107 protein-coding genes (1 of these 107 cut by a window edge) are annotated in these 115343 nt (G+C 48.0%); 50 read left to right on the top strand and 57 right to left on the bottom strand.

Features of this window, described 5'->3' with window-relative positions; all coding sequences use genetic code 11:
• The 3 genes from A5320_RS13080 to A5320_RS13070 all read left to right on the top strand — a co-directional run.
• A protein-coding gene (locus tag A5320_RS13080; RefSeq protein WP_068065500.1) for an Mpo1 family 2-hydroxy fatty acid dioxygenase crosses the window boundary here: on the top strand, positions 1–337 show its 3' portion. 131 nt of this gene lie to the left of the window's left edge; only the last 337 of its 468 coding nucleotides appear in the window; its start codon lies beyond the left edge, outside the window; it ends in the stop codon at positions 335–337.
• A 173-nt stretch (positions 338–510) separates the two neighbouring features.
• Positions 511–1590: a sensor histidine kinase gene (locus tag A5320_RS13075; protein ID WP_068066725.1), complete on the top strand. Its 1080-nt coding sequence runs from the start codon at positions 511–513 to the stop codon at positions 1588–1590.
• A complete protein-coding gene (locus tag A5320_RS13070; protein WP_068065498.1) occupies positions 1574–2401 on the top strand; it encodes a LytR/AlgR family response regulator transcription factor in 828 nt (275 codons plus the stop codon). The genes A5320_RS13075 and A5320_RS13070 overlap by 17 nt, the downstream gene beginning before the upstream one ends.
• A gap of 97 nt (positions 2402–2498) precedes the next feature.
• Here A5320_RS13070 and A5320_RS13065 read toward each other — a convergent pair whose 3' ends face one another.
• The gene (locus tag A5320_RS13065) at positions 2499–3509 is read right to left on the bottom strand and encodes an ATP-dependent 6-phosphofructokinase (protein WP_068065495.1); all 1011 of its coding nucleotides are present in this window, start codon (positions 3507–3509) and stop codon (positions 2499–2501) included.
• Positions 3510–3802: 293 nt separating this feature from the next.
• Here A5320_RS13065 and A5320_RS13060 point away from each other — a divergent pair, with 293 nt between their 5' ends.
• The gene (locus A5320_RS13060; RefSeq protein ID WP_068065492.1) at positions 3803–4753 is read left to right on the top strand and encodes a DMT family transporter; all 951 of its coding nucleotides are present in this window, start codon (positions 3803–3805) and stop codon (positions 4751–4753) included.
• Between the two features lie 95 nt (positions 4754–4848).
• Here the strand turns inward: A5320_RS13060 and pyk are convergent, their stop codons facing one another.
• Together pyk and A5320_RS13050 are read right to left on the bottom strand one after the other, a co-directional pair.
• Positions 4849–6285 (bottom strand): pyruvate kinase, encoded by a 1437-nt coding sequence (gene pyk / locus A5320_RS13055; protein WP_068065489.1) that lies wholly within the window; start codon positions 6283–6285, stop codon positions 4849–4851.
• A gap of 158 nt (positions 6286–6443) precedes the next feature.
• Entirely contained in the window at positions 6444–7295 is an 852-nt protein-coding gene (locus A5320_RS13050) for a MurR/RpiR family transcriptional regulator (RefSeq protein ID WP_068065486.1), read from the bottom strand.
• A 348-nt stretch (positions 7296–7643) separates the two neighbouring features.
• Here A5320_RS13050 and zwf point away from each other — a divergent pair, with 348 nt between their 5' ends.
• Genes zwf through A5320_RS13025 form a run of 5 tightly spaced genes read left to right on the top strand, consistent with a single transcriptional unit; the run spans position 7644 to position 13262 of the window.
• Positions 7644–9116, top strand: coding sequence for a glucose-6-phosphate dehydrogenase (zwf, locus tag A5320_RS13045; protein ID WP_068065483.1), 1473 nt, complete (start codon positions 7644–7646; stop codon positions 9114–9116).
• Positions 9117–9118: 2 nt separating this feature from the next.
• Entirely contained in the window at positions 9119–9808 is a 690-nt protein-coding gene (gene pgl, locus A5320_RS13040) for a 6-phosphogluconolactonase (RefSeq protein ID WP_068065480.1), read from the top strand.
• A gap of 8 nt (positions 9809–9816) precedes the next feature.
• On the top strand, positions 9817–11649 hold the full coding sequence (gene edd / locus A5320_RS13035) for a phosphogluconate dehydratase (protein ID WP_068065477.1): 1833 nt from the start codon (positions 9817–9819) through the stop codon (positions 11647–11649).
• On the top strand, positions 11642–12604 hold the full coding sequence (glk, locus tag A5320_RS13030; protein ID WP_068065474.1) for a glucokinase: 963 nt from the start codon (positions 11642–11644) through the stop codon (positions 12602–12604). The genes edd and glk overlap by 8 nt, the downstream gene beginning before the upstream one ends.
• 4 nt (positions 12605–12608) lie before the next feature.
• Complete coding sequence (locus tag A5320_RS13025; protein WP_068065471.1) at positions 12609–13262, top strand: bifunctional 4-hydroxy-2-oxoglutarate aldolase/2-dehydro-3-deoxy-phosphogluconate aldolase; 654 nt, start codon at positions 12609–12611, stop codon at positions 13260–13262.
• A 109-nt stretch (positions 13263–13371) separates the two neighbouring features.
• Here the strand turns inward: A5320_RS13025 and A5320_RS13020 are convergent, their stop codons facing one another.
• The gene (locus A5320_RS13020; protein WP_068065467.1) at positions 13372–14169 is read right to left on the bottom strand and encodes a substrate-binding periplasmic protein; all 798 of its coding nucleotides are present in this window, start codon (positions 14167–14169) and stop codon (positions 13372–13374) included.
• 412 nt (positions 14170–14581) lie between these two features.
• On the bottom strand, positions 14582–16057 hold the full coding sequence (locus A5320_RS13015; RefSeq protein ID WP_082971756.1) for an aminotransferase-like domain-containing protein: 1476 nt from the start codon (positions 16055–16057) through the stop codon (positions 14582–14584).
• Between the two features lie 108 nt (positions 16058–16165).
• Here A5320_RS13015 and A5320_RS13010 point away from each other — a divergent pair, with 108 nt between their 5' ends.
• Entirely contained in the window at positions 16166–17161 is a 996-nt protein-coding gene (locus A5320_RS13010) for a DMT family transporter (protein WP_082971755.1), read from the top strand.
• A 194-nt stretch (positions 17162–17355) separates the two neighbouring features.
• Positions 17356–18951 carry an ABC-F family ATPase gene (locus A5320_RS13005; RefSeq protein ID WP_068065464.1) on the top strand — a complete coding sequence of 532 codons (1596 nt, stop codon included), beginning with the start codon at positions 17356–17358 and terminating at the stop codon, positions 18949–18951.
• Positions 18952–19062: 111 nt separating this feature from the next.
• Here A5320_RS13005 and A5320_RS13000 read toward each other — a convergent pair whose 3' ends face one another.
• The 3 genes from A5320_RS13000 to A5320_RS12990 form a co-directional block, all read right to left on the bottom strand.
• Positions 19063–19407: a flagellar biosynthesis regulator FlaF gene (locus A5320_RS13000; RefSeq protein ID WP_068065461.1), complete on the bottom strand. Its 345-nt coding sequence runs from the start codon at positions 19405–19407 to the stop codon at positions 19063–19065.
• A gap of 22 nt (positions 19408–19429) precedes the next feature.
• Positions 19430–20332, bottom strand: a complete 903-nt coding sequence (locus tag A5320_RS12995; RefSeq protein ID WP_068065458.1) for a hypothetical protein — start codon at positions 20330–20332, stop codon at positions 19430–19432.
• Between the two features lie 92 nt (positions 20333–20424).
• Positions 20425–20922 (bottom strand): LURP-one-related/scramblase family protein, encoded by a 498-nt coding sequence (locus A5320_RS12990; RefSeq protein WP_068065455.1) that lies wholly within the window; start codon positions 20920–20922, stop codon positions 20425–20427.
• A 190-nt stretch (positions 20923–21112) separates the two neighbouring features.
• On the opposite strand from A5320_RS12990, the gene A5320_RS12985 reads away from it, so the two are divergent.
• Together A5320_RS12985 and A5320_RS12980 are read left to right on the top strand one after the other, a co-directional pair.
• Complete coding sequence (locus A5320_RS12985) at positions 21113–21580, top strand: Dps family protein (RefSeq protein ID WP_068065452.1); 468 nt, start codon at positions 21113–21115, stop codon at positions 21578–21580.
• 192 nt (positions 21581–21772) lie between these two features.
• Positions 21773–22858 (top strand): methyl-accepting chemotaxis protein, encoded by a 1086-nt coding sequence (locus A5320_RS12980; RefSeq protein ID WP_068065449.1) that lies wholly within the window; start codon positions 21773–21775, stop codon positions 22856–22858.
• Between the two features lie 118 nt (positions 22859–22976).
• Here A5320_RS12980 and A5320_RS12975 read toward each other — a convergent pair whose 3' ends face one another.
• Entirely contained in the window at positions 22977–25304 is a 2328-nt protein-coding gene (locus A5320_RS12975) for a methyl-accepting chemotaxis protein (RefSeq protein ID WP_068065446.1), read from the bottom strand.
• A gap of 304 nt (positions 25305–25608) precedes the next feature.
• On the opposite strand from A5320_RS12975, the gene A5320_RS12970 reads away from it, so the two are divergent.
• Complete coding sequence (locus A5320_RS12970; RefSeq protein WP_068065443.1) at positions 25609–26472, top strand: MBL fold metallo-hydrolase; 864 nt, start codon at positions 25609–25611, stop codon at positions 26470–26472.
• Between the two features lie 35 nt (positions 26473–26507).
• The gene (locus A5320_RS12965; protein ID WP_068065440.1) at positions 26508–27137 is read left to right on the top strand and encodes a dienelactone hydrolase family protein; all 630 of its coding nucleotides are present in this window, start codon (positions 26508–26510) and stop codon (positions 27135–27137) included.
• 64 nt (positions 27138–27201) lie between these two features.
• Here A5320_RS12965 and A5320_RS12960 read toward each other — a convergent pair whose 3' ends face one another.
• The 4 genes from A5320_RS12960 to A5320_RS12945 form a co-directional block, all read right to left on the bottom strand.
• On the bottom strand, positions 27202–28005 hold the full coding sequence (locus A5320_RS12960) for a DUF1338 domain-containing protein (RefSeq protein ID WP_068065438.1): 804 nt from the start codon (positions 28003–28005) through the stop codon (positions 27202–27204).
• Positions 28006–28078: 73 nt separating this feature from the next.
• Complete coding sequence (gene astD / locus A5320_RS12955) at positions 28079–29548, bottom strand: succinylglutamate-semialdehyde dehydrogenase (protein ID WP_068065435.1); 1470 nt, start codon at positions 29546–29548, stop codon at positions 28079–28081.
• Positions 29545–30591 (bottom strand): arginine N-succinyltransferase, encoded by a 1047-nt coding sequence (astA, locus tag A5320_RS12950; protein WP_068065430.1) that lies wholly within the window; start codon positions 30589–30591, stop codon positions 29545–29547. Before astA ends, astD begins: the two co-directional genes overlap by 4 nt.
• A 101-nt stretch (positions 30592–30692) precedes the next feature.
• Positions 30693–31922 (bottom strand): aspartate aminotransferase family protein, encoded by a 1230-nt coding sequence (locus A5320_RS12945; RefSeq protein ID WP_068065427.1) that lies wholly within the window; start codon positions 31920–31922, stop codon positions 30693–30695.
• Positions 31923–32067: 145 nt separating this feature from the next.
• Between A5320_RS12945 and A5320_RS12940 the strand changes: the two genes are divergently transcribed.
• Complete coding sequence (locus tag A5320_RS12940) at positions 32068–32496, top strand: Lrp/AsnC family transcriptional regulator (RefSeq protein ID WP_068065424.1); 429 nt, start codon at positions 32068–32070, stop codon at positions 32494–32496.
• A 271-nt stretch (positions 32497–32767) separates the two neighbouring features.
• Complete coding sequence (locus A5320_RS12935; protein ID WP_068065421.1) at positions 32768–34462, top strand: NAD-dependent malic enzyme; 1695 nt, start codon at positions 32768–32770, stop codon at positions 34460–34462.
• A 91-nt stretch (positions 34463–34553) separates the two neighbouring features.
• Here A5320_RS12935 and A5320_RS12930 read toward each other — a convergent pair whose 3' ends face one another.
• Genes A5320_RS12930 through A5320_RS12920 form a run of 3 tightly spaced genes read right to left on the bottom strand, consistent with a single transcriptional unit; the run spans position 34554 to position 36335 of the window.
• The gene (locus A5320_RS12930) at positions 34554–35363 is read right to left on the bottom strand and encodes a helix-turn-helix domain-containing protein (protein WP_197490110.1); all 810 of its coding nucleotides are present in this window, start codon (positions 35361–35363) and stop codon (positions 34554–34556) included.
• On the bottom strand, positions 35321–35551 hold the full coding sequence (locus A5320_RS12925) for a DUF2000 family protein (protein WP_068065416.1): 231 nt from the start codon (positions 35549–35551) through the stop codon (positions 35321–35323). The genes A5320_RS12930 and A5320_RS12925 overlap by 43 nt, the downstream gene beginning before the upstream one ends.
• Positions 35538–36335, bottom strand: coding sequence for an acetoacetate decarboxylase family protein (locus tag A5320_RS12920; RefSeq protein ID WP_068065413.1), 798 nt, complete (start codon positions 36333–36335; stop codon positions 35538–35540). Before A5320_RS12920 ends, A5320_RS12925 begins: the two co-directional genes overlap by 14 nt.
• Before the next feature lie 260 nt (positions 36336–36595).
• Between A5320_RS12920 and A5320_RS12915 the strand changes: the two genes are divergently transcribed.
• On the top strand, positions 36596–37258 hold the full coding sequence (locus A5320_RS12915; protein WP_068065410.1) for a hypothetical protein: 663 nt from the start codon (positions 36596–36598) through the stop codon (positions 37256–37258).
• 151 nt (positions 37259–37409) lie between these two features.
• Here A5320_RS12915 and A5320_RS12910 read toward each other — a convergent pair whose 3' ends face one another.
• Positions 37410–38039: a hypothetical protein gene (locus A5320_RS12910; protein WP_068065407.1), complete on the bottom strand. Its 630-nt coding sequence runs from the start codon at positions 38037–38039 to the stop codon at positions 37410–37412.
• A 97-nt stretch (positions 38040–38136) separates the two neighbouring features.
• Entirely contained in the window at positions 38137–40518 is a 2382-nt protein-coding gene (locus tag A5320_RS12905; protein ID WP_068065403.1) for a collagenase, read from the bottom strand.
• Positions 40519–40765: 247 nt separating this feature from the next.
• Between A5320_RS12905 and A5320_RS12900 the strand changes: the two genes are divergently transcribed.
• The 5 genes from A5320_RS12900 to A5320_RS12880 all read left to right on the top strand — a co-directional run bounded on the left by A5320_RS12900 (position 40766) and on the right by A5320_RS12880 (position 44379).
• Positions 40766–41290 (top strand): DUF1543 domain-containing protein, encoded by a 525-nt coding sequence (locus tag A5320_RS12900; RefSeq protein ID WP_231916726.1) that lies wholly within the window; start codon positions 40766–40768, stop codon positions 41288–41290.
• 284 nt (positions 41291–41574) lie between these two features.
• On the top strand, positions 41575–41931 hold the full coding sequence (locus A5320_RS12895; RefSeq protein WP_068065397.1) for a hypothetical protein: 357 nt from the start codon (positions 41575–41577) through the stop codon (positions 41929–41931).
• Positions 41932–42037: 106 nt separating this feature from the next.
• Positions 42038–42481, top strand: coding sequence for a hypothetical protein (locus tag A5320_RS12890; protein ID WP_068065394.1), 444 nt, complete (start codon positions 42038–42040; stop codon positions 42479–42481).
• Between the two features lie 428 nt (positions 42482–42909).
• Positions 42910–43404: a hypothetical protein gene (locus tag A5320_RS12885; protein ID WP_068065391.1), complete on the top strand. Its 495-nt coding sequence runs from the start codon at positions 42910–42912 to the stop codon at positions 43402–43404.
• 255 nt (positions 43405–43659) lie between these two features.
• Positions 43660–44379: a hypothetical protein gene (locus tag A5320_RS12880; RefSeq protein WP_068065388.1), complete on the top strand. Its 720-nt coding sequence runs from the start codon at positions 43660–43662 to the stop codon at positions 44377–44379.
• 297 nt (positions 44380–44676) lie between these two features.
• On the opposite strand, the gene A5320_RS12875 is transcribed toward A5320_RS12880, so the two are convergent.
• From A5320_RS12875 to A5320_RS12850, 6 genes are all read right to left on the bottom strand, one after another.
• Entirely contained in the window at positions 44677–44862 is a 186-nt protein-coding gene (locus tag A5320_RS12875; RefSeq protein WP_068065386.1) for a hypothetical protein, read from the bottom strand.
• A gap of 128 nt (positions 44863–44990) precedes the next feature.
• Positions 44991–45386: a copper-binding protein gene (locus tag A5320_RS12870; RefSeq protein WP_197490109.1), complete on the bottom strand. Its 396-nt coding sequence runs from the start codon at positions 45384–45386 to the stop codon at positions 44991–44993.
• 68 nt (positions 45387–45454) lie between these two features.
• Complete coding sequence (locus A5320_RS12865) at positions 45455–46870, bottom strand: multicopper oxidase family protein (RefSeq protein ID WP_068065384.1); 1416 nt, start codon at positions 46868–46870, stop codon at positions 45455–45457.
• Positions 46871–46929: 59 nt separating this feature from the next.
• Positions 46930–48333, bottom strand: coding sequence for a TolC family protein (locus A5320_RS12860; protein WP_068065381.1), 1404 nt, complete (start codon positions 48331–48333; stop codon positions 46930–46932).
• Positions 48330–48740, bottom strand: a complete 411-nt coding sequence (locus tag A5320_RS12855; protein WP_068065378.1) for a hypothetical protein — start codon at positions 48738–48740, stop codon at positions 48330–48332. The genes A5320_RS12860 and A5320_RS12855 overlap by 4 nt, the downstream gene beginning before the upstream one ends.
• Positions 48741–48905: 165 nt before the next feature.
• Positions 48906–49322, bottom strand: a complete 417-nt coding sequence (locus A5320_RS12850) for a hypothetical protein (RefSeq protein ID WP_068065375.1) — start codon at positions 49320–49322, stop codon at positions 48906–48908.
• Positions 49323–49486: 164 nt separating this feature from the next.
• Between A5320_RS12850 and A5320_RS12845 the strand changes: the two genes are divergently transcribed.
• Together A5320_RS12845 and feoB are read left to right on the top strand one after the other, a co-directional pair.
• Positions 49487–49723 carry a FeoA family protein gene (locus tag A5320_RS12845; protein ID WP_157605833.1) on the top strand — a complete coding sequence of 79 codons (237 nt, stop codon included), beginning with the start codon at positions 49487–49489 and terminating at the stop codon, positions 49721–49723.
• A 117-nt stretch (positions 49724–49840) separates the two neighbouring features.
• Positions 49841–51682: a ferrous iron transporter B gene (feoB, locus tag A5320_RS12840; RefSeq protein ID WP_068065372.1), complete on the top strand. Its 1842-nt coding sequence runs from the start codon at positions 49841–49843 to the stop codon at positions 51680–51682.
• A gap of 79 nt (positions 51683–51761) precedes the next feature.
• Here the strand turns inward: feoB and A5320_RS12835 are convergent, their stop codons facing one another.
• The 3 genes from A5320_RS12835 to A5320_RS12825 all read right to left on the bottom strand — a co-directional run bounded on the left by A5320_RS12835 (position 51762) and on the right by A5320_RS12825 (position 55491).
• A complete protein-coding gene (locus A5320_RS12835; RefSeq protein WP_197490108.1) occupies positions 51762–52706 on the bottom strand; it encodes a trypsin-like serine protease in 945 nt (314 codons plus the stop codon).
• 264 nt (positions 52707–52970) lie between these two features.
• Positions 52971–54071 (bottom strand): dipeptide epimerase, encoded by a 1101-nt coding sequence (locus tag A5320_RS12830; RefSeq protein ID WP_068065366.1) that lies wholly within the window; start codon positions 54069–54071, stop codon positions 52971–52973.
• Entirely contained in the window at positions 54061–55491 is a 1431-nt protein-coding gene (locus tag A5320_RS12825; protein ID WP_068065363.1) for an SH3 domain-containing protein, read from the bottom strand. Before A5320_RS12825 ends, A5320_RS12830 begins: the two co-directional genes overlap by 11 nt.
• 100 nt (positions 55492–55591) lie before the next feature.
• Here A5320_RS12825 and A5320_RS12820 point away from each other — a divergent pair, with 100 nt between their 5' ends.
• Together A5320_RS12820 and dacB are read left to right on the top strand one after the other, a co-directional pair.
• Entirely contained in the window at positions 55592–56368 is a 777-nt protein-coding gene (locus tag A5320_RS12820; protein ID WP_068065361.1) for a L,D-transpeptidase family protein, read from the top strand.
• Positions 56365–57882, top strand: a complete 1518-nt coding sequence (dacB, locus tag A5320_RS12815) for a D-alanyl-D-alanine carboxypeptidase/D-alanyl-D-alanine endopeptidase (RefSeq protein WP_068065358.1) — start codon at positions 56365–56367, stop codon at positions 57880–57882. Before A5320_RS12820 ends, dacB begins: the two co-directional genes overlap by 4 nt.
• Positions 57883–57919: 37 nt before the next feature.
• On the opposite strand, the gene A5320_RS12810 is transcribed toward dacB, so the two are convergent.
• Positions 57920–58882, bottom strand: a complete 963-nt coding sequence (locus A5320_RS12810; protein WP_068065355.1) for a biotin-dependent carboxyltransferase family protein — start codon at positions 58880–58882, stop codon at positions 57920–57922.
• On the bottom strand, positions 58879–59598 hold the full coding sequence (pxpB, locus tag A5320_RS12805) for a 5-oxoprolinase subunit PxpB (RefSeq protein WP_231916725.1): 720 nt from the start codon (positions 59596–59598) through the stop codon (positions 58879–58881). The genes A5320_RS12810 and pxpB overlap by 4 nt, the downstream gene beginning before the upstream one ends.
• 193 nt (positions 59599–59791) lie before the next feature.
• Here pxpB and A5320_RS12800 point away from each other — a divergent pair, with 193 nt between their 5' ends.
• A complete protein-coding gene (locus tag A5320_RS12800; protein WP_082971809.1) occupies positions 59792–60787 on the top strand; it encodes an N-acetylmuramoyl-L-alanine amidase in 996 nt (331 codons plus the stop codon).
• A gap of 1 nt (position 60788) precedes the next feature.
• On the opposite strand, the gene A5320_RS12795 is transcribed toward A5320_RS12800, so the two are convergent.
• The 10 genes from A5320_RS12795 to gyrA all read right to left on the bottom strand — a co-directional run bounded on the left by A5320_RS12795 (position 60789) and on the right by gyrA (position 73156).
• Complete coding sequence (locus A5320_RS12795; protein WP_068065346.1) at positions 60789–62507, bottom strand: potassium/proton antiporter; 1719 nt, start codon at positions 62505–62507, stop codon at positions 60789–60791.
• A 170-nt stretch (positions 62508–62677) separates the two neighbouring features.
• Positions 62678–63379, bottom strand: a complete 702-nt coding sequence (gene pyrF, locus A5320_RS12790) for an orotidine-5'-phosphate decarboxylase (protein ID WP_068065343.1) — start codon at positions 63377–63379, stop codon at positions 62678–62680.
• A gap of 17 nt (positions 63380–63396) precedes the next feature.
• Positions 63397–64527 (bottom strand): tetratricopeptide repeat protein, encoded by a 1131-nt coding sequence (locus A5320_RS12785; RefSeq protein ID WP_068065340.1) that lies wholly within the window; start codon positions 64525–64527, stop codon positions 63397–63399.
• A 5-nt stretch (positions 64528–64532) separates the two neighbouring features.
• On the bottom strand, positions 64533–64775 hold the full coding sequence (locus A5320_RS12780) for a lipopolysaccharide assembly protein LapA domain-containing protein (RefSeq protein ID WP_068066712.1): 243 nt from the start codon (positions 64773–64775) through the stop codon (positions 64533–64535).
• Positions 64776–64824: 49 nt separating this feature from the next.
• The gene (ihfB, locus tag A5320_RS12775; protein WP_068065338.1) at positions 64825–65109 is read right to left on the bottom strand and encodes an integration host factor subunit beta; all 285 of its coding nucleotides are present in this window, start codon (positions 65107–65109) and stop codon (positions 64825–64827) included.
• Positions 65110–65309: 200 nt separating this feature from the next.
• The gene (gene rpsA / locus A5320_RS12770) at positions 65310–66986 is read right to left on the bottom strand and encodes a 30S ribosomal protein S1 (RefSeq protein WP_068065336.1); all 1677 of its coding nucleotides are present in this window, start codon (positions 66984–66986) and stop codon (positions 65310–65312) included.
• 101 nt (positions 66987–67087) lie between these two features.
• Positions 67088–67771, bottom strand: coding sequence for a (d)CMP kinase (gene cmk / locus A5320_RS12765; protein WP_082971748.1), 684 nt, complete (start codon positions 67769–67771; stop codon positions 67088–67090).
• 111 nt (positions 67772–67882) lie between these two features.
• Complete coding sequence (gene aroA / locus A5320_RS12760) at positions 67883–69172, bottom strand: 3-phosphoshikimate 1-carboxyvinyltransferase (protein WP_068065330.1); 1290 nt, start codon at positions 69170–69172, stop codon at positions 67883–67885.
• Complete coding sequence (serC, locus tag A5320_RS12755; protein WP_197490145.1) at positions 69172–70254, bottom strand: 3-phosphoserine/phosphohydroxythreonine transaminase; 1083 nt, start codon at positions 70252–70254, stop codon at positions 69172–69174. The genes aroA and serC overlap by 1 nt, the downstream gene beginning before the upstream one ends.
• A gap of 274 nt (positions 70255–70528) precedes the next feature.
• The gene (gene gyrA, locus A5320_RS12750; RefSeq protein WP_068065324.1) at positions 70529–73156 is read right to left on the bottom strand and encodes a DNA topoisomerase (ATP-hydrolyzing) subunit A; all 2628 of its coding nucleotides are present in this window, start codon (positions 73154–73156) and stop codon (positions 70529–70531) included.
• 233 nt (positions 73157–73389) lie between these two features.
• On the opposite strand from gyrA, the gene ubiG reads away from it, so the two are divergent.
• The 5 genes from ubiG (at position 73390) to yfaE (ending at position 79161) form a co-directional block, all read left to right on the top strand.
• Positions 73390–74115, top strand: coding sequence for a bifunctional 2-polyprenyl-6-hydroxyphenol methylase/3-demethylubiquinol 3-O-methyltransferase UbiG (gene ubiG / locus A5320_RS12745; RefSeq protein WP_157605931.1), 726 nt, complete (start codon positions 73390–73392; stop codon positions 74113–74115).
• Positions 74116–74165: 50 nt separating this feature from the next.
• Positions 74166–74828: an HAD family hydrolase gene (locus A5320_RS12740; protein ID WP_068066708.1), complete on the top strand. Its 663-nt coding sequence runs from the start codon at positions 74166–74168 to the stop codon at positions 74826–74828.
• 575 nt (positions 74829–75403) lie between these two features.
• Positions 75404–77689: a class 1a ribonucleoside-diphosphate reductase subunit alpha gene (gene nrdA / locus A5320_RS12735; RefSeq protein WP_068065319.1), complete on the top strand. Its 2286-nt coding sequence runs from the start codon at positions 75404–75406 to the stop codon at positions 77687–77689.
• 83 nt (positions 77690–77772) lie between these two features.
• Positions 77773–78903, top strand: a complete 1131-nt coding sequence (gene nrdB, locus A5320_RS12730) for a class Ia ribonucleoside-diphosphate reductase subunit beta (RefSeq protein WP_068065316.1) — start codon at positions 77773–77775, stop codon at positions 78901–78903.
• A gap of 3 nt (positions 78904–78906) precedes the next feature.
• Positions 78907–79161 (top strand): class I ribonucleotide reductase maintenance protein YfaE, encoded by a 255-nt coding sequence (yfaE, locus tag A5320_RS12725; protein WP_068065313.1) that lies wholly within the window; start codon positions 78907–78909, stop codon positions 79159–79161.
• Between the two features lie 124 nt (positions 79162–79285).
• On the opposite strand, the gene A5320_RS12720 is transcribed toward yfaE, so the two are convergent.
• Both A5320_RS12720 and A5320_RS12715 read right to left on the bottom strand, forming a co-directional pair.
• Complete coding sequence (locus tag A5320_RS12720) at positions 79286–79858, bottom strand: YceI family protein (protein WP_068065310.1); 573 nt, start codon at positions 79856–79858, stop codon at positions 79286–79288.
• Entirely contained in the window at positions 79855–80469 is a 615-nt protein-coding gene (locus A5320_RS12715) for a cytochrome b (protein ID WP_068065307.1), read from the bottom strand. Before A5320_RS12715 ends, A5320_RS12720 begins: the two co-directional genes overlap by 4 nt.
• A gap of 333 nt (positions 80470–80802) precedes the next feature.
• Between A5320_RS12715 and A5320_RS12710 the strand changes: the two genes are divergently transcribed.
• The 9 genes from A5320_RS12710 to A5320_RS12670 are packed head-to-tail and all read left to right on the top strand — an operon-like array spanning position 80803 to position 90260.
• Positions 80803–81930, top strand: coding sequence for a methyl-accepting chemotaxis protein (locus A5320_RS12710; RefSeq protein WP_068065304.1), 1128 nt, complete (start codon positions 80803–80805; stop codon positions 81928–81930).
• A 12-nt stretch (positions 81931–81942) separates the two neighbouring features.
• On the top strand, positions 81943–82308 hold the full coding sequence (locus A5320_RS12705) for a response regulator (RefSeq protein ID WP_068065301.1): 366 nt from the start codon (positions 81943–81945) through the stop codon (positions 82306–82308).
• A gap of 10 nt (positions 82309–82318) precedes the next feature.
• On the top strand, positions 82319–82633 hold the full coding sequence (locus tag A5320_RS12700) for an STAS domain-containing protein (RefSeq protein ID WP_068065297.1): 315 nt from the start codon (positions 82319–82321) through the stop codon (positions 82631–82633).
• Between the two features lies 1 nt (position 82634).
• The gene (locus A5320_RS12695; protein ID WP_068065294.1) at positions 82635–84734 is read left to right on the top strand and encodes a chemotaxis protein CheA; all 2100 of its coding nucleotides are present in this window, start codon (positions 82635–82637) and stop codon (positions 84732–84734) included.
• Positions 84735–84773: 39 nt separating this feature from the next.
• The gene (locus A5320_RS12690; protein WP_231916724.1) at positions 84774–85271 is read left to right on the top strand and encodes a chemotaxis protein CheW; all 498 of its coding nucleotides are present in this window, start codon (positions 84774–84776) and stop codon (positions 85269–85271) included.
• A 29-nt stretch (positions 85272–85300) separates the two neighbouring features.
• Entirely contained in the window at positions 85301–87112 is a 1812-nt protein-coding gene (locus tag A5320_RS12685) for a methyl-accepting chemotaxis protein (RefSeq protein ID WP_068065288.1), read from the top strand.
• 1 nt (position 87113) lies between these two features.
• The gene (locus tag A5320_RS12680) at positions 87114–87959 is read left to right on the top strand and encodes a CheR family methyltransferase (RefSeq protein ID WP_068065285.1); all 846 of its coding nucleotides are present in this window, start codon (positions 87114–87116) and stop codon (positions 87957–87959) included.
• Between the two features lie 10 nt (positions 87960–87969).
• The gene (locus A5320_RS12675) at positions 87970–89034 is read left to right on the top strand and encodes a protein-glutamate methylesterase/protein-glutamine glutaminase (RefSeq protein WP_068065282.1); all 1065 of its coding nucleotides are present in this window, start codon (positions 87970–87972) and stop codon (positions 89032–89034) included.
• A gap of 11 nt (positions 89035–89045) precedes the next feature.
• Positions 89046–90260: an EAL domain-containing response regulator gene (locus A5320_RS12670; protein WP_068065279.1), complete on the top strand. Its 1215-nt coding sequence runs from the start codon at positions 89046–89048 to the stop codon at positions 90258–90260.
• Here A5320_RS12670 and A5320_RS22155 read toward each other — a convergent pair.
• From A5320_RS22155 to A5320_RS12640, 6 genes are all read right to left on the bottom strand, one after another.
• Complete coding sequence (locus A5320_RS22155) at positions 90257–90598, bottom strand: chemotaxis protein CheD (RefSeq protein ID WP_197490107.1); 342 nt, start codon at positions 90596–90598, stop codon at positions 90257–90259. The genes A5320_RS12670 and A5320_RS22155 overlap by 4 nt on opposite strands.
• A 250-nt stretch (positions 90599–90848) precedes the next feature.
• Positions 90849–92399: a methyl-accepting chemotaxis protein gene (locus A5320_RS12660; RefSeq protein ID WP_068065273.1), complete on the bottom strand. Its 1551-nt coding sequence runs from the start codon at positions 92397–92399 to the stop codon at positions 90849–90851.
• Between the two features lie 45 nt (positions 92400–92444).
• Positions 92445–92813 (bottom strand): response regulator, encoded by a 369-nt coding sequence (locus tag A5320_RS12655; RefSeq protein WP_068065271.1) that lies wholly within the window; start codon positions 92811–92813, stop codon positions 92445–92447.
• Between the two features lie 255 nt (positions 92814–93068).
• Positions 93069–93986, bottom strand: coding sequence for an oxygen-dependent tRNA uridine(34) hydroxylase TrhO (trhO, locus tag A5320_RS12650; RefSeq protein ID WP_068065268.1), 918 nt, complete (start codon positions 93984–93986; stop codon positions 93069–93071).
• Between the two features lie 69 nt (positions 93987–94055).
• Positions 94056–94631, bottom strand: a complete 576-nt coding sequence (locus tag A5320_RS12645; protein ID WP_068065265.1) for a YaeQ family protein — start codon at positions 94629–94631, stop codon at positions 94056–94058.
• A gap of 42 nt (positions 94632–94673) precedes the next feature.
• Positions 94674–95312, bottom strand: coding sequence for a LysE family translocator (locus tag A5320_RS12640; RefSeq protein WP_068065262.1), 639 nt, complete (start codon positions 95310–95312; stop codon positions 94674–94676).
• 232 nt (positions 95313–95544) lie between these two features.
• Here A5320_RS12640 and A5320_RS12635 point away from each other — a divergent pair, with 232 nt between their 5' ends.
• On the top strand, positions 95545–97923 hold the full coding sequence (locus A5320_RS12635) for a TonB-dependent receptor (protein WP_068065259.1): 2379 nt from the start codon (positions 95545–95547) through the stop codon (positions 97921–97923).
• A 119-nt stretch (positions 97924–98042) separates the two neighbouring features.
• Here A5320_RS12635 and A5320_RS12630 read toward each other — a convergent pair whose 3' ends face one another.
• From A5320_RS12630 to A5320_RS12620, 3 genes are all read right to left on the bottom strand, one after another.
• Positions 98043–98423 carry a VOC family protein gene (locus A5320_RS12630; protein WP_068065256.1) on the bottom strand — a complete coding sequence of 127 codons (381 nt, stop codon included), beginning with the start codon at positions 98421–98423 and terminating at the stop codon, positions 98043–98045.
• A 112-nt stretch (positions 98424–98535) separates the two neighbouring features.
• Positions 98536–101589, bottom strand: coding sequence for a D-2-hydroxyglutarate dehydrogenase YdiJ (ydiJ, locus tag A5320_RS12625; protein ID WP_068065253.1), 3054 nt, complete (start codon positions 101587–101589; stop codon positions 98536–98538).
• A gap of 167 nt (positions 101590–101756) precedes the next feature.
• A complete protein-coding gene (locus A5320_RS12620) occupies positions 101757–102152 on the bottom strand; it encodes a hypothetical protein (RefSeq protein WP_068065250.1) in 396 nt (131 codons plus the stop codon).
• Positions 102153–102362: 210 nt separating this feature from the next.
• On the opposite strand from A5320_RS12620, the gene A5320_RS12615 reads away from it, so the two are divergent.
• A complete protein-coding gene (locus tag A5320_RS12615) occupies positions 102363–103097 on the top strand; it encodes a substrate-binding periplasmic protein (RefSeq protein WP_197490106.1) in 735 nt (244 codons plus the stop codon).
• A 160-nt stretch (positions 103098–103257) separates the two neighbouring features.
• Positions 103258–104514 (top strand): multidrug effflux MFS transporter, encoded by a 1257-nt coding sequence (locus tag A5320_RS12610; protein WP_068065244.1) that lies wholly within the window; start codon positions 103258–103260, stop codon positions 104512–104514.
• 81 nt (positions 104515–104595) lie between these two features.
• Here A5320_RS12610 and A5320_RS12605 read toward each other — a convergent pair whose 3' ends face one another.
• From A5320_RS12605 to seqA, 3 genes are all read right to left on the bottom strand, one after another.
• Positions 104596–107085, bottom strand: coding sequence for a glycogen/starch/alpha-glucan phosphorylase (locus tag A5320_RS12605; protein ID WP_068065243.1), 2490 nt, complete (start codon positions 107083–107085; stop codon positions 104596–104598).
• 193 nt (positions 107086–107278) lie between these two features.
• Positions 107279–108925 (bottom strand): phosphoglucomutase (alpha-D-glucose-1,6-bisphosphate-dependent), encoded by a 1647-nt coding sequence (gene pgm / locus A5320_RS12600; RefSeq protein WP_068065240.1) that lies wholly within the window; start codon positions 108923–108925, stop codon positions 107279–107281.
• A gap of 31 nt (positions 108926–108956) precedes the next feature.
• Positions 108957–109505 carry a replication initiation negative regulator SeqA gene (seqA, locus tag A5320_RS12595; RefSeq protein ID WP_068065237.1) on the bottom strand — a complete coding sequence of 183 codons (549 nt, stop codon included), beginning with the start codon at positions 109503–109505 and terminating at the stop codon, positions 108957–108959.
• 154 nt (positions 109506–109659) lie between these two features.
• Here seqA and A5320_RS12590 point away from each other — a divergent pair, with 154 nt between their 5' ends.
• From A5320_RS12590 to fldA, 4 genes are read left to right on the top strand one after another with little or no spacing between them, the layout of a single operon-like run.
• The gene (locus A5320_RS12590) at positions 109660–110424 is read left to right on the top strand and encodes an alpha/beta fold hydrolase (protein WP_068065234.1); all 765 of its coding nucleotides are present in this window, start codon (positions 109660–109662) and stop codon (positions 110422–110424) included.
• 59 nt (positions 110425–110483) lie between these two features.
• Positions 110484–110705, top strand: a complete 222-nt coding sequence (locus tag A5320_RS12585; protein WP_068065231.1) for a DUF2788 domain-containing protein — start codon at positions 110484–110486, stop codon at positions 110703–110705.
• Complete coding sequence (gene ybfE, locus A5320_RS12580; protein ID WP_068065230.1) at positions 110705–110977, top strand: LexA regulated protein; 273 nt, start codon at positions 110705–110707, stop codon at positions 110975–110977. The genes A5320_RS12585 and ybfE overlap by 1 nt, the downstream gene beginning before the upstream one ends.
• Before the next feature lie 13 nt (positions 110978–110990).
• Positions 110991–111521: a flavodoxin FldA gene (gene fldA / locus A5320_RS12575; protein ID WP_068065229.1), complete on the top strand. Its 531-nt coding sequence runs from the start codon at positions 110991–110993 to the stop codon at positions 111519–111521.
• A gap of 111 nt (positions 111522–111632) precedes the next feature.
• On the opposite strand, the gene A5320_RS12570 is transcribed toward fldA, so the two are convergent.
• Positions 111633–112142, bottom strand: coding sequence for a DUF4442 domain-containing protein (locus tag A5320_RS12570; RefSeq protein WP_068065228.1), 510 nt, complete (start codon positions 112140–112142; stop codon positions 111633–111635).
• Positions 112143–112295: 153 nt separating this feature from the next.
• Here A5320_RS12570 and fur point away from each other — a divergent pair, with 153 nt between their 5' ends.
• Positions 112296–112736 (top strand): ferric iron uptake transcriptional regulator, encoded by a 441-nt coding sequence (gene fur / locus A5320_RS12565; RefSeq protein ID WP_068065227.1) that lies wholly within the window; start codon positions 112296–112298, stop codon positions 112734–112736.
• Between the two features lie 139 nt (positions 112737–112875).
• Here the strand turns inward: fur and A5320_RS12560 are convergent, their stop codons facing one another.
• From A5320_RS12560 to A5320_RS12545, 3 genes are all read right to left on the bottom strand, one after another.
• Entirely contained in the window at positions 112876–113295 is a 420-nt protein-coding gene (locus A5320_RS12560) for a hypothetical protein (RefSeq protein ID WP_068065222.1), read from the bottom strand.
• 256 nt (positions 113296–113551) lie between these two features.
• Positions 113552–114478 carry an FAD-binding protein gene (locus tag A5320_RS12550; protein WP_068065218.1) on the bottom strand — a complete coding sequence of 309 codons (927 nt, stop codon included), beginning with the start codon at positions 114476–114478 and terminating at the stop codon, positions 113552–113554.
• Entirely contained in the window at positions 114478–115227 is a 750-nt protein-coding gene (locus A5320_RS12545) for an electron transfer flavoprotein subunit beta/FixA family protein (protein ID WP_068065214.1), read from the bottom strand. Before A5320_RS12545 ends, A5320_RS12550 begins: the two co-directional genes overlap by 1 nt.
• Positions 115228–115343: the final 116 nt, after the last annotated feature.

Genomic DNA, 115343 nt, shown 5'->3' with positions numbered 1-115343 from the left:
GCCATTCAGCGGTTTTGCCACCCAGCAAATTAACTGGCCGCTGATATTGTGCTTGCCGGTGTTAGGTTTTTATTTCAGTTTATCGTTTGCCATTGGTATCGGTATGACTATCTACAGCGCTTTTGTGGTGTTGTTTTTACGCTGGTTTGAATCGGCGGTCAGTGTTGATGTGTGGCTGGCGTCATTGTTGCTGTTTATTCTGATGTGGGTGTTACAGTTTGTTGGTCATCATATTGAAGGAAAAAAACCGTCATTTTTTAAAGATTTACAGTTCCTGCTGATTGGCCCGGCCTGGATTTTAGGTTTTATTCTGCGTCGATTTGGAATCCGGTACTAATAAACCTGGAAAGCAGGGTAGTCGCAGCAACATTGCCGACTACGGCTATGGACTGAATTGACAACAAAAGTTGCGACTAACGGTGAGGCCACTGAGTTTAACGCTGCAGGGGGAAAGCGGTTCTTTGGTATAATCGCTGCGTCTTTAGTCGCAGTTTTTAACGAGAAGTGTCCTTGCAAAGAATTTTCGAAGATCGCAACCGCCAATTCTGGATCCTGCATACCTTAGGTTGGATGGGTTTTGCCGTCGTTGGATACCTGGGATCGTTGTTCCAGGAAATGCGTGAAGCCTACTTGTTTGTGGTGCTGCTTGATGCATACGCCGGCTGGTTGCTGTCCATTCCACTGCGCTATTTGTATCAGCGCATTTGGAGCTGGAGCCCTTGGCAGATGATTCTGTCAATCATGGTTGTCGCCTTTGTCGCGGCCTGCGTCTGGACCGTGATCAAAAATTTCAACTACTGGGAAATTTACCGTCACGGCTATCGGCCAGATGAATGGATCCAGTATTTCCGCCAAACTTCGGTTGGTTTTTACGTGATGCTCAGCTGGAGTGGCTTGTATTTTGGCATTCGCTATTATCAGACCTTACAGCAGGAAAAACAAAAATCATTGACAGCTTCGAACAAAGCCCATGAAGCCCAACTGAAAATGTTGCGTTATCAGTTAAATCCGCATTTTTTATTCAATACACTCAACGCCATATCGACCCTGGTGTTGATTAACGAAGCCGATACCGCCAACAAGATGCTAAGCCGGCTCAGTGATTTCCTGCGGTATTCGCTGTATAAAGACCCGATTAAAAAAGTACCGTTGCAGCAGGAAATTTATGCGGCGAATTTGTATCTGGAAATTGAAAAAGTCCGGTTTACTGAGCGATTAACCATTGAACTTGATATTGCTGGTAATACCGAGCAGGCATTAGTGCCAAGCCTGATTTTGCAACCTTTAGTTGAAAATGCCATAAAATACGCGGTTGCCACGCAAACCGCCGGCGGCTCCATCAGCATCAAGGCACGAAAATTTGGCCATGATTTGTTGATTGAAGTAGCGGACAATGGCCCTGGCATGCCAATCGATGATGGTTTACCCAAAGACAGCGGTGGTGTTGGCCTGGTCAATACGCGCGAGCGCTTAGCAGCACTTTATGACAAAGACTTTTCGTTGGTGCTGACGCATAATCAGCCACAAGGCGTAAAAGTGAATATCCGGATCCCGTTTGAGGTGGAACTGAACGATGAAGAACTTGCTTAAAGTTGTAGTAGTGGATGACGAACCATTAGCGCGCAAGGGTATGCTGATGAGACTAGCAGCTTTTCCGGAGTTACAGGTGGTCAGCGAATGCAGCAATGGTGCAGAAGCGATTCATGCGATCCAGGAGCTGTCACCTGATGTGGTGTTCCTTGATGTTGAAATGCCGGTGCTGGATGGCTTTGCCGTGCTGAAAACACTGCAGCAGCAACAGGTAAAATTGCCTTACATCATTTTTGTCACGGCATTTGATCAGTACGCATTAAACGCATTTGACGTTAACGCCGTCGATTATGTACTAAAGCCTGTTGAAACTGAACGTTTGCGTGCAGCTGTGTTTAAATTATTAAAAGCTTTTGAAGCCGAAGACGACCATCGTCACAAAGGCCAATTAGCGGAAGCCGTGGCGAAACTGACCGGCGAAGCTGCGGGCAATATTCTGCAACGTCTGGATCAGGAAGAACCGGTGATGAACGACCGTTTTCCGGACGCCATTAGTATTAAAGACAGTGGTGAAATTACCCGGGTACCGGTTGGTAGCATCGATTGGGTCGACGCAGCCGGCGATTACATGTGCATTCATACCAATGACGGTCAGACCCATATTTTGCGTCGCACCATGAAAGAGCTCGAGCAGGAATTGGACCCAAGATTGTTTGTACGGGTGCATCGTTCGGCTATCGTTAACGTCAATACCATTGCCAAGCTGCAAATGTTGCCAAACGGCGAGCATCAACTGATGTTAACCAATGGCCAGGCCGTGAAGGTCAGCCGTAGTTACAAAGATCGGGTCAAAACGGTATTTAGTTCTTAAGATTGTTGCGTTAACATCAGAACTCAGAATTTTTCTGAGTTCTGAGTTCTGAGTTTTTGACATTGGCGTATTTGATTCAGCGTGTTGCTTGTGTGCCTCACTCTTTCGCCGGGCTGCTGTCCTGTAGCATGCGCTGCTGCCAGTCGAGTAAATAAGGGTCCGCCTGTTTTTTCTTATCTCCGGTTAAACTCAGTGGAAACAACACCGCCAGACCTGCTTGTTCGCCTGCCATCATCAGATGGGCGTTGCCGAGTAACAATTGTTCCACAGCATAAGCTCCAAGTTTAGTCGCGAGAATTCTATCTGAGCCCACCGGGCTGCCACCCCGTTGTAAATGCCCTAATACACAAGCGCGACATTCAATTCCGGACGCTCGGGTCAGCTCGGCTGCTAATGTGGTGGCACCGGCCGGATACATAGTTTCAGCAATGACAATAATATAGCTGCTACGACCATACTGCTGCTGTATTTGTTGGATATCCTGTAGTAAATCATTGATATCGACCTCGCCATATTCCGGGCAAATAATTTGCTCTGCGCCACTGGCAATGCCGGCCGCTAACGCCAGATATCCGGTATGACGACCCATTACTTCAATCAGAAAAATCCGTTCAAAGGCATCAGCGGTATCCCGAATTTTATCGATAGCATCCAATGCAGTATTAAGGGCGGTGCTAAAGCCAATGGTAAAATCAGTGCCATCGACATCATTGTCAATAGTACCCGGAATACCAACAATCTGGCCCTGATAAAATGGGGCTATGGCCTGGCAGCCACGAAAACTGCCGTCGCCGCCGATCACGATCAAAGCGTCGATGCCATTTTTATCCAGTAACTCTGCGGCTTGTTCCGGCCCTCCAGCTTGCTCTAACTGTTTACAGCGCGCACTTTTAAGAATGGTGCCGCCTTGTTGGATAATATGCAGTACTTCTGCACGATGAATTTGTTGGTATTCATTGCTGAAAATACCGTTAAAACCATGCTTATAGCCAATAACGTCAATACCTTGGGCCGCGGCGGTTAATACCACAGCCCGGATGGCGGCGTTCATCCCTGGTGCGTCACCGCCAGAAGTTAACAGGCCAATTTTTCGGATAGGCTGACTCATAAGTTGATCCTTCGTTGGAAATGGACAGTATGTATAAAGCGATGTTCTGACTTCTATGCTATATCGCACTGAGGGCGGAAGTTTCTCAGTTGAAGCCAGGTTCGAGTATCCGTATTTGTCAGTTATATGTTATTGATGCAACGCAAAGAATATAAAAAAGTAAGGCAAAAAAACTGATATATCCGGATACGACCAATAGCCATCAAAATCATTCGAAATCCGGCGACAGCAGGGGGAAAAACAGCGAAAATAGCGCGCCTTCAAAGTCCCTCCTTTTACAACGGAAATTCATTATGCACCAAGCGTCCGGCAAAAGTCTGACTGGTTTTATTCTGGCCTTAACAACCGCCGTATTATGGGGCATGTTACCCATTGCTTTAAAAGTACTGCTGACCGAATTGTCCGCGAACACTATTACCTGGGTCCGCTTTCTGGCAGCAGCATTATTTGTCACTGCGGTATTGATCCATCATCAGGCATTACCGACACTGCGCAGTATCAAAGGTAAAGCACGCTGGTTACTACTGATTGCGGTGGTCGGTTTGTTGTCCAATTACATTCTTTATCTGCTGGGCTTAGACTTGCTGAGTGCCGAAACTGCGCAGGTGGTGATCCAGCTGGCACCGTTTTTAATGATGTTGGGCGGCATTTTTATCTTCCGGGAACGACTGCTGTTGTGGCAAAAAATTGGTGCAGCCACTTTAGTACTGGGTTTACTGTTATTTTTCAACGACCGGTTGTTTCTGTTGCTGACTCAAATGGGGCACGACAGTATCGGCGTGTTGCTCGTTATTATCGCGGCTGTGACTTGGGCCGCTTATGCTTTGGCACAAAAGCAGCTGCTGATGCATTTTAACTCACAACAAATTATGTGGTTTATTTACGTCGCTGGCGCTTTGTGTTTTATGCCGTTTATTGAGCTGGCGCCGATGGCACAATTGTCGATGTTGCAATGGGGTTTATTGCTGTTTTGTTGCCTGAACACCATCGTCGCGTATGGCGCTTTTGCTGAAGCATTGGAACATTGGGAGGCGTCAAAAGTCAGCGCAGTACTTGCGATCACGCCACTTTTAACCATTTTGTTTGCCAATTTGGCGTCCTGGATGTGGCCAGATGCACCGGCCGCGCAAAGCTTAAATGGCTGGTCAATATTTGGTGCTGTGTTGGTGGTGATTGGATCTGCAGTTACCGCATTGGCACCGGTGTTAAAGCAATGGCGGTTAGACAATCGTACTGTTTTCTGACATAAAGCCGTATGACAGACAGCACAAAAAAATGCCATCAATTGATGGCATTTTTTATGACCTAAAACTTATTCAGCTTCAGTTAGAAACTGTATTTATTTGACGGTAACGATTTTGCAAGTATTTGAAGCACCGATAGTTTCCATCACATCGCCATGTGTCAGAATCACCAAATCACCGGTATGTAAACCAGCTGCTTTTTTCACTGCAGCAACAGCTTCATCTGCAAGATGATCATTGCTGATACCGTGGCTGTCAAAAAACACCGGGTACACACCACGATATAACGCCATTTTATTCAGCGTTTTTACATGACGCGACAAGGCATAAATGGCGTGTGACGAAGTGATCCGCGACATCAGCTTGGCGGTGTAACCAGATTCTGTCAGGGCAATAATTGCTTTAATGCCATCTAAATGATTCGCTGCGTACATCGCTGATAAGGCGATAGTTTCACTGATTTCAGTAAAAGTCACATCCATCCGGTGTTTAGATGACATCACTTTTGGATGTTTTTCGGCACCATCACAAACCCGAACCATGGCTTTAACGGTTTCGGTTGGATATTTACCAGCAGCAGTTTCTGCAGAGAGCATCACCGCGTCAGTGCCATCCAGCACGGCATTGGCAACGTCCATTACTTCTGCGCGGGTTGGCATCGGGCTTTCAATCATCGATTCCATCATCTGCGTGGCGGTAATCACCACACGGTTCAGTTGTCGGGAGCGGGCGATAATACGTTTTTGCTGGCCTACAAGTTCTGCATCGCCAATCTCAACGCCTAAATCACCACGGGCGACCATTACAGCGTCTGATGCCCGGATGATGTCATCTAAAGTGGCATCATCAGCAACAGCTTCGGCGCGTTCTACTTTAGATACAATCAGGGCTTCAGAACCAGCTTCACGCGCCAGATTACGCGCTAAACGTAAATCGTCACCAGTGCGTGGGAAAGATACAGCCAGATAATCCACATCAATTTTGGCGGCAAGAGCGATATCTGCACGGTCTTTGTCGGTTAAAGCCGGCGCTGACAAACCACCACCTAACCGGTTAATGCCTTTGTTATTTGATAACTTACCAGCAACCGATACCTTGGTCAGAATGCGTGCGCCTTCAACTTTTTCCACAATCAGTTGAATACGGCCATCATCTAATAACAACACGTCTGCTGGTTTTACATCACCTGGCAGTTCTTTGTAATCGATACCGACTTGAGTTTCATCGCCTAAACCTTTGGCGAGCTCAGCGTCCAGCACAAAGTCCTGGCCTTCAATCAGCTCAACACTGTTATTTACAAAGGTCGACACGCGGATTTTTGGCCCTTGTAAGTCACCTAAGATGGCGACATGGGCATTGGTCGCTGCAGCAGCGGCGCGAACCATGGTTGCGCGCTCGATGTGATCCTGAGCACTGCCGTGAGAGAAGTTAAAGCGAAAGACGGTGGCACCAGCCAGGATCAATTTTTCAATCGCGGCCTGGGTATTGGTTGCCGGGCCTAGGGTGGCAACTATTTTCGTTCTTCTTGGCATGTGCTGCTCCTGCCTATTGATTTAAAAGTAGACCGCCAGGGTAGTTCTGGCGGTGATGGCACGCAGTGTAATGTAATTTAATTACAGAATATAGCGACTAATTGGAGAAAAATTACAGCTTTGAGCAGCTCTGACCAGTCTGAGCTGGTAAAAAGTGCTTAAAAATCTTTTTTCTCGAATCTTGAACCCCGTAAACTGTCTTTTACTTTCTTCAGGTTTTCACGGAATTTGGTGCCACGGCGTAAGGTAAAACCAGTCGCCAGAATATCGATCAGGACCAGCTGTGCCACGCGCGAAGCCATTGGCATATACATATCGGTATCTTCCGGTACATCCAGCGACAATACTAAAGTACATTCTTTAGCCAGCGGGCTGTCATATGCGGTGACACCAATGACGGTAGCGTCGTTTTCGCGGGCAATAGCGGCGATATCACAAAGATTTTTGGTGCGTCCGGTATGGCTGATACAAACCACCACATCACCTTCGCTACTATTAATAGCACTCATCCGTTGCATCACGATATCGTCGAAACACACCACGGGCACGTTAAAGCGGAAAAACTTGTTTTGGGCGTCATGGGCGACAGATGCTGAAGCGCCCAGGCCAAAAAATGATATTTTCTTCGCCTGGGTCAGTACATCCACAGCGCGATTAATGGTATTAATATCAACGTTTTGGCGTGCAGCATCCAAAGCTGCCATGGTCGATTCGAAAATTTTTGCAGTATAGGCTTCCGGGCCATCATCTTCTTCAACGTGCCGGTTTACATAAGGCGTACCATTGGCCAGGCTTTGCGCCAGGTGCAGTTTGAAGTCAGGGAAACCTTTGGTATCCAAACGACGACAAAACCGATTCACGGTTGGCTCAGACACATCCGCCATTTTCGCCAGTGCCGCAATACTGCTATGAATTGTGGTTTGTGGATTGGCCAGAATGACATCAGCAACTTTACGCTCTGATTTACTGAAACTATTGACACTATTAACTATTTTTTCCAGCACATTCATCCGATGGTTCCTGCTTAGTCTGGCTCGTACGCTGTGGCAGCGCCGGGCACTTCATTAATCTTATAAAGAATGATCTTAAAGAGTGATCTGCTGCTGTGGAAACTTTAGCTGTAGCCGGTGATTCATTTGGTAATTTATTTTGTTACCCGACCAGTGTAGCAACAACAAAAGTGATAAAGTTACGACGAAAATCATGATACATGGTTAAGACTGCCTTAAGATATAGGCAACGTCAAAACTTTAAGTAAGTTGTAATTTAATTACAACTTATCCGGTTTACAACCGCCAAACACTCGGCTAGTATGCGGCTAAGTGTTGTAAAATTACATCTAATCAAGGGTCAGCTTCATGACAGCAACAGCACATTCTAACAAAGCCTGTGATCTCATTTTGTTCGGCACCAAAGGCGATTTAGCGCGCCGCAAACTTCTACCAGCCTTATATCAGCTGGAAATGGCTGGTTTACTGCATGCTGACAGCCGCATTACCGGCGTCGCCCGCGATGATCTGACACAGGAAGGTTACCTCGAAGTTGTTGAAACTAACTTACAGAAATTCGTCAAACAGCCGCTGGACGCCGATGTGCTGGCCCGGCTTAAAACCAAATTGCAATATGTGCAAATCGATTTAACCAAAGAGCAGGATTATCTGAAACTGGCTGATGTTACTGACATCAAAAACCGCATTCCGGTCAGCTATTTCGCTACTGCACCGTCGTTATTTGGCAATATCTGTAAAGGTCTGGATGCCGCTGGTTTATCGGTGCTACCTTCACGCGTCGTATTAGAAAAGCCAATTGGCCATTGTCTGGAGTCGTCAAAAGTCATTAACGACGAAGTCGCCAAATATTTTAAAGAATCGCAAATCTACCGCATTGACCATTATTTAGGTAAAGAGACAGTGCTGAACCTATTAGCGCTGCGTTTTGCCAATGCCATTTTTGCTTCGAACTGGGATCATAATGCTATTGACCATGTGCAGATTTCAGTGGCAGAAGAAGTCGGCGTAGAAGGGCGTTGGGGTTATTACGATGACGCCGGTCAAATGCGCGATATGGTGCAAAACCACTTATTACAAGTGCTATCGCTGATTGCGATGGAACCACCAGCCAGCCTTGATGCCGATAGTATCCGTGATGAGAAATTAAAAGTTCTGAAAGCGTTGCGGCCAATCAACCTGCAAAACGTGCAGGAAAAAACCGTGCGTGGCCAATATGGCGCCGGTTTTGTCGGTGGTAAATCAGTCCCGGGCTATCTGGAAGAAGAAGATGCCCGCCCAAACAGCAAAACTGAGACATTTGTCGCGATTAAAGTTGATATCGACAACTGGCGCTGGGCTGGCGTGCCGTTTTATCTGCGCACCGGTAAGCGCATGCCAAACAAAGTGTCCGAAGTAGTCATTTGCTTTAAGCCACAACCACACAATATTTTCCATGAAACTTATAAACAGTTACCAGCCAACAAACTGATCATCCGGTTACAGCCAGATGAAGGTGTGGAAATTCAGATCATGAATAAAATTCCTGGTCTGGGTGAAAATATGCAGTTGCAACAGAGCAAACTCGATTTAAGTTTTGATGAAACCTTTAAATCACAGCGGATCGCTGATGCTTATGAGCGGTTGTTGTTAGAAGCGATGTTGGGTAACCAATATCTGTTCGTCCGTCGGGATGAAGTTGAACAAGCCTGGAAATGGATCGACGGTATTCTTGGCGCCTGGAAAGCCAACAACGAACCGCCTAAATCATATCAGGCGGGCACCTGGGGTCCGGTTGCTGCCATTTCATTATTGGCGCGTGACGATCGGAACTGGGACGAATAACCATGCAACTTCATCAATTTACTGACAGCAACGAACTCAATCAGGATTTTGCCAATCGACTGATTGCTATTTTAAGTGACGCTATCGCCAAACGTGGTGCCGCTTATTTAGTCGTATCAGGCGGCCGTACGCCGCAGGGCTTGTTTTTAAAGTTAAACCAAGCTGATTTAGATTGGTCTAAAGTTACCATCACGCTGGCTGATGACAGGTTTTTGCCAGATAGCGAAGCTGATAGTAACGAGCGCCTAGTGAAGGCAAGTTTGTTACAGCACCAGGCCGCAGCAGCGACTTTTATTAGTTTGTACGCGCCAACAGCGACCGCAGAATTAGCAGTGCCGGAGTTGTTGCAACGGGTAAAAAACCTGCCGACTTTTGATGCTGTTATTTTAGGCATGGGTGAAGATGGTCACACCGCTTCGTTATTTCCATGCAGTAAGGAAATTCAGCAAGGACTTGCGTCTGACGCGCCGGATGTTCTGGCGGTCAATCCAACGACAGCGCCTTATCAGCGAATTTCCTTTAGCAAACAACGATTACTTAATAGCCGTGCACTGTTTTTACATCTGGTTGGCGCTTCCAAGCTAACCGTATTAGAACAGGCGAAGGCCAGTCAGGACGAATTGGCGATGCCGATCCGTGCATTTATACACCACACCGCTCCAGAATTGGCGGTGATGTTCGCAGCCAAATAGAGGTCATCATGCATCCGGTTATCCAGCAAGTCACAGACAGGATCATGGCGCGCAGTGTTAAAAGTCGCGCTATTTATCTTCAGAGAATTGAACAAGCCCGTATTCGCGGTCCACATCGTGGCGCTTTAGCCTGCGGTAACCTTGCCCACGGCTTTGCTGCCTGTAATGCTCAGGAAAAATCGGACTTACGCAGTCTGACCAAGGCCAACATCGGTATTATTTCCAGCTACAACGATATGTTGTCCGCGCATCAGCCTTATGAAACTTATCCGGCCATTATCAAACAAGCTATTGCGGAAATTGGCAGTGTGGCGCAGTTTGCCGGTGGCGTGCCAGCGATGTGTGACGGTGTGACTCAAGGTCAGCCGGGCATGGAACTGAGTTTATTAAGCCGCGATATTATTGCGATGTCGGCAGCAGTTGGCCTGTCGCACAATATGTTTGATGGCGGCTTGATGCTCGGCATTTGCGACAAGATTGTGCCGGGTTTATTAATGGCTTCGCTCAGTTTTGGTCACCTGCCATTTGTATTTATTCCGGCCGGTCCAATGCCGTCTGGTATTCCGAACAAAGAAAAAGCCCGGGTCCGTCAGCTGTATGCTGAAGGCAAAGTGGGTAAAGAGGAGTTACTGGATTCAGAATCCGCTTCTTACCACAGTGCCGGCACCTGTACTTTCTACGGTACCGCCAACTCGAATCAATTAGTGGTTGAAATGATGGGCCTGCATTTGCCTGGTTCGTCTTTTGTCAATCCAGGCACAGAACTGCGCGATGAATTGACCAAAGCGGCTGCCCGTCAGGTGACGCGGTTAACCGATTTAGGCACCGACTATATGCCGGTTGGCCATATTGTTGATGTCAAAGCCGTAGTCAACGGTATCGTTGGTTTATTAGCCACTGGCGGTTCTACCAACCACACCATGCACTTGGTGGCGGTAGCTCGTTCTGCTGGTTTTATCGTGAACTGGGACGATTTTGCTGATTTATCCAATGCCACGCCGTTATTAACGCGTATTTATCCAAACGGTCAGGCTGACATTAACCACTTCCAGCAAGCTGGTGGTATGGCGTTATTGATCAAAGAGTTACTGGACGCTGGTTTATTGCATGAAGATGTCAATACCGTGGCTGGTTTTGGTCTGCGTCGTTATACCCAGGTACCAGTGATGCAAGATGGCAAACTGGTGTGGATTGATGGCCCAACCACTTCATTAGATGATTCTGTGCTGTCGACTGTGGCCAAACCATTTAAAGATCACGGTGGTTTGCAGGTGTTATCCGGCAACGTTGGTCGTGGCGTGATTAAAACTTCGGCGCTGCGCCCAGGCACTGAAATTGTCCGGGGCCCAGCGGTGGTGTTCTCCAGCCAACATGAACTGGATGCCGCGTTTAAAGCCGGTGATTTGGACAAAGATTGTATTGTGGTGGTGCGTTTCCAGGGGCCAAAAGCCTGTGGTATGCCAGAGCTGCATAAATTAACGCCGCCACTTGGCGTATTGCAAGACCGTGGTTTCCATGTGGCGCTAGTCACTGACGGCCGGATGTCAGGTGCTTCAGGTAAGGTACCTGCAGCTATCCATGTCACCCCGGAAGCGGTTGATGGCGGCGTGATTGCCAAAATCCAGACTGGCGATTTAATGCTGGTGGATGGCGAAACCGGTTTACTGCAAGTGTTTGTTTCTGATGAAGAACTTGCACAACGTACCGCTGCGACCCGTGATATGTCAGAAAGTTATTATGGTATGGGCCGGGAGATTTTCGGCGGTCTGCGTACCGTATTAACCGGTGCCGAGCAGGGCGCTTGTAGCCTGTTTACCACAGAGGAACATCTGAATGGTTAAGCATGCCATTGTCGCTGACATTGGCGGCACCAACGCCCGTTTTAGTCGGGTGGATCTGGAGACCTTAGCGCTTGATCATGTGGTGGTTTATCCATGTGCTGATTTTGCAACTTTGGCGCTAGCACTGAATTATTACCGCACCGAACAGCAACTAACCGATATCGCCCATGTTGCGGTGGCCATTGCCTGTCCGGTGAATGGCGACCTGGTGAAAATGACCAACTTTTTCTGGCAGTTTTCAATCAGTGAAACCAAAGCTGAACTGGGTCTGGCCGAATTCATTGTGCTGAATGACTTTACTGCAGTCGCGATGTGTTTACCGGCTTTAACCGCTTCGGAAAAAGTGAAGTTTGGCGCTGGTACAGCAGACACATCCAAGCCGATGGCAGTACTTGGTGCTGGCACCGGTTTAGGTGTTGGTCATTTGATCCCAACAGCGCATGGTTATATTCCATTGCCGGGTGAAGGCGGTCATGTCGACTGGACAGCCCAAAACGAACAAGAATGGTTTATTCAGCGTTACTTGGCCGCGCACTTTGGTCATGTGTCGCCGGAGCGGTTGTTGTCTGGTCCTGGTATTGAAAGTTTGTATCTGGCGCTGGCTGCTTATCGCGGCATCAACACCGAGCCAAAAACTGCTGCTGAAATCAGCCAACATGCTTTGGCCAAAACCGACGAGCTATGTAGTGCGGTGATCGCGCAGTTTTTTGCAAGTCTCGGCGGTTTAGCCGGTGATTTAGCCCTGACCTTAAGCACCTTTGGTGGGGTTTATGTCGGCGGTGGCATTGTTCCTAAATTATTACCTTTGCTCGAAGACAGTGAGTTTCGCAGCCGTTTTGAAGCAAAAGGCCGTTTTACCGACTTTAACCGGCAAATTGCCACTTATGTCGTGACTGCAGAGCAACCTGGTTTATTAGGCTGCGCTGTCTACTTAAAACAAATTCTGGCGAGTTAAACTTATGTCTTTTCAAAATTGGCAATTACAACCTGACATCCTGTTTGCACAAGGCCCGGTCGTCCCGGTGATTGTGATTAAAGATCTCGCCACGGCCGTGCCGCTGGCAAAAGCCTTATTAGCTGGTGGAATTAAAGTTCTGGAAGTGACTTTGCGCACGCCAGTCGCACTGGACGCAATTAAATTGCTGTCGACTGAAGTGCCGGACGCTATTGTTGGTGCAGGTACTGTAACGACTGCCGAGCAACTGCAAAAAGTCATTGATGCTGGCGCAAAATTTGCCATCAGCCCGGGGTTAACTCGCGAGTTATTAGCCGCAGGTAAAGAAGCGCCAATTCCGCTGATCCCAGGTATTGCATCAATTTCTGAATTGATGGAAGGTACGGGCATGGGTTACACCCACTTTAAGTTTTTCCCAGCCGAAGCTGCGGGCGGTGTGAAGACGTTAAAGTCCATCCATGGCCCGTTTTCGGACATCCGTTTCTGCCCAACCGGCGGTATCAACGAGAAAAACTTCCTCGAATATTTAGCACTGCCGAACGTGCGTTGTGTTGGTGGCTCCTGGATAGTACCGGATGATGCCATTGCCAATGGTGAATGGGACCGGATCACTCAGCTTTGTATTGAAGCGGTGGCGAAAGCCAAAACGGTTAACTAACTGATTCATTTATTAGAAATCCACTACGTAGGGGCGAAAAGCGCAGCGCCTTCGCCTATACGTAATCAATAAAATTGGGTTTAGTTGGCAATAAAGAGTCGGCAAATCCTTACCGCATATTATATTTCTTCAAAATTTTATAATATTCGCCGTTGGATTTTATTGCCCTTAAACCTTCGTCCAACTTTTTGCTGATCTTTTGGGATCTCGCAAGGTTTACTTTTGAAAACCCAATCGCCAGAGTTTCTTTTCCCAAACAACCGGCTGAGCGAAATTGATCGGGAATGGTCTTTCTGCCAATCGCGTATTGCACAGCATCAGAGGTCAGGATGACCGCATCACACCGGTTCTTTGCCAAAAATTGAAATTCAATTGTGATGATGTCATTACCCTGAATAAACTCATGGGTATTAATTTTCGATTTGTTTTTAGTAAAAAAGTCTTCGAGTGAGCCCAAACCTGACTCTTTTAGATAAGCGATGTTCTGACCAAACAGATCTTCGGGTTTTTTGTAAGTCCAGGTGGAATCTCGGTTGGTATAAAAACAATACTCTTGATGGCCGATGCTCTCTTTGCCGAAATGATACTCAGGAAAGCCCTCTACTGTAGGCCCAATCAGGCCATCTATCTTTCCTCTGCGAACCATGTCCAGTCCGCGAGACCAAGGCACCCATTCAATTGTATATGACGCTTTAACTTCATTCAGGGCTGCTTCTAAAACCTCGATAACATATCCCTTGTAGTTGAGCTCATGCTCGCATTGCTGCGGGCACCACTCGTTCGCGACAAAGGTGAAAACGTCTGCTGAATGTTTCGATGTTTCAGCTTTAGACGGGAGCAGCCAACTGGACATCACACAAATTGCTATGGCAAAAATAGAAAACTTGTATTTGTAGCCGCGAGCCATTGTGTTTTTCCTTATGTTATCAACGACAAATTGTCAGCAACGCCTGCAACAAAAGCAAATATTTAAAAGACATTTATCGCGTTGAAGGTGCCAGTCCTAAAGGATCCCTACGAATTTAGCACTGTAAATCATCGTCGTCGGAAGTGCTGATTTTCCGGAAAATTGGGGGTCAAGAAATAGCATAGAACTGACCGCAGCGAACCGTTCATTCCTCATCCCATAGAAGCTGCTTCCGGGGTATTCAACATGAAAAGGCTGTGTCAACGCACCGTGCATACCATCAGCGACTTGATTAACGAACTTCAGTCAGGCCGGAAACCAATCAACAACATCTGCTGATCAAAGACGTGAATCTTTACCAGATTAGCCATTAAACACCGGGAGGTGCTCGCAGCAGACCATTATTTTTCGGTTATCGGTCACCTACCTGTGAACGCGGCAACTGGAGTTTTTGTTTCGGTTGCTGCGTCACCGCAATCATCGATAGAGCGGTATCGAGCGCCGCCCATAGTTTTGGGTTCAAACATTGCGTGACATTCACCCGCATAAAACTATCAGCATCTGGCTGCAAACTAAAATGGCCACCAGGCGCCAGAATAATGTGTTGCCGTTCCAGCATTGCAGTTAAGGCATTAGCGCTGACACCAGATGGCAGCTTTAACCACAATAGATAACCGGCATCCGGTTGATGCCACAACATGATGCCGCGTTTTCTCAATTGCGGGATCACTTGCTGCATTGCTTCCTGCAGCCGTTTACGCAATTGCTCCAGATGACGACGATAAGCGCCTCCGGTCAGCACCTGATAGACCACCCGTTCCACCGACTGTGAAGTCGAGGAGCCGGTGATCAGTTTTAAATCAGTCAGACTGGCAATTTGCGTCGGACTGGCAGCGATATAACCCACCCGTAAATCAGCGGAAATGGTTTTCGATAAACTCCCCAGATAAATGCCACGCGCCAGACCGGTCAGGCTGGCGTAGCGGATGGCTGGTTGTTGTTCAAAGTCAGCATAGATATCATCTTCCAACAATAAACACTGGTGTTGATGCAGCAGTTCCAGCACCGCAAAGGCTTTTTGTGGGCTAACGCAAGTGCCCACCGGGTTCGACAACACTGAATTGGTCAGATAAGCCTTTGGCTGGTGCTCGGTCAATAAGGCGGCTAAAGCGGTTAGATCCGGGCCGTCTTGCTGGCGTGGCAGCGGTAAAATAGTCAGATGATGCAGCCGAAGCACTGCAAAAAAATTGTAAAAACCGGGGTCGTCGACCAGCACAGCATCACCGGGTTTTAAGTACAGTCGCAAACATAAATCCAGCGCATGGGTGGCGCTGGAGGTCAGCAGTAACTGCTGCGGTTCGGCTTGAATATTCAGTTGCGCCAGACGTTCGGATAAATAACGGCGCAGCAATACATTCCCTTGCGCCGGGCCATAATCGGACAATGACTGCGGTTGACGCGCCACTTCGCGCATTGCTTGTTTAATTGCATTACCAGGCAGCCATTCCGGCGTTAGCCAACCGGCTCCTGGTTTCATCACCGCGTTGTCGCGTTGTAAGGTCTGCCGCATCAATGCCACGTCGCCCGACAACGCACTTTGTCCGGCATTGGCTTCGGATAACATCGCCACCGGTTGTACTTTTGCCACATAAACTCCGCTACCAGGGCGACTGACCACCAGCGATTCAGCCGCTAACTTTTCATAAAGCTCAGCCACGGTGAATTTGCTGACTTGCAGTTGCAGTGCTAAGCCTCTGATCGAAGGTAATTTTGTTCCGGCAGGCCAACTGCCATGCGCAATAGCGGCGCGGGCATAACTCAACAATTGTTTTGACCAGGCTTCATTGCTGCTTTTATCTAGCAACCAGTTTTGAAAGGCGATTGTCATGGCATTTTTACCTGTACAGTCTGGGCGAATTGCACTCAACTGTCCTGATTGTCTGGAGTGATTGTCCTTTATAGTACTTGCTCCAGAGAATGTCCAGCAGGAGCAGCTATGCAATCGGTCAACACGCAAGGGGAGTCAGCTTCCATCTTAATTCCAGGCACTGTGGTCATACCGCAACCTGCGGCGACGCCTGTAGCGCCGGTAGCCGCAACAACCAACGCAGCGCCGATCCCAGCAAAGCAACTGGCGCAAGGCATGTTTTGGGGCGCGCTTGGGGTGTTGATGTTTTCTGGCGGTATTCCCGCCACAAGACTCGCCGTTGCCGAATTGCCAGTGATGTTTGTTGGGGCAGGCCGGGCTTTGGTGGCTGCGCTGTTGAGCGTGTTGTTGTTAGTTGCATTACGGCAAAAGATTCCGGCCAGACAACATTGGCCAGCACTGGCGGTGGTCGCTTTTGGCGCTGTGTTTGCTTATCCGATATTTTCGGCCATTGCGATGCAAACCATTGATGCCAGCCACGGTACGCTGATCAGCAGCATTATGCCGCTGTTTACCGCAATATTTGGAGCCTGGCTCAGCCGGCAATGGCCGCGGGTCGGCTTCTGGCTTTGCGCGCTGATCGGCACAGCCGCCGTGATGTTGTATGCGGCAAGCTCGGCCGCCGGCGAGCTAAGCTGGGCCCTCAGTACCGGCGACTTGTGGTTAGTGTTGGCTTGTTTTTGTTGTGGTTTAAGTTACGCCCAGGGCGGTTTGTTGGCGCGGCATATTGGCAGCTGGCAGGTGATTTGTTGGGCTTTGGTGTTGTCGTTGCCGCTGTTGTTACCGCTATGTTGGTACTTTCGGCCGGTCAATTATGATATCAGCCTCAATAGCTGGCTTGGTTTTGGTTATCTGGCGATTTTTAGCATGTTCTTAGGTTTTTTCGCCTGGTACAAAGGCCTGGCGCTCGGTGGCGTGGCCCAGGTCAGTCAATTACAACTGCTGACGACCTTTCTGGCATTTTGCTGGGCCGCTCTATGGCTGGGTGAAAGTATCAGTCTGAGCCAATGGTTGATGGCAGGCGTCGTTGTACTGTCGATTGCGATTGGCCGAAAGCTGGCATGACAATTTGATGAATTTTGCCACAACAAAGCTGCGAAAACGCGGTATTACTTTGTAATCTGGCGCTAAAAAGCGTATAGTGGCGCGCCTTTTTAAGGGCGTATCCCGGATTGGTGCTGCATAGGCAGTGACGCAATCCGGGCCATTATTTTCTGTCGCAGCTTGATGCTGCGACAACTCAGCCAGGCGATGAACACGTGATAGCAACCGCAAATATTACTATGCAATTTGGCGCTAAGCCGCTGTTTGAAAACATCTCGATTAAATTTGGTTCTGGCAATCGTTATGGCCTGATCGGTGCCAACGGTTGTGGTAAATCCACTTTTATGAAGATTTTAAGCCGCGAACTGGACCCAAGTGCCGGTATTGTGATGGTTGAGCCAAATATGCGCGTGGCGAAACTCCATCAGGATCAGTTTGCTTTTGAACAGTTCAGCGTTATTGATACCGTCATTATGGGTCATGCTGAGTTATGGCGGGTGAAAGCCGAACGGGATCGGATTTACTCCAGTGCCGAAATGAGCGAAGAAGACGGCATGCTGGTCGCGGATTTAGAAGTCGCTTTTGGTGAAATGGACGGTTACACCGCTGAATCCCGTGCTGGCGAATTACTCATCGGTGTTGGTATTCCGGTAGAACAACATTTTGGCCTGATGTCATCGGTTGCGCCGGGTTGGAAACTGCGGGTGTTACTGGCGCAGGTACTGTTCGCCAATCCTGAAATTATGTTACTCGACGAACCAACCAACAACTTGGACATTCACACCATTCACTGGTTAGAAGATGTGTTGTCTGAGCGCAATTGCACCATGATAATCATTTCGCACGACCGTCACTTCTTAAACTCTGTTTGTACCCACATGGCTGACTTAGATTACGGCGAATTACGTGTGTATCCAGGCACTTACGATGATTACATGTTCGCCGCCACTCAGGCGCGTGAACGTCTGTTATCAGATAACGCCAAGAAAAAAGCCCAGATTGCTGAACTGCAAACCTTCGTCAGTCGTTTCTCTGCTAACGCGTCTAAAGCGCGTCAGGCGACTTCTCGTGCCAAACAAATTGATAAAATTCAATTGGATGAAGTGAAAGCGTCCAGCCGGGTCAACCCATTTATTCGTTTTGAACAGCAAAAGCAGCTGTACCGGATGGCGTTAGAAGTTGAAGGTCTGAATAAGAGTTTCGGTGCATTGCACTTGCTAAAAGACTTAAGCCTGAATATCGAAGTTGGCGAAAAAGTGGCGATCCTCGGTACCAACGGTATCGGTAAATCAACTTTATTAAAGTGTCTGGTTGGCGAATTAAAAGCTGAATCTGGCATGGTGAAATGGTCGGAAAACTGCAATATCGGTTATTACGCACAGGATCACGAATACGAATTCGCAGAAGAGATGACGGTATTCGACTGGATGGCGCAGCATAAGCAGCCTTCTGATGACGAGCAGGCAGTTCGTGGCATTTTAGGCCGCTTGTTGTTCTCACAAGATGACATCAAGAAAAAAGTCAAAGTGTTGTCAGGTGGTGAAAAAGGCCGCATGTTATTTGGTAAGCTGATGTTACAACGGCCAAATATTCTGGTGATGGATGAACCAACCAACCACTTGGATATGGAATCAATTGAATCGTTAAACATGGCGCTGGAAATGTACAAAGGCACCTTGTTATTCGTCAGCCATGACCGCGAGTTCGTGTCATCACTGGCCACCCGGATCATTGAAATTACTGACAAAGACACCCGTAACTTCGTCGGTACTTATGACGATTACCTGGCGCAGACTTTAGCGCAGGGTTAATAGTTGCGGCATGTTGCCGAGTGCTGAATACCAAAAAACCAGTCCCTAAGGGTGACTGGTTTTTTTTCGCCTGAAATTTAAGTGGTTAATTAAAGTAGTGAGTTAAAGTAGCTAATCGGCGAGCCCTTCCGCCAGCTGATAACTAATCGCCAAGACTAAATTAAAATCGCAATCATTCGGCGGTAACAGCAGCTGCTCCAGCACTATTTCGGCAAGTTCCAGAACTTGCTGGCGTAAGTCAGGCGGGTAAGGGTGTTGTTCGTCTAGCAATAGCGCACGGATGGTTACCCAGAGTTCACGTTGATCGGCGACGGCCTGTAACATTACAAACACATCGTCTTGCGCCAACGCTTGTTCCAGCTGATAACAACGCTGCAGCAACAACTGCCGCTCTAGCGCTTTGGTGCTGCTGACCATCAAACGGGTTTGTTGATAAGCAGCAATGGCGCTTTTCATTGGGATTTATTTAATGCTGCTGCTAACGCAACAACGCCAGCAACGGATTTGACGCGCTGCTGTTACTACTGTTATTCGGCGACAAACCACCCAGCTGTGATTTTAATAACTGCGAAGTTTCCCGGGCTTTTTCCAGTGCCTGACTGCGCTGCTGTTCGCGCTCTGCTGAGACTTCAACACCGCCATTTTTCGCCGCATCCAGCCGTTTAACGGCTTTGGCGACAGCGGTACTGGTTTCCAGTTTTTGATCAACATTGGCTTCGACTTTTTTCAGCCGTGCCGCCGTATCGCGAGTGCTTTTCTCAGCGTTGGCCAGACTGCCAGCCTGACTTTCATTGCCCTGCAGCAGCGCTTTGGCATCAGCTGCTGAACCCAGTTTTTCCGGCAGTCCAAGCGCTTTCGCTGACTTGCTGCTTTGAATGTCCAGTTGGCCACCGCGGGTATTGGTGGCGGTGGTTAAGGCTTTGTCATCGGTGAGTAAGTTGGTTTTTTGGACGCTGGACTTTGGATCACCAGGCTTTTGATCACCAGTTTTAACGGAGGCTTGTTCCTGGCTTTTGACGATGCCTTCACGCAGTTTTTGATAGTCAGCCTGCAATTTTTCGCGGTCTTTGCTGGCTAAGTTGTCATTGGATAATTTAGTAGCGATATCGCGCACTTGTTTTAGCGAATCATCAATTTGTTTGTTAGCAGTATCCGCGGAGCTGATCGCAGATTTGGCATTGGATAAACTTTGTTGCACGGCGGTGTAACGTTGGGTTTCGGCACTGACCGCGGGTTTGGGTTGGGCTGGCCCGGTAGGAATGGCCGTGGTGGAACTTAATGTGGCGGTATTGGTTGGCACCACCGGCGCTTGATATGACAACGGCGAAATCGGGTTGTTTGATACAGAATTGGCTGAATTAGTAGTAACTGGCGCAACCATGGTAGCAGTCCAAGGCATACATTAGATAAAGCTAAGTGTACGCATAAACGAACGGCTATGCACTGAAAAGCGGCAAAAAATTGCCGCTGGGTTTAATCATCTAAATTCGAATTTCGGCCAGAATGCTGGATGCGATCAATCACGATCACAGCCGCTAGTAACTGGGCGGTTAACGAAGGCTCAAAAATTTCAACGCCGTAGGTATCTGACCAGCTGAACCAAGTCTTTGATATCGCAGCCAGTGGTGCGCCATTTTTACTAATTTTATATTCGTGTTGCCAGAGATTGCCGTTGATTTCGAGTTCACCGGCCGGGCCAGTGATGGTAAAACGGCTGGTCCAGAACGGCCAAAAACATTTACGGATCAACCACTCGCTGCCATCGGCACACAACAGTTTGCAGGCCGGCAACAGCGTCAGATATTTACGTTTAATCTTCAGAAGCTCATTACCACGTTGGTCGTATAAAGTCTGGCTGCTGGAAATGCTGAAGAATTTGCCTTTGGCGGTGATCACCACCTGACCGGTTTCATCTTCAATTTCGAAACTGTCGGTCAAACTAAATATTTTTTGTTTAATCAGGTATTTCATCCTTGCTCCTTTTAACCGACAAATGAGGTGTATGGTACTTTTGATACCCACTGCATTGAATTTATAGCAAAAAGAAAGCTGATGCCAGTGGTTGATTTGTTCCTTTTGCGCCACCACAACTTGTGATAACTGATATTTATTCGCTATGTTTCTTGTAGCTTTGACCACTCTCAACCTGACAGGTGATTTGATGAAAATTAATATTGGTATTGAAGAAAGCGACCGTAAAGACATCACAGCCGGATTGTCTGCGCTATTGGCCGACACCTACACTTTGTATCTGAAAACTCATAATTATCATTGGAATGTCACAGGCCCGATGTTTCAGGGCTTACATACCTTATTTGAAACTCAGTATACCGAGCTGGCGCTCGCGGTTGATCTTATCGCCGAACGGATCCGCGCTTTAGGCGAATTCGCCCCCGGGTCTTACAAAGAATTTGCCAAACTGACCAGTATTAAAGAAGCCGAAGGCCATCCGTCTGCCGATGAAATGATTAAGGATTTAGTGAAAGGCCAGGAAGCTATCGCTAAAACTGCGCGGTCGATAGTGCCGGTGGCCGATAAAGCTTCGGATGAACCTACCTTAGATTTGTTGACCCAACGGATGCAAATTCATGAAAAAAATGCCTGGATGTTGCGTAGTCTGATTAGTTAAGCCGCTGGCTTAAAATCGCAGCCTAAGTCACGGTGCTTTCAGCGCACCGTGACTTTTTTGTTTAAAAAACTGAAAAGTTCAAAAAAGAAAAATTAATTTCAGCAATTTTGACTTTAAACAGCAGTAACCCCTTTCATTCAGTATTCGGCATCGCTTAGGATGGACGAATAATTGAATTCTCCAGGGGGAGTTATGTTTTTTAATAGTGCGCTAAAAAAAGAAAATGAAGAACTAAGACAACAACTTAAAGACTCACAACAACAGCTCCAGGCCAATAAACAGCAACATCAGTATGAAGTTGCCGAAATGCACCAGCAACAGCAATTATTGTCACTGCAATTGCAAACTGCGCAACAGCTCAATACCGTGCAACAGCAAGGTACTGAAATGCTGGTGATGATCCAGGACACGGTGAACGAACTCGCCGGAAACCTGATTGATGAGCGCACGGCACTGGCAAAACTGGAAGATATTTTCGGCCAAACCCAAACAGCCATTCGCACGCTGGAAACCCGGGCGGTGCATATTACTGAACACGCCAATCAAAGCGCTGATACTGCGAACGTCCTGGATGGCACAGCCAGTTCTATTACGCAGTTAATTTCCAGTATTCAGGAAATTTCTGATCAAACGAACTTACTGGCGCTGAATGCCGCGATTGAAGCGGCGCGGGCTGGTGAAGCAGGGCGTGGTTTTGCCGTGGTTGCTGACGAAGTACGACAATTAGCCAAAAAAGCTAACGAAGCCAGTAAGCAAATTGAAAGTTTGATCCGTAAAGTTATCGAACAAACCAACAATATCAAAGCCATGGTGTCGCAAAGCCAACAAAGTGCGGCAGATGTAGCGTTATCATCAAAACAGATTGATACCGTGGTAACTCAGGTGATTGACCGCTCAGAAGCGATGAAAAAATTGATCCGTAGTACAACTACACTGACTTACTTAAATGGTTTAAAGCTGGACTACGCCAGTTTCAAAGCCCATGTCTATCAGGCGTTATCTGCAGAGCAGCCACTTCCGGCGTCGCATGCGGAGAAAAAATATAACAACTGGTGCACCAGCAGTGGTTATGGCTACAAACATTATGGCCAGCTGCAAAGTTTCAGAAGCATTGAACAACCGCATCGTGGTGTGCATGAAGCGGCTAAAGCGGCTTTCGCTGCACAGCAGAATAAAGACAGTTCCGCCTTTAACCGGGCGCTTAACCAGCTGGAACAAAGCAGTCAACAAGTTGTGCAGGCTATCACCAGGTTGCAGCAAGACGTCTTAAGCGTCTGAAGTTTATACTTAAAACGTAAAAAAAGCCTGAGTCATGAAACTCAGGCTTTTTTGTTTCTGACGAGCGTTAGCTGTTTATTCCAATTTCAAAATACCTTGTACAGTGAAATGGTATCCGTTACAACGCGTCACTTAGTTTGAGTAATTTAGCACTTTGCTGCAGTTGACTGCTGAGTTGTTGCTGTTGATAAGCCTGCGTAGCAAGTTCGGTCATTGCTAAATCAGTAGCGCTGGCGCTGTGGTTAATATCATCAAGGGCAGCGCTGATTTCGCTACTGCGTAGTACTTCGGCATCACTTAACCTGGCAATCATCGAACTGGCGTCAACAATCAGCGCAATGGCATCGCGGGTTTGGGCCAGCGCTTGTTCGGTATGCAGCGCTTTGTCCAGACAGTTGCGAGCAGTCTGTTGCTCCTGCTCCAGCCCGGCGGTGGTGTCTTTGACCGAGACACTCAGCCGGTCCAGCATCAACTGGATTTCCTTGGTTGCCAGTTCGGTACCGGCCGAAAGGCGACGCACTTCATCGGCGACCACGGCAAAACCACGTCCATGCTCACCGGCGCGGGCGGCTTCAATGGCGGCATTAAGTGCCAGCAAATTGGTTTGTTCTGCTACACCACGGATGGTATCCAGCACCTGGACGATGTCTTTGGCGGCCAGCTGCAACGATTCCATACTTTGGGTGGAATGCTCAACCTGAGTTGTCAAATGGCGAATAAAATCGGTCAGTTGCAGTACTTGCTGTTGACCGGCGGCAGATTCGGTATTGGCAGCGGTGGCAGCGCTGGCTGCTTGTTGTAATTGCAGCTGCATTTGTTGTTGTGCTTGTTGGCTTTGCAATGCGACCTGTTGTAGTTGTAACAAGGCACTTTTTTGTTGATGGACATCGTCTTTACATTGCTGACTGATCAGTAACTGTGCGCCGGACTGTTGATGATTACTGGCACTGGCTGCCAACATTTGTTGCAGCAATGCGGACAACTTACCAAACAGCTGATTTAAGCCGCTGGCCATGGCTTTGATTTCAAATTCACCTTGTTCGGCAAAATGTAACGATAGGTCGTGGTTGTTGGCAGCATTGGCCAGTTGGCCGGACAAATTGGCCATCGGTGCGGCGATAGTGCGGCCAAACCGATAAGCAAAGCCTAAAGCACACAGACTGAGCAACAGCACCGTGAACAAACTAACCCAGCGGATATTGCTGCCAAGTTCAGCCAAAGCTGCATAAGCTTCACTTTTATCTTGCTGGGTAATGAGGGCATACGTATCGCCGCCAATCTGCACCGGTTGATAATTAACCAGTACCGGAATGTTCCTATAATCAACGGTTTCGGTATGACCCGACTTACCTTGTAAGGCTGCATCCACTTCAGCGCTTTGCAGTTTTAGTTTACCCGACAAGCCATAGTGATCAGCTACCGCGCCCATTGCCGGGTATTGTGCATAAAACTCGCGGCTATTGCTCAGTTGCGGCCGCAATGCACTGACCAGCAGATGATTACTACCAACCAGGTAACTTTCACCACTGTTGCCAAGCCCGATATCAGCCCAGTGTTGTTGATTGGTTGTTAAATCAGTTAGCGCCTGTACTGGTAGCTGCAGTACCAAAGCGCCAATCGGCTGATCTGATCCCGATAATGAATTAAATACCGGTGCTACCATAAACAGCACTTGTTGCTCAAAAAAACCGGAGAACGCCGTTGGTGCTGATACCAGCCATTGCAGTTGCGGTTTCGCCAGCACCTGTTTCACCGTAGCTGCCAGTGCAGTACTGGCAAATGCACCGTCTTTTAACGATGTGGCAAACACCGGGCTTTTCGCTACCGAATACACCACATTTAATCCTTTAGCCTCCACCAGATACAGTTCTTGTAACTGGTACCTCTGGGTGACTTCTAAAAAACTCTGATGATATTTTTTATGCTGCTGGCCATACACCGAGCCATCAGCGCGATCGGTCAGGCTACTTAGCTTGTCCGGCGCTTGCTCGTTGGTTTGCAAATAATAATGCTGCAATAACAAGGTTTCCTGACTGGCACTGTTCAGCCATTTGTCAAACGGCAACTGCAGAGTAGGATTGATGCTGTTGGCATAAGATTGATATTTTTGTTGATACCATTGCAACATGCCAGCTTTCAGCGCTTGTTCGCCCGGATTTGCAACTTCATACCGATAAGAAGAAAAAGGGCGCTCCATCGCATAGAGCGCATCCTGAGTGGTGCGGTTTTTAGCAAGACTCAGTAATAAATCACGTTGGCTGTTGATAAATAAGGTTAAAGCTTGTTCGCGGCCTTTGGCCACTGCGGTAAATTGGTGCTCGACTGCGGTTAACAAAGCTTGTTGTGCTTTGTCTTGTGCCAGATAGGCCGTGACGCTTACGGCGCTGACAACACCTAACAACATTGCAGCGGCCATGGTCAACATTAACTTTTGTGCAATCTTCATACAACCTCAATGGACAACAGTTTAAAGACCGGCGCAGCATATTTTGTTGTTGTGACAGATTTATTACAATTAGCGGTATGGATGGCTAAATCAGGAAGTGCTGAATTACGTTTGGCCGAGAAAACCGACGACCAATCTGGGCTGCAGCCAGAGAAATGTTGAAGAGACGTTATTAATAACAAAACTGAATAAGCTTAGCTCTTTTGGTTCTTTATGGCCTTTGCTATAGTTTTTCAAAGTGTCGGATTTTTTGATTCGGCTGATTTAAAAGCTTTAATGTAGATGTGAAAGGGCCAAAGCGAAGATGAAACCAGGTATTCAGGAGTTTTTCGATCCAGATTCAAACACCTATAGCTATGTGGTGTTCTGTCAACAAACTAATAATGCGGCGGTGATTGATCCGGTGCTGAATTTTGACGCTGCCGCCTGTCGTACTGCAACGCACGGCGTTACGCAAATTACTGATTACCTGCAGCAGCATCAACTGACATTACAATGGATTTTGGAAACCCATGTCCACGCTGACCATTTATCCGCAGCGCCTTATTTAAAACAGCAGTTGGGGGGCAGTACGGCGATTGGTCGTCACATTACTGAAGTGCAGCAGGTGTTTGCCGGCGTTTTTCACACGGAGCCAGAATTTTGCTGCAACGGCAGTCAGTTTGACCATTTGCTTGATGATAACGAACAATTGCCGCTCGGGGAATTATCGATCCAGGTGCTGCATACGCCAGGTCATACACCAGCTTGTGTGTCTTATCTGATAGGTGATGCCGTTTTTGTCGGCGACACTTTGTTTATGCCGGATTATGGTAGTGCGCGTTGTGATTTCCCCGGCGGCAGCGCCGAAATTTTGTATCAGTCGGCACAGCGGTTATTTGCGCTACCTAAAGAAACCCGGATGTTCCTTTGTCACGATTACAAAGCCGCGGGACGCAACGAATTCTGTTTTCAAACCACCATTGGTGAACAGATCAATGCCAATATCCATTTGCATCAAGGGGTCAGTCAGGCTGAATTTGTGCAGATGCGCGAGCAACGTGATGCAACGTTATCGATGCCAAAGTTGATGTTGCCAGCGGTGCAGGTGAATATGCGGGCCGGGCAATTTCCAAAAGCCGAAGAAAATGGCGTGCAGTATCTGAAGTTGCCGATAAACCGGTTTTAATACCAGCTTTCATGACAAACGGCTGTGGAGAGTAAATGAAGTTAATAGTCGCTACCGATATTTTTGGGGAAACGCCGGAATTAGTGGCCTGGTTAACGCCGCTAGTACAAGCAGCAGACCTTACTCTGGAACTGGTGTCGCCATATAAAGCGCAGTTTACCGATATCGCTGTAGCAACTGCTAGGTTGACTGCATTGCCGCCGGCACGAGCGGCAGATGAACTGGCCTATCAACGTTTTTTGCAACAGGGTGGCATGGACGCCTATGTCAAAAAGCTGCAGCACAGCTTGCAAACCCAGCAAGAGCCGTTTATTGCCATCGGTTTTAGCGCCGGGGCTGCAGCTTTGTGGCAACTGACGGCACAGCCGCTGCCTTGGTTAACCCAGGCATGGTGTTTTTATGGTGGGCAAATTCGCCATTGCAACGAGTTGCAGCCCTTGGTACGCACTACCTGTATTTGGGCACAAGAAACGCATTTTAATGTTGAACAATTACATGATCAACTGGCGCAGCGGGCGTTGGTTCAAAGCTATCTGACTTCGTATCAACATGGGTTTATTAACCCGCATTCCGCAGGTTTTAACAGCGAAGCCGCAAGCTATTATCAGCTGTGGTTGATGGAACATTTGAGTAATGGCCGTCAGAGTCAACTGTTAACAAACTAAAATTAACAACTGACCCTGACCCCAGATTTAACAAATCAGCGGAGCTTTGAAGCAGAAACGGTTCTTAACGGGCGTTGGTGCTTTCGAAAATTTTGTCCGCTGAAGCCGCCACAAAACCACGGTACAGACTACCATCAGCCGTTGGGAAACGGCGGGCGAACTCGTAGAAACAGCTTGGGATCATTGCTGTACCATCAGTAAATTCGACCGGTGCTTCGTCGGCAAGCGTTGAGGATTGTTTTAACAACACGTCCGGGCTGCCTTTAATTTCACCGCCTGAAGTATTCAGCGCAAAACCGGCTTTTTTCAGCTCTTGATTGACTGAATCCAGAGTTTCAAAATTGCTTAAAGCATTCACTGAGACGGTGAAATGGTTGGCGCGAAAACCCCAGACCGCAGTCCAGGCAGCGTATTCACTTTCAGTCAATAACTGCTGATAAGTCGCCTGATCAATGGCCCAGTGCCGACCTGAATACAGGAAGTTATCTGCTGTGGTCACCGCAGGATCCAGCTGTGCTACTAAAGCTGTAATAATTTGCTGTAACTCTGGCGAGCATTTTTCCAGCAATAATTCCGAGATAAACACTTTCGGGACATTGGCATCCGGGTGTTCATAATGTTTAGCGTACAGTTTTTTCGACTCAAAGTGATATTCACCACCTTCGACATAACCCAAAGCCAGAAAATGCGCGGCCAGTTTTTCCAGGCCAATTTGCGGCAGATTAAAAGTCCGCAGCGCAATATGGTCATTCACCACATCATCTTGTTGCGACGAGCCGAGCAGCGCATGAATTTTTTCTGCCGATGGGGTGACAGTCAGGTAGTTTTCCCACAGTTTGGCAAAAAGTTCGTTGACGTTGGTATGCATGATCAATCCTATATAAAACAGCTAAATAGATAGTTTATAAAATGTATACAGAAAAAAATTGATCTCGGACCAATTAGATTTTTAGTCCAGGATTCAGTGTTGCAGGCAATGAAATTTCGTCCGCTTCCACTGATGCCACCGGATAGGCACAATAATCGGCCGCATAATAAGCGCTGGCGCGATGATTGCCACTTTTACCAATACCGCCAAAAGGCGCTGCACTGGACGCGCCAGTGATTGGTTTGTTCCAGTTGACGATGCCGGCACGAATACGGGCAAAAAAGTACTGATAATCCGCAGCATCATCTGCAAGTAAACCTGCTGATAAACCATAAGCGGTATTATTCGCCTCAGCGATTGCCGCATCAAAATCGGTGTAACGATAGACTTTTAATAATGGGCCAAAGTGTTCTTCGTCCGGCAAAGGCTTGGCGTCAGTAACATCAATAATGCCAGGCGTGACAAAACCAGTACCCGGTTGGATATGGGTTAATTCCAGCAGCGAAATGCCACCAGCGGCCTGAATATCAGCCTGCGCTTTGACCATGCCAAGCGCGGCTTTTTCGCTAATCATCGCGCCATAAAACGGCTGCTCTGTGGCAAAAGGCTCGGCAACCCGAATGTTGCGGCTGGCCTGAATCAGTTTTGCCAGAATAGCGTCGCCATTGGCTGAATTTTCCAGAAACAAGCGGCGAGCACAGGTACAACGCTGGCCACTGCTTAAAAATGCTGATTGAATAATATCGTGTACCGCAGCGTCGATGTTGCCGACGTTTTTCACGATCAGTGGGTTATTACCGCCCATTTCCAGCGCCAGAATTTTGCCCGGCTGACCAGCAAATTGCTGATGCAAAAAGTGCCCGGTATTGGAGCTGCCGGTAAAAAACAAACCATCAATACCCGGGTGACTGGCCAGCGCTTTGCCGGTGGCCACTTCGCCTTGTAATAAGCTAATCACACCCGCCGGAATACCAGCCTGTTGCCAGAGTTTCACTGTAAATTCAGCAACTTTTGGTGTCAGTTCTGACGGCTTAAACAGCACCGCGTTACCAGCAATAATGGCCGGAACTATATGCCCGTTCGGTAAATGCCCCGGAAAGTTGTAAGGACCAAACACGGCTACTACACCATGCGGTTTATGGCGGATATAAGCTTTAGCGCCTGGCATCGGGTTTTCGACGGTGCCGGTACGCTCGGCGTGGGCTTTGATAGAAATAGCGATTTTACCCGTCATCGCCGCCACTTCAGTGCGGCTTTCCCACAAGGCTTTGCCGGTTTCTTCAGCAATCAATACTGCCATCGCTTCAGCATGTTCTTTTAATTGCTCAGCAAAGGCCTGCACCACGTTAATACGTTCAGACAACGGCCATTGTGACCAGTCGATAAAGGCTTTGCGTGCTGCCTGAATTGCCGCATCAACTTGTTGCGCATCAGCACTTTGGCCTTGCCACACGATAGCGCCATTGGCCGGGTTCATTGAGCTAAATGGCGCACCAAAACCGGCTTGCCATTGGCCCTGGATAAATTGTACTGGCTGACTCATTTGGCACCCTTATCTAAATTTAAATAACGAACAAAATCACCGTCAGCGACTTTTAATGCGTCAGCCGCCGCCGGGCTGATTAACAACGCATTAAGCTCGCTGTCAAAACGACAATCATCAGTAAAAGTAGCGCGGAAGTTCAGGGTTTCACAGTTACAAACCGCCAGCTGATTAGCCCCTTTGCGGATAGCAGCATCTGGCTCAATCGCCACTTTGACGCGATGACTTTGCCGCACTGATTTGATTTGTTTAAGTTGCGCTTCTACGGTGGGGCCGGCATCAAACAAATCAACATAACCACGGTGAATAAAACCTTCGTTTTCCAACAGTTTCAGCGCTGGCTTGGTGTTTTCATGCACTTCGCCAATCACTTGCTGCGCAGAAGCTGGCAACAAGCTGACGTAAATCGGATGACGTGGCATCAAATCAGCAATAAAACCTTTGTTACCAACACCAATCATATGGTCGGCAGTAGGGAAGTCGATGCTGAAAAAATAGGTTTGCAACCATTGCCAGAATGGCGGCAGGGCGTTGTCGTCGGCGACACCACGCATTTCGGCGATCACCAATTTGGCAAAACGCTTTGGCTGCTCAGCCATAAACAAAAACCGCACCTTGGATAAAAACCGGCCATTTAGGCCATTGCGAAACGGCTCGCGTAAAAATAAAGTACAGATTTCAGAAACGCCGGTGTAATCGTTACACATGGTCAGCACTTCGACTGGATTAAATACATTCAACTCGTTCGAGTGATGCACCACAGTGCTTTGGTGAAAATGGTAGAGCGGGGTACTTAAACCCACCGATGCTTCAATACCGGAAGTCCCCAGAATTTCACCGCTTTCGGTATCTTCCAGCACAAACAAATAACCCTGATTCCCAGGTTTATCGGTCTCGACGGCAAAGCTGTGCTCGGAATGGGCAATTTTTTGTTTGAGTTTTTGCTCATTCACCGGCAACGAGGTAAAACCAGCGCCTGATTCGGCGGCGATTTGCATCAGGGCCGGGTAGTCCGACTGTTGGATCGGGCGGATCAATAACATCTGGTATCTTCCAATTAAACACAAGAAACAAAAATGCTGATGGCTTAACTGCCACCAGCATTATTCGACGGTAGCGATGGTGCTGCTACCCAATACAACCATTAGCCAGCGCTTTTAGCTGCTGCAGTTGCAGCAACCAGCTTGGCAATCGCTGCTTCAAACCGCTCTAAACCGGCTTTGATGTCCGCTTCCGGGATAATTAACGATGGCGCAAAACGCACCACGTTATAACCGGCCATCAGCACCAATAAACCTTGTTCAGCGGCAGCCAGCATAAAATCGCGGGATTTACCGGCGTAATCTGCGCTTAACGCCGCGCCTAACAATAAACCTTTACCACGAATTTCGCTGAAGACCTGGTATTTAGCGTTGATGGCGTTTAAGCCGTCGCGGAATAATTGTTCACGCACTTTGACGCCGTTTAATACTTCCGGCGTGTTGACGGTATCAAAAGCGGCTAAACCAACGGCGCAGGCCAGCGGGTTACCACCGTAAGTGCTACCGTGGGTGCCAACCACTAAATGTTTGGCAATGTCGTTGGTGGTCAGCATGGCGCCAATCGGGAAGCCGCCGCCTAAAGCTTTGGCAGTGGTCAGCACATCAGGCACAACCCCTAAACCCATGTAGGCGTATAAATCACCGGTACGGCCAACGCCAGATTGCACTTCATCAAATACTAATAACGCATTGTGCTGATTACACAGCGCGCGCACACCCTGAATAAATTCAACCGTCGGGCTGATGATGCCGCCTTCGCCTTGCAGTGGCTCTAACACCACGGCACAGGTTTTGTCCGAAATCAGCGCTTTTAAGCTGTCGAGGTTGTTGTATTCAGCGTGGTCAATATCGGCAGGCTTTGGACCAAAACCGTCTGAATAAGCAGGCTGACCACCGACCGAAACGGTAAACAAAGTACGTCCGTGGAAACCTTGTTTAAAGGCGATGATTTGGGTTTTTTCCGGGCCGTAATTATTTAACGCGACGCGGCGCACTAACTTCAGTGCTGCTTCGTTGGCTTCGGCGCCAGAGTTGGCGAAATAGACTTTGTCTGCGAAGGTGTTGTCGACCAGACGTTTTGCCAGCATTAAGGCTGGTTCGTTGGTCATGGTGTTGGATAAATGCCAAAGTTTATTGGCTTGTTCGGTCAAAGCTTTAACTAAAGCCGGGTGGCAATGGCCAAGGCAGTTAACGGCGATGCCGCCAGCGAAATCGATAAATTCACGGCCTTGTTGATCCCATAATCTGGAACCTTCACCGCGGACCGGCACTATTGGCGACGGGGCGTAATTTGGGACCATTACTTCATCGAATAAACTTCTGCTGACTTGCATGTGCAACCTCTGGATTAACGGGATAACCGGCGAAGCGGTTTTTTAGGGATTTCCTCTATTATATTGGGCAATACCCACAAAATGCAGTAGCATTATTAGCAATATATGTTTTTGTTTTAGCAAAATGCCGTGAGTATCAAACAAAATGCTAAGTAAAGAAGACGAACGATTACTTTCTATTCTGCGTACCAACGCCCGCACCAGCATTTCCGACCTCGCCAGAATGCTGAATTTGTCGCGATCGACGGTGCAAACAAGGATCGACCGGCTGGAGCAAACCGGAGTCATCAAAGGCTATGTGGTTGAATATGGACAAAAATTTGTCAGTACTTTGGTGTCGGCACATGTGTCTATCAAAGTGAAACAAAAGCTAACCACCAAAACCAACGTCGAGTTAAAGCAAATCCCACAAATCAGCGAGTTGTATGCCATTAGCGGCGAATACGATTTAATCGCTGTGGTACAGGCGCAAAGCACCGAGCAGCTGAGTCATTTGCTGGATGATATTGGTAATTTAGACGGGGTAGAGCGCACGAATTCTGCCGTTGTATTGGAAACCAAATTTAAGCGGTAAGCGTAAGAACAATTACCAAAGTATTTGTCTTTGGTAGGGCGCTACTCGCCGCGTCAGCGGCAGTACGCCGGACTTTATGGCGGACTAGCCTGCGGCTGAGTCGCGCCCTACGGTCGATTGCTGCGCCAAAAGCTGTAATAAAACCACATAACAAGGCTTTTGTTGCTAAAATGTGGCTAGTCCAACCAGTTGCATGAAATTTTACTACCATAAGCAACACAGGTAAAATCCACACACTTCTGTGCCATTTGGCCGATTTTTCAGGAATTTTATGCGTCAGTCAGAGCAAAATACCCCTTTGTATACTCATTACGCCGGTCCGGCGTTGCTGGAAACTCCGTTATTAAATAAAGGCAGCGCATTCAGTCGCGAAGAGCGGGCGGCCTTTAACCTGACAGGGTTGTTACCACCGCGTTATGAAACGATTGAAGAACAAGCAGCCCGTGCTTATATGCAGTATTCGTCGTTTGAAGAGCCAATCAACAAGCACATTTATTTGCGGGTGGTGCAGGACAACAACGAAACTTTGTTCCACCGCTTGTTACAAAACCATTTAGAAGAAATGCTGCCGATTATCTACACCCCAACGGTTGGCGACGCCTGTGAGCGGTTTTCTGATATTTACCGCAGCGCCCGTGGTTTATTTATTTCCTACAGTGACCGTGACCAGCTCGATGACGTGTTACGCAGTGCCACCAAGAAAAAAGTCAAAGTCATTGTCGTCACCGACGGTGAGCGGGTACTGGGTTTGGGTGACCAGGGTATTGGCGGCATGGGGATTTCGATTGGTAAATTGTCGTTATACACCGCCTGTGGCGGCATTAGCCCAGCTTATACCTTACCGGTTTGCCTGGATGTTGGCACCAACAATGAAAAACTCCTCAACGACCCGTACTACATGGGTAATCGTCATCGTCGGATCAGCGGTGATGACTACTACGAATTTGTCGATCAGTTTATTAAAGCGGTGAAACGCCGCTGGCCGGAAGCGATGGTGCAATTTGAAGATTTCGCCCAGCCCAACGCCATGCCGTTGTTAAAACGCTATCGCGACCAGATCTGTTGTTTTAACGATGATATTCAAGGCACTGCGGCGGTGACCGTCGGAACTTTACTGGCGGCTTGTCGCAGTAAAGGCGAGAAGCTTTCTAACCAGAAAGTGGTGTTTGTTGGCGCCGGTTCCGCCGGTTGTGGCATTGCCGAACAGGTCATTAGCCAGATGGTGTCAGAAGGTTTAACCGATGCACAGGCGCGCAGCCAGGTGTTTATGGTCGACCGTTTTGGTTTGTTGACCGAAGGCATGGCCGATTTACGCGATTTTCAACAGGTATTGGTGCAGCACAAAGACACCATTGCCGACTGGTCATTTAGCGGCGATTACGCCTCATTACGCGATGTAATGAACTGCGCCAAGCCCGATATTTTAATAGGTGTTTCTGGTGTCGCAGGGCTATTTACTGAAGCTGTGATCAAAGCGATGAAGAAAAACTGTGCGCTTCCGATCATTATGCCGCTCAGTAACCCGATTAAACAAATTGAAGCAAGGCCAGAAAAAATTATCGAATGGACCGATGGCCAGGTGATTATCGCCACCGGCAGCCCATTTAAACCTATTGAATACAAAGGTAAAACCTATCCGGTGGCGCAGTGTAACAACAGTTATATCTTCCCTGGTATCGGTTTGGGCGTGTTGGCAGTGAAAGCGCAGCGCATCAGCGATGATATGTTACGGGTGGCCAGTGAAACATTGGCTGCGGCATCACCACTTGCCAATACCGGTGAGGGTGGCATTCTGCCACCACTGACCCAACTTGCTGAACTGTCCAAGAAAATCGCCTTTGAAGTGGCGAAAGTAGCGATGCGTCAGGGTTATGCGCTGGAACTGGATGACGCGGCATTGCTGCGTAAAATTGATGCAAACTTCTGGAAACCGGAGTACCGGCAGTATAAGCGCGTCAGCGGTTAACAGATCGCTAAAGTAAAGCGGCGGGTGAATGCAGCGTTTGTTGCCTATAACCCGCCGCTATTTTCAAGCCACTCTATGCAATTCACCACATTTATTGAGCCTGAGCGGCCACCAGTAAATCTCCTGGTGAATAACCAAAACAACGTCTGAACCAGCGCGTAAAATGCGCTTGATCGGCAAAACCACAAGCATCCGCTGTTTCTGCAATGCTCTGGCCGTCCAGTAACATATGTCGTGCCCGATTTAACTGCAAGGTGCGCAAATATTGCTGTGGTGCCATGCCCGTCCACTTTTTAATTTGTCGGTGTAACAATTCACGACTGATCCCACATTTATTGGCGATTTGCTGAACTGAAGTTTGACCAGAAAGCAACATTTGCTGTAGCTGAGTCAACATTTGCCTGGCCTGTAATGAAAGCTCTGGTAACGACTGGCCTTTTTCCTGAAGTCCCAATTGGGGTATCGCCTGATGCAACCAGGTTATAAAAGCCGGCAGGTCGTCGACTGATTCTGCGGCTTTGGCAAGGTCGGGCAAGTACTCAAAACTACTAGTTTGTGGCCAGACAAAACCCTGACTTTGTGGCCAGTTTGCTGGTAAATACCACATCAACACCTCAACTGCTGCGCTGTCTGCATGCGGCAGCAGGGCGCCGGTATGCACGGTGCCAGGCGCAATCAGCATCACGGTTCCGGCGGGCAGAAACCAGGGTTTGCCGTCCACCTGGCAATGGCAGGCACCCGCGACCACCACACCAACCGACCATTCGTCATGCCAGTGTGGCGTCCATTCTTGTCCGATCTGGCGATGATGCACCTGTTGCAGCATCATGATCTGCCAGCGGCGGAAGCTTGAGCGTTTTAACGCAGCAGCGCCAGGTTGCCGGTTAACCGATTGAGCCATTTTTTTGTTCCACATAAAGCCAGGCCAGAAATTTGTTCGCCAGTATGGACAGTTTCCTGATGAATTTGCCAATACTGCTCCGCCAGATGAATTGCCTGAGCATAGGCCGGACGAACCACCAGCACTATTTTCTCTCTGGTTTGCTCGGTGTGATTATCATTTTCTTTAGATATTTCAGTCGGTAACATGTACTGCACCTTGTACGGTGATGCCTAACCAACCGGCACTGGCGTTCAGTACTGTTGGCGCGCCAAGCACACTGAGTTCTTCGTACGGATGCTCGAGAAAGCTAAGTTTGGCAGTAGCCTGGTGCCATTGGCTTTGGACTTTGTCAGCAATAAGTGGCCTAATCAACTGCAAATTTGCAGGTTCGTTGGGTTTGGTTAAATCTGGCCAACCGACTAATCCCAGCGAAGGATCGGACAGAAAGCCAAGTGGCTCGCCCGGTTGACCGGTCAGAGTTGCGGTTACCTGGATTAAGCGACGTTCTTTACAACTGAGACTTGCGCCAAGCTTACTGCCTTGCTGTAAAAATGCCGCGGCCGGATGCTGCAAAGGCAGAGAGCGGGTGAGCCAGGTGCTACCGAATTTTTTAGGCCAGCCTTGCAATAATCCCCGCAACATCGAGATATCCTGGTCCACCCAAATACCCGGGCAAAAGCTAACCAATGTTCCGTTCGGGCGGCGTACCTGCAGCACCACGATGGTTTCTTTATACTGTGCATACACCGGGTCAAGTAATTCACGGCCATCACTACAGGCCTGCCAGTCAGCAAAATGGACACAGCCAATGCCGGTCGCTTCACCCAACTGTGGTGGAACCCAACCGCGAGCCAACACAGGAGCATAGGCAAAAGAAATATTCAACAGCCAGCCGGCATAAAACCAGGGTGGGGCTGTGACTAATGCGCTGTTGCCAGCAGTCGTGTAGGGCGCTGTAAAACTTGATACCTGCCAGTGAGCTATGGTCATCTTGTGTCTCCAACTTGAACTGATTTTCAGTGTGCCTATCAAAACGTAAGCCGGATAGAACGGATGTGAACTTGCTTGCGGAATTTGTAGCTCAAGTCGGATAGCGTAAATTTTTGCGAGATCTGTTGCAGAACTCATGTCGAAGTACATTTTCAAAAATCTTTGCCGAAATATTTTTCATCTTTTTATCGCTGCAAAACAACTTTTTCCAACACCAACACGACTATCCACCTGAAACGAACTTATTCAGGAGCCATATCATGTCAACCACAGTTAACCGTCCACAGCATAAACTTCTCAGTCTGACGCTGGTTTTATTGCTTGCTACCACAGCTTGCAGTCAGGCTGTCAGCTCACAAGTCGCAACACCTGCGACTACTTCAACAGCAACTACAACAGCGTCAGCTACCGGCAATAGCAGCTACCAACTGCAAATTTTAAAAAACTGTGAGTTCGTCAAACAGCGCCAACTCAGCAACGACGAAATCACTTTGTATCAACAGCTTAAACAGGCAGAGCAAAAAATGACTGCATTGCAGGCGCCGCTGGAATTGATGGAGCAGCAGTTGGCGACGCAGACGAAGTTACTGGAATCGATGTCGGCACAAATTGAACAACAAGCGCAGCAAGGCGAACCGGATCCAGTGTTATTGGAAACGCAGGCCGAATTAAGCCAACAAATCAGTGCCATTGTTGATAGTTTTGAGCCCGATATTGAAGCCGTTTCAGCCAACGGCGATCAGATTGGCGTCATCGCTGATCAATTTACCGCTTTACTGACCAAGGACACCTCAGCTGACAGTTATGATCAAATTCGGATTATCGGACCGGGTGAACCGGCGACCAAGGATTGCAATAATGGCATGTTTTTCCATAAATCGTTTTCGGTAAAGGCGTTGCAGACCAAGCGTGCAGCGGACTGACTAAGTACTGAAGATTGTGCACCGAAGGTTATGAAGTAATGCCGCGAATGAAATAAAGCTGGATAAACTGCGTTGAGGTTGATGCGTGATAAAAAAGGGCAGAGTTTTCAATGCTCTGCCCCCATAAATCATTAACCTAACGTACTCTAAATTAAGCGGCTAAAGATTTAGCCGCAGATTTCAGCTGCTGCCGACGTTGAACGCCCAGTAACATTAGACCACCGAACATCAGCGCTATTGCTGGCGTTGCAGGCACTGCCGCAGGGTTGGCAATCACGTCAAAACTGGCATCCATCCACTCTGGCTGGAATAAATCACCACTAAATGTTAACAAGCCAAAATAAGCCGGATCAAGGTTTAAACTGAATTGGCCGGCAGCCAGTGCGGTAAATTCAATTTTTGCTAAGGTAAAACCGCCCAACTGCAACGCTGCAAGCACCGCCTGATCGGCTGCCCAGTCGGCGTAATCTTCCAGCGCCAGACTGCCGTTTGCAGCATCATGTGCACCGTACTGATACGAACCAAAACCATCGTCAAACGAATTACCATGACCCCAGTTTACCAGCGCCAAAGCTGAATTCTGATATTGCATGGCCAGAAAAAAGCCGCTAATCAGGCTGCTGGCATCGCTCAGTTTTAAAAAGGCGGTCACCTTTTCACCAACCTGGTACTGTTGTTTGTCTGTTTCAATGGTGATTAATGCTGCTTGTGCCTGGCCGGCAAAAAGTAACGAGGCAGCTGCCAGCACTAAAGGTAAAAATGTTTTTTTAAGAATATTCATAAAGTTACTTCCTGATATTTGTATGATTTGATCTGGATTTACTGCGCAATGATGTCCTTCATTGCGCAGTTGTTCGATTCATTCGCTGTTGCTAAATTTATTGGGCAATTGCACAACGCGGTAAATCACAAAGCTTCATCATCGCCTGCACATCCAGCTGATTGATCAGGCCATCGACGTTAAAGTCCAGCGCACTGGTCAGGCCGATTTTGCTGCGTAAACGCTGGTTGAATACTTCTACATCACGTTTGTCGACCGCATTGTTCTTGTCCAGATCGGCAGCACGGAATTGCACAGCACAAGTGCCGCCACCCGCCACCAGGCAATCCAGCCACAGGTCAAAATCGCCGTCAAAACGGGTATTCCAGCTGGCAATGATGTCCTGGTATGGCGTGAATTCAGGCAATGGTGTTTGTTCTACGACTGGCTGGCCACAAGTCCATACCCAGTAGCCAGAACCCCAGGCACTGTCGTCATACAACCAGCTCCAGTTGTTCGCGATAGCCACTGGTTTTTCTTGCCAGCCCCAGGCGAAACTGCAAGGTGCAGCGGAAATTTCATATTTTGCAGCGCGTAATGTTGGCAACAGTGGATCGTTTATTTCAGCACGCTGACGTTCAAACATATAACGCACAGCTAAATAACCCCAGTGATAGGTGCGGGCGGTGTTGCTATTGGCGTAGGTCGTTTGAAACAGCTGACTTAAGTCGTAAGTTTTGTTTGGCGCGGCCGCTAAGGCATTCGGATTGGTGTCCGGTTGTGACAAATATTCAGCTAAACCTTCTCCCCACCAAACCAGATTGTCCGGTTGATCGCTGAAGCTGCCCCATTGGTTATAACGACCATCGAGGTAGTGAATATATTCATGCTCCAGGTTCCACACCACAAATGATGGCTGTAACCAGGTTGCCTGGTAGGCAATAAACCGTGCCTGACCGTCCGGATCTGATGGTGTACCTTCTAAATACATACCACCGTTGTTGGTATTAATGTCAAAAAAATCACCGGCGAAATTTTGGTAATCAGTCGAAGATTTAAAAATAACCACTTCAAGATCTTCGTTGTTGTCATTGGTCACAGGCGCAGAAGTCGAAAATGTCTGGTGGAAATGCGCTTCTTTACTGCTCAGCGAAGTACAGATTTGGGTTAGGTTTTGCGCAGAGATTGGCGCCTGGAAGCGGATTTTTAAGGTATCGCTACAAACGTGGTTGCCAGATAAAATGGTACTTTCTAAATCAAAACTACAGGCGCTGCCGTATAAAGCACAGTTAGCGCTGTCGTAGCTTTTCACCATGCTTTGGGCATTGACCCAGCCTTGTGAACCAGTGCCGCCAAAACTATAGGTGCTCAGAATATGTTGCATTGCCGGACGAACAGAAGCGGCAATAGCACCACCCATTTTCAGCATCCGGCCAACTTCACTAATCGCATCATTCCATTGATATTCACGGGTATGGCCAACCAGCCATAAACCATCGGCCAGCACAAAATCACGCAGACGGGTGACAATTTCCGGCTGATCGGTGAGCAACTGTTGCAACTCAGCACCACCATTGTTGACGGCATTAAAATAATGCGTCAGCAATTGGGTCATGCCACTTTCTTCATAGCCGACGCCCCAGTCATTATTCCGGTTGATGGTATTAGCATAACCTTGAATAGCTTCGCTAAAGCGCGCTAAATAACGCAGTGCCGGAGATTTGGAGCTGTTGACTAAAATCAACATTTCGTAACGCAGCATAAAGTTGCGTGAAGCAGTACCATTAAAAGTTACAAAATGCTCACCGCCAAAATACACATCAAAAGCAGCAATCAGCTGATTTTGATATTGCGTTTGAAACACCCGGTTCGAACCGGCTGAAACTTCTGCCCAGTGCATAGCGCGCAGGTAAGTGACTAATTTTTCGATAACTGCAGCACCAGAGGCGTCTGAGCCATCAAATCCAGCTAAACGTTCCACAATAGCATTAACGATGGTCAGGATTTTAGCGTCTGTGAAATGCTCGGTACCGACAAAACCTGCATTATAAAGTCCGTACAAACAGCTGCTGAGCTGGGCATTGCTAACAGCTTCAACCAAAGCCGTACCATGCAAACCAAGCAGTTGTGACGGGGAGGTGCAAGCAGCTGCACTCATCGTACTTTGCGTTTTTTTCGTTAACATGACGCTCTGTTGCGCAGCGCGGTACTGTTTACTGGCATCCAGCGTCCATTGTGCATCAAGTTCAACACCGTGTTGCAGTGCATCGATATTAGCCTGAACTTTTTCAAATTCTACCGGTGATAAGGTGCGTGGGGGACGAACAGTCTGGCTGTGTTGTGCTGGCTTGTCTTTAGCCATCTGATGTGGGTTGGCATGGATTTGCAGTTTGGCAAAATCTTCGGTTAATTGCCCCGGATGGGAGATATTCACATCCTGCATGGCATGGGCGTAACTGCTGCTAAGCATCAGTAGCAGCAGTGATTTTTTGGCATTCATCTGGTACATTCCTTCCTGTGATCTGAGTTTTTATCGTTCGTCGTTTTATACATTTCGGGTGTTACTGTACCTGCGCAGGTTTATCTAAAGTAACACAAGGGATATTGTATACAATATAACCTACATGGTTTATTTTTGTCTTAATGATGAATTTTTAATTACATTTACGTCTAACTGAAATCTGTACAGAGTCTGGTATAGCAGTGTTCGAATGCCAGAACAGGCTCTGTGAAAACTTTGTAAAGCTATGAAAAGTAACGAAATAGGGAAGTCGACTGTGTTATTTATGGTGATGCTGGGTGGAAAACACCCCAAAGCAAAAATTGAAGTGCATGACGTGGTATTTGCATGTGGTGATACGCTGGAACATATTTATCCTCAGCTACGGCAGCAATGGTTTGGCGCGCAAGCCGGGTTGCATATCGACTCCTGGCTGATGGTCGATGGTGTGGCGGATTACCAAGTTAGATTTACCGACGTCGCTCCAGGCGCCGACGAGCCCAGGTTATATTTCATCAATTTAGGCGGCTACCATCAACACCAGTTTGGCGAAGATCATCTGTATTTATTGGTAGTTGCCAACGACAAAAGCAGCGCCAAACAACAAGGCAAAGCCATCGCAAACAGCAAATGGCAACAACCACACACCGACAATTTGCTCGACGTCGATGACTGCATTCCAATTGATCAGGTCGATGGCCGTTACATCAAGCTAATCGCCGGCGCGCATAATGGGATGCAGATGCAGAATGATTATATTGTGTTGGGTTAGCAGTAAACGCCAAATAAAGCCAGCAGCACGTTTGAACGAAACAACGCGCTGCTGGTTTGAACAGAATAGGTTGATTGAGGCTTTGGTGCGTTTAAAGGTATATTCAATAATATTATATTTAACATAATATACATTATGGGATGTAATGTGGCTGTTAGTTAAAGTCTTATTCCGAACCCATAATGAGTTGGCCTTGGAATAATCATTAGGCCATCGATCTGCTTTTAAAAATTTCGTAACCTTATTACTATTGGATTTAACAATTCGAAGTGACTGACCTAAATATGAAAACTCTGGTGCTTTTTCTTACAATATTTTTCGCTGTGTTCTTTGCCAATCTAGCGTCAATTTTTGCCACAACTGCGCTTGTTATTGCAGGCATTGGCCAGGTGGCTGATGAACTGCAGCCAGAATCACATTTGCAGCTCTCGTCTGAGTTGGCAAAAGACATAGAGCGTCTCAATGCTCAAGCTGTAGTCAATACCGAGCCGTTCTTTGAAGTTCGAACAAAAGAACAGCAGCGTGCATTTGAGAATGATGCAAGGCTGTGCAAGTCGTGGCAACAAATGTATCTGAAAGATGGTGATGAGATGTCAAAAATGCATAGAGATTCAGCCTGTAAAAGAGCTAACAGCCACTAACATTTTGAGGCTCTGAAGTGAATGTGTCGGTCATCTAAAACCAGCCAAAGGCTAATTTACTGTCATAGTCGCCATTAAAATTGGCCCTGTTATAGGAGCAACACCGATGATGAAAAACGCCAAATTAGCTTGGTTTGCTGTCGTTGAGTTAATCAATGACTTGTCCAAAAAACTAACAAAAACTTACACCATGATTTTTAAAGGTGGAGTTATCTTGGTTGGCCTCGCGCTAGCAATGCTTTCTACCCACATACCGCAAATACTGGACTATGAGTTAAAAGCTAAAGAGACAGAATTTGAATTTCAGGTTTTAACAGGGCAAGCGATTTCCACAGTTAATTGCGAACAAATTAAAAATCACCAAAAGTTGTGTTTACTCGCTAAATATCAGGCTAGCACCATCAAACAATCGACCGGCTTATTTTTAATGTTCTATAAATTTTTTCTTTGGGCTGGTTGCGGTTTGATTGGTGCTGCAATTTGGGGTTTTATGCTTGACGTAATTTTTAACGAAGAACATCAGACAACAGTACCGCCGATCGACAAATAATTTGAATACTTACATCCGAGTTAAAGCTTTACTCCCGAACCATTTTGACTTACAGCTTCCCAAAATGCCAATGGATTTAATCAGATACAATGTTCAAGAAATAACCCTTCCATCGAATGATCATATTCAAGAATATTGCCGCCCTACTTTACCCACGGCCGTTACACCACCAAATGGAAGCAATTTAAACGTGCAATCAAAAACATCAACCTTGGTAAATATCACTTTTTTCCATAGGGGCATTGTTGGCCGCTTTCACCGTCAATGCCCTTGTCACACATGAACCCGAGCAACAAAAAAATGGTATCTGGTCATGCAACGATGCTTACTACCTTTAAACATTAAAATTGACACCATACATTCAACTTGCAATTATGATACTTGTGCGTTTCAAGCACTTACAGAAACTCAAATTTAATGGAACTATTATGAAAAAATTTATTACATTACTGTTGGTGATCGCAACTTTTGGAGTTTCCGCAGAATCTGGTTCATCACTCGTTAGTCATATTTATTCCGTAAGAACTACCAGTTCAAATTATGCTTGGAATTTCATATACCTTACTAATATTACAGATACCAATGTTCGTGTATCGATTTCAATGTATAGGGAAGACGGGACGTTAATTTCAGATGTTGACAACAATAGCTCTGCAGGACTTCTAAAAGCATCGAATGTGACTGCATATAACGATGTTGACCTTAATAACTCAATGTCTTTTACATTGGACCCTAAGGTTACAACACGTGTATGGTTGGATAATCCATCAAGTACTGAGATTATCGGGTACGCACTAGTCAAGTGGGTAAAAGATGGAATTCCCATGCAGTCAGAGGCTTTAATCGGTCACGCTGTTGCGTATCGCGCTTACAATGGTGTTGGTTATTATTCCGTACCAATTAACGATGGTAAACCGTTTTAAATACTCATCTATTTGATTCCTTCTGACATTTCCGTCAGCAATTTCAACATTGGCAGGCAACAAACATGGCGCTGAAAGCGCCATGCAGTGACCGAAGGGAACGGGGACTAAGGCGGTAACACGGCCGCCTGAAATCGAAGATTTCTTCCTGGAAAACATGTCATGATGTAAATTAGCTAAATGTAAATATTTAAGTAAATTAAAAAAGTGATTTACCTAAAATATCATTAATAATTAATGACTTAAGGGAGAAAAATGGAATTAGCTGATGTAATGTTTGGGGACAACAATTTAACTATGCAAACGCAATTTGGTGAACTTCTGCCAGATCCAAATTTGATACAAAACATAGATCATCTTATTTCATTTATAGCAGTTGAACTCAAAAACTGGTCAGAACATTCAGCTGTTCTTTCTGAAAAATTATCAACTGAGCCCTCTCACATACGAGCTTCTTACCTTATGGAAAGCTCTAACGTTCGCTTTTATATCAAAGCCTTATTTAACGTTTCTACTTATTACGTAACTTGTGAAGACGCCATCACAAAACTGAATACCCAGCTTCAAATTTTAAATAAACATTATCAATTAAATCAGAGAAAACCAAAAATTGACGACAAAAGCGATTTTCATACAAAGGTTAAACTAATACGTAATTGCAGCTTTATTCATCAAAATACGACCACATTTACAGGTCAAACGGATAATATTAAAGGACAAATGGAAAAGAGAAAGGCTATGTCATGGTTTCCCTCATTAAATTGGAGCGCCGAAGAAGAACCATCTTGCGAAAGTTACGAGTTCGGAACTTCTAATTGGTACACCTCCATTAACGGCTCTAAATATGAATCATCAATTGAAATTTCAGTTCATGGATTCTCACAGTTTGCAAAATCTGCCATCGAAAACCTTGAAAACAAAAAGGTTAAATTGATTGAGTTTTATGAAAACATGCTTAACTACAAAAAACAGTGATGTTGTTAGAGTCTTTCCGTACAAATTTGAATAGTCGAATAAAAAACTCATTCCTCCTCGTTATACAAAATTGCTTCTTCAGTAGCTTTTCAATCCCCGAGTAAATAGCCGTTTTTACAGGTTATCTCGTAAATGGCCGCGCCGGTTCGGTTTTGACTGTGCGGGCACAGTAATAGCCCACTCTTGTTTCATTTTGAAACAAAACACCAGTATTGCACCCAAAAAACGCCTAAAGCCAGAAACTCACAAGCAACCGACTTAATTGCGGTTTACCTAAAACGTACACCCAAAACCAAACTACTTCGCAGACTCAATTAAGATGGTATAGGACGCAATTACACCAAACAAACTAGTATTGGCGGTAACTGAAATAACGTTCCAGCCGTCGTTTTCGGCGTCTTCAATTTGCTTGTTAAGTAAATCAATGTCGGGCTCGACGCCCCAGAAGGATTTCTTTTTACTGAAAATGACTACTTTTTTCATTGGTATTTCTTTCCTTGAAATTGGCAGTAGTGATGCGCAAGTTTATAAAAACTGGCTAATTTATTTTAAATTGTTAGCCAGTTTCATCTAATTTCCAGATTAAGACAAGTACGTTTCTAACCCACGAATTAAGGCTTTTGTTGTTTTTCAAGTACCGTGATCAATAACTTCCTATCTTGTTTTTCTGCGGCAAACAGCACTTCATCATCGAGCGCAATACCTTGCAACATTGCCGGATCAGCGACTTTAAACACCATGGTCATCGGCGGCATGCCGATATTTTTGATGGCTTCGTGTTTTAAGGTGATTTTGCCTTGCGCCAGGTCGATTTTTCGCACTGTGGCTTTGGTGAGTTCGGTGGTTTTTTGCTGTGCTGCATTCGCTGTTTGTGCTACCGCTGAATGTGCCGCATGGTTCACGGCATCATGCGGCATGGCGTTGGCGCTACTGCAGCTTAACAGCAGCATTAAACCCAGGGTTTTGGACATCGTTGCTACTGACATGAGGTTGTTGTTTTTAATCATTTTGAACTCCGTTATGAATATATTCGTTTGGTTACATCGGCAGCGTTGGGCTGTACCATTTGTGTGCATTAGTGCCCGTCATGCGAGGTTGGTTTTCGCACTTTCATTTCAATATTGTGTTGATGCTGGTGCTTCAGCGGCATCGACTGGCCACCGCTATTTTCATGTCGTTCCGGTTGTGCCAGTTCGCCACCCTGCCATTCGCTCGCGACCGTGCCCGCCGGATGTTCAAACCAACCCGGATCCTGATAGTTATTGGCAGGCTGATTGTCCCGTACCTTTAAAATACTGAACATGCCGCCCATTTCCACCGAGCCAAAAGGCCCGTCGCCGGTCATCATCGGCAAGGTATTGTCGGGCAGCGGCATCGCCATTTCGGTCATATCGGCCATGCCGCGTTCGCCCATCACCATATACTCCGGCACCAGTGTTTGAATTTTTTTGGTCAAACCGCTGTGATCAACACCAATCATATTGGGCAAATCGTGGCCCATCGCGTTCATGGTGTGATGCGATTTGTGGCAATGAAAGGCCCAGTCCCCTGCTTCATCCGCGACAAATTCCAGCTGCCGCATCTGACCAACCGCGATATCGGCGGTTACTTCCGGCCAACGACTGCCTGGTGGCGTCGGTCCGCCATCAGTACCGGTAATGGTAAATTCGTGGCCATGCAGATGAATTGGGTGATTGGTCATGGTTAAATTGCCCACCCGAATGCGCACTTTGTCGTTGGTGCGCACCACTAATGGATCAATGCCCGGAAAAGCCCGGCTATTCCAGGTCCAGAGATTAAAATCCAGCATGGTCATGATTTTTGGGGTGTAACTGCCAGGGTCAATGTCGTAGGCATTAAGTAGAAACACAAAATCTCTATCCACTTCAGCGATATGCGGATGCGGCTCTTTCGGATGAGTCACCCAAAACCCCATCATGCCCATCGCCATCTGCACCATTTCATCGGCGTGCGGATGGTACATAAAGGTGCCTGGGCGGCGCGCTACAAACTCATAGACATAGGTTTTGCCAGGAGCAATCGCCTTTTGCGTCAGACCGGAAACGCCATCCATGCCATTCGGTAGCCGTTGGCCGTGCCAATGCACTGAAGTATGTTCCGGCAATTTATTGGTGACAAAAATCCGTACCCGATCGCCCTCCACCACTTCGATGGTCGGCCCTGGCGACTGGCCGTTATAACCCCATAAATGCGCGGACATACCGGGCGCGATTTCGCGGATGACCGGCTCGGCCACCAAATGAAATTCCTTGATGCCCTGATTCATCCGCCACGGCAAAGTCCAACCGTTTAGCGTGACCACCGGGTTGTAATCGCGGCCGTTGTTAGGCTGCAATGGTCCCATGGTATTGGGGGACGTTTGGATCACCGCTTCCGGAATAGCCGCCAGCGCAGATTTGCTGACAGCGGCAACGCTCACGCCTGCGGCAATGGCCGCGACGTTTTTAAGTAAATCTCTTCTTGAATACATGCTAAAACTCCCAAATCTTCAATGATTGGCCACAGCCGCTTGTTGTCCACCACAGACGTTTAGTGGCCACCGGCGCTACTTTTAGTTGGCTGTAATAACGGCGTCGGAAAATCTGTCCCTGGCGTACCAATTCGCGCCATTTCCAGTTCGGCCGTTGCAATCAAAAAGTCACGATTGGCATTGATGGTGCCGGTAACGGCGCTGATTTGGCTGCGGGCATCGGCCAGTAATTCAAACACACTGATAAACATGCCGTTGTACAACAGCTGGTTTTCTTCAGCGATTTGCTGCGCCAACGGCACTACTGTCGTTTGATAGTGCAGCGCGATATCGTGTTGCGTTTGATAGTTGTAGAAACTTTGCTGCAATTCGGCACGCGCCTGAATACCGATGGCGGTGACCTGCGCGACGGCTTGTTGATATTGCGCTTCGCCTCGTTTTAGCCAATGTTGGCCAGCGTCAAACAAGGGTAATTCGAAAATCAGGCTGTAACTACGTTCATCGGAATGTTGCAAATTCCCGGCAACTTCCGCTGAAAATACATTCACTAACCGGGTGGCTCGCGTGAGTCCTGCCTGATCGGCAAGCCGGATTAACTGCATTTTTGCCAATTGCACATCGAGCCGTTGATCCAGACTTTGTTGCGCGGTTTTAGCAATTTCAGCGATAGGCGGTCGCTCAACCGGCACTTCAGGTAGTCGTTGTGGCAGTTTTAGCAATTCATCGTTTTGCCATAAGCCAAGCTGGCGTTTGAGTTTTTCGCGGCTGCTATACAAAGCCTGACGCGCCAACACCAGATTCAGCGTGCTATCGCTTAAAAAGCTTTGCTCCCGTAAAAACTGCAGTTTATTAAAATTGCCGGTGGCGGCCATCCGTTTCGCCAGTTCAGCGCTGGCTTCGGTGCTCTGCTGTACTTTTTCAACAAAAGTAAGTACCTCAGCCGCCGCCACAGCATGCCAGTAAGCCAGTTTGGTGTTGTGAATGATCAGCGCAATCCGCTGCGCCGTGGCAAGCCGCGCCATCGAATAATCCTGCAACGCCAAATCGCGAACTGTTGGCAACGTCAACAGCGCCAACAAGTTAAAGCCAAACTCAAGTTCCGTACTGCCATCACTACCGGTTTCGCGGGTGATTTTCACTCCAGGATTGGGCATGGTCGATAGCTGGCGTAAATCGGCCTGTGCAATCCCCAACGACCAAAGTTCAGCCTGGATCTCCGGGTTATTCAAAATGGCAATTTCGACCGCTTGCTGCAGTGTAATCGGTTGTTGTAGTAACTGGCGCACTCTGGCGGCTGCAGTTTCTTGCTCTGCACTCGTCAACGGCTGCTGCAGTGAATGTGTCGTCACACTTTGTAATTGCTTATTAATAACAGCAATATCGTCGCCGCTATTCACTGCGCAGCCGCTTAGTGTCAGCAGCAAAGTGCTTAATAGCAGTGGCACATATTTTTGATGGTTCATGGCTGGTCCTTCACCGGTGTCGCCGGCTTTGGTGTTTTGTCGGCGTGATGATGCATCGGATGATTCTTTGAATGATGCTTTGAAGGCTGTCTTGGTAGATCATGCCCAGCATCAACTTCACTGGCGTAGAACATCCAGCCACCAAGTTCTTTTACTCTGGTGTTGGCGTCTTGCCAATTACCGATTTCCGGCATGGTGATTGATTGTTTTGGCATCGGCTGCGCAGCATGAAACCCGGCCGATTCAGCGCCTGAATTCGCTATCGTCAGTACATTCGGTAGCAGCAGAGTCGGCGCCGACTCTGCTGCGATTGCAGTCATGCCAATGAGTAGCAGACTGCTTGCCAACAGCAGCGGCAACAGAGCGCGTTGCGACTCACCACCTGGCGCTTTAAATAAAATAGTCATCAGGTTATCCCCAATTATTTAGCTTTAGATCAGAAATTAAAAATTAGAAAACACAACAACAAATTCTGGTCATAAATACCGTTTTCGTCGAAGGTTTAAGCATATGGCAGCAAACAGCATCGAAGCTGATGTTTAAAACAGTTGTTCAGAACAGTTGATCTGAGCTTAGTTTTTGGGAGGTCGTTCCTGGGCGGAACTTTGTGATCGGAGATAGAGATCGTCGAAATATTGGATTTTTTGCTGGGCAATAGTGGCTTTCATCAGCCATACCGTTGGCATTGCGGCGCCATGTGCAGTCGAACAGCCATCACAGCTGGGGCAACTGCCACTGCAATGTTGTTGATCAGGGCTCTGATCACAACAGTCATGCAGATTGGTTTGCTGATCTGCAGCGTAATCGGCTGCAACGTGAATTTGAACTTCGGTCAGAGCTGTGTGATCGTTTTGAACTGCTTGAACTGCTTGAACTGCTTGAACTGCGGCCGTGTCGTGCGTTTGGCAATGCGCCATAGCCGATGCATCAACCTGGCTAGACCAGGCTGTCAGTGCAAACCATATAATCAGTAACAGTGGAAATCGCATCAATGCCTCTCATGCCAGAAGGTGCAAATTAACCGCTTCTGCGGTGCGGGTCAACTGCAAATCATCGCACGACGAATGGCAGCCTAAATCATTTGTACCTACCTCCTATTTCAGGGATAATGCAAATACTTTGCATTAGCATCTTAATTGAAATTGGATTGGTTATGCTGACATTATGGGACGCGCCGAAAGGTGCGTCGGTAACGATAAGTGGTCTGAAACAAGGTCTGCACCAGCTGGTACTGAACCGGTTAAGCGAAATGGGTTTAGATCAGGGCCAAACGGTGTTGTGTTTGCGCCGCAGTCCTTTTAATGGTCCGGTTGTGGTTGCGATAGCCGATTGTGTCTATTCGCTCGAACAACAAATTGCCAGCCATATTTTTATTCAGCCACTGTCGTAATGCTATGGTATTGCAGATAGTCATGACCCTACTGGCTGTCGCCAAAGTCCATTCAGCACTTTCCTGCTTGGCGTTGTTCATAGCGCCCGTAGTTTTGCTTTGCTCACAGGTTTATTTATGAAACGTATTATTCTGGTTGGAAAACCAAATTCAGGTAAAAGCTTATTATTTAACCAACTCACTGGTTTAAGACAAAAAGTTGCCAACTTTCCCGGTGTCACGGTCGAGCTGAAAACCGGCCGCTTTGATGCGTTTGAGCTGGTCGACTTTCCGGGTACTTACTCGATGAGTACCCTATCGCGTGACGAAGATATCGCGGTCGAAAAAATTAATCAGGCGCTGCTCGATGATAATACGGCACTGATTATCTGTAATCTGGATGCCACCAGGCTGGAAAGTAGTCTGGTGTTCGGTATGCAAATGTTGGCGCTGGCGCAGCGCTTTAATAAAAAGTTGCTGTTTGCATTAAATATGATTGATGAAGTCGAACGTTTTGGGCATCACATTGACGTGAATGCTTTGGCGGCAGATGTTGGATGTCCGGTATCGGCTTTGTCGGCGAAAACTTTGCTAGGGATCAGCGAATTTAAACAGCAAGCTTTGGCGCTGGCGAATTCGCCAACCGCTACTTCAGAGCCTGTTCATAACGCCACCACCGCCAATATCGCTGCAGACGTGCCGGTCAACCCACTGGTGCAAAGCCGTAAACTGGCGGCCAAATATGGCATTAAAGCCAGCATTGTCCTGAAAACCCAAAATCGCATTGATGCCTTTATGCTGAATAATGTCAGCGGCAGCATTGCATTCTTATTAGTGATGTTCTTGTTATTTCAAAGTATTTTCACTTTTGCTACACCATTAATGGACGGTGTTGAAAGTGCATTAGGAGCCTTGGCACAAGCCATCACCGGCATGATTGGCCCGGGGATGCTCAGCGATTTTCTCAATGACGCCATTTTTGGCGGCTTAGGCTCGTTTTTAGTGTTTGTACCGCAAATTATGGTACTGACGTTGATCATCGGCTTACTCGAAGACAGCGGTTATCTGGCCAGGGCGGCGCTGATTTGCCATCGGCCATTAAGTTATTTTGGTCTCTCCGGCCGCAGTTTTATTCCGTATTTATCGGCGCATGCTTGCGCTATTCCGGCCATTATGGCGGCACGCACCATTGAGTCGCCGCGCAAACGTTTAATTACAATGCTAACCATTCCGCTGATGTCCTGCTCGGCGCGTCTTCCGGTCTATGCGTTGTTAATTAGCGTACTTATTCCACCACAACAGTATCTTGGTGGATTAATCAACTTGCAGGGTGTGGCGTTTTTCTCATTGTATTTGTTCGGTATTCTGACGGCGCTACTGGTGAGCTTGGTGCTGTCGCGTACTGCGAACGATGATGCCAAATCCGATATGCCATTTATTCTGGAGCTGCCCACTTATCGTTTACCACACTGGAAACCGCTGATTCACCGCGTGGTGCAAAGCGCCAAACAGTTTATCTATCGCGCTGGCCCGGTGATATTTGTGGTATCGCTGGTAATTTGGCTGTTAGGTTACTTCCCTTCGGATGCCGGTGGTCTGGAATATTCTTACCTGGGGCAAATTGGTCATTTTATTGAGCCGCTATTCACGCCATTGGGCATCGACTGGCGTTATGGCATTGCCATTTTGATGTCATTTTTAGCCCGTGAAGTGTTTGTTGGCGCTTTGGGCACCTTGTTTGGGATTGAAGGCGCCGATGAAAATATCGCAGGTCTGGCTGCCAACATTCAGCAAGATGGTCTGGCCTTTGGCGCTGGTATTGGTATTTTGTTGTTTTATGTGGTTGCTTTGCAATGTGTGGCGACCGTTGCCACGTTAAAAGCGGAAACCGGCAGCACTAAACTGGTGTTAGGTTTAGTCGCAGGTTATGGCACACTGGCCTATTTGCTGGCATTTATGGCCGCCAGCCTGATTGGTTAATTTGCTGATTAATTAACGACCAGAAAAAAAGGCCAGCGTATGCAGACGCTGGCCTTTTGCTTTCTTCATGACTGTCAGATTAAGCGTCTTGACGACGACGGCGTAAACCTAACAACATAAAACCTGCGCCAAATAAGGCAATTGTTGAAGTGACCGGAACTTCTTCCGCAATATAGCTATCAATCCAGTCTAAAGTGTCGCGGACGCGGGTCGAGGCATACAGATTGCCATAACCAGCCTGATTGTCACCAATTTGCCAGCCTAATGAATGCACGCCAGCTAAAAAGAATTCACCCGCTTCCTCGATAAAGACTGCGCCACCTGAATCGCCACCAGCAATCGAATATTCCAGACCTAACGCCAGATTATCTGAGCTGAAACCAAAATCATTGAAGCCATAAATAAAGTTGACCCAATCGTTGTACACATCACCATAGCTGTCAGTTGCAGCTGGATCCGGATGGTCAAAATCAGACCACATCAATTGCTCGCCGGTACCTGCGGTTGAAAACATACCGTCAATCACATTCTGGCCTGCACGACGGGTGCCTGCACCTAAGTTTGCACCAGTATTACCGTTACCAGTGGCGCCATACCCAACATGAGTACCAACTGAGCCAGCTTCACCTGAACCACGATACAGCTCAGCCGGGCCGACATCAAAGCCTTCTTCAACGTACATCAGACCAACGTCCCAGCCTTCAATTAAGTTGCCAGTCCAGTTGTTATGTGCAACCCAGGAAGTCGCGGTGTAAGTTTTATGGCCAAGAATGCCAGAACGGTCGGCATTAAATTCTGGTAAGTGGAAAGTCATAGAAGTCGCTTCATCAACACAGTGAGCGGCTGTTAATACCCAGTGTTTGGCAACCACGGTACCGCTACAGATATAACCACCGTCGTTGGTATCAAATAATACCGCGCCGACGCTATCAAATTGTGATTGGTAAGACAGGTTTTTATACGAAGAGTCTGGAACATCGTGACGGATCACACCGGCGTTAGCGAAGCCGGAAAGTAATGTCAAAACAGAACCAACTGCGAAAGCTTTTTTTATCATAGTGTGCTCACTTTTAGGAATGGATTATGTTGCAAATAATTCACATGCTAGATTTGAGCCAATATTAAATTATCCTAATATCAATGCTTTAGATTACACTAAATTACATGGTGTAAAATTTTATGACGACTTATGATGCAAAATGACTGCTGATAGATACACAAAGGCCGCTGAAAACTCTGAAGTTTTAAGCTAAAACCATGTGGATGTGCGGGTTGTTGTCATGTTCATTTACAGCAGTGTCGCGGCACTTTGTAAATGGTCAATGTGTTGGATCCCAAGGCCTGAATTGCTATTAAGCAGGATGTTGGCACGGTCAAACATAGTCCCGCCCTGACATGGATTAAACTGACATAATGTCGGTCCATCTAAGTCAAACTTACTAACCAAAGGCGACAATGCACTCGCTACATGCGCCGCTGCTGCAACGCTTATAGCGGACTCAAGCATACAGCCCATCATACAAGGCACCTGATACAACCCGGCAATTTGCGCCGTCAGCATGGCTTTACTGATGCCGCCGGTTTTCATCAATTTGATATTAATAATGTCGGCAGCTTGTTGTTCTAACAGTTGAATGACCTGCTGCGGACTAAAAGCACTTTCATCCGCCATCACCGGCGTGTGTACAGCTGCGGTGACCGCTTTTAAGCCCGCCAGATCCTGTGCTTTCACCGGTTGTTCTACTAACTCCAGTTCAACACCGGCTTGTTCAATTTTCGATAACGCATAAATACTCTGTTTGGCGGTCCAGCCCTGATTGACGTCCAACCGCAGCGCTATACCGGCTGGCACTGTCCGACTCACCGCAATCACCCGCTCGATATCTTGCTGCAGATCAGTCCCCACTTTGAGCTTTAGTTGCTGATAACCGAGCGCCACCGCTTTTTGCGCATCGTCAATCATCGTTGCAGTGGCATTGACGCTGATTGTTAAATTGGTGCTGAGTGCGACCGGCCCGCCGCCCAATAGCTGATAAAGCGGCACGCCGGCAATTTGCGCTTTTAAATCGTATAAAGCGATTTCAACCGCGGCTTTGGCACTGGTATTGCCGACTACACTCGTCTGTACGATGTTAAGCAGCTGATTAAAATCCAGCATCGATTTGCCTAATAGCCGCGGTTTTAGCACCTGCTCCACCACAAAATACATTGAGGCCAGACTTTCGCCGGTGATCACCAGAGTTGGCGCCGCTTCACCATAACCGGTCATCCCTTCGCTGCGAATGGTGACCACTAAATCCTGCACTTGTTCTACGGTACGTAAGGCGGTTTTAAATGGTGTCACTAAAGGGACTGTCAGTACATAACAGTCAATATGTTCAATCAGCATAAAACTCCCGGCTGAGGCTTTTTAGCATATAAATGCCATCGATATAAGATTGGTGCTGATTTCGCTGCAGCGGCGATAACGGTGTAATGCTAACGCCGTTTAGCCGCGAATCATAATAACTGCCATCCGCTTTAAAATAATGCAGACCCGCGACATCATGGATCACAAAAGTTTCGCCCTGCTCCTGTCCTAAGACCAACATCACATGCCCTGGAATAAATATCAGATCTCCAGCTTGCGCCTGAAGCAAGCTTTGTTGTTTTTCCGGCAATGCAGCGTCGGCAAGCGACTGCACGGCCCCAAAATCAGCATCCGCCTGAGTGCCGGTATTGCGCGGTAGCACGAAGCCAAAACTGCGGAACACTTCACCAATAAAGCCAGAACAATCGCGTGCATTAAGGTCATGCCCCCAACCATAACGCTCGCCGAGAAATTTAAAGGCCTGTCCTAAGATATTGGCTTTGGTCAGCGGCAGATAGTGCTCAGCAACATCCTGATTTTTCGCGATTAATGCGCTCACCAACTGTAGCGATCCATCAGGCTGGCGGATTGGCAGCTGTACCACATAGCTAAAACTGGCGTTTTGGCCATGGATCACCGGCTGGTGTTGTCGCACTCTTGGCAGCTTGACACCCATTTCAAGCTGCACCGCTGAAGCCAGTGGCATTTCTGGCGTGACGTTGGTTGCAGCGCGGGCGCCGGTCACCAAAATGAAGTCACTGGCGTCGACAAACTGCTGGGCAATTGATTTTTCAGTAACAGCAAAATGTTTCACTTCTAACCAGCCCTGGTAATGGTAATGCCGCACAAAGGCCCATTGTTGATCGAAGCTCAGATGTAACACCTGCAGTGCTTCACCCGGAAAAACTGCTGTTTCCTGAAATCTGTCGAGCTGTTGATCAGTGGCGCTATTAAAAATCGGCTCATTGGTTGGAAAAGTACGAAGATTACCGCGGCTGGTCACTAATGCAAAACGAGCCGTTACCTGAACTGGCAGCTGCGCTAACGCCAGTAATTTTTCAAAGTCTTGCCAATGCTGTTCTGTTAGCAGCACCCCGGCCAGGTTGAATCTTGGGTTGGTCGAAGCATGACTTAAATCGACGATCATTTTTCTGACCGCGCCATCCGGATAGAATGCCGGCTCAGCAAATACGTTAATCACTTCGGGTAAGCTGTTGATTAAATGCTGGTTAAAGCGCTTAATTTCAGCGAGACTTAACAAAGTTTCCTCAGCACCATCCGTTTTATGCAGCCAATAATCCAGTTGTAGGTGGGTTGCTTTGAGCTGGGGGACATCACTTTGAAATGGTGGTGTTTGTTGTACCGGCAGCGTACTGCAGGCCAACAACAGCCATACCAGACTAAGCCAGCAAATTGCGGCAAATTGCGGGCGTAAATGAAAAAACCGGGTCGTTTTCAAGCCTGAATGTCGCTGGCTAATGGTAGATAACCCTCAGTATACTGAGGGGCAACAGAAACACAACCAACGACCGTGACAGGCAGGTCTTTAAGGGAAGGTTATGCGTTTACTGGCAATATCTGTTTTAATTTTAACAGCTTGCAGCACTACGACTGCACCAAACTCTAAAACGTTACCTCCGTTGGAAGCTGGGTTAACCGGCAATTCCAGCCAGCTCATTGTGGTCATCAGTGACCATTGGGATGCCACGCAGGGACAACTGTATAGTTTTGAAAAAATGCACAACCGCTGGCAAACCCAGCCAATGAGCGGCGCAGTGACTTTAGGCAAAAAAGGCCTGGCCTGGGGATTAGGATTGCATCCGGTCCAATCCGGTCTGCAAAAAACCGAAGGTGATGGCCGGGCGCCGGCTGGTCTGTTTACCCTTAGTGGCGCTTTTGGCTATGCCACAACTTTAGCGACCGCAATGCCCTATCAGGCGATGCAAGCAGATGACTTTTGTATCGATGTCGCTACATCGCCGCTTTACAATCAAACCGTTGCTCGCCGAAAGTTTCAATTGGCCTGGACTGCTAACAGCACCGAGCCGATGCGCCGTGATCTGCATTTGAATGGCGACCAGGCTTATCAACAAGGACTTTTTATCGACCATAACCCAAAAAATATTGCCGGTGCTGGTAGCTGTATTTTTATGCATCTGTGGCAATCGCCAGACTCCGCTACAGCCGGCTGTACCGCGATGGCAAAACCTCAACTAAGCGCCCTACTGCGCTGGTTAGATCCGGCGAAAAAACCGCTTTATTTGTTATTGCCCAAGCAGCAATATTTATTATTGACGCAAGCATGGCAGTTGCCGGAGCTCCCATCTACACCATGAACTTTTTAGATGTAATCGCCATCAGCAGCCGAAAATTCTGTCGTTGCAGCTGGTTATTCCTGGCGGTGCTGGTCAGCGCTTGTAGTAACACGCCAAAATTTCAGTTACAGCAGGATATCCTGGCTGCCGGTTTATCCCCGGATGAAGTTTCGGTATTAATGCTGCCGCTGTCAGGTGATGCGAACGAACTGGCGTTCGCTGCCGATCGGCCGATGCAACCGGCTTCCACCATGAAGTTGCTGACAACCAGCGTTGCGCTGGATTTATTAGGCAATAACTGGCGTGGTGAAACCCAGTTATTGGTACAGAAAACTGATCTCGATCGGCAAACTTTATCCGGGCCTTTAATAGTACAAGGTCGTAGCAATACCGATTTAAGTTACGGTGAACTGAACTTTATGCTGCAGCAACTTTATGATCAGGGTGTGCGGCATATCCCGGCTGGATTACAGTTTGACCGCGAGAACTTCAGCCCGAACCGACCTTCGCCAATCGCAGAGCCTTTTGATGACGCGCCCCGCGCTCGTTACAACCATGTGCCTGATCCGCTGATGTTACAACAAAATATGCATTGGTTGTCGTTGCAATCGGTTGCTAAAGGCGTCAAAGGCTGGTTTAGCCCAGGCTGGCCGACATTACAATTTGATTTAACCGCTCTCAAACTGGTCGATGTCGCCTGTGACACGTTCTCCATCCATCAGCAGCAAATTGTTGTAGAACAGCTATCAACGGAACTAGCACCGGAGTTAGCACCGGAACAACTATCACCAGAACAACTATCACCAAAACAATGGCAATTAAAAATCGTCGGCGAGTTTCCAGCCAATTGTCAGTGGCAAGGTCAATTAGAACTGCTCGATCGGGATCTAAATTTACAGCTGGCTGTGCAAAGTTACTGGCGCCAACTGGGCGGCACTATGGGTAATAGCGTTATATTTAAACAAGCTGACGTCGACAGCCAACTACTGGTGCAACATCTTGGTCGGCCGTTGCCGGAAATTGTCTCTCGAATCAATAAATTTTCTGACAATGCCCTAGCGCGGTTGGTGTATGCCAATCTGGCTGAGCCTGTGGAACATTCAGAAACAGCGCCAACCACACTACAAATGGCCGACTACCGTGTTCACCATTGGTTTAAACAGCACAAAATACCAACCGCAGGGCTTGTCATCGACAATGGTTCCGGCTTATCACGTTCTGCACAAATCAGTGCTCGCCAACTTGCTGGCATACTTGCCGCAAGTTGGTCGAGTCGGTATAGCGCAGAATTTGTTGCCAGTTTGCCATTGGCGGGTGTCGATGGAACTTTGCTACAGCGGTTAAAAAATGGTCCTGCCTGGCAACGTGCTCGGCTTAAAACCGGCACATTACGCGACGTAACAGCACTGGCGGGTTATGTCTGGGACAGTCACAACCGACCATGGATTTTTGTCGGTTTTGTCAATGCCGCGCATGCTCCAACGAAAGGTCGGCCCTTACTGGATAAATGGGTACAACAGTTGGCCGGGCAATAGGCAGTTCCAGCGAGTTGAGTGACAGCAACGCCAGCGCTTAGCCTCGAATTTGTAGCTCCAAAGCACTTAACCAAAGTTCGTGTGCCCGGGCTTGGTCCACCGCCGTTTGCTGCGACACTTCGACAAAACGCAATAGATTTCCCGGACGGCACTGACCCAAAGCGTTGACCCCCAGCCGGGTCACAGCACCAATTTTCGGGTAACCGCCAATGGTCTGATGATCGTTTAGCATCACAATCGGCTGGCCATCAGCGGGTAACTGAATTGCCCCCAGGCAAATACCTTCTGATAACAAGGCCTGACTCGCCACCGGTAAGGCTGCGCCCTGCAAACGCATGCCCATCCGATCCGACATCGGCTGCACCTGATACACATTTTGCTGGAACCTGGTCAATGTATCTGCGCCAAGTTCAGCTTGCTGCGCACCAGCCACAAACGGAATATTTTGCATCGCTTTGGCTTTGAGCTGAAACTGGTAATCGACGCTGCGCACCGCAAATTTTCGGGTTGTCACTGCAACCGGTAGCGCCGTTCCCGCTTCTAATGGCTGTCCATCAATGCCACCAACACCCTCACGCAGCACCGTGGCACAACTGCCAAGTACTGGGGTGACCAAAAAGCCACCGCCGACGGCCAGATAACAACGGGCACCTGCTTTGCTATAACCGATTTCAAGCTGGTCGCCATGCTGCAGCTGCATACTTTGATAACGCTCATAGCGTTGGCCATTTAAAAAAACCGGCATTGCGGCACCTGTCACGGCAAGTGTCACGCTGCCAATCGCACGAAACTGCACCGCGCCAAGCCCTATTTCCAGTAACGGCGCTGTGGGCTCGTTGTCGACCAGCGCATTGGCAAGCCTGGCCGATGTTGCATCAACCACACCACCCTGCGTCAAGCCCATGCTGGCTGCGCCAAAACGTCCTAAATCCTGCAACTGGGTAAAAACATTCACTTTTTGCAGTAACAAAGCCGCTGCTGTTGCTACGGGTGCTGTCACAATTGACCTCCAAGCTGCAAATATTCTGCACGCTCAATCGGCACGAACATGACCGCATCACCGGTACTCAGCGTCATCGCTGGCTCTTTTTGCAGGTCAAACAATGGCATTGGGCAATTGCCAATTAAATTCCAGCCGCCAGGCGATGCTGCCGGATACACCGCTGTTTGCCGATCGGCAATGGCAACACTGCCCGCCGGGACTTTTAATCTGGGCGTTGTTAATCTGGCGGTAGCGATCCGCTCATCAACCCACCCCAGATATGCAAAACCTGGCGCAAAACCAATGGCATACACCTGATACCTTTGTTCGCTGTGGATTTTGATCAATTGTGAGACGCTCAGTTGATGCTGTGCTGCAATGGCGGCGAGATCCGGACCGGTTTCGATACTGTAATAACAAGGTAATTCAATCAGTTTGCCGCTACTTTGCGCGGTTTGGGGCTCATGGTTTAGTGCAACATCTGTTAGCTCGGTCAGTAAATCGGCAAGGCAAAGCTGCAGCTGTGATTGATCTAAGCGCAGAAAATCGTACACCAGCAGCACCGAATTGTAAGAAGGAATGATTTCCTGCAACAATGACCCCAGTTGCTGCCGCAGTTGCTGGCTTAACCACTGTACTTGCGCTAAAACCTGCGCGTCGGCAACCGGCGCCAGATAAATCAGCAGTGAGTTTTCACCTGCCTGGCGGATCTGCGGGTAGTCTGAGTGGTTCATAACGAACATCCATGATAATGAACAACATTGCTGCGGCTAAACTAACGCGGGCGCATCTGATAAGCAACCTTTTCACCTGATGAGCGACATGCAGTTAGCGGCTACTCCATTCCACCGGTTAAATCTGTTGGCGCAAGATTTCACACAGAGCGCATCTATGGTAAAACAGCGTTGTTACTTCAAAGGATTGCTGATGTTTAAATTTCTACCGATAGCCTCAAAACCAAGTAGACAAAATTCAGCTGTCATTTTTCTTTGGCGCGGAGCCATCACCGCACTGCTATTGCTGCTTAGCGGCTGCAGTCACAATCCAGGTTTTATTCAGGTCGATCAGCAATATCAATCAGCAAACCGTAATGATCGGGTGCGCTTTGTGGTCATTCACTACACCGCGGGCAACTGGCAACAATCGCTGGCTGTATTAACCAAACCCGGCAAGCGGCCGGTCAGTTCGCATTATTTGATCCCAGGCTCCGGTGACCCCACTTATCCTGCTGACCGACCATTAAAAGTGTATCAATTAGTCCCAGAGCAGCAACGCGCCTGGCATGCGGGTGACAGCCGATGGGAAGATCGCACTGGCTTAAACGACCATTCCATCGGTATTGAATTAGTAAATGAAAGCTGGTGTGAAAAACAGCCAAATCAGCTGCAACAACAGGCCGAGCTTTGTGTGGCCGCCGATTTTGATCCGGCACAATTGCAGCTGTTACTTGCTTTATTAAAAGACATTCTGGCCCGAAACACTGACATCAGCCCAACAAGGGTGCTTGGTCACAGCGATATAGTACCGCTTCGAAAACAAGATCCAGGTAGTCGTTTTCCGTGGCAATGGTTGGCCGCCAATGGGGTTGGTGCCTGGTATGACGCTGCGGTGATGCAAAAATACTGGCAGCAAGTGCCTGCTTTGCCAGAAATCAAAACTGTACAACGTGCATTGCAACTTTATGGTTATGGTATTGCGATCACTGGCGAACATGACGCCCAAAGCCGCGCTTATCTGCTGGCCTTTCAGCGACATTTTGTGCCAGAGCAATTAACCGGTGAGCCGGACCTAAAAACCATCGCCGTGCTGTGGGCGCTGCTGGAAAAGTATTTCCCCAAAGCGCTACAGCAAGAGTCCAGTTTGCAACTCCTGACGCCGTCAGCTGCAGTCGCAATTACGCCGGCCTGGTTCACGCAGATCTAAATCACGCAGGCTTAATGCCCACCTGCAAAATCTGGTCGTGTTCATTCATTTGCCGCACTGTCAGTACCAGTTGATCCAGTTGCAGGCTATCGCCGACTACCACCCGGCGGTGGAATCTGGTGGTGATGTAATCGGAAATTGATTGTTGCGGATCAAGCGAGCCAAACTCGATGGTATAAAATGCGCCTAAATCGGCCAGGCTTATTTGACCGTTCAGCACAAACTCGCCAAAGAAATCTTGTTTGCTTAAGGTTGCTTGTGCCGCATAGCTCGAAAGTACATCGCTTAATTGCGCGCAGTCTGCGGCTTTGGCCAGCACCATAATGATATCGGCAGCTTTAAAATTGGCACAATCGGCCATCTGGATCCATTCGTTATCCCTCACCAAACCAAGAAACTGCACTGTTGCTGGCACCGGTAATTGCTGCCACTGCGCGTCTACGACCGAGGAGTCGACACTGACTTCAAAAGCCAGCACCTGTAATACATCGTTGCTGGCAATTGCGTCCAGTGACATCACAAAATCCGGACCTGGCTCTTTTGGCACCTGCAATTTTAGCCAACGTGCCACAGGTGCAATCGACCAGCCTTGTACCAGCAACGACACGATCACCACGAAAAAAGTCACATTAAAGTACAAATCGCTGTCAGCAATACCAGATATCCACGGGATCAACGCCAAAATAATCGGCACCGCGCCGCGAAGGCCAACCCAGCTGATAAAAAGCTGATCCCGCTTCGGAAAATGAAACGGTAATAAACTAAAAAATACCGCCAGTGGCCGCGCTACAAAAATCATCAATAGTGCCAGCAATAAGGCAGGAATGGCATATTCAACCAATTTACTCGGCGTCACCAGCAAGCCCAACATCAGGAACATCACGATTTGACTAAGCCAGGCCAAGCCGTCGTGCATCCGCAGAATATATTGCACTTGTGCGAGCCTGGCATTGCCGATTAAAAAACCTGCCAGATACACTGCTAAAAAACCACTTCCGCCAAAGATGTTGGTAGCGCCATACATCAGCAACGCATATGACACAGCAAACAACGGGAAAAATGCACTGCCAAGCGGTAATTTCCGGCACAACCAGATAAACAACTTACCGCCGCCGTAGCCAAATAAGGCACCAACCACCGCCTGCTGCAGAAAACCAACCAGCAGCAGCCAATTTAATTCTGAACTACCGGCCACCACGCCTACCAGGGTAAAAGTCAGCATCACCGCCATCGGATCGTTGCTGCCCGATTCGATTTCCAGCGTTGAAGCCACCCGCTCTTTAATATTCAGACCGGCCGACTGAAAAATTGAAAATACCGCAGCCGCATCGGTTGAACTTAAAATTGCACCTAACAACAAACCTTCCAGCAGTGTCAGATCAAACAAATACATCGCACCAAAACCAAGAATGGTGCAGGTCAGCACCACGCCAACGGTTGCCAGCATTGCCGATGGCGCCAATACCACTTTAAACCGCTCTGGCTGGGTGCGCATGCCGCCATCAAACAGGATGATCACCAACGCAATAGAACCAATCAGCAAAGCGACATCAGGATTGGAAAATTCAATACCCAATACCCCTTCTTCACCGGCCAGCATGCCGATGACCAAAAATACCAATAATAATGGGGCGCCAAAACGCGCAGAAATCAGGGTGGCGATAATGCTTAATGAAAATAATGCGCCGGCGATCAGAATGTTTAAATTGACTGCATCCAATACAAAAGTCCTTTGTTGGTTTTCTCCGCCAGGTGGATCAGCAAGCTCTGATCAAACGTTTGGCAAAATTGGGGCATTAAAAATGCCAACAGCAGCTACACGCTGCTGTTGAAGGACTCAGGTCGTTGTTTAAAAATGCGTTCAGGTCGGATAAAAGTCAACCCGAGCCATTATCGAAGTTGAATTTCCTGATAAATAGCCTGTAATGCGGCCAGCGGATCATCGGCCTTGGTAATAGGACGGCCAATTACCAGATAATCAACACCAACCGCCAATGCTTCGTTCGGGGTCATCACCCGTTTTTGATCGTCAGCTTTGGCGAATGACGGCCGAATACCAGGCGTAACTAAACAAAAACTCTGACCGAATTGTTGTTTTAATAACGCCGCTTCTTGCGCCGAACACACCACGCCATCCAGGCCCGAATTTGCTGTCAGCGTCGCCAGTTTTAATACTTGTTCGGCCGGTGTTAAGTTGATGCCAAGCTCGGTTAAATCAGCTTGTTCCATCGAAGTCAGCACAGTAACGGCAATCAATAACGGCTTGTCGGCACCAAATTTAGCCAGTGCTTCGCGCGCGGCAATCATCATCTTGCTACCACCACTGGCATGCACGTTGACCATCCAAACGCCTAAGTCAGCAGCAGCTTGCACGGCTTTGGCAACAGTGTTTGGAATATCATGGAATTTTAGGTCTAAAAACACTTCAAACTGCCGCTGCTGCAGTTCGCTTACAAAAGATGGTCCAAAATGGGTAAACATCTCTTTGCCGACTTTCAACCGGCATAACGCAGGGTCTAATTGACTGACTAAATCCAAAGCGGCTGATTTTTGTTCAAAGTCGAGCGCGACAACAATTGGGCTATTTTTCATAAACTAAACCTTTGAGATTAACGACCATCGATGCCGGAAAGTGGCTCCACCGTTTCCCACTGCTGACAGGACGGGCATAACCAATAGGTTTGGCGGGTTTTAAAACCACAATTGCGGCAACTGAATAAAATTTTGGTTTCCAAGTAAGCATTAACCAGCTGTTCGACTGAATGCAAAGCAGCACGATGCTCTGGCTCGGTGATTTGGCGTAACTGCAATAAACGCTGAAATAACCGAATGTTCGGTTTTTGCTGTAGCTTCTCTAGTAGAAGTTGCTCACCCGCAGCAGGCGATCCGGTCTGGACCAGCCAATCCGCTAAGAAAATGGTGGCGGTGATGTTTTTATTTTTGTGCGCCAACTGACTGAGCAGCTGATACCACTCAGCCGAAGGCAACTGACACTGTGCCAGCCCAGGCAGTATTTCTGCTGCCCACTGCGGTTTTTGCTGTAACACGGCTTTAAATGCAACTGCCGCATCTTCTGGAAGTTGCTGTTTTAATAACAGCTGCGCCAGTTCAAATTTTGGCCGGATCGCCTGCGGATATTGTTGACTAAGCAGGCGCAGCGAAAACACATCCAACGGCTTTTGTTGATCCAGACAGCGCATATTGGCAATAGCAATACGCAGCGATTTTGAATCGGTTTTATCGACATCATGACTAAACGACACTGCTTTATGCCATTCATGGGTGGCAATAAATAACGTAAACAACAGCTTCAGCGTTTTTTCGCGCAGGTGCTCGGCCTGGACCAATTCTGTCAGCAGCTTTTCAGCCCGATCGTAAAGTCCGGCCGAAAAATAATCGTTGGCGAGCTCGAGCTGAATTTGCTGAGCCTGCATTTTGGGGAGCTTCAGATGATGTAATTTTTCGTGGATGCGAATGGCTTTATCCCAGTCGCCGCGCCGACGGAACAAATTGGCCAGTGCCAGGTAAGTGTCGATGGTCGCCGCTTCGATATCGAGTAACTGCAACAATTGCTCGATGGCTTTATCTTCCTGATCAGTCAGTAAAAAGTTTAAACCAGAGGACAGATTTTTAGCGACATGGGCTTTACCTTTGAGCTCTTCTCGCCGCAGGCTGTTACGGCCATAAAACCAACCGTAAGCGGCAGCAATGGGCAGTAACAGAAAAAGCAGCTCAAGCATAAGAGTCAGGACTTACCAATGGTTCTGGCAAACCAACGTTTGGTTTTGAGTTTGAATAAAATAGACAGGGATAAACTTAGACCAACCGCAAAACCGAGTAACAGAAACAACAGGGCGATATCAACCACCCTTAATTCGGCTTTGGCGATGAAATAGTTGAGTTCGGCAGCTTGTTGATTGATTGAACCAAAAAACAGGCCAATCACCAGCAATGCGATAAAACAAAGAATATAAACAAGTTTTCTCAAACCCAACTCCGCCGGCACTGGTTAACAGCAGTGCTGAAGACTTCCATGATCAGGTATTCGTTTTTACACGATCGCGTAATTCTTTACCTGGTTTAAAATGAGGGACGTATTTGCCGTCGAGTTCAACTTTGTCACCAGTTTTCGGATTACGACCGACCCGTGGTGCACGGTAATGCAGAGAAAAACTACCAAAACCACGGATTTCAATGCGCTCATTGGCAGCTAAAGAACCGGCCATCTGCTCAAGGATCTCTTTTACTGACGACTCTACATCCTTGACCTGGACGTGAGGAAAATCACTAGCAAGTTTTTCGATCAATTCAGATTTGGTCATAGACCCTCCGCTTAGATTTTGGTCTGGAGAATTCGGTTGGGGTATCTACCCCAACCGATTTACTTCAGCATTTTACCCTTTATCTTTGAGGCTATAGCTTTATTGCCTTCGGGCTCTCCCCCCAGTCACATAGAACAGCTATGCTCCTGGGGATTCGCGCACTCGGCGCCGCGCTATAATCTCAAAGCTATTGGGTAAGCTTAGTCAGCTTTTTGAGCTGCCTTGAATGCTTCAGCCATAGCGTTACCACCAAAATCAGTATCATCCTGCTTCTTGATAGTGTCCATAGCTTCTTTTTCTTCAGCTTCGAACTTAGCTTTGATTGACAGGCTGATTACGCGGTTTTTGCGGTCAACACCCATCAGACGAGCTTCAACTTCTTCGCCAACTTTCAGTACTGTAGATGCATCTTCGATCCGCTCACGAGCGATATCTGATACACGTACATAACCTTCAACGCCGCCTTCCAGCATAACTGTAGCGCCTTTAGCGTCAACAGCAGTTACGTTGCCTTTAACGATAGCACCTTTTTTGTTATCAGCAAGGTAGCCGTTGAACGGGTCTTCGTCTAATTGCTTGATGCCTAAAGAGATACGCTCGCGCTCTGGGTCAACTTGCAGTACAACGGCAGAAACTTCGTCACCTTTCTTGAATTCGCGAACCGCGTCTTCACCGGTAGAGTTCCAGCTGATATCTGATAAGTGAACCAGACCGTCGATACCACCGTCCAGACCGATGAAGATACCGAAGTCAGTGATTGACTTGATTTTACCTGAAACGCGGTCACCCTTGTTGAAGCCCTTAGCGAACTCTTCCCATGGATTAGCTTTACACTGTTTCAGACCTAAAGAAATACGACGACGTTCTTCGTCGATTTCCAGAACCATAACTTCCACAGAATCACCTAAGTTCACAACTTTAGATGGGTGGATGTTTTTGTTGGTCCAGTCCATTTCTGAAACGTGTACCAGACCTTCAACGCCTTCTTCGATTTCCACGAAGCAGCCGTAATCTGTCAGGTTAGTTACGCGACCAGTGATGCGAGCACCTTCTGGGTAACGTGAAGCGATAGCGGCCCACGGATCTTCGCCCATCTGTTTCAGACCTAAAGAAACACGTTGTTTCTCACGGTCGAATTTCAGAACTTTAACTGGGATTTCGTCGCCAACATTGACGATTTCGCTTGGGTGCTTAACGCGTTTCCAAGCCATGTCAGTGATGTGCAGTAAGCCGTCTACGCCACCTAAATCTACGAATGCACCGTAGTCAGTCAGGTTCTTAACGATACCTTTGACTTCCATGCCTTCTTCCAGGTTTTGCAACAGAGTATCGCGTTCAGCACTGCTTTCAGATTCGATCACAGCACGACGTGAAACAACAACGTTGTTGCGCTTCTGGTCTAATTTGATAACTTTGAACTCAAGTTCTTTGTGTTCTAAGTGCAGAGTGTCACGTACCGGACGTACGTCGACTAATGAACCAGGCAGGAATGCACGGATACCGTCAACTTCGACAGTGAAACCGCCTTTAACTTTACCTGTGATAACACCGATAACGGTAACTTTGTCTTCACAAGCTTTTTCCAGGCGTACCCAGGATTCGTGACGTTTGGCTTTCTCACGAGACAGTAAAGTCTCACCGAAACCATCTTCAACTGCATCCAGAGCTACGTCGATGATGTCACCAACGCTCACTTCAATCTCGCCAGCCAGGTTTTTGAATTGTTCAACCGGAATAGCAGCTTCAGATTTCAGACCGGCATCAACCAGAACGACATCTTTATGAATAGCTACGATTCTACCTTTAACGATTGAACCTGGACGAGTTTCGATAGTCTTGAGGCTTTCCTCAAATAATTGTGCAAAATTTTCAGTCATTTTTCACTGTTTCAGTTAGTTGCACCACTCTCAATCCAAATAAAGTGGGGTTGCTTAATTTACCTCAAACAATCCTTGTCTGGGGCTGTCCAAAGTGCGGCTCAGGCCTGGTTCAGTTGCTTCTTGACGAAGCTCAGTACCTCTTGCAACACTTGATCAATGGATTTATTGGTCGAATCTAACAAGTAAGCGTCAGCAGCCGGAACTAAAGGTGCTACAGCGCGGTTCATATCGCGCTCGTCTCTTGTCTGAATTTCGCTCAAAAGGTCGCCGATGTTAACATCATGTCCCTTTTGTTTCAACTCTAAATAACGACGGTTGGCGCGCTCTTCAGCGTCAGCCGTTAAGAAAATTTTCACTTCGGCGCCTGGGAAAACCACAGTGCCCATATCGCGGCCATCCGCCACTAAACCTGGGCTTTCGCGAAAGGCGCGTTGCCGGCGTAACAGGGCTTCCCGTACGCGTGGCAGTGAAGCAATTTTAGACGCGACAGAGCCAACTTGCTCAGTGCGGATGGTATGAGTGACGTTCTCACCTTCGAGCGTAATTTTAACGTTACATAACTCGTCGCAGGTAAATTGTACGTCCAGATGGGCAGCTAGCGGTTGTAACGCTTCTTCATCTTCCGGTGCAATGTTGTGGTGGATAGCCGCTAATGCCAGAACCCGGTATATTGCACCGCTATCAAGCAGATGCCAGCCAAGTTTTTGTGCGACTAAACGGCAAATTGTGCCTTTGCCTGATCCACCAGGGCCATCGATGGTAATCACCGGCGCTTGCGTCATTATGCCTCCAAGAATGCTACAACCATTAAAGTGGCGGCATTATACAGACAATTGTGACAAAAAGCGCGGTTTCTGCTGGAAAATCAATAACGAAAAGCGCAACCCAAAGGGTTACGCGTTTTTTACCGCCAATGATGCAAATACATCAAAATATTGAGGAAATGTTTTACGGGTGCAATCCGGATCTTCAATGGTCACACCGCACTCTGCAAACGCCAGCATCGAGAAGCACATCGCCATCCGATGGTCATTGTAGGTGGCAATACTGGCGTGTTGAAGCTGCGCTGGCGGTTCTATCCGGATGTAATCATGACCTTCTTCCACCACAGCACCGACTTTACGCAGTTCAGTTGCCATAGCAGCAAGCCGGTCAGTTTCTTTCACCCGCCAGTTGTAGACGTTACTGATCAGCGTCGGCCCTTTGGCGAACAATGCAGCAGTCGCAATGGTCATCGCAGCATCCGGAATGGCGTTGTAATCACGCGAAATACCATTCAACTGGTCTCGCGTAACCGAAATATAATCAAAACCCCAGTCTACTTTGGCGCCCATCGCTTCTAACGCATCGGCAAAATGAATATCACCCTGCACTGCGTTTTTGCCAATGCCCGTTACTTTAATCGTGCCACCGGCAATGGCCGCGGCTGCCAGGAAATAGCTGGCTGACGAGGCATCACCTTCCACCAGAAAATCTCCAGGCGCCTGATATTGCTGTGAACCTTTCACCACAAACCGCTGATAGTTTTCGTTTTGTACTGTGACACCAAAACGCGCCATCAATGCCAACGTAATATCAATGTAAGGTTTAGAAACCAAATCACCTTCAATTTCAATCACCGAATCGCCGCTCAGCAACGGCGCAACCATTAATACCGCAGTTAAAAACTGACTGGACACACTACCATCAATTTTTACCGCGCCAGCCGTCAGCGCTTTACCGCGAATATGTAGCGGTGGATAATCTTTAGTACCAAGGTATTCAATATCACAGTGCCACTGTGCTAAAGCATCGACCAAATGGCCGATAGGACGCTCGTACATCCGCGGTTCGCCCGTCAGCGTAACATCGACGTTCGAAGCAGCCAGCGCAGCGGTTAACGGCCGCATGGCGGTGCCGGCGTTGCCTAGATATAGCTCCAGCGGTTCATTGACCGCAAAAAGCCCACCTAATCCCTGCACTACACATTCGGTATTAGCAGCTGACAGCTTATAACTGACGCCTAATTTGCTCAGGGCATTTAGCATATGCTCGACATCTTCACTGTGCAGCAAATTGGTGATGCGGGTTTCGCCTTTGGCAAGCGCCGCCAATAACAGCACCCGGTTGGAAATACTTTTCGAGCCCGGCAAATGCACAGTGCCTTCGACTTTTTTTACATGAGCTAAGGTCAGAGTTTTCATCAGCCATGCACCCGCTCAAATTCTTGCATAAAGGTCACCAGCGTTTGTACCCCTGCTAATGGCATTGCATTATAGAGGCTGGCGCGCATACCACCGACCATCCGGTGGCCTTTGAGTGCCAGTAAACCGGCGGCTTCAGACTCCGCAATAAACAGATCATTTAAACGATCATCAGCCAGGAAAAATGGCACGTTCATCCAAGAACGATTCGCAGGTGCGACATCGTTACGATAAAAATCGGACTGATCAAGGTAGTTGTATAAAGTGTCGGCTTTACGCTGGTTAATCTGCCCCATGGCGGCGACACCGCCCTGGCGTTTTAACCATTCAAACACCAGCCCTGCCAGATACCAGGCATAAGTTGGTGGTGTATTGAACATTGAATCATTTTCAGCGGCTAAGCGGTAATCAAGAATGGCTGGAATGTTGGCACCGGCTTTAGGTAACAAATCTTCGCGCACAATCACCAGCGTTAAGCCTGAAGGGCCGATATTTTTCTGCGCACCGGCGTAAATCACCCCATAACGGCTGACATCCAGTGGCCTTGATAAAATCGTTGAAGATAAATCGGCGACCAGCGGCACTTGCGTATCAGGCACGCCGGTAAATTCCAGACCATCAACAGTTTCATTCGGGCAAAAATGCACGAAGCTGGCCTGAGGATCGAGTTGCCAATCTTTTTCTGCCGTCAAGCTGCGGATACCGTCAGCTTTTAATTGAATTTGTTGGGTATTGATCGCGCCAAATTTCAGTGCTTCTTCAGCAGCAGCCTTCGACCAGGCGCCTGAAACAATGTAATCAGCTTTTTTGCCAGGCTGCATTAAATTCAGCGGCACCGCCGAGAACTGCCCGCGCCCGCCGCCATGCATAAATAGCACTTTGTAATTACTTGGTACCTGCATCAAATCGCGTAAGTCTTGTTCAGCCTTAGCAGCAACCGCCATAAAATCTTTGCCACGATGGCTCATCTCCATAATGGAGCAACCACGACCATGCCAGTTAATCAGTTCTTCCTGCGCCTGCAACATTACTTCGGTCGGCAACATCGCCGGGCCAGCGCAAAAATTATAAGTTGTCATGATGTCCTCATTGTTTTGTTGGAATCGAAAAATAGAAAAGGCCTGGCGTGGACCTGGCACTGTCGCGGATTCGTTTTAGTTATTGTAGCGACAGACTATCGCCATCTGGATGGCTTTAGTAAGTTTGAATAAACACTCTACCGTAAATCGACCATCGCAGAAAGTGAAAAATGGCTGCGAAAGTGGCTAAAACGTTGAATTACGTCACTGATAGCCGTTCCGGCCATAAATAACAGGCAAAAAAATGGGCGCCGCAGCGCCCACTTAATTCGGTCGATTATTCTTCTGAATCATCCGGTTCAACTTCGACGTCTACGACGTTTTGTTGATCCAGTTGCGCCACTTCAGCTTCTGCTGCAGCTAGCTCTTCCTGATCCTGAATTTCATCAATCCGCTGTACGCCAACGACTTTTTCGCCTTCCTGGGTACGGATTAAGATCACGCCGGCAGTGTTACGACCAACTTGCGATACTTCTTTCACCCGGGTTCGGACCAGCGTGCCTTTGTTTGAAATCAACATGATTTCATCCAGCGCATTCACCTGGACCGCACCAACCACTAAGCCGTTACGCTCAGAAACTTTAATTGATACCACACCTTGGGTCGCACGGCTCTTCTCTGGGTATTCCGCCAGTGAAGTACGTTTGCCGTAGCCGTTTTCGGTCACAGTTAAGATAGCGCCATCAGACTTAGGTACGATCAGAGACACAACTGAGCCATTTTCGCGCAGTTTGATACCACGGACGCCCGTTGCAGTCCGGCCCATGCCACGCACTTGTTCTTCATGGAAACGGACAACTTTACCGTCATCCGAGAACAACATGATCTGGCTGTTGCCGTCAGTAATATCAACACCAATCAGTTGGTCACCTTCGTTCAGGTTCACGGCGATAATACCGTTACTACGTGGACGAGAATATTCAGTCAAGGCAGTTTTCTTCACGGTACCAAAGGCTGTTGCCATAAACACGTATTTGCCTTCTTCGTACTCGCGCACCGGCAGAATAGCGGTAATACGTTCACCATCTTCCAGCGGTAACAAGTTGACGATTGGCTTACCACGCGCCTGACGGGAAGCCAGTGGCAGTTGATACACTTTCATCCAGTACAGACGGCCGCGATCAGAGAAACACAAAATCGTGTCGTGAGTACTGGCAACCAATAACTGGTCAACAAAGTCTTCATCTTTCACCGTAGTGGCGGCTTTACCGCGACCACCACGACGCTGCGCTTCATAATCCGACAGCGCCTGGTACTTGGCATAACCTAAATGCGATAAAGTGACGACTACGTCCTCTTCTGCAATTAAGTCTTCCATGTTGATATCCAGCGCGTTGTCCTGAATTTCAGTGCGACGGGCATCGCCGTAAGTGGCTTTCGCCGCTTCCAGCTCTTCACAGATCACTTCCATCAGACGTTCCGGGCTTTCCAGGATGTGCAGCAATTCGGCGATTAATTCCAGCAGCTCTTTGTATTCACCGAGGATTTTTTCGTGTTCCAGACCGGTCAGTTTATGCAGACGTAAATCCAGGATCGCCTGTGCCTGTTGTTCGGTCAGGTAATAATAACCATCGCGAATACCGAAGTGCTCTTCCAGCCATTCCGGACGGGCTGCGCTTTCGCCGGCACGTTCCAGCATTTCTTTGACGTTACCAAGCAACCAGCCGCGGGCGACTAAACCTGCTTTGGCGTCCGCCGGACTTTGTGACGTTTTAATCAGTTCGATAATTTCGTCGATATTGGTCAGCGCAATGGCTAAACCTTCTAAAATGTGCGCGCGGTCACGGGCTTTTTTCAGATCGTATACGGTACGGCGTGTCACCACTTCACGACGGTGCAACACAAAACATTCAAGGATTTCTTTTAAACCCAGCAGTTTTGGTTGACCTTGGTCCAACGCCACCATGTTGATACCGAAAACCGTCTGCATTTGCGTCTGGGTGTATAAATGGTTCAGCATGACGTCTGAAGATTCACCGCGTTTTAATTCGATGACGATCCGCATGCCGTCTTTATCAGACTCGTCACGCAGCGCAGAAATACCTTCAATGCGTTTTTCTTTCACCAGATCGGCGATTTTCTCAATCAGACGGGCTTTGTTCACCTGATATGGAATTTCGTCAACAACAATGGTCTCGCGGCCGGTTTTTTCGTCAGTTTCGATATGGGTTTTGGCGCGGATATACACTTTGCCGCGACCGGTGCGGTACGCTTCTTCAATACCACGGCGACCATTGATAATGGCGGCTGTCGGGAAATCCGGGCCCGGAATATATTCCATCAATTCTGGAATGGTAATGTCCGGATTGGCAATAATGGCCAAACAGGCATTAATCACTTCATTGATATTGTGCGGTGGAATGTTGGTCGCCATACCCACAGCGATACCGCTGGAGCCGTTGATCAACAAGTTAGGAATTTTGGTCGGCAGCACGGCCGGGATCATTTCAGTACCGTCATAGTTCGGTACAAAATCGACGGTTTCTTTGTCTAAATCAGCCAGCAATTCAGTGGTGATTTTCGCCATCCGAACTTCGGTATAACGCATTGCCGCTGCAGAGTCGCCGTCAACAGAACCGAAGTTCCCTTGGCCATCAACCAGCATATAACGCAGTGAAAACGGTTGAGCCATCCGGACGATCGTGTCGTATACCGCAGTATCACCATGTGGGTGATATTTACCGATCACGTCACCGACCACACGGGCCGACTTCTTATAAGCGCGGTTCCATTCGTTGCCAAGTTCTTTCATGGCGAACAGAACACGGCGGTGTACTGGCTTTAAACCGTCCCGAACATCGGGTAAGGCCCGGCCAACTATTACGCTCATTGCGTAATCGAGATAAGAATTTTTTAATTCTTCTTCAATATTAATGGGAACGATTTCTTTGGCCAGATTTGTCATAATAAAGCTTTTTTCCCTTAAAATCAGACAGATGACTCGCGTTTAGTTCTAATATCCGCGCGGCGAGAACCGGGGATTCTAACACAATAGTGCCGCCTTGCCATGCCTAAGGCAAGATTCAGTTACGGTTAGGTGGTAGTTCGCTGATTGCGTGTTCGAACTAACTCCTTATAATGACGCGAAAAATGAAACTTCCGATGAAGTCTACAATTAAACTACAGATGAGTGCAGGCATGTCAGAGCACAATTTCGATCAACAGAATGTCGATCAATCCGAAATCGCTAAATTTAACGAAATCGCTTCGCGCTGGTGGGATCCTGCCGGTGAATTTAAGCCGCTGCATCAATTAAACCCAACCCGATTGATTTATATCAGTGATCAGCTGCAAGGCCTGTTTGGAAAAACGGCGGTGGATGTCGGTTGTGGCGGTGGCATTCTGGCTGAATCAATGGCGCGAGCCGGCGCAATTGTTACCGGTATTGATATGGCCGATGAAGCTTTAACAGTCGCGCGGCTGCATGCTCTGGAAAGTGGCGTGAAACTCGATTATCAGCAAAGCACCGCCGAGCTTTTTGCAGCAAATCATCCAAACCAGTTTGATTTGGTGACCTGCATGGAAATGCTGGAACATGTACCAGAACCTTTATCAGTCGTGAAAGCTTGTGCCGATTTAGCCAAACCTGGCGCGACATTGGTGTTTTCGACGCTGAATAAAAACTGGAAGTCTTATTTGATGGCAATTGTCGGCGCCGAGCAGGTGCTGCGTTTAGTGCCTAAAGGCACCCACGATTTTAATAAGTTTATCCGCCCTTCTATATTAATGCGCTGGATTGATGAAGCTGGTTTAGAACTGGTGGACGCTACCGGCCTGCATTACAACCCAATTCAGCAGAGTTTTCGCACCGGGCCTGGGCTTGATGTGAATTATCTGGTGGTTGCAAGGAAGCCAATGCTTTGAATTCCAGTGCTTTGAAATCCATTCACTTATCTTCGATGAAAGCCGCTGCTATGCCAAAGGCTGTTTTATTTGACCTGGACGGAACGCTAGTCGATACCGCCGACGATTTAGGCGCGGCGCTGAATCATGTGCTGCAAAGCCACGGTTTACCCCTTTGTAGCGCTGAGCAATACCGGCCGATGGCATCACATGGCGCTAAAGGTTTGCTGGAACTCGGTTTTGGGCCGTTGTTAGCCAACTACGATTTTGGCCGTTTGCGCCAACAGTTACTGAATTATTACGCTTTGCATGTCTGTGACCACAGCCAGCACTTTCCAGGCGGTGCTGAACTGATAGCTCATCTGAATCAGCACCAAATTCCCTGGGGCATTGTCACCAACAAGCCCTATCGTTTAGCCGCCAGTATGCTCAAACAATTACCAGCGTTAAGTCAGTGCGCCATTTTATTAGGTGGCGACAGTCTGGCACAGCGCAAACCTGATCCCACCCCGTTGTTGGTTGCCAGTTATCAGCTGAAAGTTCCGGCGGCACAATGTTGGTATGTGGGAGACGCCGAGCGTGATATCGCAGCAGGTAATAGAGCCGGTATGACAACAGTGCTGGCTGAATTTGGTTATATCGCAAACACCGACCAGACCGAACTATGGCAGGCCGATTTGCATATACAGTCTTTGATGCAATTAATTGCTGTTTGCGGCACCGTTTCTAAGTAACTATTTTTCAACTAAAGCCGAGCCTGATTTAAACAAATCAGGCTTAGTCCTTACAAGAAATTCCCGGTAAATCCACGCATTTTTTCAAAGTGATAACAAGCCGCAGTAGCTCAATTTAAGATTTGCTTTGACACCTGCTGTTCGCTTTTTAACCGTCCTTCTTAAAAAATAACCGCTTAGATTTATTTCGATCTTTTGGATAAAAAAGCTTGCTTCTGACGGGTTGTTTTCAGTTACGCGGCTCTCAAGTGAGCGGTCACTAACATAGCGCAATAATGGCTTTTTTTTGCACTTTTTCGGGGGTTGCAATTGCCACTGATCCACTCTATCTTGTGATTCGTTTAACGAAAAACCCCATATCTAGTGCAGCCCACACATATTGTTCAGAATGTGAACAATATCAATAATAACGGGCGCCGCAGCCTGGTTTGAAGCACCGGGATGGCCGGTGATGACGGGTAGCAAAACGATAAAATAAACAACCGGTTCTATAGCCAGTTACACAACAAAAAATTAGATTTTGGCCACGCAGCGAAAATCATAAATAACAACAATTGAAACGGAATCCTTCAGCAATGAATCAACCACTCTTTGTGACCAAACGTGACGGCGAACGTGAACCTCTTGACCTGGATAAAATCCACCGCGTCATTACCTGGGCCGCCGAAGGTTTACAAAACGTCTCAGTTTCTCAGGTTGAACTGCGCTCACATATCCAGTTTTATGACGGCATTAAAACCGAAGATATTCATGAAACCATTATCAAAGCAGCTGCTGACTTAATTTCCAAAGAAACCCCTGATTACCAATATATGGCAGCACGTCTTGCCGTATTCCATTTACGCAAAAAAGCCTATGGCCAGTTCGAGCCACCAAAGTTATATGCTCATGTGGTAAAAATGGTCGAAGACCATCGTTATGACGCCCATATTCTGGCCGACTACAGTGTTGATGAACTGAACGAAATCGACAGTTTTATCGACCACAACCGCGATATGAATTTCAGCTATGCCGCAGTGAAACAGCTTGAGGGCAAGTACCTGGTGCAGAACCGGGTGAGCGGTGAGATATACGAAAGCGCGCAGTTCCTATATATTCTGGTAGCCGCTTGTTTATTCGCCAACTACCCAAAAACCACCCGCTTAACCTATTTACGCCGTTTCTACGACGCAGTGTCGTTATTCAAGATTTCTCTGCCAACGCCTATTATGTCAGGCGTGCGCACCCCAACCCGTCAGTTCAGCTCTTGTGTACTCATTGAATGTGGTGACAGCTTAGATTCGATCAACGCCACCTCCAGCGCCATCGTGAAATACGTGTCACAACGTGCAGGTATTGGTATTAACGCTGGTCGTATTCGTGCGCTTGGTAGCCCAATCCGCAATGGCGAAGCGTTCCACACTGGTTGTATCCCGTTTTACAAACACTTCCAGACTGCGGTAAAAAGCTGCTCGCAAGGCGGCGTCCGTGGTGGTGCGGCAACCTTGTTCTATCCACTGTGGCATTTGGAAGTTGAATCCTTACTGGTGCTGAAGAATAACCGTGGCGTCGAAGAGAACCGCGTCCGCCATTTAGATTACGGTGTGCAATTTAACCGTCTGATGTATACCCGACTGATTAAAGACGATTTCATCACTTTATTCAGCCCTTCTGATGTACCTGGTTTGTATGACGCATTTTTCCAGGATCAGGATTTATTTGAGCAGCTTTATGTGCAGTACGAAGCTGACCCTGCGATCCGCAAAAAACGGATTAAAGCGCTGGAATTGTTCACGTTATTTATGCAAGAACGTGCCAGCACCGGCCGGATTTATCTGCAAAACGTTGATCACTGCAACACGCACAGCCCGTTTGATCCAGCCGTGGCGCCAGTACGTCAGAGTAACCTCTGCCTGGAAATCGCCCTGCCAACCAAACCATTAAACGACGTGAACGATCCTAACGGCGAAATCGCCCTTTGTACGTTATCGGCCTTTAATTTAGGCGCTATTGATAACCTGGATGAGTTGGAAGAATTAGCAGAGCTTGCTGTGCGCGCGCTGGACAGTCTGCTTGGTTACCAGGACTACCCGATTGCTGCCGCGTTTTCAGCATCCATGGGCCGTCGTACCTTAGGTGTGGGCGTGATTAACTACGCTTATTATCTGGCAAAAAATGGCGTGCGGTACTCTGATGGTTCCGCCAATGCCCTGACCCACCGCACTTTTGAAGCGATTCAGTATTACCTGATGAAAGCGTCGAATAAACTGGCGCAGGAATTTGGTGCTTGTCCGTTATTTAACGAGACCACCTATTCTAAAGGCGTGATGCCAATCGACAGCTACAAAAAAGATTTGGACAAAGTCTGTAACGAGCCGCTGCATTACGACTGGGAAACGCTGCGTAAAGATGTGATGACGCATGGTCTGCGTAACTCAACGTTGTCAGCACTGATGCCGTCAGAGACGTCATCGCAAATCTCCAACGCCACCAATGGTATTGAGCCACCACGCGGCCATGTCAGCGTCAAAGCCAGTAAAGACGGTATTCTCAAGCAAGTCGTTCCTGAATACGACCGCCTGAAAGACCAGTACGAACTGCTGTGGGATATGCCAAATAACGACGGTTATATTGCGCTGGTCGCCATTATGCAGAAGTTTGTTGATCAGACCATTTCGGCCAATACCAACTATGACCCAGCCAAATTTGAAGGCGGTCGGGTGCCGATGAAAATGTTGTTAAAAGACATTCTGACTGCCTACAAACTCGGCGTCAAAACCCTGTATTACCATAACACCCGCGATGGTGCTTCTGATATCCAGGAAGATATGAAGCCAGAAGCCGCTGACGAAGGCTGTGAAGGCGGTGCTTGTAAAATCTGATGATGACGGTGCTCTGTTTTGAACGGCGCACCGTACCTTTGTTATCCGTTCGAACTGAATAATTAGAAAGAGATTGCATTCAAATGGCGTATACCACTTTTAATCGTACCAATAACGATCAAATGAAAGAGCCGATGTTTTTCGGGAATTCGGTCAATGTTTCCCGTTATGATCAGCAAAAATATGTCATTTTTGAAAAACTCATCGAAAAACAACTGAGCTTTTTCTGGCGACCAGAGGAAGTGGATGTTAGTAAAGATCGGATTGATTATCAGGGTTTGCCTGAGCACGAAAAGCATATCTTTATCAGCAACTTAAAATACCAAACCCTGCTCGATTCAGTCCAGGGCCGTTCACCGAACGTTGCATTGTTGCCGATTGTATCCTTACCGGAACTGGAAACCTGGATTGAAACCTGGGCGTTCAGCGAAACCATTCACAGTCGCAGCTACACCCATATCGTGCGCAATATCAGCAATGAACCGCATAAGGTATTCGACGATATTCTGCTGAACGAAAAAATTGTTGAGCGTGCTGATGACGTTACCCGCTATTACGACGACTTAATCAATTCCGTCAATCTGTACAACCTATGTGGTGAAGGCACCCATGTAGTGAATGGCGTCAGTCATACCATTACGCTGCGTGAGCTGAAGCGTAAATTGTACCTGTGCCTGATGTCGGTCAACGTGCTGGAAGCGATCCGGTTTTACGTTAGTTTTGCCTGTAGTTTTGCTTTTGCCGAACGCGAACTGATGGAAGGTAATGCCAAAATCATCAAACTAATTGCCCGGGATGAAGCGCTGCATTTAACCGGCACCCAGCATATGCTGAATATTCTGGCCAACGGCGAAGACGATCCGGTGATGGGTGAAATTGCCAAAGAATGTGAGCAAGAAGCTTACGCTATATTCCGTAAAGCCGCTGAGCAGGAAAAAGACTGGGCCGAATTTTTATTTAAAGACGGTTCGATGATTGGTCTGAATAAAGACATTTTGTGCCAATACGTTGAATATATTACCAATATCCGCATGCAAACGCTGGGGATGAAACCTATTTTCAGCACCACGCAAAACCCAATCCCGTGGATCAACGCCTGGCTGGTGTCGGACAACGTCCAGGTGGCGCCACAGGAGTCGGAAATAAGCTCCTACCTGGTTGGCCAGATTGATAACGAAGTCGACGGTGGCGACTTTGGCGATTTCGACCTGTAACTGATGGTGAAGGTCGGGTTGCCGGATGGCAGCAGCCTGCAGTTTGATGGCAGCTGCCCTACACTGCTCGACGCGCTGGAGCAACAAAAACTGGAAGTCAGTTACCACTGTCGGGCTGGTTTTTGTGGCGCCTGCCGCTGTAAGTTAATTTCCGGCGACATCCGCTATTTACAAGAGCCATTGGCCTTTGTGCGCAAAGGGGAGTTTTTGCCCTGCTGTAGTGTGCCGGTCGGAGATATCGAAATTGAACTCGTTTGAACTATCGACCATAAAAAATGCCGCATACAAGCGGCATTTTTTTGTTCAGTCATTTTTATACTTTAAAAAAACCTAGGGCGTCACTCACCGCGTCAGCGGCAGTGCGCCGCGTCTAACCGCAGAATTACTTACGAACACCTTCGACCACTAAATCTAAATGCACAGTTTCTGATGCTGGGCCAAGAATGTTTTTGATGCCGTAGTCAGACAGATTAATACTGGTTTTACCTTCAAAACCTGCACGGTAACCACCCCATGGATCTTTACCTTCACCGGTTTTCATCGCTGCGATGGTAATTTCTTTAGTCACGCCGTTTAAGGTGAAATTGCCAACCAGATCAAAATTAGCACCGTCTTTTGGCACTACTTTCGAGCTGACAAAACTGGCTTTGCCATTTTTATCAACGTTTAGGAAATCCGGGCTGCGTAAGTGTTTATCACGCTCGGCGTGGTTTGAGTCAACACTCTTGGTGTCAATGTCCAGCTGGATTTTCGAAGCCGCCAGGTTTTTGTCGTCATAGCTGAAGGTACCGCTAAACGTATTAAAACGGCCATGTAACCAGCTATAACCTAAGTGGCTGACTTTAAACTGGACAAAGGCGTGTGCGCCCTGCGTGTCGATTACATAATCAGCAGCCTGAAGAGCCGGAGCTGCTAACAGGGTTGTGAATAAACTTGCCAATACGAGCTTTTTCATGAATTTTCCTCAGTTGAATTAGTTAAGTCGGTAGAACCAGTTAAATTTTTAGAAACAGGAGCGTTGTCAGTTTTGGACCACCACATACGCTTCAGTGTGGCATCCTTATCTATAAAATGATGCTTTAGCGCGCCCAGAGCATGCAGCACTGCCAAAGCTATCAATCCATAAGCCAGCCACTGATGCAGTAGCCCGGCTCTGTCCGCTTGCTGGCCGAAGAATTCGCCAAAACCTGGCACCACGAACCAGTTAAACACTTCTATACCCCGGTTATCCGCGGTTGAAATCAGATACCCGGTCACCACAATAAAAAATAGCAGTACATACAACAAGCCATGGGTCAGTTTCGACGCACGTTGTACCAACAAACTATGCGAAGCCAGTGGCGCTGGTTTACGATTTTTAAAAAAGACCGCCAGTCGCACCAGCAACAATACTGCCAGCACAATACCGACACTTTTATGATAGTGCGGTGCGGTTTTATACCAGGCGCTGTAATAGGTTAAATCGACCATCCAAAAGCCAACGCCAAACAGTCCAAAAATCATTAACGCCATCAGCCAATGCAGCAATTTAGACACTGCAGAATACGAATTATCAGTCGGTTGCATGATTTCTCCTTTATTGAGACACAGCATAACGTCGAATTGATTAAAAGAATATGGCAAAAAAGCCGATTATACATTCGAAAATATAGAACGATCTTGCCAGATTCAACGGCAAAAGCGACAAGCAAATTGTAAAAATTTAACAAAATCAGCAGGCCCAGTATGGCGACAACAGCGCGCTACAATAGGAAAATCCTGAATATTTTCTGTACTTTACCTTGACTTCAGCCGGGGAGCGGTTATTGCTTATGTGGGAACAAATACAGTTGCTGGACATCTCCCATCCGAATTTGGGAACCGGCAACAATTCAGGCGCATTTTTTTCGAGGAACCGCTATGCCCCAAAATCTTCGTCTGCCGTTGGCTTTGCTTTTATTGGTGCTGATTATTGTTATGGCATGGATCACCACCAGCGGCTGGCTAAGCGCTTTAGCGATGAGCGTTGCCGGACTTGGCATGATGTTGCTGTTATGGCCAAAACCAGCAGCGGTCGCTGAGATAGCCCATGAACGCCCTGCCCCCGACCTTCGGCCTTTTGCTGGAAACTTTTTGCAGCTGATTAGTCAAATCACCCCGTTGTGGCTGAAACAATCGGACATGGTGAAGCAACAAACCGAAACCGCAGTGGTGAATTTGTCGCAACGTTTTCAGCAGTTGTTGCAGTTGTTATCCGCTGATACCCGGCAAAACAAACCAGGTGATCAAGAGCTGATTACCATGATCAAGCAATCGGAAAGCAAATTACTGGCAATGACCGAGCGTCTGGTCAATGCCCAGCAAAACCGGATGAGGATGCTAACTGAAATCCAGCAACTGACCAAAGTCACTGAAGCTTTGCAGGGCATGACCTCTGAAGTTGGTGATATAGCCGCCCAGACCAATTTACTGGCATTAAACGCGGCCATCGAAGCAGCTAGAGCCGGAGAGAGCGGTCGTGGTTTTGCAGTGGTCGCCACCGAAGTCCGGGCATTGTCAAATCGCAGTAGCGAGGCCGGTCGCAGGATTAAAGAACGGGTAGCCGATGTTACGCAGGCACTGACCAAAGTAGTACAGGATAGCGAAGGCCAGGTTGAACATGAGCAGCAAATCATCGCCCAGACTGAACAAACGATCCACGGTGTAATGGCCGATTATGAAAGCGCGGTGCAAGTAATCACCAATACCAATAGCCAATTGACCGAGCATTTTGGGTACGTGCAGCAACAACTGTCCGAAGTAATCGTCAATCTGCAGTTTCAGGATCGCGCCAGCCAGATCACCAGTCATATCATCGCCGATATGCAGAAATTGGTACACACCGCTGCAGATTTCCAACAACAACTAGCCGCCGACCAAATTCCGCAACCTATCTCCGTGCCGCAATGGCTGAAACAACTGGAGAGCACTTACACCACACTGGAGCAGGTTAGAGTGCATTCTGGCCGCGAAACCAGCAGTTCCGATGATGACGTGACTTTTTTCTGAAGGAAGCAGCCAATGAAAACAATTCTGATTGTCGACGACTCTATTAGTATTCGTCAGGTCGTGGGCATGACATTAAAGGCCAATGGCTTTACGGTGATTGAAGCTTGTGATGGCAAGGATGCCTTAACAAAACTGACCGGTCAAAAAGTGAATCTGATTATTTCCGATGTAAATATGCCGAATATGGATGGAATTACCATGCTCAAAGCGGTCAAAGCTATGCCCGCTTACCGGTTTACGCCCGTGATCATGCTGACCACCGAAGGCTCAGACCAAATGAAAGAAGAAGGTAAAGCAGCAGGTGCTAAAGCCTGGGTGGTGAAGCCATTTAAACCTGAGCAAATGCTGGCCGCGGTCAATAAATTGATCCTGCCCTGAGGAGGTTGATATGCCTTTGTCCATGACGCAAAAAGCCGACTTTGTCATCGCCGAATTTGACACTGAGCTGACCATTTTTAATGTTCGGGAAGCGCACGACCTGTTGCAGGCTGGATTGGCGAAACTCCCGAGTCGGCTGATCCTGGATGTCACTGCGTTGCAAGATCTGGATTCTGCCGGTTTACAACTGTTGTTGTGGACGCTGGAGCAAGTCCACTCACCGGCGCAGGCAGTTATTTCGGCCGGTGATAATCCGCAGTTTAGACGGTTAAGCGAACTTTACGCCGTGCAGTGGCCGACTCAATTTACTTCGCAGGATGACTGATATGGACATGACGCAGGCCCGCAGTTTATTTATCGACGAAGCAAATAGCCTCCTGGCCGATATGGAGCGTTTCCTGCTGGAGATTGAAGCCGGTGATGCCACGTCGGCTCAGCATATTGATGCTATTTTTCGCGCGGCACATACCATCAAAGGCTCGGCCGGGCTATTCGGTTTTGATCATATCGTCGCTTTTACCCATAACGTCGAGAGCGTGCTGGATAAAGTACGTTCTGGTCAGCTGGAGCTTGATGGCGAATTGATTAATCTGATGTTGCAATGTCAGGATCACACCGCCAGTTTAATCCGCCAGTTGGAGGATGAAAGCAGTGGTATTGATCTGGTCACAGGCACCGCCCTCATTAAGCAGTTACATCTTTATCTCGATCCGGCCCCTGTGGTTATAGTTGCACCGACCGCAGCGTTAACCCATACCGAACACTGGCAGCTTGATGTGCATTATGGCGAAGATGTGTTTCGCGATGGTATGGATCCGCTGTCGCAGTTGCATTATTTGCAAAGCCTTGGCGAATTAAAACAGGTTCGGTTGGTGCCGCACTGGCCAGCACCAGCGGCTTTTGATCCAGAGTCCTGCTATTTACAGCTGAAGTTTGAACTTGCCAGCACCGCCACCAAACAACAAATTGCCGATGTATTCGAGTTTGTTCAGGACAACAGCAAAGTACAAATTTCACCGCCGAACCAGATCAAAGCCTCGCTTGATGCCTTGCCAACGGTTGATGAAAAACTCGGCACTTTGCTGGTCAATGCCGGCGCAGTCACCGAACGTGAACTGCAAAGTGCCCTTAGTTCACAAAAAGAGCATGACAATAACCAGGCCTTAGGTCAGGTGCTGGTTGACCAGGGCGCCGTCAGCCCAGAAATGGTGGCCGTCGCCCTGGATAAACAAAAAGCCACTGAGCATAAAAGACCGGCTGATTTTCAGTTTCTCAAAGTCGAAGCACGCAAGCTTGACGAACTGATCAATCTGGTGGGCGAGCTGGTCACCGCCGGTGCTGGTATTGACGTGCTGGTGCAGGAAATTGCCAATGAAAAACTAAAAGAATCCTTCAGCGTGCTGACCGGTTTGCTGGAGCAAATCCGTGATGGCGCGCTGGGTTTGCGCATGGTACAGGTGGGCGAATCGTTTAGCAGGTTACGCCGCATTGTCCGTGATGTTTCAAAAGAGCTCGGCAAAGATATCGAGTTGACTGTAGAAGGCGCCGATACCGAGCTTGATAAAAGCATGGTCGAAAAGTTATCCGATCCATTGATGCATATAGTGCGCAATGCGCTTGATCATGGCATCGAAAGTAAAGAGCTCCGTCTTTACAAAGGCAAACCGGCGCAAGGACAGCTGAAACTCAGTGCTTGTCATGAAGCAGGCTCGGTGGTCATTGAAATTGCCGACGACGGCGCCGGACTCAATATCGAACGTATTCGCGCCAAGGCAATTGAAAAAAATATCATCAGTGCTGATCAGGAACTGGCGGAAGAAGATATCTATAAACTAATTTTCGCCCCCGGCTTTTCCACTGCAGCGGCCGTAACCAACCTGTCTGGCCGTGGTGTCGGCATGGATGTGGTGAAACGGAATATTGAAGAGCTGCGCGGCCAAATTCAAATCAGCTCGGTGCCGGATCAAGGCACGGTGTTTCGCATCCGCTTACCGCTGACACTGGCTATTATTGACGGCTTTTTGGTCAGCGTGGCCGGTACCCACCTGGTACTGCCGCTTAATATGGTACAGGAATGTATAGAGTTTCAAATGTCGCAACAGGACAACGAACGTAACTACCTTGATTTACGCGGCGAAGTGCTGCCGTTTATCCGCTTGCGTCAGCTGTTCGACTTGGCGGGACCGCCGCAGAGCCGGGAGAATATTGTGGTGGTGCAATATGGCAAACATCGCGCCGGACTGGTGGTTGACCATCTGCACGGTGAACTGCAGGCGGTGATTAAACCCCTGAATACGTTGTTCCGATCATTACGTGGTATTGGCGGTTATACCATTCTGGGTTCTGGCAATGTCGGGCTGATCCTGGATATACCGCAGTTGGTGCAGTTCGCTACAAACCTTGAAAACCAAAGTTTTGTCCATTAAACGCCAAATCACCATTTGCCAGATTAGAAGGAGCCTATCGTGGACGAGCAATTTAACAAAGACCCGCTGAGCCATCAGCATTTTCTGACTTTTTTACTCAGAGATGAATGTTTTGGCATCAGTATCAGTTCAGTCAAAGAAATCATTGAATATGACAATGTCACCCCTATCCCGCTGATGCCGGATTTCGTCAAAGGCGTGCTGAATCTGCGTGGTGATGTAGTGCCGGTGATTGATTTGTCGATTAGGTTTAATAAATCAGCGACCGAAATCAGTAAAAGAACCTGTATTGTCATTTTGGAAATTTTGTTTGAAGAGCAAATTGTCACCATTGGCGCCGTGGTCGACAGTGTCAGTGAAGTGATTGAAATTAATATGGATAACATCGAACCCGCGCCAACTTTTGGCGCGAAAATCCGCGCGCAGTTTATTTTGGGCGTAGCAAATGTGGGTGAGCAATTTGTCATTCTGCTGCGGGGCGAACGGGTACTTTCGCTGGATGAAATGGCAGCTATTATCGAAAAAGTAGCTGATTAAGTACAGTTGTTCACCAAGCGGAGAGTCCGATGTTAGAAAAGATGAAGGTTTCGACCCGACAAGCGCTGCTGGCGGGTTCACTTATTCTGTTGTTACTACTCACTGCTGGCCTGGGCTTGCGTGGGATCTGGCTGGAGCATAGCACCATCACCAGTTTGTATGATGACCGGATAGTGCCGCTGCGTGATTTATCACGAATTAATGATAGTTTCGCGGTGTTGCTAGTGGAATCGCCGCAGAAGGTCTATCGCCAGGAACTGACAACCGACAATGCGTTAAAGCAGGTTACACAGCTATTGCAACAGAACGATCAACTATGGCAACAGTATCTGAAAACCTTGCTAACCCACGAAGAAAGCCAGCTGATCCAACAAGTTAAACCTGCCCTGGCGGCTGCGATCACCCAGCTGGAGCAGCTGCAGGCATTGTATAGCGCCTATCAGCCAGAGCCGATGCTCAGTTATATGCAAAAAAATATGTACCCGGTTTTCCAACCGCTGGCCAATGCCCTGAATGACCTGCGGGAATTACAAGCGCGGGAAGCGGAACAATTGTATTTGGCCTCTGGCGAACGGTACCAGCAAATCCTGTTGCAGACGTTGCTGGTAACAGCCGTTAGTCTGCTGGCAGCATTGCTGCTCAGTGTCATGATAAGCCGCAGCCTCACCCGCCAACTGGGCGGTGAATTGCAGCTTGCATCCGATATTATTCAACAGGTCGCAGCCGGTGATTTAACTGTCAAAGTCCCGATCCAACCGGACGATGAGCACAGTATGCTGAGCCAAATCAAACGGATGGTTGAAAATCTGGCGCGGATCATTCAGGAAGTGCGTACCTCAGCCGGCACTTTATCTGCCGCGTCCTTGCAAATGAGCGGTACCGCTCAGGGTTTAAGTCAGTCATCCACCGAGCAGGCCAGTAGCGTCGAGCAAACCAGTGCTGCGATGGAGCAGATGTCGGCGTCTGTACAACAAAATAACGAAAACTCGACCACCACAGAGCGCATCGCCAGAGAAAGTGCCGCCCACGCAACTACCGGCGGAGTGGCAGTGCGTGACACCGTTGCCGCGATGCACCAGATTGCACAAAAAGTGTCGATTATTGATGATATCGCCTATCAGACCAACTTATTGGCACTCAATGCAGCCATTGAAGCAGCACGGGCCGGTGAACATGGTTTAGGTTTCGCGGTTGTTGCCGCCGAAGTGCGTAAACTGGCAGCACGCAGTCAAACTGCCGCTAAAGAAATTGGCGAAGTGGCGACCGGCTCAGTGGCGCTCGCCGAGCAAGCCGGCAACCTGTTACAGCAAATGTTGCCTTCCATTGAAAAGACTGCTGAGTTGGTGCAGCAAATTGCCGCGGCCAGCGATGAGCAAAATCAGGGTGCCCAGCAAATTAATGGCGCTATCGCCCAAATCACCCAGACCACCCAGCAAAATGCCGCAGCGTCTGAAGAATTGTCGGCAACTTCCGAGGAACTGACCGGCCAGGCACAGCAACTTATTGAATTAATGTCATTCTTCCAGTTGCCAGCCATGGCCAATGATTACGCTGCTGCGGCGGTTGCCAAAACCAAGCTACGACCAGCATTTGTAGCGGCCAAGCCTAAAGCCGCAAATCTGACTTCAACCAGAACAAAAGCCACGACATCGGACTCGTTCAAACCGGCTGGCAGCACTGTCACAGCAAAACCAATGACTCCAACAAATACGCCACGCAAAGGTGCGAAACCATCACTTCCGCCTGCTGTCACCCATTCAAAAGTGCTGCCACCGGCCAAAACGCTTCCCAAAACCAGAGCTGGCAGCAATGACGACGATTTTGAATATGAGAAGTTCTGAAATGAGCGGAAACAGTCAGTTGCATAGTTTATCCAAAGCCGAATTCGGACAGTTTCGCGATTGGTTGTATCAACAGGCTGGTATTCACCTGGCTGATGTTAAATGCAGCATGGTCAGTGGCCGTCTACAAAAACGCTTGCATGCGCTGCAATTACCCGGTTTTGCCGCTTATCTTGATTATTTAAAGGTGCCGGCGCACCAGCAGGAACGGCAGACAGCGCTGAATTTACTCACCACCAACGAGACTTATTTTTTTCGGGAAGAAAAACATTTTCAATTTTTACAAAAACTGTTAGCAGCGCAGCCACAGCAGCAAAACTTGCAAGTATGGAGCGCCGCAGCGTCGTCCGGACAGGAAGCCTATTCTATCGCCATGACGTTGGCACAGCAGCTTGGGCTGAATAGCCGCTGGCAAATCAGCGCCACCGATATCAACACCACGGTGCTGGAAAAAGCACAGCGGGCGATTTATTCGATGGACGAAGCGACAAAAATTCCCGAAGCGATGCTCAAAGCCTATTGTGATAAGGGTATCGGCAAAGACGAAGGCTGGTTTCGCATCGGCCAAAATATCCGCCAGCATGTCAGTTTCAGCGTGACTAATTTATTTAAACCCGATAAACAATTGCCGGTTTTTGATGTGATTTTTCTGCGCAACGTACTGATTTATTTCGAATCTGAAGATAAAAAACTCATCGTCAATAATGTGTTAAAACAACTAAAACCCGGCGGCTGCTTGCTGGTCGGACATTCTGAAAGTATCCATGGTTATCATCCGGCGCTAGTGCAGCTGCAACCAAGCTGTTATCGCTATAGCCCTGAAAGTACCGGTTATGTCACGATCTGAAGGAGTCTGAATGTCTGCACAACGACGGATAAAGGTGTTGATCGTCGATGATTCGGCGTTGGTCCGGCAAGTGCTGGCTCAGCTGCTGGATGGATTTTCTGATATTGAAGTGATGGCGACGGCGCCTGATCCAATTTTCGCCATGGCCAAGATGAACAAAGAATGGCCGGATGTGATCACGCTCGATGTAGAAATGCCGCGTATGGATGGTATTACCTTTTTAAAACAGATCATGTCAACCCGTCCGACACCGGTGCTGATTTGCTCATCGCTGACCGAAAAAGGCGCAGCCACCACGATGCAGGCTATGCAGGCCGGAGCTGCCGGCATCTTCACCAAACCGCAGCTGGGCGTAAAAGAATTTTTGACCAGCAATAAACAACAGTTTGCTGATGCGATTCGCGAAGCGGCGAAAACAAATACAAAAAACCTGATACCCCGCACTTTGTTGCCGCCATCGCCGGTGATGACGCCACAGGAAGCAGAACCGGCAGCAATGGCGAAGACCACCGAGCGCGTGATTGCTATTGGCACCTCTACGGGGGGCACTATCGCCCTGGAATATCTGCTATCACAACTGACGTCGGTATGTGAGGGCATTGTCATCGTGCAACATATGCCGGAGAAATTTACCGCTGCGTTCGCCGCCCGTCTAAACTCTATCTGTAGTATCGAAGTTAGGGAGGCGCGCCATGGCGACCGGATCCGCCCTGGCTTGGCGCTGATTGCCCCGGGCGGCCAACATCTGTCGATTGGCCGCAATGGTGCCTATTATCAGGCGCTGGTCAAACCCGGTCCGGCCGTGAACCGCCATTGTCCGTCAGTTGACGTGTTATTTCGCAGTGTGGCCAAAGTTGCTGGCGTGAATGCAATCGGCATTATTATGACCGGCATGGGTGACGATGGCGCCCGCGGATTATTGGAAATGCGTGAAGCCGGTGCCAGAACTTTTGCCCAGGACGAAGAGAGCTGTGTGGTCTTTGGCATGCCCAAAGAGGCCATTAAACGTAATGCCGTTGACTACATCGTCGGGCTCGACCGGATCCCCGGTATCATGATGAAGTACAGTCAGTAAAAGGGAACTACATGGATAGTCTGAAAGTCTTGATTGTTGATGACAGCGCCGTACAACGGGAGTATCTGCTGCAGCTTTGTCGCGATGCGGGGATGACCCAATTTTATGTGGCTGAAAACGGCGAAATCGCGCTGCCGATCCTGGCGCAGCAACAAATCGACTTATTGATTTGCGACCTCGAAATGCCGGATCTGGATGGCATCGAACTACTTCATCAAATTGCTCAGATGCATTCTGCGGTCAAAGTAATTATCGTCAGTGGCCGCGAACTGAATCTGATTAGTTCCGTTGAGCTTATGGCAAAATCTGATGGACTGAATGTGGTAGGAAGCATGCAAAAACCGGTGAATGCCACGTTATTTGCCGATTTGGTGGCGCAACTCAGTCAACAGGCCGTGCAAAAGTCCGTTGCCAAAACCAGAGTCGAATTATCACCGTTGGAATTTAACGAGTTGCGCGAAGCGATCCTGCAGCATCGGTTTATCCTGCACTATCAGCCGAAAGTTGATCGCAGCACCGGCAATCTTGCCGGCGTCGAAGCCTTGGTTCGCTTGCAACATCCAACCCGGGGGCTGGTGTATCCCGGTGATTTCATCGCCATCTGCGAGCGTTATCAACTGATTGATGCCCTGAGTTACGAAGTATTGTTGCAGGCAATTGCACAACTGGAACAATGGAAAAAACAAGGCTTTTCCAGCACGATTTCGGTCAATTTATCGGCGACGTCTTTTGAAAACAATTCGTTTATGTTGCAAGTGAATAAGCTACTGGCGCAGTCGCCAATTCTGCCGACCGATTTAATTTTTGAAGTGACAGAAACTGCGGTTATTCACAATATGGGACAGGCGCTGGCGTTCCTGAGTAGACTACGGTTATCTGGCTTTGGTTTGTCGATTGATGATTACGGCACCGGTTATTCCTCAGTTAAACAGCTGTCACAAATTCCGTTTACCGAATTAAAAATTGACCGCAGCCTGGTAGATGGTATCGCCAGCCGCCCCCATCTGCAGGTTATTTTTGAAAGTACGGTCTCAATGTGTAGTAAATTAGGTATTCATGTGGTGGCTGAAGGCGTTGAAAATGCTGCCGACTGGCAATATCTGACGCGGTTTAACGGACTGATAGTACAGGGTTATTATGTTGCCAAACCGATGAACAGCGCTGATTTGATCTGCTGGGTACTGGAAGGATGCCAGCCGATTGGATTAGCGCAACGGGCAAGCTAGTCGTTTTTCACTTGTTTTAACCAGACCTGACCGCTCCATACTTCAAAAATCAGGTTACGGTGATGAAAACCGCCAACATGCTCTGCAACACAATTTAAGCCATGATGCACAATCAGTTGCCGTGCCGCAGCTATATTCTGTTGACCTATTTGCCGCGTTTGCGCAATTTTCCCACTGAACATACAGGCACCGCCAAAAATCTTCACCTGCAGCTGATTCTTTTTCAAACCAAGTTTTTCCAGATCACTGAGCATGGCCGACAATCCACTGTCAGCATAACGGCCCGGAGCCAGCTCTGTTGCCGCCGCTGAAGCTGCTGGTAACAAAAAATGCGTCATCCCGCCGATTCTTGCAGCAGCATGCCAACAGGTAAAAGAAACACAGGACCCCAACAACGTACGGATACGACAATCCCGATCTGCAATCAACCATTCGCCGGGTTGCAAAAACATATCGATGACATGAGGCGGAGCAACAGGCCTGACCATGGCTTTCCTGCGCGGGGAAGCCAACACAACAAGCATTGGCCAACTTCCCTGCATGATTGTTTAGAACGGTTTATCCACAATGCTGTGGTACTTCAGCTACTTAGTAGTGATATGCTTTGGCTGTACCAGCGGCCGTTGGACCAACTTTAAAGAACCCAATCAGCTCCTGCAGCTGCTCGGCCTGCCCACTCATTTCTTCAGCGGTCGCCGCCAGCTCTTCACTGCTGGCCGCATTTTGTTGGGTAATTTGATTTAACTGGGTCATCGCGATGTTAATTTGCGTGGCGCCGCTGCTTTGCTCGTCACTGGCCGCGCTGATTTCCTGCACCAGTTCCGAGGTGCGTAAAATGCCTGGCACAATTTCTGTTAATAACGAACCGGCTTTCTCCGCCAGCCCAACACTGTTTCGGGCTACTTCACTGATTTCCTGCGCCGCAATCTGGCTCCGCTCTGCCAGTTTGCGCACCTCGGCCGCGACCACTGCAAAACCACGGCCATGGGTGCCCGCTCTGGCAGCTTCGATAGCGGCATTCAAGGCCAATAGATTTGTCTGATAAGCGATGTCATCAATGATGCTGATTTTATTGGCGATACTTTTCATTGCAGTGACTGTCTGACCAACGGCCTGTCCACCTTCGCCGGCCAATTGTGCAGCTTTGGAGGCAATGCTTTCAGTGACTTTGGCATTTTCAGCGTTTTGGCCAACTGATGCGCTCATTTCTTCCACTGAAGCACTGGTCTCTTCAACACTGGCAGCCTGTTCACTGGTGGCTTGCGACATGGTCTGCGCGGTTGAACTGACTTCTTCTGAAGCCGAAGAAAGGTTGTCAGCGGCACTTCGCACTTCGCCAACGATTGACGACAGTTTCACTACCATCTGCGCGATGCCTGCCAGCATGCTGTGGTCGTCACCTTTTTTCAGTTGCACCTGGACCGTCAAATCACCAGCTGACACTGCCGCCACTACGTTCGCAGCATAAGAAGGTTCACCACCAAGTTGACGCAATAGATTCTTAACGATAAAAAATGCAATCAGCCCCCCGAGGATCAAACTAATCATCATTATAATGGTCACCAATTGCTGCGCTGAGGCGTAGATAGCATCGCCGAGTTTACTGGCTGCATCCGCACCAGCCACATTAAGCTCAACCAACTGAACTGCGGTCGCGGAACTTGCGTCAAACAGCTTTTGCGATTCGCCATTAATCAACACCATCGCTTCTTCAGTTTTTAACTGCCGCGACAATTGCAGTACTTTGTCGTGCACTTGCCGGTAGGCTTCGTATTGTTTAACAAATTGATCAAACAGGTTTTGTTCTTCAGGACTCGCAATTAAAGCCTGATATGCCTTTTTATTCGATTCGATAGTTTCACTGACTTTCTGCATAACTGCTTCCAACTGCTGCATCTCAGCTTCATTGGTCGCGATGATATGGGCAAGCTCGGCGATCCGAAAATCAGAAGTGTTGGTGTTCAAATCCATTATAAAACGCGTGGCCGGTAACCAGTTGCTGGTAATTTCGGTTGACTGATCATTCACTTTACTCATTTGTGTCAGCGCTGAAATGCCCATAATTCCCATCAATATCAACACTATTGCAAAACCTAAACCGAGTTTCGTTCCGATTTTCATATTATTAAAAGCTTCCATAGCGTCGCTCCGTGAATAAGATAAATTTGATCTAATAAACCCTGATTAATACAACAGCCTTGCGACTGTTTTTAGAAGTTGTGGTGCTATAAAAGGTTTCACCAGCCAGGCCTTGGCGCCCAGTTGCTGGGCTGCCAACATTTTTTCATCCCCGGCTTCTTTAGTAAGCATCATGATCGGGACAAACTTGTAGGCTGGTAATTGCCGGGCTGCGGCGACGAACTCAAGTCCGCCCAATACCGGCATATAAATATCACTGATGATCAAATGAATTTTTCGTCCATCCAGCAACGTCAGAGCCGCAGCACCGTGTTCCGCCTCCAGCATCTGGTAACCAGCAACGGACAATGTCTGAACGACCACTGCACGCAGCGCCGCTGAATCATCGACAATTAACACGGTTTTGCCAGTCAAGGTTCAGACCCCGCTTTCGCACATTTCATCTGAATGATTTCAGTAAGTTAAATCTAGTTGTGACGTTCAAAGGTTTAGCAGGCGATTTGGATAAATAAAAGGTAAGTATGCAGATTTACTGATTTATATTTTTGGTGACTGTATTGGATCAGGCAGCCAACCAGAGTCAGGTCGACCTGACTCTGGTTGTGAATTTAAAGCAGTATTAGAAAGCACCGTTCACAGTGCAGTTTGAAGCGTTCGTTAAACGCAGTATTAGAAATCGACGTTGCCGTCGCGGATATGGCGCTCGCCGCGGGCTTTCGCCAGCTCCACCTGCTTTTGCCGTTCGCTGAACGAAGCTTTTTGCTCGTCAGTGATTTTGTCATGGCAATGTGGGCAACTTAAACCTTGTACATACAACGGGGATAACATTTCTGCTTGCGACAACGGCATCCGGCAGGCGTAACATTGATCGTAACTGCCCTGCTCCAGCCCGTGCTTCACTGCAACACGCTGATCAAACACAAAACACTCACCTTGCCATAAACTTTCAGCTTCCGGCACTTCTTCTAAGTACTTTAAAATGCCACCATCAAGGTGAAATACCTCGTCAAACCCCTGCTCTTTGAGATAAGCCGTTGATTTTTCACAGCGAATACCACCGGTGCAGAACATTGCCACTTTTTTGTGTTTGCTGTTATCAAGGTTTTCAGCCGCCCACTGCGGGAATTCACGAAAACTGGTGGTATTTGGATTGACCGCGTTTTTAAAGGTACCGATGGCGACTTCATAATCGTTACGGGTATCAATAACGATAGTGTCAGGATCGCTAATCAGCGTATTCCAGTCATCACCTTTGACGTAAGTACCAACGATGTGTGAAGGATTAATCCCTTCCACACCCATGGTGACAATTTCTTTTTTGAGTTTCACTTTCGTGCGGTAAAACGCCGGTTCGTCGGCGAATGATTCTTTGTAAGATAACCCGCTGAAACGGCCATCGGCTGCTAACCAGGCGGTTAATGCATCGACACCTTCGCGAGTGCCACAAACAGTACCGTTAATGCCTTCTTCGGCCAACAATAATGTGCCTTTCACTTTGTTCAACACCATGTGCTGATAGAGTTTGTCACGCAGGGTTACATAATCTGGCAGGGATACAAATTTATAAAGCGCAGCTACAACGTACATCATTCACCTTTGTTTGCAGAGCCCGGATCGCAAATCCGGCGCATGGAAGAAGGCGCGGATTATACTGCATCAGTGCTTGTTGGTAAATGTCAGCCCGCCTTCGCTCCTGCTGGATAGTTGATCCGTAGCCAGCGGCGCCACCTGAATTTCCAACTGATGCTGACCATCCGTCACAATCAGCGAATTATCGTCACGCCACACTGCCAGCTGCATATGGCCTTTGAGCATGCCGCAAAACTCGGTCAGTTGTTCTGCAGACAAACAAAATAGACGTACGTTGAGTAGCCCTTTGATTAGCAGCTGAGCTCGTCGGTAATCGTCACAGTCCGGCACCAACAACACTTGATCGGATTGATGCGACGCGCGTAGCAATTGTTTTTCGTTGGGTAAGTCAACCTGGCACCACAGCTGAAAATGTTGATTGTGATCCCGTAAAAACAAGTCAGGCTGTTTGCCAAAGGGGTCTTGTTTTGCCAGTTGCGGCTGTAATTCGAAGAGGCTTAAGTAAGCTAAAATACGTTTGGCAAAATGTGACGCCTCCTCGTGAGCAAAAGGCGCCAGATAACAGGTCTGCCGTTGATAAAGATGTGATTGCTGGCTGCTGTATTGCAGATCCAGCCTGATCACTTTACTCAGTACTTGCATCTTTCCACCTCTTTGCGTTAGTCGGCAAAACGGCGCTGAAGTTTACATTCCTACAAAGGCGCTAAACAATAAATGCATAGCCAGTGCCAACAAAACCAAGCCCATGATCCGGTCAAACCAATAACCACGTTGCAGCAAAAAAAGTCTTACTTTTTGGCGTGTTAGTAAAAAGGATAGCAAACTGAACCAGGCTGCGGTGGCAAACGCCATATAAATACCGTAAAGAATTTTGTAACTATTTGGCGTTTCTGGCGAAATAATCACCGCAAACAACGCCAGAAAAAACAACGTTGCTTTCGGATTTAAGCCATTGGTCAATAATCCGGCGCGAAACGATTGCCACAAACTGACCTGTTCAACCGCAGCCTCTGTGACATCCTGTTGCTGCGATGGCGGCGCACTTCGCAGCGCCTGCACCCCAATGTAAGCAAGATAAGCTGCCGCAACCGCCGAAAATAGCTGAAACAACCAGGGCGTGGTCTTAAGTAATAAACCAATACCAAGTAATGAATAAGCCACATGCACCAAAATCCCCAAGCCAATGCCGATACTAGCGGCAAGCGCGACTTTCACACCATGACGGACTGCATAACGCAAGATAATCGCAAAATCGGGCCCCGGGCTTGCAACCGCGACAAAATGCACTGATGCCACTAATAAAAACTCAGGCCAAAACGACATTAATACTCCGGATTTTATGGACTTACTGCGGGCTATTGTATGCCAGCATTAAGTTCCGATGACATGTTTTTCTGCGAAGTTTATGCAGATTGCTGTTTTCAATAGCAACATCCTGTTATCGCAAGTTATGCCACTTTGGTCGACACGACGAAAATCTGTGCTTGTCAAAACCAGTTCACCCACCGTAAAATGTTATAACATCACACAAGCAAGTAATTTATAGGTAGTTCTGATGACTGTTCTCTCTTCGGTATTTAAACCAGCCGCACTGGCGTTACTGGTCAGTCTTTCGTTGCAGGTGCAAGCACAATCTCAAGCCGTCACAGGTCTGGTAGTTGACAGTCAAGGCCAGCCAGTCGCCAACGCTAAAGTGCATGTGCACGGCCGCCAGCAATATGTCTATACCAATGCCGCCGGTGAATTTACCATTCAAAGCCCGCTGGACGCCGAATTACACATTGCCGCAAAAGGCTTTGGTGATCAGTTTGTCAAAGCCGACCAGACGCAGCTGAAAATCGCTTTAACGGCAGGTGGTATTGAACGTATCGCGGTTTCAGCTTCGGGCTTGCATCATTACGACTTAGAAATGGCCCATCCGGTTTCAGTGTTAAGCGGTGAAGCGTTAAGTTTAAAAACTGCACCGACGATTGGCGAAACCTTAAAATCGCTGCCCGGCGTGCACAGCAATTACTATGGCCCTGTCGCAGCGAGCCCAGTTATTCGGGGTCTGGATGGTCCACGAGTGAAACTGCTAAGTAACGGTCTGGATACCGGCGATGTGTCACGGGTAGGCCCGGATCACGCCATTACTGCGGATGCTATTACCACCGAACAAATTGAAGTATTACGCGGCCCTGCAACTTTGCTTTACGGCAGCGGTGCGATTGGCGGTGTGGTGAACGTGGTCGACAACCGAATTCCACGCCAGCTACGCGCCCCACAGACCATTCTCGACAGTCGCTTTAACAGTGTATCTGACGAAAAATCTCTGGCATTAACCCACGATGGTTCTGTTGACCAACTGGCCTGGCACTTTGATGGTTTTGACCGTCAAAGCAACGATCATGATGTGCCAACTTTCACCAACGACGAAGGTGAAACCTCTGACAAACTGGCCAATTCATGGCTGGACAATCAAGCGCTGAACGGCGGTTTAAGCTGGGTGGGCAGTCAGGGTCTGTTTGGTGTTTCGGTTGGCCATATCGATAGTCAGTACGGTATTCCTGGCCATCATGCGCATGGAGATGAACATACGGATGAGCACAATGAAGAAGATCATGCAGACCATGCCGAAGAAGGTGTGTATGCAGCGGTCAAACAAGATCGGGTAAGCCTGGCGGGCGAAATTTATTCGCCAATTGCCGGCATTGAAACACTCAGCTTTACTGGCGCATACACCGATTATCAGCACATCGAAATGGAAGGTGCTGTTGCCGGCACCACCTTTAAAAACAAGTCCTTTGAAAACCGGTTAAGTGTTGAGCATATTGAACTGGCTGGCTGGCACGGTTTGCTGGGTATCCATCAACAACGCAACGATTATGCGGCGTTTGGTGAAGAAGCCTTTACCCCACCATCGGTTTCTAACAGCTATGCGTTATTTCTTCTGGAAGAAAAAACTTTTGGCGAAGTGACGGCCCAGCTTGGTGCTCGTGTTGAACGGACCAAACATCGGGCTGATGCCATTGAATTGGCGCATGAGCATGAAGAAGATCACGATGATGAGCATGAAGAGCACAGTAGCGACTTTGCAAAATTCACCGCCGCCAGCGTCTCTGCAGGTTTAGTCTGGAATTTTGTGCCAGGTTATCAATGGGCCGTCAGTGCCAGTCGTTCAGAACGTGCGCCATCTGCTGCCGAAATCTACGCTAACGGCGCCCATATTGCGACCAGTAGTTATGAACTGGGCTTAGCTTATCAACTGGACGATGAAGGTGAAATTTTATTAAATACCAATAAAATGCCTGCCGAAACCGCCAACAATATCGACATTGGGTTTCGTAAAATCGATGGTGACCTGACCTTTAGCTATAACTTCTTTTACAATCAGATTGATAACTACCTGTATCAGGCCAACACCGGTTTGACGATGGAAGATTTGGCAGCACATGACCATAGCGGTCATGATGATGAAGATGCGCACGACCATGCCCATGGTGATTTTGATATCTATCAGTATCAGCAAAACGATGTTCGGATGTACGGTCTGGAATTTGCGCTGGCTTATCAGGTTGATTCCGCCCAACAAGTCTCTTTGTTCGCCGATTCAGTGCGCGCCAGCTTAAAAGACGGTGGTGATTTGCCACGGATCCCGCCGATCAAAGCCGGTGTTGAATATCAGTATCAGGCACAAGCGTGGAGTGCCAATGTTGGCGCCACCCATTATGCCCGCCAAAATAAAGTATCGGAATTTGAGTCGGCGACAGCGTCTTACACCAGCATTGATGCAAGTTTAAGCTATTACTTTGACCTGTCGTCAATCGACATGACCGCCTTTATCAAAGGCTCGAACCTCACCGATAAGCTCGGATATGTGCATAGTTCCTTTATCAAAGACGATGCACCACTGCCGGGTCGTGCTTTGACGCTGGGCATCACTGCCCGCTTCTAAGCAGATATTTCTGACTAAAACTTTAATCAGGCAATAGCTAATAACGACCAAACAAAAACGCCAGCCCTGATCAAGCCTGGCGTTTTTTTATGGCGCTATTTATAGAGAAATTTATAGCCTTATTGCATGCTATGCACACCCAGCTTATTACCAGCGGGGTCTAAAAACATCCCGATAAAACCATGCTCGCCAATACTGGTTTTTTCCATCAGCACTGTGCCGCCAGCTGCGGCGACTCGGCTTATCACCGCTGCGCAATCTTCTGACTGGAAATATACCGTAGTGCCGCTGGTTGAAGGTACAGTTTCTGGCCCGACCACCAAAGCGCCACCGCAGCCAGGCTGGGCGTGATCGGCAGCAAACATTGCCATGGTGTAAGGTGGCATTTCAAGAATAGTGAATTCGGTGTGCAGGATCGCTTGATAAAACTTTTGGCTGGTTGCCAGATCAGTTGCCGGAATTTCAAACCAGCCGACCGGATTTGGATTAGATGCAGACATGTACTTTCTCCCTGTTTTGTTGGCCAAAACATTGAGTGTAGCCAAGGTTAAGCAGATAACTTTGGCTACTTTGTAACTAAAATTTACATTTGTTCAGATATTGCCGTTTTAGCTACGGCAACAACCGCAATAACTGTTGTAACGGGTGCAAAGGTTTACTGCCTTCATACCGTTTGACCTGACTACGACAGGAAAAACCAGTCACCAGCATATTGGATATACTGGTTTGTTCTACATGTTGCTGCCAGCTTAAATCGTATAATGCCCTGCTATTCGCCTGATTTTGCACTTCGTGGCCGTAAGTCCCGGCCATACCACAACAACCAACAGCGACGACATCAAGCTTCAGGCCGGCGGCGCTATAAATTTGTTGCCAGTTTTTTTCGGTGGTTGGCAACGCGGTTTTTTCGGTGCAATGTGCAAACAACTTAAAGGGGTTGGTATGTTCTGCCAACTGTTTCATTGCAGGCAACTTTTGCTGCACCAGCCATTCATGAAATACCTGTACCGTAAAATCGCCGCGCAACTCGCCAAGTGCTTTGACATATTCGTCGCGATACACCAGCACCAAAGAAGCGTCGAGCCCCAATAAAGGCAGATCCAGTGCTGAAAGTTGATTAAAAAACTGCGCCGCAGTCGAGGCTGTTTTTGCAAACTCGCGTAAAAAGCCTTTCACATGCTGTGGTTTACCATTTGGTAAAAACGGTAACAACATTGGTTTAAAACCAAGTTTTTGCATTAAAGCCAGCGCGTCTGCCACCAGCTCAGCTTCATAAAAACTGGTAAAAGGGTCTTGTACTAACAACACCACATTTTGTCGCTCTGCCGCAGACATCGCCTGCAACTTCGCCAAATCAAAGGTATATTGACCATCCAGCTGCTGCGCCAAGGTCGGCACCGACAATAATGGCGAATCGACATAACCCACAGTTTTTTCGAGTAAAAACTTGGTTGGCGTCAGCTTCAGGCCGCCATTCACCAACGTTGGAAACTTCGCCAGCATCGGGGCGGTTTGTTCAATGCCAGCTACCACATAATCTTTCAGCGGCCGCAAATAACGGCTGTGGTACAACTGCAAAAACCGTGAGCGGAACGAAGGTACATCCACTTTAATTGGGCATTGACCGGCGCAAGCCTTACAGGCCAGGCAACCTTCCATTGCCGCCATTACTTCGTGTGAAAAATCCTGTTCGCCACGCTGTTTGCGCCAGCTGTTGCGGGCTTTTTGCCAAAGCTTGCCGATCCCAGCACCACGCTCCAGCAACTGTTGCTCTTGTGCCAGCACGTCAACACCCTGCTTTGACATCAAACGCAACCACTCGCGCATTAAACCAGCTCGTCCTTTAGGGCTATGCTGGCGATCTTTGGTAATTTTGCTCGACGGACACATCGGCGAATTTTCTTCGTAGTTAAAACACAGGCCATTGCCGTTACAGTTGGCGGCACTATCAAAGCTCTGCCGTACTGTCAGTGGAATTTGCCGGTCGAAATAACCGCGTTTCACGCCATCGACGCTGACTAATTTGTCATTATTCTGCCAAGGTGTACAAATCTTGCCCGGGTTCATCCGGTTGTCCGGATCAAATGCCGCTTTAATTTTCCGCAATTCGTTAAACAAGGTGTCGCCAAAAAACGCCGGGCCATATTCACTGCGGTAACCTTTACCATGTTCGCCCCACATTAAACCGCCGTATTTAGCAGTCAGCGCGACCACTTGATCCGACACCTGCCGAAGCAAAACTTCCTGTGCCGGATCGGTCATATCGAGCGCTGGTCGCACATGCAATACTCCGGCGTCGACATGGCCAAACATGCCGTAGGTCAGCTGATGGCTATCCAGCAGCGCCCGGAATTCCATAATAAAATCAGCGAGGTTTTCTGGCGGTACTGCCGTATCTTCAGTAAAAGGTACTGGCTTTTGCGCACCTTTGGCGTTACCCAGTAAACCAACGGCTTTTTTGCGCATGGCGTAAATTTGCGAGATGCCGTTTAAATCGTAGGTCAGCTGATAACCGATAATGCCACTTTCGCCATTGGCAACGGCCTGTTGCAAACGCTGCTCCAGCGTCTGCACTTTGTCCTGCATTTCAGCTTCATCTTCGGCGTTGTATTCGACCATATTCAGGCCATACATGGTTTTACCCGGCACATCTTCAATGTAACTTTTCACCTGATGCCAGATGATATCGTTGCGGGCTAAATCCAGCACTTTACTGTCGACGGTTTCCACCGAAGTTGCGCGGGCTGCCACCAAAAACGGCGCGTTGCGTAACGCGCTTTCAAAGCTGTCATATTTGACGTTGATCAAACACTTAAAGGGAGCAATTGGCGTGATATTTAGTTTGGCTTCGACCACAAAACCTAGGGAGCCTTCAGCGCCGGTGATCACCCGGCCTAAATCAAATTCGCTAAGCTGTTCATTCCAGACATGTTCTAAATCGTAACCGGTTAAAAAACGGTTTAACCGCGGAAATTTTGCTTTGATTTGTTCGCGATGATCTAAAGTGCTTTGTAAAACCTGGCGGTAAATGGCGCCGATACGGTTTGGCTCAGCGGCAAGAGTTTCGGCCTGAGAACGAGGCATCGGTGCCGTATCCAGCACAGTACCGTCAACAAGCACTGATTTTAGTGCCAGCACATGATCACTGGTTTTGCCGTAGACCAAGGAGCCCTGCCCTGAAGCGTCAGTGCTAATCATGCCGCCAATTGTCGCGCGGTTAGAAGTGGATAAATCTGGGGCGAAGAAAAAACCATGGGGTTTTAAAAATGCGTTTAATTGATCTTTAATCACGCCTGCTTCAACCCGCACCCAACGCTCTTCGGCGTTAAATTCCAGAATTTGTCGCATATGGCGGGATACGTCAACGACCAGATGTTCGGTCAGTGCCTGGCCATTGGTGCCGGTGCCGCCACCGCGTGGGCTGAACTTTAAGCCGCTAAAAGCCGGACTTTGGCCAAGTGTGGTGATGGTTTGTAGGTCAGATAAGGTTTTTGGTAGTAATACCGCCTGTGGTAACGCCTGATATACACTGTTATCGGTTGCAACAGCCAGCCTTGCAGCATAACTGGTTTCGATGTCACCGCTAAAACCGGCGGCGACCAATGCATCACGAAAAGCCAATACACAAGCTGGCAAGGTATGTTCAGGAGTTAACTTTGGGATCATCGGTTTGGTTACTGCAACTTAGTGAAGTTGCCCCGAGTATATCATTGGCAGCGCGCTGATTTTAAGGCTTTTACAGATAAAAATGACCAGCAATGAACATGACAGACCCGCGGTCAGCATACAACGGGTCCGGTAAAAACTACGGTTTCAGCATACCTATTTGCCGATTATTTGACGACAGGTTCAGATTGATCCTGCTCAATCGTCACACTCTGTACATAAAGCTTCTGAGTGTTGACTGTGGTTGCCGAGCTGGACTGAGCAGGCTCACGCTGTACAACTTCACCTTCAATGATCACGCCAGAAGCTGCCGGGTCTTGTTGCTGTGCCTGGTAAGCAGCTTGTGCTTGTTGCATCCGTGCAACTAACTTGCGTTTTTTCCACCACAACCAGGGCAACATCAACACCAGCAAGGTTGCGGCGATCATCAGTAAACCAATACCGAATACCAGAAATAACCCAAGCGCGAAAGCGATCACAATCAGCGTAAAAAATCCGGGTCTTTTGCCCTGCCCAAATTGAAACTGCATACGTGGCGTACCACTTTGCCAGGATCCTTTCATCGTCGACCTCAAAATTAGCTGCTGGCTATCTGACCCTGAGTGGGTCGATAGGTTCCCAAACATAGGTTATGGGGACTGCTGGCAGAAATTTCCAGTGGCGGCTTAAAATTCCTTAACTTCAAGGTCAGTGTTAGCCGCTAACCAGCTTGTATCATGCTGTTCGCTCTGCTAAGTTGCAATTATCCGCTTTTTTTTAATGCAGCTGTTTTGATGAGATTTTGGCTGGTTGTTTTCACCTTGTTACACTTTGCGCCTTTGTCAGCGTGCGTGATGAAGGTGCAAGTCAATGAATTTCCACCGTATTCATATTTTCAGGATCAGGCATGGCAAGGTAGTCGTGTGGTGTTGTCACAACGGCTGGCCGCTAAGCTGGATTGTCAGGTCGAGTACCTCGATGTCCCTTTTGGCCGGGCATTAAAGCTGGTCGAGCAAGGTGAACTCGACTTTATTTTTAATCTGACAAAAACCGACAGCCGCAACAACACCATGTTGTTTTTAGCGCCCCATCAGCTGGAGGTATTGGTGGTCGGGGTGCATAAATCCTATCCTGAATGGCTTGGCCTTAATTCGCTGGCTGAGCTGCAACAGTTTCCGGGTCGCATCGCCTTGACCACAGGCAGTTATCTCGGGGTCGAGGTCGAAAAAATCCGCAACAATCCACAATATGCCAAGAATTTTATTGATGTAGCGGATCGTAAGGCAAAAAACGAGTTGGTTCTCAAAGGTCGGGCGCAGGCCGTGATAGAAGAACGTGATTATCTGCGCTACGCCATCGAAAACTTCCCAAATTATCAAAATCTGGTAATCACACCGCTTATTTTGTCTGAGACACCGGTTTATTTGGCATTAAGTCGTAAATCGAAGATGTTTGCGCGTCATGATGAAATCAGTCAGGCGATTATCGAACTGCAAAAAGCTGGTTTGTGGCCGAATGTCGTTGAATAACACTTTCTTGCAATAAATACGCTGAATCAGTCGATATTCACCCCCACCAATTCGACCAGCTTCGATGCCACTGCGTTTTAGCAAGCTGCAGTTGCCTTGAATTTGGGTATATCATGGTGCTTGCAGTTCCCCAATTTAGCCAGCTAACGGAAAACTATAGATGTCTGATTATTCCACCCATGCGCCTGCTTCGCGTATTTCTACCGGCGAATTTACCTTGCTGGTAGCTCTTTTGATGTCGATTGTAGCGATATCCATTGATGCATTATTGCCGGCGCTGGACGCCATTCGCGCCGACATCGTGCTGGCACACCCAAATCAGGCGCAGTATGTGGTGAGTGCATTGTTTTTCGGTATGGCAATTGGACAGCTGATCTGTGGCCCGTTGTCAGATGCCACCGGCCGCAAAAAAGTACTGTATGGCGGTATTGTGCTGTTTTTAGCCGGCACCGTACTTTGTTATTTTGCCACCGATATCAACACCTTATTGCTCGGTCGTTTTATTCAGGGTCTTGGTGTTTCCGGGCCTTATGTGTCGGCTATTTCAATCGTGCGTGATAAATACGCCGGCAATGATATGGCGCGGATTATGTCGCTGGTGATGATGATTTTTATCATGGTGCCGGCTTTAGCGCCCAGTCTGGGTCAGGCAGTGATGTGGTTTGGCAGCTGGCGCGATATTTTTGTGCTGTATGTGTTTTATGCCTTGATGATTGCAGTGTGGATTTTTTTCCGACTGGAAGAAACATTACCCAAAGCGCATCGAATTCCGATGAGTACCAAGGGATTTGCCGAAGGCTTTAAAGAAGTGATCAGCAACGTGCCGACTGTTTGCTACATGATTTGTATGGGTTTGTTTTTTGGCAGCTTTATCGGTTATCTGAATTCATCACAACAAATCTTCCAGGATCTGTTTAAAACCGGCGAGATGTTTGTATTGTATTTTGGGGTATTGGCGATTGTATTTGGTGCGGCCTCGCTGGTGAATTCACAGCTGGTGCAAAAACTCGGGATGCAACACTTAGCCAAGCTGGCGATTTGGGGAATTATCGGCAGCTCAGCGCTATTTTTAGCTGTGCATCTAAGCGTTGAAGTGCAACTGTGGATGTTTATGATTTACGCATCGGTGTTGTTTTTCTGTTTTGGGCTGGTGTTTGGCAATATCAACGCCATGGCGATGGAGCCGATGGGCCATGTCGCCGGCATTGCTGCGGCCATTATTGGTTCAACCTCGTCGATTATGTCGATGGTCATCGGCACTGTCATCGGTCAAATGTATAACGGGACTTTGTTCCCGGTAACCGGTGGATTTCTAATTTTTAGCTTTATCAGTATGCTGATTTTCAGTTATGCACAGCGGTACCAACAAAAAAATGCTGCGGCTGATTTGCCGGTAGAAGCCTCACCGAATCTTTAAAGCTTCGACTTTTGAAAAACTAAAAAGCCCATGCAATTGCATGGGCTTTATTATTTCAAAACTGCGGTTCACAGTTAGTCGTTAGACGTTGCCAACTTCACATTTGGTCAGTTGCCAGACCCGGGCGACATAATCTTCTATCGAACGATCCGAGGTAAACTTACCAACACTGGCGGTGTTTAAAATTGCTTTTTTCGCCCAGCCCGCTTTATCGCGGTACCAGCCATCGATAGTTTCCTGCGCTTTGACATAAGAAGCAAAGTCTGCCATCACCAGATAATGGTCACCGCCTTCAATGAGGCTACGTTTGATCGCTGCCAGCTCGCCTGGTTTACCCGGAGTGAAATAGTCCGTTTCCAACCAATCCAAAATCGCTTTTAATTCCGGATTGTTGTAGTAGTAATCACGACTATCGTAGCCTTTGGCATACAGGGCTTTTACTTCATCGACTGACAAACCAAAGATCGCAATATTATCGGCGCCTACTTCTTCGGCGATTTCAATATTGGCACCATCCATAGTACCGACAGTGATAGCACCATTCAGCGCCAGCTTCATATTGCCGGTACCGCTGGCTTCTTTACCTGCGGTTGAAATTTGCTCGGAAACGTCCGCTGCCGGGATCATTTTCTCAGCAAGGCTCACCCGGTAGTTCGGCATAAACACCACTTTAATCCGGTTTTTCACCCGTTTATCGTGGTTGATCTTGTCGGCAATTTTATTAATGGCGTAGATAATATCTTTCGCAAGTTTATAGCCAGGCGCCGCTTTGGCACCAAAGAAGAACACCCGTGGCACCATGTCGTAATCCGGATCCTGTAAAATACGGCGATACAACGCCAGAATATGCAATAAATTCAGATGCTGACGTTTGTATTCATGCAGACGTTTAATCTGGACGTCAAACAGCGCATGCGGGTCAATCGCGATACCAGTCAGGTTTTTCACCACTTCGGCTAAATCAGCTTTGTTTTGCTGTTTAATCGCCATAAAGGCATCTTGCATCGCAGGACTGTCTGCGTGCGCTTGCAGCGCCGATAATTTGGTTAAATCAGTTGGCCAATCGCTGCCGATGGTGTTATCGAGCAACTTCGACAGACGTTTATTACAAGCCTTTAACCAGCGACGTGGGGTCACGCCATTGGTGATATTGGTGAACTTATCCGGCCATAACGCGACCATTTCCGGGAATAAATCCGATTTGACCAAAGCTGAATGCACTTCTGCCACACCATTGACCCGGAAAGAACCGACCACCGACAAATGCCCCATCCGCACCATCGGTTCATGGCCTTCTTCGATAATCGACAGTTTACGTTTTTTGTCGACATCACCAGGCCAACGCACATCAACCTGTTCAACTAAGAACCGACGGTTGATTTCATAAATAATTTCGATGTGACGCGGTAATACTTTTTCAAATAACCGGACCGGCCAACGCTCCAGCGCTTCTGGCAGTAGGGTGTGGTTGGTGTAGGCAAACACATGCTGACAAATATTCCAGGCGTCTTCCCAGTTCATTTCTGCACGATCAACCAGTACCCGCATCAGCTCAGGAATAGCAACCGCCGGGTGGGTATCGTTAAGCTGGATCACCACTTGTTTGGCGAAGAAACTCCAGTCATCACCATGCGCGCGTTTGTAACGGCGGATAATGTCTTTCAGTGAACTCGAGCAGAAGAAATATTGCTGGATCAACCGTAGTTCTTTACCGGCATCGGTATCGTCATTCGGGTACAGTACTTTGGAAATGGTTTCGGCTTCGATGTTTTCGCGAGCCGCGTCAACATAACCGCCGGAGTTAAACACGTCCCAGTTGAAAAAATCACTGGCGCGACTTTCCCATAAACGTAACACGTTAACTGAACTACCGTTGTAACCCACAACCGGGATATCCCAAGGTACAGCTTTGATGATGCGACCCGGGTGCCAAACCTTTTTCATTTTGCCTTGCAGGTCGTACACAGTTTCGACATAACCGTAGACCGAAATTTCCTGCGCCGATTCCGGCCGACAAATTTCCCATGGATTGCCGTATTCACGCCAGCTATCCGGGCGTTCAATTTGGAAACCATGTTGGAATTCTTGCTTAAACAGGCCATGTTCGTAGTGAATACCATAACCGATGGCCGGGTAATTTAATGTGGCTAAAGAGTCGATAAAACAGGCTGCCAGCCGGCCTAAACCGCCGTTGCCAAGCGCCATGTCTTCTTCTTGTTCTTCTAAATCAGCGATGTCCATGCCAAGTTCGGCCAGCGCTTGTTTGGCAGCGTCATAACAACCGAGATTGTGCAGATTATTGCTGAATAACCGGCCCATCAAATATTCCAGGCTGAAATAATGCACGGCGCGGGTATTTTGCTGATAGTGCGTGCGCTGAGTGTTGCGCAGGCCGTCAAACACATATTCATTGATGGAAGCACAGGTTGCTCGCCACCAGGCCTGAGGGCTGGCTTTATTGACGTCAGTGCCCAAAGTACCGTGTAAATGGCGGATAATTCTATCTTTTAATTCTGCAGCAGTAGGCAACGCTGCCACAGCAACCGTTGCGTTTGATAATGTAGGTTTCATGATCCATTTCCAGTTTGCCAGATCCGATTATCGCCAGGCGACAATGACCACAGCTTGAGACGAGCGAAGTCGATGCTGCTTTTATTATTCTTGTAGTAAAATTACAGAATGTACGGCTATTCGTCAAGGAAACAGACTATTTCGACTGCATACCGTAATTTAATTACATACGAATGCAGTCGCTTGACAGGACTTAGATCTGGGCAAAAACACTTTGCACAAAGGCTTTGGCGTCTGTTTCTAACCGCACTAGATGTGCCTGATCAACAAAACTTTCCAGATAAATTTTATAACTGTTTTCGGTGCCGGACGGCCTGGCAGCGAACCAGCCGTTTTGCGTCACCACTTTCACTCCACCTATCGCCGCGTTATTACCCGGCGCTTTACTTAGCACTGCCAGAATTGGGTCACCGGCTAACTCCGTTTGCGTCACGCTTGCCACATTCAGATTTTTTAAAGCATTTTTCTGGGCAAAGTCTGCTGGTGCATCCAATCGGCGATACAAAGGCGCACCGAATTCTCGGGTCAGCGCCTGATATTGCAAATAAGGGTCAACGCCGGTTTTGGCAATCATCTCTGCCGCTAATAAACCCAGTATAAAACCGTCTTTATCGGTGGACCAGACAGTGCCATCAAAGCGTAAAAAACTGGCACCGGCTGATTCTTCACCACCAAATACCAGGCTGCCGTCAAAAAGCCCGTCAACAAACCACTTAAAACCAACCGGCACCTCAAACAAAGTACGGCCGCGTCCAGCAACCACCCGGTCAATCAAGGCGCTGGAAACCAGGGTTTTGCCGATTTTTTTATCCAATCCCCATTGTGGTCGGTTGCTGATTAAATAATTAATCGCCACTGCCAAATAATGGTTTGGATTTAACAAGCCACCGCTACGGGTGACAATGCCGTGCCGGTCGAAATCCGGATCGTTACCAATTCCTAAATCAAACTGATCTTTCAGTTTAATCAGATTGGCCATCGAATAGGCCGAGCTGCAATCCATCCGGATCTTGCCATCTTTATCCAACGGCATAAAACCAAAAGTTGGATCGACTACCTGATTAACGACGGTAATATCCAAACCATAACGTTTAGCTATTTCCGGCCAGAACGCAATACCGGAACCGCCTAAGGGATCAACACCAATTTTTACTTTGGCTTTAGCAATGGCTGCCATATCGATAACGTTTTCTAAATCATCAACATAGGGCTTAACGTAATCATGCAGCTGATAAAGTTCACTTGTTATAGCATCAGCAAATGACAGTTGTTTGACAGAAACCAAGCCATCAGCAATCAGTTGGTTAGCACGTTGTTCAATCCAGGAAGTCGCATCAGTATCGGCCGGACCACCATGCGGTGGATTGTATTTGATACCACCATCTTCCGGCGGATTGTGCGAAGGGGTAATGACGATACCATCAGCCAATGCCGGTTGTTTGCTGGCGTTATAACGCAAAATAGCATGTGAAATCACCGGCGTTGGCGTGTAGCCGCCACCGGTTTGCACTTTGAGCTGCACACCGTTGGCGATAAATACCTGTACCGCAGAAATAAAAGCCGGTTCTGATAACGCGTGGGTGTCTTTACCTAAAAACAAAGGGCCACTGATGCCTTGCGCCGCGCGATATTCAGCAACTGCCTGGCAGATGGCCTTGATATGCGCTTCGTTAAAAGATGCCAAGGCAGCGCTGCCACGATGGCCGGAGGTGCCAAAACTCACCCGCTGAGCTTGCTGCGAAACATCCGGTGTCAGTACGTAATATTCTGAACACAACAACGGGATGTTGGCTAATTTGTCCCTGGTCGCAACTTGTCCGGCTTGCGGATGAACTGACATACACTCTCCTTTTTAAAATGTCACATTTGCCCTATAAAAAATCTCTGATTTGTTCGGCTTCAGTCTGGCTATAACCCAGTTTCAGCGCGGCTTCGGTCAACATCATCTTTTTGCGGGTGGTATTTGAATTGGTGATCACCCAAAAATCGCTGTTTGGAATAGGCTTAGGATTGGTGCTGCTGCCAGCCTCCAACAAATCAGCTTGTTTACGGGCAAAATACAGCCGGTTACGGCCTTTGATTTCAGCAACCAATGCAAATTTACTTTTATGAGCACGGGCTAACGCCGATAAAATGATTAAAAACCGCCCGACCACGCTTTGCTCAGCTTGTAAGTCCTGCTTGCTTAAAATATCGAATACTTTCTGATGGTTGGCTGCAGGTTCGGCGACAGTTCTAGACTCTGCAGCACCTTTGCCAGCAACCGGCGCGCTGATTTCACTGACGCTTGCTACTGTACCGGTCGCTGCGCTATCCGGCAGCAATAAACGGCGTAAAATTTCCGAGGCGCTTTCCCCGATCTGCTGGGTCTGACTGGCAATGTAATGATAAAGCTCTTCATCTATCTCTATTGTTTTCATAAAGCTACCTTAAAACCCAAACGAAAGACCGGCATTATATAAACTGACTGCGGCTGACGCCAGCCCGGCAATTTGTTAACATCACCCTTCATCCTTGAAATTGCAGGGTTGTTGACTTCGTTTGCCCTGCTGACAACGTTGCCGAAGGAAAATCATGATATTACATACTGACATAACAGGCCAAGGTCGACCACTGGTATTAATCCATGGTTTATTTGGCAGTTACGAAAATTTAGGCGTCATCGCCCGGGCGTTGCAACAGGATTTTCAGCTGATTAATGTCGATTTGCGTAACCATGGTCGCTCGCCACGTGCTGACAGCATGGATTACCCACAAATGGCGGCGGATGTATTTGAGACACTGGATAGTCTGCAAATCACCCAATGCGCTGTGTTGGGGCATTCGATGGGCGGCAAAGTCGCGATGCAGATGGCGTTGTCAGAGCCTGCGCGTGTCAACAAACTGCTTCTGGCCGATATTTCGCCGGTGGTAAATGAACCGCGTCATCAACGAATTTTACAAGGTTTAGCCGCTATTGATTTAACCTCGCTCAAAGATCGCAAACAGGCTGATTTATTACTGCAGCCTTTTGTTGATGAACTCGGCGTTCGGCAGTTTTTACTCAAGAACTTATACAAAGACCCAACAGACCAGTTCCAATGGCGGTTTAATTTAACGGCGCTTATCGACAACTATCAGCAGCTGTTAGCGGCGCCAACGGTCACAGAGCCATACACTGGCGACACGTTGTTTATCAAAGGCGGCAATTCTGATTATATTCAGGCGGCGCATCAGCCATTAATCCTAAAGTTGTTCCCAAACGCCAGCGCCAAAATTATTCAAGGCACCGGACACTGGCTGCATGCGGAGAAACCCGCGGCATTCAGCAAAATAGTCTCTGACTTTTTATTGCGTTAGCGCATAAAAATTTTGCCACGTTATGCTATAGTGCGCCGGTTTTTTTGAAGGTCATCACCATGCTCAATGAATATATGGAACAAATCGAAGCGGCAAGTCTTTGGTTTTTTCTTTCAGTGTTGTTTTTTTTGATTGGAATGGCCATTCAGGACGTACTTAAAAAGGGTGACGTGCCTAAGTTTGGCCGGATTTTTGTCTGGATAGTGTTGTTTGTTGGCTGTGCTGGCTTTTTAGCCAAAGGTGTCATTCAGTTTATTTATGAGTCAAAAGGGTTAGGTTAATGGCGAAGATTGCCACCGATCGCACCACCATAGATCTGTTTGCTGCCGAAAAACGGCCAGGACGGCCAAAAACCAACCCGCTACCACGGGAAGAACAATTACGGCTGAACAAACGAAATCAGATCCGCCGGGATAAAACCAAAGGTCTGAAACGCATTGAGTGCAAGGTTACTGAGCAGCTGTATCAGCAGCTCGACACTAAAGCACAGGCGCTGCAACTGACTCGCAGCGCATTAATTGAACAACTGTTAGCTGAAGCTCTCGCAAAGTAGGAAGGCGCTCATTATGGCAACTGTAGGTATATTTTTTGGCAGCGATACCGGTAACACCGAACATATCGCGAAAATGATCCAAAAAGAACTGGGCAAAAATTTACTGGCAGTGCATGACATTGCCAAAAGCACCAAAGAAGATATCGCCGGTTATGACCTGCTGATGTTCGGGATCCCCACCTGGTATTACGGCGAAGCACAGTGTGATTGGGACGACTTTTTCCCTGAACTGGAAAATATCGATTTTAACAACAAGTTAGTCGCTATTTTTGGTTGTGGTGATCAGGAAGATTACGCTGAATACTTCCTCGATGCGATGGGCACCTTGCGTGACATCATTGAACCACGCGGGGCTATTCTCGTTGGTCACTGGCCGACCAAAGGCTACAATTTCGTGGCTTCTAAGGCATTAGCCGATAACGACCACTTTGTAGGATTAGGTATCGACGAAGACCGTCAGCCTGAGTTGACCGAAGTACGGGTCAAACAATGGTGTAAGCAGATTTATGATGAGCTGAGCCTGGCGGAATTGGCCGGACTATAAGATCTCTGATTAGCATTTAAAAAACCACTGCTGGTTCTGTTGATTGGCAGTGGTTTTTTTATTTGGATTTTTTGCAGTTTCTTGCCTGGCAGACCCATGCCTGTCCTGACATTAATCGTCCGCGTCTGTTTGCTCTGCCACTTTCCGGTGCTCGCCAGGCCGGTGCTTGCGCTTTTTCCGGATATAAACCGTACGGTTCACTTCGCAAACGATTTCGCCTTGTTGGTTCTTTAAATGCACCAAAAACTGCGGGAAATATTTATCGCCCTGTTCGGTAGCAGCCTTAATTTCCGCTAAAACCGCATCTCCGAGCCAAAATTCGGCAATCAGCTTGCCATGACCGGGTTTGATATAGTCGATATCGGCTTTTTTGTCCCACACCAGATATTCTTTGCCCAGCGCGCCCATCAACATCAAAGGATACATCGGGTCGGTCATTGCAAACATTGCACCGCCAAATTGGCTGCTATTGATATTCCGCCGCCACGGCCGGTCGTTGAGCGTGACCTTGGCATAACGGTAATCTGTCGCAAGTTCGACAATTTTAATGCCATTAAAGAAAAATGGTGGCCAGAAATTTAACAAATGCCGCATCACTGCCGGATTAAACGCCCACCGCATAACACCTCCAACTGGTATGACCTGACTTTGCAAATATACCCGAAAATACCACTCCTACCAAGTAGAGAGCTACGGCAAAGGCAGATTTTGCTTTTCCTATCAAAGAAAATAGCCTTATAATCCATTCATCTCCAATTATGAGTACTAAAGCAGATGTCAGATCACAACAGCGAACTACGCAAAGCCGGCCTGAAAGTGACCTTACCAAGGGTGAAGATCCTGGAAATTTTGCAGGACCCTGGACATCAGCATATTAGTGCTGAAGATGTGTACAAAATCCTGCTGGAAATCGGCGAAGACATTGGTCTGGCCACCGTCTACCGCGTATTAAACCAGTTTGATGATGCCGGTATCGTCACCCGTCACCACTTTGAAGGTGGTAAATCGGTGTTCGAACTGAGCCGGATTGATCACCACGACCATTTAGTTTGTTTAAATTGCGGCAAAGTCATTGAATTCGAAGATGATGAAATTGAACGTAAACAACTGGAAATTTCTGAGCAAAACGGCATCAAACTGACTCATCACAGCCTGTATTTATATGGCGAATGTGTGGATAAAGTCAGCTGCAATAAATTTAAAGAGAAAAGCTGAAATCTGGTTTGAGACAATCACCAGCAGTTAAATTGATAAAGGCGCCTTAAGCGCCTTTTTTGTTTTAGAGCTATCCGGCAGTAGGACATACGACAACTGACGCTCTAGGGTATTTCAACAACACCCCGCCAAAGCGCTTCTATTCAACCACACTGCATTGGCGCAACTTACACTGGGGTAAGGGTGTTGGCAGCATCTGACAGGTACTACGCATCCCGAGTCGCTGTTGTTGTTGCTGTTTAAGTTTGGTATATCGGTCATTGGTGATAGCCAGTAATTTTTCGTCGGTATTCACTGCTGAATACGCCAGGTACTGCTCTGGACCACCGCATGGCCGACTGCCGACCGGTAACACCTTACACTCCGCGGTTTCGCGGCAACTTTTATCTTCAGTCAGACGCTGCATCCGCTGATACAGTTGCTTGGTATCGACTTGCAGCTGCGCCAGGGGGCCATCCAGCTGATTGACCAGACCTTCGGTTTGCTTGGGGATCGTAGTACAACCGCTTACGAGCATCGAAAATCCGAACATCAACACATAAAATTTGGCGTTATTCACAGTATTCTCCCTGAAAAAGTTACCGTATTGTAACGAATGCAGCATGGATCACAAGTATCGCTTGAACGAAGCCAAAGAAAGATTCGTTCTGTCGGCGTCTTACTGTCAGCACAGCCGGCAGCAACAACTCCAGTAAACTCAGCTGTAACTGGATAGCCGCTGAACAACCAGCCTGGCCGGATTTTTTGCCACGACGCCAAAATAAAAAAAGCCAGTACAAAACTGGCTTTTAATGGCTTGTGCTATTGGTGCAGCGTTAAAGTTTCGCTTCAAGTTCCGGTAAGGCCACAAACAAATCGGCAACCAGACCATAATCCGCCACCTGAAAAATTGGCGCTTCAGCGTCTTTATTGATGGCGACTATCACTTTGGAATCTTTCATACCGGCTAAATGCTGAATAGCACCGGAAATACCCACCGCGATATACAGATCCGGTGCCACGATTTTACCGGTCTGGCCAACCTGCATGTCATTTGGTACAAAACCAGCATCAACTGCAGCACGGCTAGCACCAATGGCTGCGTTTAATTTATCGGCAATGCCTTCGAGTAATTTGAAGTTGTCGCCATTTTGCATGCCACGACCACCAGAGATAATTATTTTTGCCGCGGTCAGCTCTGGCCGTTCTGATTTCGTCAGCTCTTCACTGACAAATACCGATAATCCAGCATCTGTGGCTTGCGCGACAGCTTCAATCGGTGCCGCGTTACCGTTAGCAACCGCATCAAAGGCCGAACTACGTACTGTTAATACTTTAATGGCATCTGAAGATTGCACGGTGGCAATGGCATTGCCGGCATAGATAGGCCGCACAAAGGTATCTGCACTTTCAACGGCTATCACGTCAGATATCTGCGCAACATCCAAAAGTGCGGCAACGCGCGGCAGGCAGTTTTTACCGTGAGTGGTAGCAGCTGCCAGAATATGGCTGTAATCACGACCTAATTCGACCACCAATGCCGCCACATTCTCAGCAAGCTGATGCTGATAACACGCTGCATCAGCGACCAAAACTTTGGTTACACCAGCTAACGTCGCGGCTTCTGCTGCAGCTGCGCCACATTGAAAGCCGGCAACGAGCAGATGAATGTCACCACCAATTTTGGTTGCTGCTGCAACAGTTTTAGCGGTATCGGCTTTTAATGCCTGCTGGTTATGCTCTGCAATAATTAAAATAGCCATTAGATCACCTTCGCTTCTTGCTTTAATTTCGCCACCAGCGCATCAACGCTGTCAACCATCACTCCAGCCTGACGAACCGCAGGCGCTGCAACTTTCAGAGTTTTCACCTGGCTTTGTAAAACCACGCCAAAACTGTCAGCAGTCACTATGTCGAGCGGTTTTTTCTTGGCTTTCATAATGTTTGGTAAAGATGCATAGCGAGGTTCGTTTAAGCGTAAATCAGTGGAAACCACAGCTGGAAGTTTTAAAGAAACCGTCTGCAAACCACCGTCAATTTCACGGGTAACCGCGACTTTACCATCGGCCACCACAACTTTAGAGGCGAAGGTGCCCTGACCCATGCCGGTTAACGCCGCCAGCATCTGGCCGGTTTGATTATTATCAGAATCAATCGCTTGTTTACCGATAATCACCAGCTGTGGCTGCTCAGTACCTACAACTTTGGCCAACAGTTTAGCCACTTGCAATGAATCGAGGTTCAGTTCGGTTTCAATCAGAATCGCGCGATCAGCACCTAAGGCCAATGCCGTGCGTAATTGCTCTTGTGCACCACTTTGACCAATAGATACCACCACCACTTCTGTCGCAATGCCTGCTTCTTTTAAGCGGACCGCTTCTTCGACTGCGATTTCACAAAACGGGTTTAGTGACATCTTAACGTTAGCTAAATCAACGCCGGTTTGGTCTGCTTTAACCCGGACCTTCACGTTATAATCGACGACCCGTTTTACCGGTACTAATATTTTCATGGATAGGAACCCCTGTCTGCATTGGTCAGGTTGACGTGAAGGTAAACTTCAGCTGTTATTGATGCCGGACAATCTAACTACTGTTGACGTTAACGTCAACCTGAAATACCCTTGCA

Source organism: Rheinheimera sp. SA_1, assembly GCF_001669775.1.
In the GTDB taxonomy this organism is placed as follows: domain Bacteria; phylum Pseudomonadota; class Gammaproteobacteria; order Enterobacterales; family Alteromonadaceae; genus Pararheinheimera.
Note: the sequence above shows the minus strand (reverse complement) of the source record. Positions and strands in the feature narration are given on the sequence as shown.

Bases quoted from the DNA above. Each gene is read 5' to 3' on its own strand.
- A5320_RS12905 (WP_068065403.1), bottom strand. From the start codon at position 40,518: ATGAATGCCAAAAAATCACTGCTGCTACTGATGCTTAGCAGCAGTTAC.
- A5320_RS12545 (WP_068065214.1), bottom strand. From the start codon at position 115,227: ATGAAAATATTAGTACCGGTAAAACGGGTCGTCGATTATAACGTGAAG.
- A5320_RS13070 (WP_068065498.1), top strand. From the start codon at position 1,574: ATGAAGAACTTGCTTAAAGTTGTAGTAGTGGATGACGAACCATTAGCG.
- seqA (WP_068065237.1), bottom strand. From the start codon at position 109,505: ATGAAAACAATAGAGATAGATGAAGAGCTTTATCATTACATTGCCAGT.
- A5320_RS12645 (WP_068065265.1), bottom strand. From the start codon at position 94,631: ATGCAAGTACTGAGTAAAGTGATCAGGCTGGATCTGCAATACAGCAGC.
- A5320_RS12820 (WP_068065361.1), top strand. From the start codon at position 55,592: ATGCGTTTACTGGCAATATCTGTTTTAATTTTAACAGCTTGCAGCACT.
- A5320_RS12615 (WP_197490106.1), top strand. From the start codon at position 102,363: ATGAGATTTTGGCTGGTTGTTTTCACCTTGTTACACTTTGCGCCTTTG.
- A5320_RS12800 (WP_082971809.1), top strand. From the start codon at position 59,792: ATGTTTAAATTTCTACCGATAGCCTCAAAACCAAGTAGACAAAATTCA.
- A5320_RS13060 (WP_068065492.1), top strand. From the start codon at position 3,803: ATGCACCAAGCGTCCGGCAAAAGTCTGACTGGTTTTATTCTGGCCTTA.
- zwf (WP_068065483.1), top strand. From the start codon at position 7,644: ATGACAGCAACAGCACATTCTAACAAAGCCTGTGATCTCATTTTGTTC.
- A5320_RS13025 (WP_068065471.1), top strand. From the start codon at position 12,609: ATGTCTTTTCAAAATTGGCAATTACAACCTGACATCCTGTTTGCACAA.
- A5320_RS13065 (WP_068065495.1), bottom strand. From the start codon at position 3,509: ATGAGTCAGCCTATCCGAAAAATTGGCCTGTTAACTTCTGGCGGTGAC.
- A5320_RS12570 (WP_068065228.1), bottom strand. From the start codon at position 112,142: ATGCGGTGGGCGTTTAATCCGGCAGTGATGCGGCATTTGTTAAATTTC.
- A5320_RS12550 (WP_068065218.1), bottom strand. From the start codon at position 114,478: ATGGCTATTTTAATTATTGCAGAGCATAACCAGCAGGCATTAAAAGCC.
- A5320_RS12660 (WP_068065273.1), bottom strand. From the start codon at position 92,399: ATGGAAGCTTTTAATAATATGAAAATCGGAACGAAACTCGGTTTAGGT.
- A5320_RS12860 (WP_068065381.1), bottom strand. From the start codon at position 48,333: ATGAACCATCAAAAATATGTGCCACTGCTATTAAGCACTTTGCTGCTG.
- A5320_RS12890 (WP_068065394.1), top strand. From the start codon at position 42,038: ATGATGAAAAACGCCAAATTAGCTTGGTTTGCTGTCGTTGAGTTAATC.
- fldA (WP_068065229.1), top strand. From the start codon at position 110,991: ATGGCAACTGTAGGTATATTTTTTGGCAGCGATACCGGTAACACCGAA.
- A5320_RS12965 (WP_068065440.1), top strand. From the start codon at position 26,508: ATGAAGTTAATAGTCGCTACCGATATTTTTGGGGAAACGCCGGAATTA.
- yfaE (WP_068065313.1), top strand. From the start codon at position 78,907: ATGGTGAAGGTCGGGTTGCCGGATGGCAGCAGCCTGCAGTTTGATGGC.
- A5320_RS12590 (WP_068065234.1), top strand. From the start codon at position 109,660: ATGATATTACATACTGACATAACAGGCCAAGGTCGACCACTGGTATTA.
- A5320_RS12715 (WP_068065307.1), bottom strand. From the start codon at position 80,469: ATGCAACCGACTGATAATTCGTATTCTGCAGTGTCTAAATTGCTGCAT.
- A5320_RS12610 (WP_068065244.1), top strand. From the start codon at position 103,258: ATGTCTGATTATTCCACCCATGCGCCTGCTTCGCGTATTTCTACCGGC.
- A5320_RS12670 (WP_068065279.1), top strand. From the start codon at position 89,046: ATGGATAGTCTGAAAGTCTTGATTGTTGATGACAGCGCCGTACAACGG.
- A5320_RS12930 (WP_197490110.1), bottom strand. From the start codon at position 35,363: ATGGCTCAATCGGTTAACCGGCAACCTGGCGCTGCTGCGTTAAAACGC.
- pxpB (WP_231916725.1), bottom strand. From the start codon at position 59,598: ATGAACCACTCAGACTACCCGCAGATCCGCCAGGCAGGTGAAAACTCA.
- dacB (WP_068065358.1), top strand. From the start codon at position 56,365: ATGAACTTTTTAGATGTAATCGCCATCAGCAGCCGAAAATTCTGTCGT.
- A5320_RS12970 (WP_068065443.1), top strand. From the start codon at position 25,609: ATGAAACCAGGTATTCAGGAGTTTTTCGATCCAGATTCAAACACCTAT.
- pyrF (WP_068065343.1), bottom strand. From the start codon at position 63,379: ATGAAAAATAGCCCAATTGTTGTCGCGCTCGACTTTGAACAAAAATCA.
- pgl (WP_068065480.1), top strand. From the start codon at position 9,119: ATGCAACTTCATCAATTTACTGACAGCAACGAACTCAATCAGGATTTT.
- A5320_RS12870 (WP_197490109.1), bottom strand. From the start codon at position 45,386: ATGATTAAAAACAACAACCTCATGTCAGTAGCAACGATGTCCAAAACC.
- A5320_RS12865 (WP_068065384.1), bottom strand. From the start codon at position 46,870: ATGTATTCAAGAAGAGATTTACTTAAAAACGTCGCGGCCATTGCCGCA.
- nrdB (WP_068065316.1), top strand. From the start codon at position 77,773: ATGGCGTATACCACTTTTAATCGTACCAATAACGATCAAATGAAAGAG.
- nrdA (WP_068065319.1), top strand. From the start codon at position 75,404: ATGAATCAACCACTCTTTGTGACCAAACGTGACGGCGAACGTGAACCT.
- A5320_RS12605 (WP_068065243.1), bottom strand. From the start codon at position 107,085: ATGAAACCTACATTATCAAACGCAACGGTTGCTGTGGCAGCGTTGCCT.
- ydiJ (WP_068065253.1), bottom strand. From the start codon at position 101,589: ATGATCCCAAAGTTAACTCCTGAACATACCTTGCCAGCTTGTGTATTG.
- A5320_RS12585 (WP_068065231.1), top strand. From the start codon at position 110,484: ATGCTCAATGAATATATGGAACAAATCGAAGCGGCAAGTCTTTGGTTT.
- A5320_RS12985 (WP_068065452.1), top strand. From the start codon at position 21,113: ATGAAAATTAATATTGGTATTGAAGAAAGCGACCGTAAAGACATCACA.
- A5320_RS12855 (WP_068065378.1), bottom strand. From the start codon at position 48,740: ATGACTATTTTATTTAAAGCGCCAGGTGGTGAGTCGCAACGCGCTCTG.
- ihfB (WP_068065338.1), bottom strand. From the start codon at position 65,109: ATGACCAAATCTGAATTGATCGAAAAACTTGCTAGTGATTTTCCTCAC.
- A5320_RS12900 (WP_231916726.1), top strand. From the start codon at position 40,766: ATGAAAAGTAACGAAATAGGGAAGTCGACTGTGTTATTTATGGTGATG.
- edd (WP_068065477.1), top strand. From the start codon at position 9,817: ATGCATCCGGTTATCCAGCAAGTCACAGACAGGATCATGGCGCGCAGT.
- A5320_RS12830 (WP_068065366.1), bottom strand. From the start codon at position 54,071: ATGCTGATTGAACATATTGACTGTTATGTACTGACAGTCCCTTTAGTG.
- A5320_RS22155 (WP_197490107.1), bottom strand. From the start codon at position 90,598: ATGACGCATTTTTTGTTACCAGCAGCTTCAGCGGCGGCAACAGAGCTG.
- pyk (WP_068065489.1), bottom strand. From the start codon at position 6,285: ATGCCAAGAAGAACGAAAATAGTTGCCACCCTAGGCCCGGCAACCAAT.
- A5320_RS13020 (WP_068065467.1), bottom strand. From the start codon at position 14,169: ATGGCTCGCGGCTACAAATACAAGTTTTCTATTTTTGCCATAGCAATT.
- cmk (WP_082971748.1), bottom strand. From the start codon at position 67,771: ATGACGCAAGCGCCGGTGATTACCATCGATGGCCCTGGTGGATCAGGC.
- glk (WP_068065474.1), top strand. From the start codon at position 11,642: ATGGTTAAGCATGCCATTGTCGCTGACATTGGCGGCACCAACGCCCGT.
- A5320_RS12925 (WP_068065416.1), bottom strand. From the start codon at position 35,551: ATGTTACCGACTGAAATATCTAAAGAAAATGATAATCACACCGAGCAA.
- A5320_RS12620 (WP_068065250.1), bottom strand. From the start codon at position 102,152: ATGAAAGGATCCTGGCAAAGTGGTACGCCACGTATGCAGTTTCAATTT.
- A5320_RS12630 (WP_068065256.1), bottom strand. From the start codon at position 98,423: ATGTCTGCATCTAATCCAAATCCGGTCGGCTGGTTTGAAATTCCGGCA.
- A5320_RS12845 (WP_157605833.1), top strand. From the start codon at position 49,487: ATGCTGACATTATGGGACGCGCCGAAAGGTGCGTCGGTAACGATAAGT.
- aroA (WP_068065330.1), bottom strand. From the start codon at position 69,172: ATGAAAACTCTGACCTTAGCTCATGTAAAAAAAGTCGAAGGCACTGTG.
- A5320_RS12785 (WP_068065340.1), bottom strand. From the start codon at position 64,527: ATGCTTGAGCTGCTTTTTCTGTTACTGCCCATTGCTGCCGCTTACGGT.
- A5320_RS12920 (WP_068065413.1), bottom strand. From the start codon at position 36,335: ATGACCATAGCTCACTGGCAGGTATCAAGTTTTACAGCGCCCTACACG.
- A5320_RS12700 (WP_068065297.1), top strand. From the start codon at position 82,319: ATGCCTTTGTCCATGACGCAAAAAGCCGACTTTGTCATCGCCGAATTT.
- rpsA (WP_068065336.1), bottom strand. From the start codon at position 66,986: ATGACTGAAAATTTTGCACAATTATTTGAGGAAAGCCTCAAGACTATC.
- A5320_RS13010 (WP_082971755.1), top strand. From the start codon at position 16,166: ATGCAATCGGTCAACACGCAAGGGGAGTCAGCTTCCATCTTAATTCCA.
- A5320_RS12885 (WP_068065391.1), top strand. From the start codon at position 42,910: ATGAAAAAATTTATTACATTACTGTTGGTGATCGCAACTTTTGGAGTT.
- gyrA (WP_068065324.1), bottom strand. From the start codon at position 73,156: ATGACAAATCTGGCCAAAGAAATCGTTCCCATTAATATTGAAGAAGAA.
- A5320_RS13015 (WP_082971756.1), bottom strand. From the start codon at position 16,057: ATGACAATCGCCTTTCAAAACTGGTTGCTAGATAAAAGCAGCAATGAA.
- A5320_RS12695 (WP_068065294.1), top strand. From the start codon at position 82,635: ATGGACATGACGCAGGCCCGCAGTTTATTTATCGACGAAGCAAATAGC.
- ubiG (WP_157605931.1), top strand. From the start codon at position 73,390: ATGTCAGAGCACAATTTCGATCAACAGAATGTCGATCAATCCGAAATC.
- A5320_RS12960 (WP_068065438.1), bottom strand. From the start codon at position 28,005: ATGCATACCAACGTCAACGAACTTTTTGCCAAACTGTGGGAAAACTAC.
- astA (WP_068065430.1), bottom strand. From the start codon at position 30,591: ATGTTATTGATCCGCCCGATCCAACAGTCGGACTACCCGGCCCTGATG.
- pgm (WP_068065240.1), bottom strand. From the start codon at position 108,925: ATGTCAGTTCATCCGCAAGCCGGACAAGTTGCGACCAGGGACAAATTA.
- A5320_RS12935 (WP_068065421.1), top strand. From the start codon at position 32,768: ATGCGTCAGTCAGAGCAAAATACCCCTTTGTATACTCATTACGCCGGT.
- A5320_RS12975 (WP_068065446.1), bottom strand. From the start codon at position 25,304: ATGAAGATTGCACAAAAGTTAATGTTGACCATGGCCGCTGCAATGTTG.
- A5320_RS12675 (WP_068065282.1), top strand. From the start codon at position 87,970: ATGTCTGCACAACGACGGATAAAGGTGTTGATCGTCGATGATTCGGCG.
- A5320_RS12940 (WP_068065424.1), top strand. From the start codon at position 32,068: ATGCTAAGTAAAGAAGACGAACGATTACTTTCTATTCTGCGTACCAAC.
- A5320_RS12635 (WP_068065259.1), top strand. From the start codon at position 95,545: ATGACTGTTCTCTCTTCGGTATTTAAACCAGCCGCACTGGCGTTACTG.
- A5320_RS12910 (WP_068065407.1), bottom strand. From the start codon at position 38,039: ATGAATATTCTTAAAAAAACATTTTTACCTTTAGTGCTGGCAGCTGCC.
- A5320_RS12880 (WP_068065388.1), top strand. From the start codon at position 43,660: ATGGAATTAGCTGATGTAATGTTTGGGGACAACAATTTAACTATGCAA.
- A5320_RS12640 (WP_068065262.1), bottom strand. From the start codon at position 95,312: ATGTCGTTTTGGCCTGAGTTTTTATTAGTGGCATCAGTGCATTTTGTC.
- A5320_RS12720 (WP_068065310.1), bottom strand. From the start codon at position 79,858: ATGAAAAAGCTCGTATTGGCAAGTTTATTCACAACCCTGTTAGCAGCT.
- A5320_RS12990 (WP_068065455.1), bottom strand. From the start codon at position 20,922: ATGAAATACCTGATTAAACAAAAAATATTTAGTTTGACCGACAGTTTC.
- A5320_RS12895 (WP_068065397.1), top strand. From the start codon at position 41,575: ATGAAAACTCTGGTGCTTTTTCTTACAATATTTTTCGCTGTGTTCTTT.
- A5320_RS12850 (WP_068065375.1), bottom strand. From the start codon at position 49,322: ATGCGATTTCCACTGTTACTGATTATATGGTTTGCACTGACAGCCTGG.
- A5320_RS12740 (WP_068066708.1), top strand. From the start codon at position 74,166: ATGCCAAAGGCTGTTTTATTTGACCTGGACGGAACGCTAGTCGATACC.
- A5320_RS12705 (WP_068065301.1), top strand. From the start codon at position 81,943: ATGAAAACAATTCTGATTGTCGACGACTCTATTAGTATTCGTCAGGTC.
- astD (WP_068065435.1), bottom strand. From the start codon at position 29,548: ATGAGTCAGCCAGTACAATTTATCCAGGGCCAATGGCAAGCCGGTTTT.
- ybfE (WP_068065230.1), top strand. From the start codon at position 110,705: ATGGCGAAGATTGCCACCGATCGCACCACCATAGATCTGTTTGCTGCC.
- A5320_RS12680 (WP_068065285.1), top strand. From the start codon at position 87,114: ATGAGCGGAAACAGTCAGTTGCATAGTTTATCCAAAGCCGAATTCGGA.
- A5320_RS12875 (WP_068065386.1), bottom strand. From the start codon at position 44,862: ATGAAAAAAGTAGTCATTTTCAGTAAAAAGAAATCCTTCTGGGGCGTC.
- trhO (WP_068065268.1), bottom strand. From the start codon at position 93,986: ATGTACGTTGTAGCTGCGCTTTATAAATTTGTATCCCTGCCAGATTAT.
- fur (WP_068065227.1), top strand. From the start codon at position 112,296: ATGTCAGATCACAACAGCGAACTACGCAAAGCCGGCCTGAAAGTGACC.
- A5320_RS12945 (WP_068065427.1), bottom strand. From the start codon at position 31,922: ATGCAAGTCAGCAGAAGTTTATTCGATGAAGTAATGGTCCCAAATTAC.
- A5320_RS12995 (WP_068065458.1), bottom strand. From the start codon at position 20,332: ATGGTTGCGCCAGTTACTACTAATTCAGCCAATTCTGTATCAAACAAC.
- A5320_RS12685 (WP_068065288.1), top strand. From the start codon at position 85,301: ATGTTAGAAAAGATGAAGGTTTCGACCCGACAAGCGCTGCTGGCGGGT.
- A5320_RS12980 (WP_068065449.1), top strand. From the start codon at position 21,773: ATGTTTTTTAATAGTGCGCTAAAAAAAGAAAATGAAGAACTAAGACAA.
- A5320_RS13000 (WP_068065461.1), bottom strand. From the start codon at position 19,407: ATGAAAAGCGCCATTGCTGCTTATCAACAAACCCGTTTGATGGTCAGC.
- A5320_RS13050 (WP_068065486.1), bottom strand. From the start codon at position 7,295: ATGAATGTGCTGGAAAAAATAGTTAATAGTGTCAATAGTTTCAGTAAA.
- feoB (WP_068065372.1), top strand. From the start codon at position 49,841: ATGAAACGTATTATTCTGGTTGGAAAACCAAATTCAGGTAAAAGCTTA.
- A5320_RS12915 (WP_068065410.1), top strand. From the start codon at position 36,596: ATGTCAACCACAGTTAACCGTCCACAGCATAAACTTCTCAGTCTGACG.
- A5320_RS12710 (WP_068065304.1), top strand. From the start codon at position 80,803: ATGCCCCAAAATCTTCGTCTGCCGTTGGCTTTGCTTTTATTGGTGCTG.